This is a genomic window from Anabaena sp. PCC 7938 (assembly GCF_049315035.1).
GTDB classification, from domain to species: Bacteria; Cyanobacteriota; Cyanobacteriia; order Cyanobacteriales; family Nostocaceae; genus Anabaena; species Anabaena cylindrica.
Genome location: NZ_CP186034.1, coordinates 4,428,227 through 4,543,569, shown reverse-complemented (window position 1 = coordinate 4,543,569; position 115,343 = coordinate 4,428,227). Strand labels below are relative to the sequence as shown.

The window sequence follows — 115,343 nt, the reverse complement described above, 5'->3', positions numbered from 1 at the left end:
AACTTCTACAGTATTCTTGCTTGCAAACTTACCATTTCCCAAAAAAACATCAACCCCTAAATTTTGAAATCTTGTTGCTGAATCATGATGACTAATACCTGCTCTAATGCGGCGTAATCTAGCCATAACCGTAGAAAAATCTACCTCAATATGTTGGGAAATATTAATACCTAAATCCTTAGCTTTCCAAATTTCACCAACTACACGCGAAGACCTAATGAGACACTTAGATGGGATACAACCGACATTTAAACAATCTCCACCCATGAGATTCTTTTCAATTAATGCAACTTTCAAACCCAAATCTAAACCCGCAGCACCCGCAGCTACCACTAATCCTGCTGTACCGGCACCAATTACCACTAAATCATAACAATCAACAGGTTGGGGATTAACCCAATTTCCTGGATGAACATTGGCTACCAGCTTCTGATTATACTCATCCATTGGCAAAACAGTCACTCTCTCAAATTCTGTAATAGACATTATGTATTATCTCTGAATGGTGATGTATAAAGTATGTTTTTGATTTTAGTCTTGAGTTAATCTGTCATGCTGTCTTTACAATCAATATAGCTTTATGAATATTTTGTCAGTTTTATATTTAACAGTTCTTCAGAAATAATAACTATATAAATAAATCAATACGCTTAGTGTTAAGAAATTCGGTCTAACACCTGAATACGACCTTTAACCACACGGCGCAAAAGTCTGTTGAGTGCTTCTTCTTCTTCTTTATCCTTGGATTCGTCTAAAATAGCTGCCATTAGCCCATAGCGGTCAGCTAGAGTCAAAACCCCTGTGTCAGCAGAAGAAGCAATAATTTCCGAAACAGCACCAGGAAGGATTTGGATGTGAAACATGGGTTTGGACTGTGAACTCTATTAATTTAATATCTCCTTAAATGTGATTTATTCGGGTGATTGACATAATATATTTAGTGTGATAAATATCAAATTTTTTTGTGATTGAAATATCAAAAAACTAGTGATTTGCGTCACATATACTATACATCAAACTCACGTTAAACATACGTTATTCCGAACCCTTGTTGAGACGTTACACGGGTAGGTATTCTCTACTCTAAAATTTTTTTCACTTCTATGTAGAAACACCGATTCATTAATTCCAAAAATCTAGTTTACGTGATCAAAAAGCTTGATCTGTCATTGATTAAATGAGAAAAAACCAGTTTTGTCTTCACGATTTCGGATACTAAATCAGTCTTACATTTAATCGCCGCAGGCATCGCATAAACCCTGAACCGTGACTTCATAAGTTTCCCCGCGCAAACCAGGACGTAGACTATTTAGCCCAATAAAGTTGAATGTATTCCAAGCAATATCTTCAATTGCACCACATTTATGACAGCAAAAATGATGATGGGGTAGAACATTAGCATCGTAGCGAGAAACCCCCTCTTGTAATAGCACTTCCCTCACTAGTCCCACTTCTCTAAGTGCTTGGAGAGAACTATAGATTGTTGCTTGAGAAGAAACAGGAAAATCTTTATTCAGATCAGTCAGTATTTGCTCAACTGTTGGGTGATCTGTGCGACATAACAGATTTGCATAGACCGCAAACCGCTGAGGAGTCACCCTCAAACCCTTGGATTTTAAGGTTTGAACAATCGCGTTTGCTTGTTCCTGCATGATCGTTGCCGTATTTAAATAGTTTTTTGTTTTTATTATAGTCTACCAGATTAAGGAATTAGTATCATATTGATCTTTTTATCATATTTAGGTATTTATAACTATTGAGTATTTATTAAATAAGAATTATTCTGAGATATATCAGGAAAACATAAATTCACACATCACCAAGAGGTCAATATGGCTGTAATCGAAACCGTTCCTAACGTTGTCTTTAAAACCCGTGTCCGTGACGAATCTATTGGTGGACCCAACCCTTTCCGCTGGCAAGAACGCACCACTCAAGAGTTATTTGCTGGTAAGCGGGTTGTTGTGTTTTCATTGCCTGGTGCTTTTACCCCTACCTGTTCAACCTCACACCTACCCCGTTACGAAGAACTCTATAAAGATTTCCAAGCCTTGGGAGTTGATAGTGTCATCTGTGTATCTGTAAATGATGCCTTTGTTATGTTCCAATGGGGTAAGCAGCAGAACGCAGAAAACGTCTTCCTGCTCCCCGATGGTAATGGTGAATTTACCCGTAAGATGGGGATGTTGGTTGATAAAGCCAATTTAGGCTTTGGAATGCGCTCTTGGCGCTACTCAATGGTGGTGAATGACGGCAAAATCGAAAAGATGTTCGTTGAGCCAGGTTTCGATGACAACTGCCCTACAGACCCCTTTGAAGTATCAGATGCTGATACCATGCTGGCTTACCTGAAAAGTGCCTAGACTGGTATTGCTGTCTAACTTTGAGAAAACGTGATTTCATCAAAATAAGGGCATGATACCACCATGTTCTTAATAGCAATATAAAACTTAGGGGACACATGAGCTACGATTTTGACTTATTTGTAATTGGTGCGGGTTCTGGTGGTATTGCCACTGCCAGACGTGCAGCAGAATATGGTGCCAAGGTAGGAATTGCTGAGTTTGACCGACTAGGCGGGACCTGCGTTAATCGTGGCTGTGTCCCCAAAAAACTCATGGTTTATTCTTCTAATTTCCCTAGCTTGTTTGAGGATGCCCAAGGATACGGCTGGAGTTCTGTCCAGAGTACTCTCGATTGGGAAAAGATGATCACGGTGGTCAATAACGAGGTAACTCGCCTCAATGGCATTTATCAAAAAATGCTTGATAACTCCAAAGTTGAGCTTTTGCAGGGATATGGACAGTTTGTTGATGCTCACACTATTGTCGTTGGCGAACGTCAAGTGACCGCAGACAAAGTGCTGATTGCTGTTGGTGGTCATCCTATTAAGCCCAACATTTTAGGAATTGAACACGCCATTACTTCTGATGATATTTTTAACCTCAAAGAACAACCCAAAAGAATGGTGATTTTGGGGGGTGGTTACATTGGTACAGAATTTGCTTGCATCATGAATGGATTGGGAACCGAAGTCACTCAGGTGATACGCGGTGATTATCTTTTGCGTGGTTTTGATGACGATTTACGGAATGAAATTCATCAAGGAATGACTAATCACGGGATTAAGATTCTCAGCAATATCGACATGATTGCTATTGAAAAGGATGCTGAAGGAATCAAGGTGACAGTTCGCAAAGATGGCGATTCTGAGGAGACAGTTGTTGTTGATGTTGTTAGTTTAGCTGCACTTGGACGCAAACCAAATACGCAAAATTTAGGTTTAGAAAATACCAAAGTTAAGCTGCATGATGGTGCAGTTGTTGTTGATAAATACAGTCGCACAGATGAAGAAAATATCTATGCTGTGGGAGATTGTACTAACACCATTAACCTGACTCCTGTAGCGATCAATGAAGGTCGAGCATTTGCTGATACTATGTTCGGTGGCAAGTCTCGTACCATGAGTTATGAAAATGTACCAACAGCCATCTTTACAAATCCAGAAGCCGCTACGGTTGGTTTGACGGAAGCAGAAGCTAGGGAAAAGTATGGTGATGCGGTAAAAATTTATCGCAGTCGCTTCCGCCCCATGTACTACACCTTAGCTGGTAAAGATGAAAAAACGATGATGAAACTGGTGGTTGATGAGAAGACTGATAAGGTGCTGGGAGCGCACATGGTGGGAACAAATGCGGCAGAGATTATTCAAGGAATTGCGATCGCACTCAAGATGGGTGCAACTAAAGCCAACTTTGATGCCACAGTAGGCATACATCCTAGTTCCGCTGAAGAGTTCGTCACCATGCGCTAAAAATCAGTTATGGCAGGAGTTCGGAGTCAGGAGTCAGCACTTAGGAGTCAGGAGTCAGGAGTCAGGAGTTAGGACTCAGGAGTTAGGAGTTCGGAGTCAGCACATTAATTCTGATTCCTGGATTCTTCAAGTTCCCAACATTTGCAAATTATGCAAAGTGGCGTAAAGTCCTCCTTGTTCTATCAATTGTTCATGACTTCCCTGCTCAACTAGTTCCCCACGCTTCAAAACAAAAATCCGGTCTACATTGCGAATAGTTGACAAGCGGTGAGCAATAATAATCGCCGTCCGTTTGATTAAAAGCTGATTTAACGCCTGTTGAACCAAAGCTTCTGTTCCCACATCTAAACTAGCAGTAGCTTCATCTAATACCAAAATTTGGGGATTACGAATAGCAGCACGAGCAAATGCTAAAAGTTGTTTTTGTCCACTAGAAATATTTGTTCCCCGTTCTCGTAATTGAGTATCATAACCTTGAGGCAATTGATCAATAAACTCAGAAACATTAGTTTTTTTTGCTGCTTGCTCAATCTCCTCAAAGGTGTAGCTATCCCCTAAGGTAATATTACTTTTGACATCACCAGCAAACAAAAAAGCTTCTTGTAAAATTACTGCCATATAACGCCGCAGTTCTGCTTGTGGTATCTCACGGATATCCACACCATCAATCAGAATACGTCCTTGAGTAGGTTCGTAGAGACGACACAAAAGCCGAATAATAGAACTTTTACCTGCACCTGTCGGACCCACCAAAGCTATTTTTTCCCCTGGATGAATTGTAAAATCTAAATCTTTAATTACATAATCATCATCTTTATAAGCAAACCAGACGTGTTCAAAACAAATTTCTCCAAGTTCAGGTGGGGTAGTAAAATTTTGTGATTCTAAATCCCTAATGATCTCATCTATATAGCCAAATTGAGCGTCTAAAAGTGAGAATCTAGAATTAATATTATCTCTAATTTCTATTGGTTCATCTAAAATATCGTTTACCCTTTCAACGGCAGTAAACCCAGATTGAATAACAGTGAATTTTTCGGCAAAATTCCGCAGAGGATCAAATAACTGCTGGGCATACAAAATAAATGTAGCTAAAATACCAAAGGTAAGATTTTTTTCTAACAGTAACCAACCACCTATTCCCAATACTCCCGCAATAGCAATCAAGCTCACCCATTCCAATGTTCCTGACACAGCAGAATCATACCAAATGGTGGCATCCACTTCTTTAACATAGCGGTTGTTTGTAGCACGAAACAATTCCGCATTGAATTTTTCCCGGCGGAACAACTGCACTACATTAATACCAACAATGTTTTCTTGTAGCTGGGAGTTGAGTTTTGATAATTCTTCTCGTACTTTGTAATTAGCATCGCGATACTGCTGCTGAAAGTAAATAATTAACCAGGTGATTGGGCAAAGAATTAATAACAGCAAGCAAGCAAGTTGCCATTGGAGAGAAAGCATTAAGCCGACAATTACCACCATGGAAAACAAATCGGAGACAATGCCAATTGCCCCTGTAGCAAAAACATCTCCTAAACTTTCGACATCACTGGTGAGTCTAGTTATGAGTTTACCTACGGGTGTACGGTCAAAAAAACGCACCGCAAGAGATGTGACGTGACTAAATAAATCTTCACGAATTGTAGCTGTAATTTTTTGCCCTAGCTTCTGTACGAGATAGCCCTGAATACCTGTGAGTGATAGTCTCGTAACTATCGTAGCGAGGAAGCATCCTTGGAGGATACTTAACCCTTCCCATAACGAGCGATTTTTGAAAAATTCGTAGGTACTTGGTTCTTGCCGAATCAGGGATATTGCCTGTCCAATTAGTAGTGGTTGAATGGCGTTAGCTATGGAAATAGGGACGAGTAAAAACATTGATAGCGCTAATAACCGCCCGTTACGGCGGGCATAAGGTACTAGACGCAAAAACAACCGCCAGTCATTTCTACGGGGACGGTATTCTTTGTTAGATTTTTTCTGGGATTGATAGATGACCATATTATAAAGTTAATTGAGGTTTAGACTTTATTTATACAAATGTACTATTTATTTTTGCAGTTTAATGCATAAATCCTAAGGCATTTTTTGGTGGTATAGAACATTAATCTCCAAAATGCTAATCTGAAATCGCTTCTAAGTAATTAAACATTTTTTTATACACTTAATCCCGGCATCTTAAGCAAAAGAGTCAAATTTGATTTTGTAGTTTCCATTATCCACATCAATTGAGTCAATTCGTAAATTGGTCATTGAAATTTATCTATCTCCAGATAGAACACGAACTAGTATTTTATATATCTTTCTATAGAAGGCAATAATAATTAACAAGAATTCAGGGGATTTATTACTAATTATATATCCAGCATTAAGCAGGTAATAGCTCAAAAGAAAGATGCAAATTCTCTAGTTATTATGTCAACCTGAAATTGGTAAGAAATGTGATTACTTTGGCGAGGAGAATTTAAAATGGTAATGACTTTAGATGATACCAAACGGAATGCTATTGCAGTAAAATTGGCAGATATGAAATTGCTGCAACAGCTATGTATTGATAATGAAGAACTCTTTTTGAGAGAATGCTCGGATGGAGAAATAACCGATAGTATTCGCCGGATGCTTGATGATGACCGCAAAAATCAAGGTATTCTCGATACTGTTGTGGTTCAATATGGCATCCAAAAAGATGCGGACTCAACTGTGCAACAAATGGTGCAATCAATTCGCAAATTAATGGAAGGTAGTGAATTAAGTTTTTTTGAAAAAGTATTTCAGCATGAGTTGTTGAAGCATCAACAAGTGATGAATGGGCTTACAATTCATAAAGCTGCGCAGATAGTTGGTGCAGATGTCATGGCAGCAATCGGCCCTTTAAATACTATCAATTTTGAAAATCGCGCTCATCAAGAACAATTGAAAGGAGTTCTAGAAATATTGGGTGTGCGGGAACTAACTGGACAAGATGCTGATCAGGGGATTTGGTCGCGTGTGCAAGATGCGATCGCTGCTATTAGTGGTGCAGTGGGTAGTGCTGTTACCCAATCTTCTGATAAACAGGATATGAATATCCAAGATGTTCTGCGTATGGATCACAATAAAGTAAATATCTTGTTTACAGAATTAATACAAAGCGATGATCCTCGAAAAATACAAGAATATTTTGGACAAATTTATAAAGATCTCTGCGCCCATGCAGCAGCTGAAGAGGAAATTGTCTATCCCAGAGTACGTCCTTTTTACGGTGAAGCCAATACTCAAGAATTATATGACGAACAAGCTCGCTGGGGTCCAGTATTTGAGCAATTGAGAGCTATTAGCCCTTCTACACCTGAATTTAAAGACAGAATTAAAAAAATATGGGATGAAATTGGCGACCATATTCGACAAGAAGAAAGCACAATGTTTGCTTCTATTCGGAACAATATGAGTAGTCAAGAAAGCGAGGAATTAGCTACTCAGTTCAAAGCTGCAAAAGGTAGGATTCAAGAGCAAATGGGAGAAACTAAAACAGAGGCAAATGTTTAGATTCTGACTTAGTGATATGATGTCCGGCTGATTAACCATAAATGTAGAGATGTTCCATTGAGCGTCTTTACATTTATCGCCTTTTTTATTATTTTCGACTCAACAAACATCATATGCTAAGTAATATACAGCAGACTTCAGGAGTCAGGAGTCAGGAGTCAGGAGTAAAACTGGCTTCATGTATAGGTTTTAATTTATATTTTGTACCTCCTAACTACGCAAACTGCTGTAGCATTTTCTAGTATAATGAAGTACAAAAATATCTGCGTTCAATTATTACTGCTTGTACCTCATTTGAATGGGAACTGTTATATAGCAACCCCATTTAATTTACAAGGGTTTAGTAAACATAAACCCTGTTTGTTTATTAATTCAAGGATGAAAGTTGTAGTTATTTATCTTTCATTTAATTCATCCAAGACCTAACATTCTATTAACCTGTTCTGACTGTAATGGCTTGCGCTCTATATTCTGAAAACATTCAACTTTTTTTAGATATGTTGAGGCGGTTTTGAAATTACTTAGATTCAGTAAAACCATATCTTCATATACTGAGTCTTGGGGAATTTTAATATCTAAAACTAATTCTTCTAGTTTATTTTGATCAATCGCAAATTTTAGATATTTTACAAATACTTCCCGCTTTTTAGATCGTACAGTTAATAAGTACCAATTATTACTGGTGGGTTGTGGTGATGAAGATTCTATAGGTTCTATTGGTGGCATATTAGGGTAAGTTTTTGTTGATATGAAAAATTCTCAGCTATCTGGTAAATTGTTTTGATTAATATTAGATCCAAATAATAATACAACCTCTACAACATCACATATTTTTAAATAATTTGTCAACGTATAAAATTAATTAATATTTTGTTGTTGACGATAAATGTCTATATTTTTGGCCAAATTGTAATACCAAGCGTATTACAATCACGGCTGATTACTACTCAATTACTACCAAATATTTGTGAAGTGCCGGTTATATCCCTTATAGAAAAAGAAATTTATTTTAGTTGGTAATATCTGTAAGCGGCATAAGCCAACGTCACCACCCCGGTAATAATGGCAGATTCATCAACTTCAAATTGGGGATGATGTAAGGGATGATTAATGATTCTATCTTTGTAACCTACACCCAAGCGAAACATTGAACCGGGGGCGTGTTCTAAATAAACAGAAAAATCTTCAGCCCCAAGGGATGGTTCTGGTAAAACTTGGACTAGTTCACTACTCCAAGCTTCTTCTGCTGATGATTGCAATAATTGTGTTAGTGCATAATCGTTTTGTACACTGGGTACGCCCTGACGATAATTAACTTGGTATTTAGCGCCGTAGGAATTGCAAACATTAGCGACAATATTCTCAATCCATTGTGCTAATTGGGCGCGGGTTTCTGGGTGGAGCGATCGCACCGTACCTAATAACTGTACTTTATCAGCAATCACATTCGGCGCTCTACCACCATTAATCTGTCCAATACTCAACACAACAGGACGTAAAGGATTTTGAGTGCGGCTAATCGCTTGTTGCAATGTAGTAATAACTTGGGCAGCAATCCAAATAGCATCAATCGCTTCATGGGGACGCGCACCATGTCCAGATTCACCCATAATGATAATCTCTAAATCATCCGCTGCTGCTGTCAAAGCCCCATAACGGATACCAACAGAACCAGCAGGGATAGAAGGAAAAACATGAACCCCCAAAATAGCAGAGACATTCTCCATCACCCCATCTTTTACCATCCAGCTTGCACCTTGGGCAATTTCCTCCGCTGGCTGAAATAAAAACCTGATTTTACCACCCAACTCATCTGCTATTTGGGAAAGTACCATTGCTGTACCTAATCCCACCGTAGTATGAACATCATGACCACAAGCGTGCATCACTCCTTCTTTACGAGAAGAATATTCTAACCCGCTGCGTTCTTGGATTGGCAAAGCATCCATATCAGTGCGAATTGCCAAAATCCGATCATCTTGATTAGCACCTTGTAATTCGCCAATCACACCAGTTTTACCCACTCCCTCTTCTACGTGTAAGCCACTGGAAGACAGTACCCCAGCCACAAAAGCAGCAGTTTGATACTCTTGTCCACTGAGTTCTGGGTGTGAGTGAATATGGCGGCGAATCTCCACTAAGCGGGGTGCTAGGGTGGTGGCTAAGGCTTTAATTCGGGTCAGCATTTAATTAATTTTAGTTGATCAGTGTTGTTTCCATGATAGATAAGTGCCAATTGCCAAAATGCTCTCACTTGACAGGAAAAAAGGGCTTTGGCCTCCCATCTGGGGCAATTGTGAAGAAGATATAAAAATTTTGCAAATTATAATGCTAAGACTAGCCAAAGCCAAACAAATGATATAAAATTTATTTTAGTGACTATACCGAAAGATTTATAGACTACCAATTATGTGGTCCCCCTAGTTTGGAAAACAAAGCAGCTAGGGGGATCTTGTCTTATATCTCGTTCCTAGACTCCGGCTAGAAATGCTATCAAGAGTCTCTGACTCTACTGTCATCACCAGTCTTTCTAGAATTCATAAGAGAACTCCATAAAAAAGATGATCCAATCTTGTGGGATGGGCATCCTGCCAGTCCTTGTATTATTAGCAGGCTTTTCGGCCTGCACCACAAGAAATTTTGGGATATTTTTTTATTTGGAAGTCTCTAAATTATCCAGAGTGTCTAAACGACAATAAACCCGCAATATTATATTTTTATTTATTAAAACGTTTTAAAACTGGGTGAGAACAAACACTTATCACCGGAATCAGGAGTGAATTTAACGAACCGCAGAGACGCAGAGGGCGCAGAGGTAAAAAAATGTTAACATCTTATTTATGATCGCTATTTATATTATTTTGTTGCCTCAACCAATCACAAAAACTAGGATGATAAAAACTATAATTAACTTCTTCTCCGATTGATTTTAAATGTAAAAATTCTCGCCATTTGTCTAAAATAACCTTAATCTCATATTCATCTTCATCTAATCTTTCTGCTATATTTTGTATTGATATTGATTGCTCTTGAACTAAGATAGTTAACAACTGTAAAGCCATTTCTGGCTGGTTATTAGTTGCTGAATTCATCTTTTCTAAATGCTTTTGGTAATAGAGTTGTAAATCTTCAGAGTAAATTTCCTCGTTAATAGCTGCCCAAGTTTCCTTAACATACATAAAATTTGTTTCACTATTATCAATTGGTGTCAATAATTGATCATTAATATTCTGAGAAATTAAATAACTTTTAATATATTCTTGGACATCAGCGCAATTTTGCTCTAGGTAATTTGATAAATCTAAAGACTGAGATGGGGTTTCAATTAATAAACCAGATTTATCTGCTAAAAAAGGACGACGAGTGAGGATAAAATAAACCTTTTCTGGTAAATAGCGAGGTAAATAGAAAAGATTTGAGCCGCGTGGTTGATTATTAATATCAATTCTGTCACAACCATCAATAGTAATAATTAACCGTTCTTCTGAATTTAATCTACTACTGATTTGTTGCAATAATAATGATAAAAAACCACTATTCTCTGTGGTAGAATTGGTTAAATTATTAGTTGTATCTTTACTAACTTGATGTTGGGCAATTTCTATCAATTGATTGCAAGTCATTGTCAGAAATTCTTCAGCGCGATTTTTACCAGCAATTTCCACATTATAATAAACAATTCCCGGATTTTGACTGACATAATGGGCAAGAATGGCACTTTTACCAATACCCGGTTCACCGATGATAGTAAAATAGCCCCGGTCATATTGATTGAGAAATTTATTAATAGCAGAAAAGACAAATTCACGACCGACAAAGTTGTAATTTTTAGCAGTAATAATTTGCTGAAATTCTGGGGGATATCTGGGGATATTGATTGTATGTTGAGTGATATTATTCATTTTTTAACCACCTTCTAAAAGAAGAAAATGAACACGTCCTGATTGTTCTCCTGCTGCAATTGTCCACCCATTTGGAGAAACAGCACAACATATAATAGATGTGTCACCAGTAAAAGTAGAAATCACCTCTCCTGTTTCCAAATCCCATAATTTCAGAGTGTTATCATCAGAACTAGAAAGCGCATTTTTACCATTAGGTGTAATCGCTACAGACCTTACCCAATTTTCATGACCAACAAAAGTAAAAATTTCCTTTCCTGTTTCTAAATCCCATAATTTTAGAGTCTTATCATCAGAACCAGATAGGGCTTTTTTACCATCTGGTGTAATCGCTACTGTTTTTACTCTATGGGTATGACCAAAAAGGGTAAAAATTTCCTGATTTGTCTCTAAATTCCATAGTTTTAGGGTGTTATCCCAAGAACCAGAAATGGCTTTTTTACCGTCTGCTGTAATCGCTAAAGACCAGATTGCACCTCTATGACCCCAAAAAGTATAAATTTCTCTTCCTGTTTCTAAATCCCATAATTTTAGGGAGTTATCTTCTGAACCAGAGAGGATTTTTTTACCGTCTGGTGTAATAGCAACTGCCCAAATTGAACCATGATGACCTCTAAAAGTATAAACTTCCTTCCCTATTTCTAAATCCCACAATTTTAGGGTATTATCAGATGCACCAGAAATGGCTTTTTTGCTATCTGGGGTAATAGCTACTGCTTGTACCCAGGAATTATGACCGGTGTTTGCATACTCTTGTAAAGGAAGAGTTAAAATTTCTGTTCCTGTTTGTAAATCCCACAGTTTTAGAGTTTTATCATCAGAACCAGAAACTGCTTTTTTACCATCAGGTGTAATTGCTACTGTATTTACCCAATCATTATGACCTGTGTTTGCGTAGCGTTCCGAAGGAAGGGTAGAAATTTCTTGTTCTGTTTCTAAATCCCACAATTTCAAAGTTTTATCATCTAAACCAACAAGGGCTTTTTTACCATCAGGTGTAATCGCTACTGCATTTACCCATTCGTTAAAACCTGTGAGGATAGAGATTGATTTTCCTGTATCCAAATCCCAGAGTTTTACAGCTTTTTTACCATCTGGGGTAATATCTAATTTATTGACCGAATCATTATTATTTGTATAACATTTAGAAGGAAGGGTAGAAATTTCCTTTCCTGTTTCCAAATCCCACAATTTTAATGTTTTATCATAAGCACCAGAAACAGCTTTTTTTCCATCAGATGTAATTGCTACTGACCTAACCCAGTTATTATGACCAGTCAGAGTAAAAATTTCTTGACTAGTTTCTAAATCCCACATTTTCAATGTATTGTCATCTGAACCAGAAACAGCTTTTTTTCCATCAGGTGTAATTGCTACTGTTCTGACCCAACCGTTATGACCTCTGTTTGCGTAGCGTTCCGAAGGAAGAGTAAAAATTTCTAACCCAGTTTCTAAATCCCACATTTTCAACGTGTTGTCATCTGAACCAGAAACGGCTTTTTTACCATCTGGGGTAATTGCTACTGCATTTACCCAATTTTGATGACCTGTCAGAGTTAAAATTTCTGTTCCTGTTTCCAAATCCCATAGTTTTAAGGTGTGGTCATCAGCACCAGAAATAGCTTTTTTACCATCAGGTGTAATTGCTACTGCATTAACGCAACTGTAATGACCTGTTAGGGTAGAAATTTCTTTACCTGTTTCTAAATTCCATATTTTTAAAGTATTATCATCAGCACCGGAAATGGCTGTTTTTCCATTGGGGGTAATGGCTACTGCATTGACATAACTATGATGACCAATAAAGGTAAAAATATCCTTTCCTGTGTCTAAGTCCCACAGTTTTAGGGTATTGTCATCAGAACTAGAAACGGCTTTTTTCCCGTCTGGTGTAATTGCTACTGCTCTGACTGAGTTATTATGACCTGTGAAGGTACGCAGCAGTTTTCCGTCAGGAGTGGTCAAGCTGGCTGTAATGGGACGAAATCGTGGAATTTCACTGTTACTGTCCGCTGCATCTGCTAATATTTTCTGAATATCTGAATTTTGAAAACTCTGTAATCTTCCCCATAATTGGCTAACTAATTGATTTGGGTCTTGACTCAACACATGGGCTGATAATAGGAGGGCATTTTGAATTAATTTCAGAGTTTTAATTTTTGCCGTTTCTAGTTTCTCATCTGCTTCTAAATTATCTAATATTTCTGGATTAGCAATTAAATCATAATCTTTAATTAGGGCTTCTACTCCAAAGTTAGGAGATAGAATTTTCAGCCAAATAAAATCAAAATCGGTGAGGGTTTGATAATATTTTTCTGAGTTTCCCGCTTTTAACTGTTGTTCAGGAAATTGACTCATAAACAAATTTTTAAATTCTGCTGATTTTGCGGCTAATTTAGTGGCAAGATTCCCCATTTTATTCCACCTTTTTATTTAGATTCCCGACTTGTTAAAGAAGTGGGGTATCTGGTATATTATTTAATTATTCCCAAAAATCCACATTTAGCATTGCATCAATATCACAACTAAATGGCCATTCAGATTTTTGACAGATGTGTTATTAAACGTTAATTTACTTTATTTGATATAATAAAAAATTTACATTTTTTCTTTTCTAATCTCTTCAATATCTTGCCAAAATTCTGCTCTTGTTACATTTTTTAGAGACTCTTGGCGTTCTTTTGTATAATCACCAAAACCCCAACCCATTTCTTGTAAAAAGCGTATTGTGTCAATTTGTCCTAACTCTTTAACTAAGGCTTGATAACCTTTTGTACGTAATTCAATCAGTGTCATTTTCATCATCTCCAGTTAATAGAAAACTATTCATTAACCAAGTTACAGGATTTTCTAATTGAACTTGTAATATATTACGATATTTAATTGCTTTTTTAAGTAATCTATCATCCGTTGTTAATAATACATCTATTTTAGCATATTCAGCACAAGCAACATGAAAAGAATCATAAAGACTAAATCCTAGTTGTTCTAATTCTTGGGAACGTTGATCTATTTCTTCATTTAAAACGATTTGATAATCAACTAGCTTTAAGAGTTCTCTAATTTCTTTTAATTTATCAATATTAGTCATTTTTCTTAACTCTGCTTGAATAGCTTCGCTACTGACTAACTTATATTTTCCTGATTTAACCAGCTTGAAAATTTTAATAACTGCTTCTCCTTCTAAACGATTTCTATCATAACTCCAATCATCAAAAGGGCGATTTAAACAACAAACATCAAGATAAATAAAATAAGATTTGCTCATTGTATATCCCCTCCCTCCAAGCGCAGGAAATGAAGCCGTCCTGATTGTTCTCCTACGACAATTGTTAACCCATTGAGAGAAACTACACAACACGATAGAGGACTTTCACCAATAAAAGTAGAGATTTCTGTTCCTTTTTCCAAATCCCAAGCCTTCAGAGTTTCGTCATCAGAAGCAGAAATGGCTATTTTCTCATCTGGGGTAATGGCTACTGCTCGTACAAAGGAGTGATGACCAGTCAGGGTAGAGATTTCTGTTCCCTGCTCCAAATCCCACACTTTCAGGGTTTTGTCACCTGAACCAGAAACGGCTATTTTCCCATTTGGGGAGATCGCTATTGCTCTTACCCAAGATTTATGACCAGTCAGGGTAGAGATTTCCGTTCCTGTCTGCAAATCCCACACCTTCAGGGTCTTGTCATCAGAACCAGAAACGGCTGTTTTCCCATTTGGGGAGATCGCTACTGCTCGTACAAAGGAGTGATGACCAGTCAGGGTAGAGATTTCCGTTCCTGTCTGCAAATCCCACACCTTCAGGGTCTTGTCATCAGAACCAGAAACGGCTGTTTTCCTATCTGGAGAATTGGCGTACCCCACTGTAGGTATCGCTACAGCTTGTATCGAATGGTTATGACCAGTTAGAGTAGAGATTTCCGTTCCTGTCTGCAAATCCCACACCTTCAGGGTCTTGTCATCAGAACCAGAAACGGCTGTTTTCCCATTTGGGGATATTGCTACTGCTCTTACCCAATCGTTATGACTAGTAAGAGTAGAGATTTCCGTTCCTGTTTGCAAATCCCACAGTTTCAGGGTGTTATCATCTGAACCAGAAACTGCTGTTTTCCCATCTGGGGAGATTGCTACTGCTCTTACCGAATGGTTATGACCAGTTAGGGTAGAGATTTCCTCACCTGTCTGCAAATTCCACACTTTCATGGTGTGGTCACGTGAACTAGAAACCACTATTTTCTCATCTGGGGAGATTGCTACTGCTCGTACCGAAGAGCTATGACCAGTTAGGGTAGAAATTTCTGTTCTCTTCTCCAAATTCCACAGTTTCAGGGTGTTATCATCTGAACCAGAAACTGCTGTTTTCCCATCTGGGGAGATTGCTACTGCTCTTACCGAAAAGTTATGACCAGTCAGGGTAGAAATTTCTGTTCCCTTCTCCAAATTCCACAGTTTCATGGTTTTATCATCTGAACCAGAAACTGCTGTTTCGCCATCTGGAGCGATTACTATTGCATTTACCAAGTTGTCATGACCAGTTAGGGTATAGATTTCCTTACCCGTCTGCAAATTCCACAGTTTCAGGGTGTGGTCATCAGAACCAGAAACGGCTATTTTCCCATTTGGGGTAATAGCTACTGCTTGTACCGAATTGGTATGACCAGTCAGGGTAGAGATTTCCTCACCTGTCTGCAAATCCCACAGTTTCAGGGTGTGGTCATCAGAACCAGAAACGGCTATTTTCCCATTTGGGGTAATAGCTACTGCTCGTACCGAAAAGTTATGACCAGTCAGGGTAGAGATTTCCTCACCTGTCTGCAAATCCCACAGTTTCAGGGTGTGGTCATCAGAACCAGAAACGGCTATTTTCCCATTTGGGGTAATAGCTACTGCTCGTACCGAAAAGTTATGACCAGTCAGAGTAGAGATTTCTGTTCCCTTCTCCAAATTCCACAGTTTCATGGTTTTATCATCTGAACCAGAAATGATTGTTTTCCCATCTGGGGTAATAGCTACTGCATTTACCAAGTTGTCATGACCACTTAGGGTAGAAATTTCCTTTCCTGTCTCCAAATCCCACACCTTCAGGGTGTTGTCATCTGAACCAGAAACGGCTTTTTTGCCATCTGGGGTAATAGCTACTGCATTTACCGAGTATTTATGACCTGTGAGGGTACGCAGTAAATTTCCACCTGGAGTAGTTAAACTAGCTGTAATAGGACGAAATCGCGGAATTTTACTTTTACTTTGTGCTGCATCTGCTAATATTTGCTGAATTTCTCGCTGTTGAAAACTCTGCAATCTTCCCCATAATTGTCCTACTAATTGATTTGAGTCCTGATTCAAAACATGGGAGGATAACTCTAGAGTCTGTTGAATTATTTTTAGGGTTTTGATTTGTTCTAGTGTTAATTGTTTATCATCTGCTAAGTTTTCTAATTTTCCAGGATCTTCAACTAATAAATAATCTCTTGTTAGAGCTTCTATTCCAAAATTAGGATATTGAATCTTCAGACAAATAAAATCAAAATCTGTCAGAGTTTGATAATACTTTTCCGAGTTTCCTGCTTTTAACTGTTGTTCAGGAAACTGCCCCAAAAACATACTTTGAAATTCTGCTGATTTTGAAGCTAATTTAGTGGCAATGCTCCCCATTTATTCCATCTCCTTGAGCATATAATCAGCCATACTTTTATTAACTTCTCTAAACAGTTTTCGACCTGTTTTTAATTTGTCTTGACCTTTGAGAAATTCTAGAAAACTGCGATGATAAATACTATAGTATGTTTTTTCTTCCTCTATATTTACTTTCGGTGTGACATATTCAATCCAATCATCTAAGACATCTTTAACATCATATTCATCTTCATCCAGAATTTCTGCAATCAGGTTTAGAGATATGGGTTCACCTCTTTCTACCAAGATATAAAGTATTTTTACTTTCTTTTCATTGGCTTCTTTATCCATCCCCATTCTTGTCCAATGACTTGTATAATAGTCTTGTAGACCTTGGGGTAAACCCTTTAAAGTTAAATCATTATATTTACCTTCAGCTATTCCCGGTAATAAATAACGCAAATAGATAAAATTATTTTCACTCTTAACCGCTATTTCTTGAATAAAATTATCCTCAGAGATGTTGCGTTCATTAATCCAATTTCTGAGTTTTTGCTCATTATTCAATGATAAGTGCAGATACTCTTTTACGTCTTCTTGACTCAAAGCTGTATAATCACCTTTTGTTAAATCTAATTCATCTACAGGAGTATCAGGAGACAAATTTAAACGCTTTGTTTCTTGGTTATAAGGTCTTCTAGTTAGTAAAAAATAAATTCCATCAGGCAGATTTTGCGGTAAATCTAAAAGATTACTATTTCCTTCTTGTTCTACTTCATCTAGTGCATCTACAACAATAACTAATTTTTGTCCTTGGAGTTTTTCACTGGTTTTTTCTAGTAAAGTTCTCAAATCAGCGTTGTCTGCATTTTGCAAAGAATAACGCTTGATTAGTTGTTGACGAATACTGGCTAAAAACTTTTCTGGTTTGTTGCGTCCTTCTGCGAAAACATTGAAATAGCAGGGGAATTTAGTGGCTAAGACGTATTTAGCAGCGATCGCACTTTTTCCCATCCCTGCATCCCCAATTACGGTAAAATAACCTTTGGCTTGGGTGGTGAAGAATTTATTAATAGCTTTGAAAACAAAATCACGCCCGCAAAATAAGCGAGTTTTTTCAAAGATTAAGGCTTTAAATTCTTTGGGATAAACGTCTAAATTCCAATCTGGATAGGGTTGATATTTTGAAGATTTGGTTTGTTTAGCAACTGCAATAAAAGCTTCACCAAATTCTTCTAATTCCGCCGAAAAGTTGATTTTCGCATTGATTATATGCGTTTTTAGTTCGTTATTTTGATTAAGAAATTTTTTTGTGTTCTCTACAAACTGAAAGGGAGCATTATTACTATAAGCATCCCAAAAATAATCTTTAATTACTTTTTCTCTAAATAGGTTTAAAATTGCTTCTGGCTTAAATACTCCATATTTGACCAGAGTATAACCATAAACGGTATCAACATCATCAAGAATTTGGGTAGGATTGAGTTTTAATTCTTGTAAAACTTTGATGACAGCTTCATTTTTTTGAGCTTGTTTAATGATTAGTTGACTAGCTTGAGGGGCATATTTACTAATCACGGAAGTAATGGCGGCAAATTCTATCATGGTTGATTACCCAAAATTTATAATATTTACTACGTTATTAATGCGTAATTACAGTTATTTTCAGGTAAATGTAGCATATTTTTGGATTTTCCGCATAAACCCGGTAAAGATGTTTGTAATCTAACATCTTGCACCAGTTTTAATAACTGCCATGTGCGAGGTATATAGCTTGCGGGCAAGATGCCCGCACCACAAGAGTTTCATTATTCAAGCTTGTATTTAATTTAAATGAAATCCGCTTTATATTGCTTGCTTTTGTGTAGCGGGCAGGTTCTATTACGAATTATCGCCACCCTAACCAACGTAAACAAGGAACAATGAGGTAATAACTCAACCCTAAACAAAGACTAATTAAAATACCCACAAAACTAAAAAAGGCGATAGGTACAAATAACTCTAACCAGCCTGGTTGATTGGAGGAGAAATGGATAGCAGGGACTGGTAAACCTAGATGAATTAAGGCTGCTAAGATGTTTGCACTCCCAAAGGAAGCTATGAAGGCGTAAGCTAGATAATGGGTACGCAGACCTAAGCCCAAGGTGAGTATGGAAATTGAGACTAACATCCATGCAACTAAACCTTCAGCGCTGTTATGTGGGGTGATGAATTGCCATGCTATCCAGCCTAAACTATTACCAATTAAAGCCATGAGTGCTGCTATCAAAAATCGCCGTTTTTGACCAAAACTGCCAGATACGGTAATTCCCCAAGCGGTTCCTAAACCAGCAGCGGCAAATACTATCATTTCTTTGGCTGAAGCTGGTTGAGAATTTTGGATTAATGCTGGTAATTGGCGGGATATAAATTCCTCGACGAAAGCGCCTAATTTGCTTTGATAAGCCAAGATAAAACCAACGATAGTACCTAAACTAGCGCCAATACCGCCTAAAATCATCGCCCAAATTGTTGACAGACAAGCTAGTAAGAATTTGAAAATTGCCTGGACTGTGAATAGAGTTGTGCTACCTACAGCTTGGGTAAATTGGGTGACAGATTGAATAACAGTGGTTTTGAGTTGGATAAATAAATTTGGTTGTGATGCTGCGGGGACTATTTTCAGTAAGCGTTTTTGAATTATAGCTGCATGGGCGGGACGCGATCGCACATCCGTTTTTACCATTTCATCCAATAAGTCTGCTAACCGGGGATTAACATTGCAGCGATTACGCCAACGTAATTCCCCAGTGATGGGATCTTCTAAATTCTGCGGATGCTTACCAGTGAGTAATTCAATCATTGTCCGCCCCAAGGCGTAAAAATCCGCTGCTGGCCCTACATTCCCACCTATGACCTGTTCTGGTGGACTGTAACCAGAGGAAAATAGTCTTGTGGAGGGAGAATGCGATCGCAATATTGCCCCACTAAATTGTTTAGCACCACCAAAATCAATGAGTACCAATTGTTCTACTTGCAGAAGTGCGTTTGCTGAAGGATTCCGCAGCATTAAATTAGAAGGTTTAATATCCCTGTGAATAATTTGGCGTTTATGCAGTTCCTGTAAAATTTTTACAGCCTGGGCGAACCAGTTTAACACCAAATCTTCTGGACATCCTTGAGGATAATTTCTGCGAATTTCCTCCAAATTTTGCCCATCAATTTTTTCCATCACCAGGCAAGCCAACTGGTGTGGTTTAGGACTAGTTAAATTAATTTGAAAATACCCGTCAGCATCGACTTTGGGAACACCCGGATGTCGGAAACTACTTAAAACCTCCGCTTCCTGGATAAACAATTCCAAAGCCTTAGGAGAATCCTCTACTAAGACTTTCAGAACTTTTTCAGTCTCGGTTTTTTCATCCCAAACCGTATAAATTTGGGCAAACCCTCCCGAACCCAAAGGATTAATAGGGTCGTAGCGGTCTAACAACTGTAACGGTGCGCCACAGCTATTACAAAATTTGTTTCCCCAAGGTTGAGGATAGGGTCGTTGACAGTTAGGATTTATGCAGTGAACCGCACTCTGATTTATCTGGGACAAAACCACGAAAATACAAAGGCTGGATCGATTTTAGCGTCTATTCTGTCTTCTTTACTCAACTTCATTTGTTGCTTAGATAAATTTTTGCTGGCGTTGTTGAGATTGTCTTTACCCAAAATATAGAAGTGTAGTGGTTTTCATAAAGTGCAGACTACCTAAATTGACAATAAAATATCAGGAGTCCTATACAATACCTTGTCCAAATTGGAAAAAACCTTGATTTGTAGGTTGGGTTGAAGCATGAAACCCAACAAATGCGTTGGGTTGCGCTGTCGCTTAATCCAACCTACCGAAAATGGACAAGGTATTGCTATAGCAACCGGGTTTATACGGGCTAAACGCCTCCCTACCGCTACAAAACTCCAGACTCAGATAGCTATATTCTTGATTAAGGAACTTTCAGAAAATAAATTATCCAATCTTGTGGCATGGGCTTCTAGCCCATCCGGGTTTAAGGGCAGGCTTTTCGGCCTACCCCATAAGAATTAATTGAATATTTTTGTATTTGGAAGTCCCTAAGATGCCGTTTTCGCACAATTTGCGCCATTAGCAGCAGATGAATCTGGATAAATAGCTAAAGTGTGATATCCAGGAGCAGCATCTTGATAGAGTATTCTGAAAGTATAAAGCTTAGTTTCACCTTGACCTTCAGTAATCACGGTTAAAAGTGTATTTTCCATTTTGGATAATCCGGGGATTTTTATCCTTTCAATTCGCCGGAGTTGAATGACATTTGCTGCTGAATTTTTACAATCCCCTGAACTCAAATTACGTTCTTGTCCGAACTGCATACACATTGCGCCATCAAAATCCATAGTTACCTGTGACGGATCATTTAACCAAACTTTTTTAATGGTTTCGCCAGCAGGAAGAAAACTTAAATTTGTACCTTGTTGATAAGAAACGTCGATAGTCGGTATAACTCCCCCTAAACCTTGGGCTTGACAGGAAAACATGGAACGGAGAACAGCATTATTAGCTACAGCACGACCTGCCAAAAATAACATAGCCCCTGAGAAAATTAGCGCAGCCAGAGGTAAAAAATGAGGATTATACCATTTGGGATTTGGGATTGGAAATCCTTTTCTGGGTATACAGTATAGGTTTATAAATCTAGCTTTCACCATCATTTTTCACATTGGTGTAATTTAAAGTTTTTCGTAAATACAGCAGATTGCAGATCAATAAGATACAAAACCTAAACTCAAAGCCAGACACCAAGACAGTTTTACTCCTGACTCCGAACTCCTGCTATAGCTAAAACTGCATGGTGCTATTGATGTATATTTCTACTTCTTGGCCAGCTGGTATCAACCAAACATTCGTTTGTTGCATCATTTGCGAAACTGACTGTTGATTACGTTGTAAAATTTGTGGAACCACCGACTTTAAACCACCTTCAACAATCCCCGCCGCTAGATTACGTTGGGTGTTGTTATTGCTAACTATAGTGCTACCTGCATTTGTGGTAACTTGGGTATCAATCCGATTCAATAACTCTGCGGCTTTACTGACACCGCCCAAAACAAATAAACTGGCATCCATTCTGGCTATAGATGATCCATTATTAGGAAATTTATTTGCTACTAGTGGTCTGCCTTGGGGAGCGCGAACAATAATAGCATTGTTAGGTAAGCTTTTCTCTTGAAGTTGATCTTTATCTTGTAAGATCACTTTGACTACATCCAAACGCATTAATCCTCGTTCAGAGATAGACTGAACTTGAGCTAACAACTCAGTATTAGCAGGTAATGCGATCGCACCATCTATGGATTTTAGTGGTTCTTTCAACCGCACCACAAAGATTTCGGTATTTTCTTCTTGTTCATTATTCCTTTGATTATTCCTTGTCCTCGTAGTTTCCCCAAAAACGGCGGTTGCCAAAACAGCTTTAGCACTAGTTCCCACTTTGACCGATTTCGAGTTTTGTGGTTGTGCTTGGTTGACTAAAACATCTTCCTCAGATGGTGTTGGCTCAAAGTCAGGCTCCCTTGCCTCTTGAGCAACATTCGTATTATTAGCAGCCGCAGACTTAGCTGTATTCACACTAGATTGACCAGTCGTGTACACCTGACCATAACTACCTAACTTGGCTAACTGTGTCCATTCTTGGAGGGGATCAGGTGGAGATGGTTGTATATTTGGAGTTGGTGGTGCAACAGTCGGAACAACTGCAACTGATGGTACAACATCTGGCGGAGAATAGGATGGTCTTTCCACAATGCGCTCAACCGTAACGACGCGAGGAACAGAAGCAGTTTGTACAGGCGTTTGTGTTCTGTTATTCACTCTTGGAGTTGCCGACGATAAAAGTACTCTACTTCTCAGATTTTGTTGGGCTGCTGTTACAGCTTGTGCTTGTTCAGCAAGAGCCAATTTCGTTTTGAGAATCTCTATTTCCTGTTCTAAATTTTGCTCAATGGGTTCAATTTTTGGTGGTAACGAAGCTGCCGAAGAAACAAGATTATTTTTTGGTTTTTGATTGGCTGTACTCATAATCTGCGATAAAAACACACCAGCTACTAGCACTACAACCAAAGTAGCACCGCCGACCAAAGCTAACTTAGCAAAGGGATTAGATGATAAAGGTTGTGCAGTTGCAACTTCTTGAACTGGAGACTGAGACGGTTCTAAATTACCTGTATCTGCTTCTACTGTATCAATATTGAAAATTGGTGATTCTTCCTCAAAACCAACTAATTTGGCCATTTTAGATTCCCAATCTGTAGAATCTACTTCCAACTGATAGTTATCAGTATCGGGTTCAATGAGAGGTTGTGTAGGAATTGGTAATTGAATTGAATAGGAAGTCATAATTTATTAATTAGTTAGATTTTGTAAAGCATTTGTTATCTTTGAGATCACATATATCGTAAATTTCTAGTCTAGCTTCACCAAGGCGGTAAGCTGCTAAATGCCAAGGTAGTGGTTTAGTTGGCAGAAACGTTTTTGATTTATCAATGGCTCTAACCAAGATTTGTTTATTAAACGGAATTGATGTTCCCAAATTATTATAACCGCTAAAATTTAATTGATTGGCAAGTATTTCTACTGCCCATTTACCATTAGCTATTGGTGTGGGCTGAGAAATTTTTTCTATCACTAATACATATTCATTTTCTTGATTAGTATTGGCAAATTGATTGTTAGCATTTAAATTAGTAATTTCTGATTGAAATTTCGGTTTCAATTCAGGGGATAAAAGTTGTGAACTAATTTCCCATACTGTAAGTGGTGGCTGTTGTCTTGACCAAGTAAGCATCAGAGTCATGGTTTCACCAACAAAATGGCGAATTGTTTCCGAATGTCGGTCATAACTTGGTTTGGGATCTACAGTGATAGCACGACCATCAACAAGTTGTACTAAACTTTGAGGTGTTAATTGTCGCTTTAGATCCTGTAACATAGAACCGTTAAATAAAAGTAATAGCAGGGTAAATAAATGTAATCCAAATGTTCCAACTGCTAAAAGTGGTAAGATGCTACTTTTTTTAGTTTCTGATTTTACAAGTTGCATAATTTAGGTAATTGGGAATGGGAATTTACAATTTATCTAAGAAAGCTATCAGAGGTGCTTCTATTTCCACAGGGGTTTGATTGATCCTGATTGAGATTACTATAGTTATCTATTAAGCATAAATTTCTAATTTCATAAATTTCTAATTTTTGAGCGCGGTTGCTATAAATTGCTTTTTGAACATTAGTGCTAATCTCAGGTAAGGGATAGGGATAATAATCTACTGCACGGACTAATAAATCTTTATTAAAGGGCGTTATTGTTCTTCTCTCATCTGTGCGCTTTTTTTGAATCAAGTCCGCTACCATCCCCACTCGCCACTTACCAGGGGCAATTTTTTCTGGTGGATAAATCCGCTTGATCATTAACTCTGCTGATATAGCTTGACTAGGATTGTTAGAGAAAACTTCTGATGGGGTCATTTGTGCGATCGCACTTAAGAACCCTTTACGAAAATCTTCTGATATCGCAAAACTAGCTACCCAGCTACTAGTAGAAACTTTTTGATTTCCACCCTGTAAGGTTTTTACCGTAATTCCGGGATCTGGTTGAGGTTTAGCTGCTGCTTCAATAGTTGGTATTGGTAGCGTTCCTGACCAATTAAACATAGATGTCATGGTTTTACTGATAAATTGGCGAATTGCTTCGGGATCTCTAGCTAAATCATCGGTAGCAGATAGAGTTTTACCGTCTATCATTTGCACAAAATTAGGCGGTTTTCGCAGATTCAGTTGGCGAATATTCAACCCTTGAAAAACAAATAAAAATATCACTAATAAATGCAAACTAAAAGTAGCAATTGCAAAAGTATTTAAAATATTTCCTTTTGGCTTTTTCTGATTAAGTAAATTTGTCATTTTTGTATATTCATCCTATTTACAGCAGAATTCAGGAGTCAGGAGTCAGGAGTCAGAAGTAAAATTGGCTTTGTGTATAGGGTTCAACTTAGATTTTGTACCTCCTAACTACGCAAACTGCTGTGATATTATCCAGATTTATATCCTAGCTTTTAGCAAACCATCCGTCTTATTAATAGCACTAAAAACCGCAAATCCTCCCGCACCAGCTACAACCAAAGATAAAATCGGGGCTAAAATTCCCAGAAAAATAATGAACCACATTAAATCAGGATTCGCATTAGGATTTTCAGCGGGGCCATTGATAACTACAGCAGAAGTGACAGCAGCAATAATATTAAATGATATCTTGGCAATACCCGCAGATAAAAACCCAATTAGCCATGCAAAAATAGGTTTTCCTGCCACAGGTAACAAAGATGCGCCTATAGCAATAGGACCCAAAGCGGCAATTAATAACATAGTGGCTTCTAGCAAATTTTGAAAAGCATATTGCAAAGAAATTAAAAAGTTTTTGATACTAGTTTGTGTGGTATTTCCCAGTAAAGAATTAAAGCTAGTATCTGATAAATTACCTGTGCCAAATTTTAGTGAAATTACCTGATTTTCTAGTCTTTGAATCCAAACTTTATTACCATACAAATTTCTATATTCTTGCCAAAGTCCATCAACCTGATCACTAGCTTTAGCAAAACATTGATTTTGTTGTTCACCAGTCAGTGACTGACAAGGACGGATTAAAGAACCAGCAACTTCTTCAGCCAAACTCATATTTAAAGCTTGTTGATAAGTTTGATCAGTATCTGCTGAAGTCACCACTTGCTGATTAACAATATTGATAAAGTTTCTTACCCCCAAAGTCAAACTAGAAAGTATACTGCCATCCCCTGTATTACTTAATAGCATTACTACTACAAAAGGCCAAATCAAACCAGATATAGGACGAGAATATTCACTGTAAATAACATCTTTTAGCCATTGCATCATAAAAAATAATAGAGTTCCTACGGCAAAAAACACGCCTAAATTTGTCATTGCCCCATACAAATTATTACTGCTATTATTTTGTAATAAATCTAACCATTGATTATCCCAACTTTCCGCCATACTTCTGGCAGTTTCAGCACCACTATCGAAACTTTCATTGATGCCAATTTCTGGAAAGATTTGCAAAATATAAAACTGCATTTTGGGTTCACAATATTTTTGCTAAAAGTAAATAAATTACAGTATTAAGACTTACGGAAAAGCATTCCCAAACTTTTATTCCTTTGTGTTCTCTCCTTCTTACTCCTGACTCCTGACTCCTGACTCCTGACTCCTGACTCCTGAATTCTATTTTCATTTTCCTCCCTCCCAAACAAATCTATTTGAGCAGTTGTCCGCATCAGTCTTGCAGCCTCAGTTGCTGAATCTACTCGCCGCGCACGATTCATTTCCTCCATTTGTTGAGAAATACTCGCTAAATTCAAATTAGAGTATTGCAAAGATTGATTAGTTTGTATTGTTTGCGCTAAATTTTCTCCAATAATCCTTGATTGTTGACTTTGAACCTTCAGAGTTTGTAGTTGCAAATTAATTTGATTAGCACTAGTTTGGGCTGATAATTGTTCAGCTAAATTTTCAATAGTCGGAATTTTGGCAATAATATCACTGAGAAAATTTTGGTTACTTTCTTCCGCATTATTAGCCGTTTCCACAATATTAGTAATGACATTTTCCGTCTCTTCTAATTTAACTTTTAATCGTCGTTGTCCCTCCGTTCCCATTGCACCTTCCACCGCACCCCAAAGAATCAAACGATTCATCTCATTACTAACCGCATTAGCTCTAACAATCGGATTATTTTCAAACTTATCCGTCATTGGGTAAAACAATAAATTCTGACGTGCTTGTTTCCCAACTTCAATTGGATTAGGTAAATTCAATTGTCCTGTAGCAATATTCAAAGAATTTTGACTACTAACTTCTAAAAGACTTAAAGTTTCACTCAAATTATTTGTAAAATAATTTTGCATATCCACAGAATATAATTGAAACTCACTCCAAACCTTACCTAACTGTCCCCTAGCTGGTAAACCCAACATCAACAAAAACGCCAAACTAAAAAAAATAACCTTCCGCATACAATCCCCCTATTCATTTCCTTCTCTCTCTGTGCCTCTGCGCCTCTGCGTGAGATAATTCCTCAATTAACTACCTCGCAACGAAGCCACTAACTGCCGAGCAAAAACAGAAATTGCCTCATATTTATCCTGGTAATGTAACATAGCTTCTTGACGAGCAGTTTGTTCATTAGGGTTATTAGCAACTACAGCCAATTGTTCATAACCTGGATAATAACGGCAGAATGTATAAATACCATTATCATCTAATAACCATTGACTATAAATACCTTCTTTCCGAGGAAAAAAGCTTTCTGTCGCATTACGAGAAATAATATCACGGGGATATTTTAAAATACTGACAAAACTATCTACCGCAACCGGTTGAATTCTACCAATTAATCTCGTTGACAAATTTTGTAAAATCTTCGATGCGGCTTTAGATTTAGCAATAGTATCGGGATCTTGTGCTGATAAAATAACTCTGATCCCAGCTTTTGCACCATTTGCACAAATTCTACCTACTAAATCTGATATTTGATCAAATTCAAATAAAATCGGTGCTTCATCAATAAAAAAGATAGAAGCGGGACTGCTTAAAGCTCGTCGTAAAGCCGCTGAATAAGCACTTAAAGATAAAACTGCTGCATCTTCATTATCTGATAAATTTCGTAGTGCAAATACTAAAAGTTGGGCATCGGTGGGAAAGCTAGATGGTGCAGAAATAGATTTTCCTACACGACTAGAAAGCCAAAAACGTAACCGCAATTGAATTTGACTAAGTGCATCATCGACTCTGCCGCTAATAGCGTCTAATTGCAGATGTTCTGGCGAGCAAAAACAGAGAAAGTCTTTTAAGGTAGGGGTTTTTTGCCAAGCTGTAGTTCCAAAACCGTCAGCGATCGCTTGTTTATATCGCGCCTGGATACTGGCATCAGCAAAGAAAGCTGCTAAGGCTAGGTTGAGCAGGGAACGCACCGTTTGAGATAATAGTTGATTTTCGGTGGATGAGCCTAAAACCATAGTCATTAAGGCTGATTCCAAGAATCCAGTATAATCGAGCAAGCGATCGCGCTGTTCCTCTGGTGAGAGCGATCGTAAATCTGGCTGTTCAAACAAATTATTTGATTGTTTGGAAATATCAAAATATGCCCCATTCCCCTCCATAAACTCTGTATAGTCTGTAAACGTAGATGTCCCATCAGGCTTGGGAAAGTCCAATGCAACCACAGGAATCCCATGGGCTAAAGCCTGAGTTAAAATTCCTGACACCAAAACCGATTTACCTGCACGAGTCGTTGCAAACAAGGCTAAATTTTTATGTTGATTAAATAAATCTAAATGTATTGGTGTTCCTCCTTCTTCCGCAATTAACTCAAAACCATGTTTATCTCCAGCTTTAGTTAACACTAAAGGCATTAATCCTGGAACTTCACTGGTTAAATATAATTGTCTGCGGTTAAAAGGCTTAACTAACAAACCTTCCCAAACTATCGGTAAAGATTGTAACCAAATCTTCCAGGCATATTCTACTTCTCTAATTACCTGTGCAGGACGTTGAAAACAATTTTCAATATATCTCGTGGCTTGATCTAATTTTTCTATAGTCGGACGATGGACAAAAATAACTACACTTGTATATATAGGGACTGCACCTTCATATAATTGTTCTTGGGCTGCAACAGATTTCTTTAACTTTAATTGGGCATTTACATCAATAGTTTTACTTTTTTCTTGAGCCATCATAGCTGTCATATTCGACTGCTTAAGAACCCGTTGCAAAGTAGTTTTAACCAATGCGGGATTAGCAGCAGTTAACTGACAAAAAATTTCTGTATCTACCACCGTTTCTCTAGCCAACAATTCCCACAAATAACGCAACTGAGAAAATTTATTCGGCCAACCTCCGGGTTTTTCTAAAAACGTTAACGCACCAATATAACGATTTTTCACATTCACCCAACGACGATCAGCACAGGGTACACTCGATTCCATCAACAAGGTTGTACTATGAATATTCTCTATCAGCAATTTGCTACTAGCTAAATCTGAATTAACTTCCTCATGCAGTCCATTTTCATCTAAATAAAGTAATTGGGGAATTTCTATCGGTGGTGTATCATTAAATCGTCTCCAGGCTTCTTCCCAAAGTTCCTTAGCATTTAATGGTTTGACATCTAACCCCATTTTGTTAGACAAAAGCTGTTCCCATCGAGAAAAACCTTGTTGGTAAGCTTTGATAATCAGAGTTTCAATCCGCTGATTTTGAACTTCTGCTAGTTCCCCTTTAAATTTCAACCACCACAATTCAGTTTTATTTAATAATTTCTCAATCCAATCATCTGCTTGAGTAGCATTAGGTTCAATAGTATAAGTAACGTAAATTCGCATAAATTTGGGTTTGCGAATTCCCGAATTTGTAAGTTCTTGAATCCTCGCTCTTTCTGCTGTCAATAAATATTTAATATCCCTCGATGGTGTCCGCTTGACCAAATCTAATAATTCTGTTTGGCGTTGTTTATCCGAACCAAAAGACCCTATATGTAAGGTCATTTTTTCACCTTCGGGAATATCTTTTAAACCTGATTCAATATTATTAAAAATAGTCTCTATTTGTTCTGACCTTAAAGTAGTATGAATGCCACGACATTCAAAACCAAAAACAAAACAAAACCTATCTTTTTGATTTTCTTTATTCAGAATATAAGCACCAATATCTCTGCCATTTAAAGAAATGCGGAGCATTGTCGCCAAATGTAAAGCATCTTCAAATGGTGTTAATCTACTTTCTTGACCTGCGACGTTGATGTTTTGTTTTCCGATTTTTTGCTTCATGGTTAATTTCTAGCACGCTTTGATAACGAGCAAAGCCTCTTGTCCAAGTAGGAACTCCAATAAACTTGCTTAAAAAACGCCAACTCCTACCACCACTTAATATCCACCAAGTTGCTATTCCCCAACCTGTCATTAATGCTGTCCACAACCATCGCTGAAAATCATCTGCAAACAGTCCTCCAAAAACGCCATTAATCACAAAATATGAAACTAGAACAATAACTAACCAAGGAAAAATTTGATCAGCCGGAATTGGGCCTAATGATGGTTGTGAGCCTAAAATTTGGTTAACTGGACGAAATTCTTGATCTCGTTCTGGAGACATAAAAAACTGTAAGAATGGAAGAGGATTCAGAAATCAGGAGAATTGTCAAATAAAAATTATTTGGCATCACCAATTACAAAACCTGTCAAGACATCAGCAACAGTGACAGCAACCACCACTATCAAAGGAACTCTAGCGATACTTTGCCAATCTTCATCTTTGCGAACTGCATTAATGACACCAATTAAAGAAATAGCAATATAAAGTAAATAAATTGCTCTCAAAATATTGAATATTAAACTGACTGCTGTTTGAGGATTACTATTACTGTCTGTACCTTGTGTCAATGTGCTTTTAAAAAAGTTTTCAGCTTTACCAAAAAATTGAGCAGATGCCGGGGCAGAAAAAAAGTCTACCCAAAATAAACTAAGAATGATAGATACTGCCAAAATTTGCAATACTATCAGCCATCTTTTTGGTAAATTTATCTGCTGTCCAATTTGCTGAAAAATGATGGTGATAAAACTAGCAGCTAGTAAACAAAAAAGCAGGATGGGACTTTTTAAACTAATCACGCTTAAAAATACAGCGCAAGCAATTAAAAATGGTATAGATTCTACTAAGTGCTGTTGCCATATTTTCCAAATACTCGGCAATTTGTTAGATGCTGTCTTTGTACTCACCGGTAAACTTTTTTCGGTTCTTTTCGTACTATAATCTCTAGGCATTTACCAATTTCCCTATGTATCTATAATAAATATCCGTTCTTCAAAGTTTTATTCTATATTTAACCTTGTCATCTGTATTTCTCCAGAGATTTTGATGTAGATTATATTGTATATTTTTGTTTTGTTGCTGTGTATTAAGGTTTAGGTAATCAATTCTTAATATTTAGTTAAATTAAAGTTAAAGTTATTTTTTCTTGGCAGCATTACAAATTGTGTAAAATGCCTTCAGATATAGAGACGAAACCTTCTAAATTTCCTTAAAAAAGGGGAATTTAAGGACTTTTGTTCTGCTTGTTTAGCTTTGGAGGGTGTGGTTCGGCAAGTTCACCAACCGCGTCAAACTGCATAAATCCTGCAAATAAACAGATATTTGATGTCTAATATACTATAAAATAGATACTTGGTGTGACACTTGCGTAAGTCCTCAACTTTTTGTAAAAGCTAATAAAATTTATCATGATCTTTGTTAAGAAAGCAGATTTCAATTTCCTTTGCAGCCAAGGGTTTAGAAAATAAATACCCCTGACCAAATTCACATCCTAGTTGTTGTAACCATTGTAATTGCTGTAGTGTTTCAATTCCTTCTGCTACAACAGTTAAGCCAAGTTGATTACTCAAAGTGATGATAGTACTCACGACTTGATAATTACGATTTCCTTCCTGCATTTGAGTTACAAAAGAGCGATCAATTTTCAAGTTATCAGCGGGTAAGCGATGAAGATAATTGAGTGATGAATAACCAGTCCCAAAGTCATCAATACTAATCTGGTTTTTTCTTAACTTTAATTTAGTTAACAAATCAATTGTTTGATTGATATTTTCAATGAGCATACTCTCGGTAATTTCTAAACTGATGGATTCTCCATCTAATTGTGTTTCTTTTAAAATTCTATCAATGTTTTCAATCAAATTATCTTGGCGAATATCTTGAACAGAGAGATTAATACTTATTTTTAGTGGGAAGCGGTGAGGAAACTTGGTTTTCCAGGTTGCTAGTTGTTGACAAGCTGTGAAAAACATCCACTGATCTATCGGCACAATTAGTCCAGTTTCTTCGGCAATAGGAACAAATTCTTTCGGTAAAATGAATCCACGAGTTGGATGTTGCCAGCGCACTAATGCCTCAAATCCAATCAGCCGACTGCTAAATATATCAATAATAGGCTGGTAATATACGATAAATTCTTCTCTTTCGAGAGCCTTACGCATTTCGGTTTCTAGAGTTAGTCGATTTACTGCTTGGGTATGCATTTGGGCATCAAAAATTTTATATGAATTTCTGCCTTTTTCTTTGGCTTGATACATAGCAATATCTGCATCTCGCAGTAAATCGGCAGCGAGATCATAGTTTTTTGTGCCTAAGACAATACCGATGCTTGTACTGATTACAACTTCGGAATTATTAATTATCAATGGTATTTGAAAATCTTTAAGAATACGCATGGTAATTTGAATAGCGTGTTCTAAATTATATATATCCTCTAAGAAAACTACGAATTCGTCACCACCAAGTCTAGCCACTAAATCAATTTCACGCAGATGAGTTTTCAGTTTTTTAGCAATAGACTTAAGTAGTTGATCTCCAGCTAAATGCCCTAAACTGTCATTGATAACTTTGAAGCGATCTAAATCTAGAAATAAGACAGCATAATGATAGTTTTCTGCTCGTTTAGTGCGATGAATTGCTAATTCGAGTCGCTCTTCTAAAAGTGTGCGATTGGGTAGATTTGTTAATGGATCATGTAAAGCATTATGAATCAGTAATTCCTGTGCCTGTTTGCGATCGCTCACATCCAATAAAATACCATGCCAAATCGTATCTCCATTTTTCTTGAGTTCCGGACGGGCGCTGGCTTGTACCCACTTTAACTGGCCAGATGGTGTAACTAATCGGCACTCGTAAAAAAATTGATTTAACGTTTGAATGCTTTGTTTAGCAGCTACATAACATCCAGCACGATCATCAATATGAATTTGTGCAAAGCAAAGAGAGATATTTTCTAAAACTTGATCTGGCGTTAACTCCAAAAGAGATAAACAGCCCAAACTAACGTATTCAAAGGCAGTAGAACCATCGGAATGCTGTACGAAAGTGTATATCATTCCCGGTATATTAGAGGCTAATGTCTCTAACAGACTGTGAGCTTGTTTATGTTCTGCTCGTACCTGTGCATCCCGAAGTTCCCGACGCACTGCCTCTGGTAATCGGTTTAAGTTATCCTTCATCACATAATCATGAGCGCCTGCTTTCATCATTTCCACTGCTGATACTTCGCCGATTGTGCCGGAAACGAGAATGAAAGGAATATCTTTTTGACTCTGCTTGACTATTTGCAGAGCCGCAGGTGCATTGAATCCAGGTAAGCGGTAATCTGAAAGTATGACATCCCATGTACGGCTATTCAGGGCTGCGTGTAGCTCTTGGGCGACTTCGATACGCTCCCAAATTGGGTTAAAGCCACCGCGACGTAGTTCCCGGAGAACTAACATAGCATCAACTTCTGAATCTTCAATAATTAGGATATTTAAGTCTTCACTCATGCCTTACAGTCTCCTTGCTAAACTTTAATATGCTCACATTTTCCTGTCTTCTTAAATTCTTATTGAATTTGACAATGCTATAAATTAGGCACTTCCAAATAAAAAAATATTCAATTAATTATTGTGAGGTAGGCCTAGAAGCCCATCCCACAAGATTGGATAATTTATTTTCTGGTGTTCCCTTAGCCTGTTAATTAAGAGTGCAACTATTATAGATATAGAATCGAGTTTGCGAGTTAACCGGACTTTTTGCCTGATTTTACTAATTGAAGGTGGTTGAACCATGTTGAAAATTCCTAGTTATCAAATTCATACAAAAATTCATGAAAGTAACAATTCACAGGTTTATCGGGGAATTAGGGAATTAGATAATTTACCTGTAATCTTCAAAATATTGAAGAAAGACTATCCCACACCAGAGGAAATTACACGTTATAAACTCGAATATGAAATTATGCATGGGTTGACAATATCTGGTGTTATTAAAGCTTATGATTTACAACAATTACAAAGTACTTTTGTGATTATTGTAGAGGATTTTGGAGGTGAATCTTTAGAAAAGATTTTAGCCAAAAGAAAGTTTACATTAACTGATTTTCTCCATTTAGCAATTCAAATAACTAAAATTTTAGGTGAAATTCATACCGCGAATATCATTCATAAAGATATTAATCCAGCCAATATTGTTTTAAATTTAGAAACAAATCAAATTAAAATTATTGATTTTGGTATTGCCACTGCCCTGCCACGGGAAACATTAACTATCAAAAATCCTACTACATTGGAAGGAACTTTAGCTTACATATCTCCAGAACAAACGGGCAGGATGAACCGTTCTCTGGATTATAGAACTGATTTTTACTCTTTGGGTGCTACCTTTTACCAATTGTTGACTCATGGATTACCATTTGTAACTAGCGATGCGTTGGAGTTAATTCATTATCACCTGGCTTTAGAACCTGTGCCACCTCATTTAATCAATCCAGAAATACCAGTTGTAGTTTCAGAACTTGTTCTAAAACTGTTAGCGAAAACAGCAGAAGATCGCTATCAAAGTGCCTGGGGTATTAAGACTGATTTGGAACAGTGTCTGATCCAGCTACAACAAACAAAAAGAGTTGAGTCTTTTATTTTAGCGCAACATGATATTTCTGATAATTTTCATATTCCTGAAAAACTTTATGGTAGAGAAAGAGACGTGGAGATGTTGTTAGCTGCATTTGCTAGAGTCACAGGAATTCAGAAGTCAAGTCAAATTAATGCTATAGAAATGTTGTTGATTGCTGGCTACTCTGGTATTGGTAAATCAGCATTTGTACAGGAAATTTATAAAACTATTACACGCAGCAGAGGTTATTTTATTGCGGGTAAATTCGAGCAGTATCAACGCAATATCCCTTACTTTGCGATCGCACAAGCTTTTAACTCACTGATTAAGCAATTACTGACTGAGAGCGAATTACAGCTAATTAACTGGCGAGAAAAACTCTTGGCAGCTTTGGGATCTAACAGTCGTGTGATTACCCAGGTAATTCCAGCATTAGAACTAATTATTGGTAATCAACCAGATGTACCTACTTTGCTACCAGCAGAAGCCCAAAATCGCTTTCATCAAGTTTTCCAAAAATTTATCTGTGTCTTTACTCAATCACAATATCCCCTGGTGATTTTTTTGGATGATCTGCAATGGGCAGATACTGCCTCTTTGAAACTACTGCAAATGCTGACAACAGCAACAGTTGAGCAATCTTTGTTATTAATTGGGGCATATCGGGATCATGAAGTAAATGCTTCCCATCCTCTCATCCGCATGGTGGCAGAAATTCAGCAGGAAAATGGGGTGGTAAACCAACTGTTCCTTGATCCTTTGCAATTGCCCGCTATTAACCAGTTGATTGCTAATACATTACGCTGTCAACCAGAAGATGTTTTACCTTTAGCTGAACTGGTGCAAGCAAAAACCAACGGTAATCCCTTTTTTATAAATGAGTTTTTGAAATCCCTGTATGCTGAAAAGCTGCTGGAATTTGATCGTCAAAAGGGTAATTGGCAATGGTCAATTGAGCAAATTCAGGAACGGGGAATTACTGATAATGTTGTAGATTTACTGGTACTGAAGATTCAAAAACTCAGTTTGCAGACACAGCGATTGTTACAGTTATCAGCCTGTATTGGCAACCGGTTCGATTTAGAAACCTTGGCAGTGACAGCAGAACTATCTCTACAAAAAACTGCCCAGAAATTAGGAGATGCGATCGCACAAGGATTGATTTTGCCCCTCAGCAATGCTTACAAATCCGTTGAGTTAAAAGTGCCACTTCCCAGCAATAGCCCTGCCATTGAATATAAATTCGTTCATGATCGCATTCAGCAAGCAGCTTATTCTCTCATCCCGGAGAGCGATCGCCAAATGATCCATTGGCAAGTAGGACAGTGTTTGTGGCAAAAGACTTCCCCAGAACAGTTACAACACAAGATTTTTGATATCACCAACCAACTGAACCAGGGTCAAAAACTCATCAAAACTCAATCCGAACAAAAGAACTTGTCCCAGTTAAACTTAATAGCAGGAGAAAAAGCCAAGACATCTACAGCTTATGATGCTGCTTTTACATACTTGCAAACCGCCTTGGATCTGCTGACCACAGATAGCTGGCAAACTAACTATGACTTTACCCTAACTCTATATAGTGCAACGGCAGAAGCAGCCTATCTGAGCGGTAACTTCGAGCAAGTAGAACCACTATTTCAACAGGTAGTTGACCATGCAAAAACCTTACTAGCCAGCTTAAAAGTCTACGATGTCAAAATTCAGACTTATGTTGCCCAAAATCAACTGCTAGAGGCGATTCAGATTAGTTTACAGTTACTAAAACAATTAGGGGTTCACCTCCCCATGCAACCAACTTCTGAGCATATTCAGCCAGCCCTCTCCGCAACTGCCTCAAAATTGGCAAACAGACCCATTGAAAATTTGATTGACCTGCCCATAATGTCTGAGCCAGAGGTGCTGGCAGCAATGCAGCTTTTAACCAGTATATGTGCATCAGCTTTTTTAGCAGTCCCGCCTTTATTTCTGCTGATTGTTCTCAAGATGGTAGATTTGCTGGTTGAGTACGGAAACATGATGTTAGCGCCCTTTGCCTATGCTGCTTATGGAATTATTCTCTGTGGAGTTGTATTTGAAATTGAAGCAGGATATCAATTTGGACAACTGGCGTTAAGTCTGCTTCATCACCTAGATGCTAAACCCATTCAGGCCAGAACCCTATTCGCGGTCAGTAACCAAATTAATGTTTGGAAAACACACCTCCGAGAAAGTTTGCAGTCACACCAAAATTGTTATCAGGTTGGTATTGATCAGGGTGATTTAGAGTTTGCTGGCTATGCTGCTATGCATTTTTGTGCTTATTCATTTGCAGTCGGTCAACCCTTGGATGAGCTACAACTACAACTGAATCATTATCACCAGGCAGTTAAAAAAATTAAGCACTCAGCCGGTATTCATTTTGTAGAGATTTGCTGGCAAACTGTTTTGAACTTGATTCAGGAAGTTCCTAATCCTGGTATTTTATCGGGTCAAGCTTATGATGAAACAATTCGGCTACCCCAAATGCAACAAACCAATTTTCACGGAGGTTTGTTCTATTTCTACCTAAATAAATTATTTCTTTGTTACTTATTTGATAATACCAATCAGGCGATGTCTGCAACGGGCAGCGCCTACGCTAATGCTGTCATCGCACAAGAGTATTTACCTGCTATGACCGGAGCAGCTTTGGTTGCTATCTTTAAGTTCTACGATTCTCTCTCTCGATTGGCAGTGTATGCAAATGCAGATCCTCAGCAACGGTCTGAGTTGCTTCAGCAGGTAGCAGAAAATCAAGCCAAAATGCAACATTGGGCGCATCATGCCCCAATGAATTACCAGCACAAATGGTATCTTGTTGAGGCTGAAAGGTATCGAGTTTTAGGTCGATTTAAAAAAGCCATGAAAGCCTATGATCGCGCTATTAGTTTGGCTAAGAAAAACCAATACTTACAAGAAGAAGCTCTGGCCAACGAACTGGCAGCTAGGTTTTATCTGGAACAAGATTTGATTACCATCGCTACAATATATCTGCAAGATGCCAGGTATGGTTATTTAAGGTGGGGAGCAACGGCGAAAGTGAGAGATATGCAAAGGCGCTATCCCCAACTACTAGAACTGCAATCAGAACCAACCGAAACCCACAGATTTAATACTACAGAATCTTCTTCTACCAAATTAGCAGCACTTGACCTAGAAACGGTGTTGAAAGCTTCCCAAGCAATCTCTGCGACTGGCAGCGCCTACTCCACTGAAGTTCTTTTAGATCAACTTCTGGGAAAACTGATGACTATTCTGATTGAAAATGCGGGAGCGCAAACAGGTTATTTGATTTTACAAACCCAAGATGAATGGCGAATTGAAGCGATTAGTTCAATTGACAATGGGAAAGTTGAGCTAATACACCCAGACAACATCCCTTGTTTACCAACATCCTTGATTAATTATGTGGTTCGTACCCAGGAAAGCATCGTCCTTGGTCACGCTATTCAAGAAGGTAACTTTCAATCTGAACCCTGGATTATCTACCACCAATCCAAATCAATTCTATGTACACCTTTATTGAATCAAGGAAAATTTACAGGAATTGTTCTTTTAGAAAATAATCTCACCACTAATGCATTTACCCCAGAACGGATTGAAATCATCAATCTGCTTTCGACTCAGGCAGCTATTTCCATTGATAATGCCCGGTTATTACAGCAGCAGGAAAAATTGAATCAATCTGTCTGTCAACTCAATGCAGAATTAGAAGAAAGGGTGACTCAAAGAACTGCCCAATTACAGGCTGTTAATAAAGCTTTGGAATCGTTTTCTTATTCAATTTCCCATGACTTACGAGCGCCTTTAAGAGCAATTGATGGCTTTTCGAGAATGATCCAAGAAGACTACGGTGAACAACTGGATGCAGAAGGTAATCGTTACTTAAAAGTTGTCCGGGATAACGCCAAACGCATGGGTCAGTTGATTGATGATTTGTTGAATTTATCCCGTTTGGATCGGAAGGAAATGTCCAAACAGCCAGTGTTAGTCAATGAGTTGATTCAACAGGTGTTAAGTGATTTAGCGCCAGAATGGTCTGGTCGTGAGATTGAATTTGCGATCGCAGATTTACCCAACTGTCAAGCTGACCTTTCCCTCCTCACCCAAGTCTGGATTAACTTGTTATCCAATGCCATTAAGTACACCAGTTACAAATCCATTGCTCATATCGAAGTGGGTTATGAAGTGATGGATGGCGAAGGAGTGTACTTAATCAGAGATAATGGATCAGGGTTTGATATGCAGTATGCCGACAATCTTTTTGGAGTATTCCAACGTCTGCACCGTGAACAAGATTTTGAAGGTACAGGTATTGGACTAGCGATCGTCCAACGCATTATTCAACGTCACGGTGGCCACATTTGGGTCGAAGCAGCAGTCGATCAAGGTGCAACCTTTTATTTCACCCTTCCGAGTACTGAGTACTGAGTATGAATTTTCCTCTCTATTCCTCTGCTTTCCATTTTCCTATAAATCTGTTTTCAATTCTCTAATCTTGTTCCCTGCCATAATATAATGACTGACCGACTCATTGATCAGCCCACTGATACATCTTTCCAACAACCGATATCTATTGTGTTAATTGAAGATAATCCTGCTGATGCCGAACTAGCTATGCGGGCTTTACGTCGCAGCAGAATTGGAAGTCACACCCAATGGCTTCCAGATGGAGCAGAAGCCCTCGATTTTTTCTTTTGTCGCAGCAACTATGCTCACCGTATCATCACAAATCAACCCAAAGTTATTTTCCTAGATTTGAAACTACCAAAAGTGAGTGGATTGGAAGTTTTACGGCAACTTAAATCTGACCCTCGCACTCAAACGATTCCCGTTGTTGTCTTGACTTCTTCTGACGAAGATAGAGATGTAATAGAAAGTTACCAACTGGGAGCGAATAGCTATATCGTCAAACCTGTAGATTTTGAACAATTTAACCAAGCAGTCCAGCAGCTTGAATTTTATTGGGTTTTATTTAATCGAGTCCCCATTTCTTGAGATTTAATGATTCGTGTTTGATTATTCTTGATCCTCAAAATTAACATCTTGATAAATATCAATGGCTCTACGGTACTTGTTATACTAAATTGCCAGTCGATAAGAGGGAAATCTTAACAGGAAAAGGAGACAATATTTTGCAATAATATTAAAAATTCTGCATCATTTCCTATACAGATTAAAGTTTATAAGATTTTTTTGCCTAAATTTTACACTGCAATTTTCATTTTCATATCAAGTTGGTATCAACCCTTTTCATCACCAAATCTATTTGTTGTAAGAGTGATTCTAAAGTAGAGGAATTATCTAAAACTACATCAGCACGTGCTACTTTTTCAGCAATAGATAATTGACTACTAATTCTAGCTACTGCTTGTTCATTAGTTAAATTATTACGCTGAATTAATCTTTGCTGTTGCTGTTGTGGTGAACAAGATACAACCCAAATTTCACCAACTAAATTCTCTAAACCAGCTTCAAATAAAAGAGGAATAACTAAAATTAAAGTATTTGCAGATAATTCATTAATAGCTTGAGTAAAACAATTCCTCACATAAGGATGAATTAAATTTTCTACCCAATGGCGTTCTTCTGGCTGGTTAAAAATAATTTCTCCCAACTGAGAACGATTTAAATTACCATCTGGTAGCAAAATTTGTTTGCCGTAACGTTGGGAAATTTGTGTAATAATAGGTGAACCAACAGATACTGCATCTCTAGCATAAACATCTGCATCTAACATTGGTAAATTATAAGCAGTAACTAAATAATTAGCCACTGTACTTTTCCCCGTAGCTATACCACCAGTTAAACCGATTAAATGTTTTTTCATTAGTAATTGGTAATTAGAAAAACTATTACCCAGCCCCCAATCACCCTTTAGACCATTTTATAATTGCTTTTATTAAACCATCTACAGTATATTCCTCAGCTTCAATATCAACACGTCCGAATAAATCAGAGCAGATTTTAGAAGTTTGGGGGCCAATAGAAGCAATACAAATTTTGTCGAAATAATGTGTCACTCCATTTGTTAATTTACTAGTTGCTAATAGATAGAAAAACTGCACAGTCTTGGAGCTAGCAAAGGTAATTACATCTAGGGTATGATTTTGTAAAGCTAATTCTGCTGCTGGGGGAATATTCTGGGGACAACAAGATTCATAAGCGGGAACTTCTATAACTTCTGCACCTTTAGCGGTTAATTCTTTAACTAAAACTTCTCTACCCCCGGTTTCGACTCTAGGAAATAAAATCTTTTTACCTGCTAAGTTTTCAGGAAAGTTGGTTACTAAGGAGTCAGCGATAAAGTGAGGAGGAATAAAATTAGGACGAATACTGTGTTTTTTAAGACTTTGGGCTGTTTTTTCACCAACAACGGCAATTTTAATCTTTTTTAAATTACTTTTATCTTTACCTTGGGTGTGAAGTCTTTGAAAAAAGTAGTCTACAGCGTTGCTAGAAGTGAGAATTAACCAGTCAAAAGTTGATAAATTAATAATTGCCTGATCTAAAGCTTTCCAGCTGGAAGGAGGGCCAATTTCTAAAGCTGGCATTTCAATGACTGTAGCACCTGCTGCCGACAAGCGATCGCTAAATTGGCTTGACTGTCCAACTGAACGTGTGACTAGAATGGTTTTACCTGAAAGAGGAAGAGTGCTTGACATAGGAAAAATACGAGAGTTTTGGCTATTTTATGAAGATATTCTTGCTCAGGTTATATCATGTTCGTTTGTGAGCTTTGCTGGCCGTAAAAGATATACTTAATCATATTTGTTGCAGTTAGTAATGGGAAGAGCGATGATCAAATAGATATCGACTGAATTTAAATATGCTCCTTTTGGTCGTATCTGACGTTAGGGGTCATTTTCCTTCCTGCCTCCTAACTCCTGCCCTCGATAAGTAATTATACTACAAATATTGACGTAACCGGACAACTTCACCAATAACAATTACTGCTGGAGAGAGAGATAAACCCGCAGTTTGTTCCAAAATATTGCCTAATTCACCTATGCAGATTTCTTGACTAGGAGTTCCTGCCCACCGAATAATAGCAATTGGTGTGGAATGCGATAGGTTATGGCGTAGCAGTTGATAAACGATTTCTGCTAAATTTTTCCCCCCCATCAAAATTACCAAAGTTTCTAATCTTGATAGTGCTTCCCAGTCTAAAACGTCTGGTTCATGTGCTGTCAATACCGCAAAACAACGACTGAGAACATTATCTGTTAGAGGAATTCCTGCAAGTAAAGGTGCTGCTAAAGCTGAAGAAATTCCTGGTATCACTTCAAATTCACAACCAGCAGATTTTAAAGCTTCTATTTCAGAAATACAACGGCCAAAAATAAAAGGATCTCCTGATTTTAGCCGAATAACTTGTTTACCTTCTTGACAATGCTTAACTAGTAAATTGTTAATTTCAGTTTGGGGAGTGCTGGGTTTACCACCACGTTTACCAACATCTAATTTTAGACAATCATGTGGGACACAATCTAACAATTGAGCATCTACTAAAGCATCATAAACTAAGACTTGGGCAGATGCCAAAAGACGATAAGCTTTGACAGTTAAATATGCCAAATCTCCTGGTCCAGCACCCACAAGGTAAACTTTATTATTGGTCATTGGTTACAAAAAAGGGAACAGGGAATAGTGAACAGATAAGAAACTTTAGTTTTGAGTTTAAATCTCAGTCAAACAATACCTTGTCCATTTTCGGTAGGTTGGGTTAAGCGACAGCGCAACCCAACGCATTTGTTGGGTTTCATGCTTCAACCCAACCTACAAATCAAGGTTTTTTCCAATTTGGACAAGGTATTGTCAAAAAAACAGTGTTATTATTTCAATCTCATGTTTTTAAACATAAGTTTTTTCTGTTCCCTCTGAATTTTTCCCCTATTCCCTTTCACCTGTGATATCTTGGAGAATTTTCTCTATTGTTTCTACTTTTTGGGGTTGACGCTGTTTTTGGAATAAATCTTTGGCTTGTTTGAGGTTATTTATTGCTTCTGCTTCATTTTTTTGGAGTAGCAAAATATTGGCCAAGCGGAGGTAAGCATTGGGATTTTTAGGATTAAGAATAATTACTTCGCTGAATAATTCTTTGGCTTGATCAATTTCGCCTTTGTGGTTTAAAATATCGCCTAATAATAACCGCACCATATCATTAGTAGAGTTGATGGCAATTACTTGACGAAAAGCAGCTTCTGCACCTTCGTAATCTTTCGCTTGAAAAAGCTTGATGCCTTTTTGAAATAAGTTTGAAGTAATTAATGTTCTCAAGGCGAAATAAATGAGAGTCCCAATACTGACAATTACTAAAGATATAGCAAAAATATTACTAACTGGTGAATTTTCTAACATGATTTTAAGCCAAAATACACGCAAAAGGGAAAATTAGATATTCGATGAAAAACAGTTTCCAGATAAACTGATAAAAACTTGCGATCGCACTTTTATCTTGCAAGTCTACTTTTCTACTCTGCCACCACATGACAATTAAGGCTACTATATGGGTGATAAATATAAATATGGCATTAACTTCGGCTATACCTAATACAGCAACCATAATCATTCCTACATAGCAAACAGTTAATACCCAAAGGGCAAGATTGAATACTGCTTGTTGTCCCAGTTGCAGGGTAAATGTAGTAATGTTGTAAAGTTTATCGCCTTCCATATCAGGGATATCTTTAAAAATGGCGATCGCAAATGTAAATACCAATATAAACACAGTTAGCGCCCATACAGCACCTGGAATACTTTGGCTTTTTTGCAATAACCAATTAAAATGCAAAAATAGTCCTAAGTTAACAATTGTCCCCCTAACAGAAAAGATACACAATGCAGCCCAAAAGGGAAACTGTTTTAAACGAATTGGCGGTAAAGAATAAGCTGTACCAATTGCCAAACTAATCGCCACCATTCCCAATAAATAAGGGCCATTTAACCAAGCGGTAATCAGTGCTAAAATTCCGGTAACAATGACAATTAATTTACCTTGTTCTTTAGTAAATTCACCTGATGCTATGGGTAAATGAGGTTTATTAATTTTGTCAATATCAACATCTTCTAATTGGTTTAAACCAACTATATATATATTTCCAGATATACAAGCAATCCAAGTTCCTAAAATTTGACCCAGATGAGGATTGGAAAAGTTTGTGGAAGTGACACCAAGGGTAATTAAATATAACCCCAATACACTTAAACTTGTGCCGATAATTGTGTGTGGTCGGGAAAATTTCCAAAAGGCATAAAGCCAGTTTACCGAAGAAATCGGAGAATTCTGTTTATAAAACTGATTCATTTTCTACTCTCTAACTAGAAACTACAAAAGAACTATAAAGAAAAACCCAAAGGGCGGGAGACTTTGGCAAATTCAAAACAGATTCAAAGCAAATTCAAAGGGCGAGGTAAACCCCGCCCGTACGGGCTTTTAAATGTGTTTATAGCGGTATGCACCTGAATGAGGTACAGAATTTACAAAACAAGCCATATAGCAAAAGACTCCTGAATCCTGAATCCTGAATCCTGAATCCTGAACTCCTGAACGCCTGACTCCGAACTCGGAACTCCGAACTCGGAACTCGGAACTCCGAACTCCTGAACGCCTGACTCCGAACTCCGAACTCCTACTATCATTTATGACCGCATAATAATCCAAACCGAATTAACCCCCGTTCATAACCCCGACGCATTAGACCCAAAGAAAGCGCCCCTTGAATTGTACTCCAACCAGAAACCAGTAACCCAAACACTGCTTGAGGGGTGAATGCTGAATCAATTACCATATTCCAAAATGGAGCGACAGCGGTTGACCAATCGGCGGTGCGGATGTTGTTTAATGGTAGTTGACGTGCGATCGCTTCATACTCTGGCAACGAAAGCACGTAAGGTAAACAATAAACGCGATAAATATCATCTAAATGCTTCTGTTCGTCTGCATTTAGTGGTTTTCTATCAATTGGTCGATGACACCAAGTCACCATAATCAAAGTCCCACCAGGCTTTAACACCCGGTAGCACTCTTGCAAAAACTTAGTCTTATCTGGCATATGTTCGCCACTTTCCAGCGACCACACCAAATCAAAAGAATCATCAGCAAAAGGCATTTCTTGAGCATTGGCCACAAGGAACTGACTTCTCTGGCTCAAATTAGCCTCCCTCGCTCTAGCCGTCGCTCTAGCCGCTTGTACAGGACTCAGTGTAATCCCTGTTGACTTAGCATTAAACTTGTCAGCTAAGTATAAAGAACTGCCACCAATCCCACAACCAACATCCAGGATATTTTCCGCACCCTTAACCCCTGACCATTTCAGCAATTCTTCGATTAAATCAATTTGGGCTAAACGGCGGTCTTTCCTCTGGTTCCCGTCGGGACCATAGTAACCATGATGCATATGTTCTCCCCAGATTTGTTCCCACAAACCAGAGGAAGCATCGTAAAATTGTTGAATTTGCTGATAAAGTGTTGTACTCATGAGTCACCAGAGAAGACAAAGCCGAATTTCAAAAAACATATTGTTAGGCTACCATCTGTGTATTTAATTAGATAAGGCAATTTTGCTTAAGGCGACTTTGCTTCCAGAAGAAAATTGTAAATTACTTTATGACTGTTGCTCGCACAATCTGCTTGGGATTCATGGCTGTCATCCTGCTAGGAGCTATCCTGTTAATGATGCCTTTCTCAACTAGCAATGGTATGTGGAATGATCCAATTGTAGCACTTTTTACCTCAACTTCCGCAGTTTGTGTTACAGGGTTATCAGTAGTTGATCCTGGTACTTTTTTCTCCTTTTGGGGTCAATTGTTTATCACACTATTGGCTCAAATTGGTGGTTTAGGGTATATGACAACTACCACATTTTTGATTTTGTTAATTGGCAGGAGATTTGACCTGCGACAAAAAGTAGCAATTCAACAAGCTTTAGACCGTCCAGGGATTAGCGGTAGCACGCAGATTATCCGTTCAATCATTGCGACAACCATGATTTTTGAAATCACGGGAATATTATTATTATTGCCAGCTTTTGTTCCTGATTATGGTTGGAATCAAGGATTGTGGTTAGCAATATTTCATAGCGTCAATGCTTGGAATAATGCGGGTTTTAGTCTGTTTAAAGACAACTTAATAGGCTATCAAAGTTCTGGATTAGTAGTTTTTACAATCACCGGCTTAATTATTTTTGGAGGAATTGGTTATCAGGTAATTTTAGATATATATCTTTGGTTACGCGATAGAATTTTAAAAAAACCCAATGCCATCTTATTCTCTCTTGATTTTAAAGTAGCAACCAGCACAACTTTGATACTTTTAGTATTGGGAACAGTAGCCTTTTTTTGTATAGAAATTAGGAATCCTCAAACATTTGGTAATTTGAGTTTTACTAATCAATTATTATCGGCTTGGTTTCAATCAGTTACTCCTAGAACTGCTGGATTTAACACTATTGACATAGGGCAAATGACAGATTCTGGTTTATTTATTACTATTGCTTTGATGTTTATTGGTGCAAGTCCTGGAGGTACGGGAGGAGGTATAAAAACGACAACGCTGAGAGTTCTAACTAGTTGTACAAAATCTATCCTTCAAGGGAAAGAGGAAGTTTTATTGTATGATCGGAAGATAGCCATATCACTGATTTTAAAAGCTGTCGGCGTAGTTTTTGGTTCTCTAGCTACCGTGATTGGGGCAACAATTTTAATTAGCCTCACAGATCCTAACTTAGAGTTTATTAAAATCTTGTTTGAGGTGGTATCAGCGTTTGCTACAGTTGGTTTGTCTACAGGCATAACTGGTGGTATTTCCACAGCAGCAAAACTAATTTTAATTGTCACAATGTATATTGGTAGAGTTGGGGTTTTATTATTGATGTCAGCTTTATTAGGCGATCCTCGTCCTAGCAGAGTTCACTATCCAGAAGAGAATTTACTTGTTGGCTAATAGGTAATTGGTGATTAGGAAAACTTCTGCCTCTTATCTTTCCTGTTCCCTATTCCCTGTTCCCTATTCCCTAAAAACTGACAAAATCATGAATCTTTCATCATTAAAGTTTTTTCGCAGTCTACGCCAAGACAACAACCAATTTGCTGTAATTGGTTTAGGTCGCTTTGGTCGTTCTGTTTGTTCTACATTGCATAATTTAGGTTATCAAGTTTTGGCTACTGATGTTGATGAAAAGCTAGTTTCAGAAGCATTAACTGATGAAATTGTTAGTCATGCTGTGCAACTAGATTCAACTGAACCTGCGGCACTTAAAGAAGCTGGTATTTTTGAATTTGATACAGTAATTGTAGCAATCGGTAACTATATTCAAGAGAGTATTATCACCACTCTCAATGTCAAAGAAGCTGGTGTACCTCATGTAGTTGCTAAAGCTTCTAGTGAAGTTCACCGCAAGTTATTAAAACGAGTGGGAGCAGATCATGTTGTTTTTCCAGAGTTTGAAGCTGGTTGTGCTTTAGCTAGAACACTGACTAAACCATCAATTCTCGATAGATTTGACCTCGACCCAGATCACAGCATTGTTGAGTTGATTGTCCCTGATGAATTTCACGGTAAAACTGTTGCTGAAATTCAACTTCGTAATCGTTATGGTTTGAATTTGTTGGCAGTGAGTCAGGATGGTAAATTTAAGATTAATCCTGACCCTACTAGGCGTTTAGAACGCGGTACAGCAATGGTAGTTATTGGCTGTAACAAGGATATTAATCGCTTGCCAATTTGAAACAGGAAACAGGGTTATAAATACCTTGTTTCCCTGATTTCTTCTAAGGTGTTTTTGGCTGTTGTTCTACAGTGTTAGGCATATCATTAGAGTTGACGGGCATTATTTCTTCAGGTGCGGGTAAAATCACATCATTCTTAGGAGTGGGGGTTGGGGTTTGTGGTTTTTTGGGTGTTAAATGTTCGGTAATTTTTTGGGTAATCTCGTCAATTTTTGCGGTTTTTTCAGTATTTCCTTGTTCGCTATACTCTTGACGAGCGCGTTTAAATGCTTGATTCGCTGTCTTGAGATCGCCTTGATTATATAAAGTTACTCCTAAGTTATAATAAGCTAAGGCATTTTTGGGATTTTGGCGAATAGCTTTTTGGTAAATGGCAATAGCCTCTAATGGTTGATTTTGAATTACGAAGAGACTGCCTAAGTTGTTGTAAGCTAAGGTATTTTCAGGATTTAGTGTTAAGGTTTGACGATAGGCTGCGATCGCATTTTCTACTTGTCCTTCTTGCTGGAGTGCGATCGCTAAATTAAAATAAGCATTGGCATTGCTACCATCTAAATTAATTGCTTGTTGATAAGCCGCAATTGCTTCTTCTCGCTGTTCTTGTTCATACAAAACTATTCCCAAGTTATAGTGGGCTGCTGCCATCGTCGGACTGACTACCAACGCTTGCCGGTAAGCACTAATTGCCGCTTCTTTTTGTCCTTGTTTTTGCAGAGCTAATCCCAAATTGTAATAAGCTTCGCCAAAATTGGGATTAAGTTTAATCGCTTCCCCGATATTCTTGTACAGCTAACTCTAGGCGATTTTGTTTCATCAAGATATTACCTAAATAATGCCGTGCTGAACCAATATTAATATCTCGCTGTAAAGCTTGTCTAAAGGCAGATTCAGCACTTTTGAAGTCTTGGCGGTGATAGCGGGTAACTCCCAGTTGATACAAAATAGCTGCGTCCAAATCCTGGGAAACCACACTTTGCGCCAACAGCTTACTTTCTGGTAAATCAATAATTGTCGGTAAACCCAACACCAAAAATGCCGAAGAAGCAAACAAAAGTCCTAATCGCTGTGCGGAATTTTTGTAAAAATCGGCTGGAAATGAGCTGTGTAAGCACTGAGTAAGTAGATTTTTTTTAGCCATAACTTGTAACCTTATATTTGTAATTGAAATCCTGACACAATCAGAGTACCCATAACTACACCAAAAATTCACAATTTAATTCATACTCATCACTCCGTCTGGCAGAATAAGCATGGCATCACCAAAGGAATAGAAGCGATATTGAGATGCGATCGCTTGTTGATAAATTTTCAATAACCTTTTTCTCCCAATCAGGGCGCTTACCAACATCAACAAACTGGAACGAGGCAGGTGAAAATTAGTAATTAAACCCTCTACAACCCGCCATTGAAAGCCAGGATAGATAAACAAATTTACCTTGCCTACATAAGGCTGTAAATCGCCAAATTGAGCCGCACCTTCTAAAGCACGGACTACCGTAGTCCCCACCGCTATAATCCGCCCCCCAGCGGCTTGAGTAGCCCGGATTTGCTCAACTGTAGCAGCGCTGACTTCAATCCATTCTTCATGCATTTGGTGAGTAGTTACATCATCGACTTCCACAGGGCGAAAAGTCCCCACACCAACGTGCAGCGTGACAAAAGCTTGATTAATAGAGCGATCGCTCAATTTTTGTAAAAGTTCTGGTGTAAAGTGTAATCCTGCGGTTGGCGCTGCGATCGCACCTTGTTCTTGAGCATACACAGTTTGATACTGTTCATCCGCAGCCGTAGAAGCCGTAATGTAAGGAGGCAGAGGTATTTCCCCAAAATCCTCTAAAACTTGCACCAAAGAAATATGCTCAGGTAAATCAAATTGCAACAACCGTCCTCCAGTTGCAGCATCAGTCTCCAAAACCGTAGCCGTGAGTCCAGTATTAACTGATAATTTATTTCCATCAAAAACAATCTGAGTCCCGACTTTGAAGTGTTTTCCTGGCTTCACCAAAGCCAACCAACAGTTGTGCTGTCTTTCTTCCAATAGCAAAACTTCCACCTTTGCCCCCGTAGACTTGCGACCATACAAACGTGCTGGCATGACTTTAGTATTATTCATCACCAACAAATCTCCAGGTTGCAACAGTTCAGGCAAATCCCGGAAAATGTGATTGAGGGCTAACATTTCCCGGCCTGCATTGGGAGAATTAACCACCAGTAAACGCGAACTATCTCTGGGAACAGCCGGATTTTGAGCAATCAGTTCTGTAGGGAGTTCATAGTCATAGCCAGACAATGAACGGTCTAAATTAATATCTTGTATTTCTAAGTCAGACATTTCCTTAAAATAAAAGGTCGGTTAGAAACCGCATACATTGGTTGAAAATCGTTAATTTTCTATGTTTGTTCAATGCCATAAATAAGGGTTTAGCAATGCTAAACCCCTACTACCTGATTATTATTCATGTTTATTTTATGATAGTTCTTCCTCATCAGAATCATGATAACAAATCTAAAATCATTTGTCAATCCCTCTAATACTCTATTTTTATGCTTTTTTCAGAATCAGGATATCCAGGATTTAAGGATTTACAGGATGGTTTTTTGTGAGTGCGGAATGTGGGTTTTCAGAGGAAACTCTTAACAGGGAATGGGGAATAAGCTGTTAAGCACCTAAATTTGATAATCCTAAAATTGTTAAATCTTGTGGGGTGGGCATCTTGCCCGCCAGCCTTATACAAATTAAATGCACAACAGCTTAGGAAAAACTCATGTTTAAAAACATAAGATTGAGATAATGACACTGTTTTTTTCGTGTCACTCTCCTTCAAAAAAAGATGTTTTTTGACTGAGCTTTAAACTCTGAAACTTTAGTTTCTTCCCTATTCCTTATTCCCTTTTTTTGTAAGCGGTGTCAGACTACATAAACATATCAACAGATGTTCACTATTTAAATCATCCTAATAAACAATCCGGTAAATCCTCCAATCCTGGGCATCCTGATTCAGACATTTAACATATCAAACTACCATCTCCACAGGGTTGAATTTAGGATGAGTTGTAATATGATCGGGGGTAGCTCTATTGTGTAAATCTACTTAATAAATCTTCACGGGATAATTGTAGTAGTAAAGGAGTAAATTCTTCTCTACTCATGGCAATGAGAGGGTTGATAATTGTTGCTAACTGTGAATCAACTTCCCCAAACCGCACTTGCAGAATACTTTCAACCATAGCGCGTCGTTCTCTTTCTATACCTGTTTGGAGTCCTAGTTTTTCTCCTTCTTGTATTCCTTCTTGTCGTTCTTGTTTTTTAAGTTCTTCTAATTGTTGTTGATACATTTCTGATAATTTCATAATTAACTCCTGATCATCTTTATCAATATCTTGTGCTTGACGCTGGCGAGCGGATAACAGAGCAATTAGGTTATGTACTAATTGTATAATATCCGCAAGGAGTGGACTATTATTTGCTAGTGCTTCTAATTCTTCTACTGCTTGTCTTTGTACTTTTCCTCTTCCTAAAATCCTCAAAAACAACGTTTCGGGTGTACTGGGTAGTTGGTGAATAGCCACAACTACGGTTTTAAATAATTTCGGCAAAAAATATATGCCTTTTCCCCAGTTGGTTTCATCCAGAGTACCCTCACAACTCTCTAGGATTTCTACTGATGCTGTAGGTGTAAAAAATCCATAGTTGGGGTAATTCTGTTTCATCTATTCGCGTATCATTGCGTTTTGCTTGCCATTTAATATTTTTTGGATGATGACGATTTCTAGGTTGTGGTTTATGATTCCTGGGGAGCGATCGCAGTCAGGTGCAATTATTGTTTAGAGAACTCCACAAAAATGACAATTTCCCAAAATTGGGTAAATCTCCCCATATAAAAACGGGTGCTTTTACCCTACCGGGAACTGTACTTTATTCACGAAAATAAAGAAGTAGGACTTGGATTTGCTCCCAAACACCATCATGGAATATTTATACTATCTGGCAAATGCCAGCCTGACACTTAGAATAGTTCAACATCTGCACAACAGACCCCAAACCCCTGTTTCCTTTATTAGCGTAATTCATCAAATTGACGGTTGGGTAGTGAGAATCAAACTCAAAGAACCAGTGTCATCCCAGGAAGATGGAGATTTACGGGCTTTTTTCAACGAATTAGGAATTAGTTACGAACCACCAATGAGAGTACAAATGGCACTTTGGAGCTTGGAAGCAGGACAATATCCTGTGGACGTAATGCGCCGTTACCAAGTAGCAATTGTATCTCATGGTAGCTCGGAAAAAGAAGAAATTGAAGCATTCCGCCAACAATTTGTTCGAGGTTTGGGCTACTGCCCAGAAACACTAGCTTAAAAGTTACCAAACTTGATCTATTTTTAATTACAAATTGGCAGCATCAAAAGCTGCGGCAATATACTCTTGCAGCGTTAACTGATACCCAGCAATTGATAAACTAGCTGGGGATTCTGGGGTAACTATAGCCCCAACAAGCTTTTTTGATAACCGTTGACAATAAACAAGAGCTACATCAAAACGACAATAACAATCAGCCTTTTCAGGATACTGAGATAAAAACATTTGTGCTGTACTACAAAGTTTTGCTTGCTTTTGTTGAGTAATGGCATTTCTGCCTCCTGCATCCCAATTGCCTGCACTGCGGGTTTTCACTTCCACAAAGGCTAGTATTATCTCCTGTTGATTGCCGTTTTTGTAAGCTTGTGTTACTTTTTGATCGTGATACTGGGCAATAATATCAATTTCTCCCCAGCGACAAGAAAAGCGACGGTGCAGAATCTCCCAACCTGTAGATTGTAACCATTGGGCTACTAGGTCTTCTCCTAAGTCACCGATATCTAGATAATTAGATAATGGATGTTTAGACATTAATTAAAAATATCATGAATACTAAGTATCGGATTTTATCACTCATACTCAGTTTATCGCTTTGGGCAATCATTCCTATGGCTGCATTAATAGGTTTAGCACCAACGGCATTGGGACTAGAATACAACAAAGAAATTTTGATAGAAGCTGATTTTTCTGGACGTGATTTAACAGACTCCAGTTTTACCAAAGCTAATCTGCGTCAGAGTAATTTCAGTCATGCGAACTTGCGTGGTGTGAGCTTCTTTGCGGCCAATCTGGAATCAGCGAACTTGGAGGGGGCTGATTTAACTAATGCTACCTTGGATTCGGCTCGTCTGATTAGAGCCAATTTAACCAATACAATTTTAGAAGGAGCATTTGCAGCTAGTGCCAGATTTGATGGTGCTATTATTGACGGAGCGGATTTTACTGATGCACTGCTGCGCGGAGATGAGCAAAAAAAATTGTGCAAAGTGGCTAAAGGTAATAATCCTGTGACAGGTAGGGATACACGGGAAACTTTGTTTTGTCCCTAGAACCTTTGGATTTTGTCGCTAAATCAACCTGAGTTTGGTGTTAGGAGTTAGGAGTTAGGAGTTATGATTTTTAAGAGCGAGAGAATAAGGGTTTGAGACTCCTACTGGGGGCGAGTTTTCCACAAATTATCTTATGTCGAACTCAGGTAAATCAAGATTTCGATAAAATCGGTAACGCACCATTATCAAAGTTTGGTGCGTTATGCTGTATGGTTTGCACTTAGCTAAAAACTCTACAGATATTTTCACGAATCAAACCAGAGTTCTATATCTAATATACTTGTATGAAAATTTTAGGTGTTCATCATGTTGCTATTATTTGTGCTGATTATCAAAACTCAAAACGATTTTATGTTGAAATTTTAGGTTTTGAGATTATCCAAGAAACTCTCCGCAGTGAAAGGGATTCTTATAAGTTAGATTTAAAAATAGGAAGTATCCAAATTGAATTATTCTCTTTTCCTCATCCTCCCCAAAGAGTTAGTAATCCTGAAGCTTGCGGTTTAAGACATTTAGCTTTTGCCGTTGAGGATATTGAGGAAAGTATAAGTTATTTAAAATCTCACAATATCAAAGTTGAAAATATTAGAGTTGATGAAATTACAGGCAAAAAATTTACATTCTTTCAAGACCCAGATAATTTACCCTTAGAAATTTACGAGAATTAATAACAAATTATAGCAATTTTCAAGCTCATGAAATACACCCCACTCGCGCTATCGCGCACCCTCTCCTTGGTAAAGGGAGGGTTGGGGAGGGGTAATTTTGTATATCACGCTTAGTGGGAAACGCTATAATATGAAGCTGTATAGAATAAAATATCAAGAATAGTTGACCGCAAATAAAGATGAATGAGTTTCGTGATTCTGTGCAGCCGCATATAAAATTTGTATAAGGGATTTCCAAATAAAAATCGGTGTAGGAAACTGCACCGATTTTCAGGATTAATTCTATTTTCCGCACATTTCCCTCACGCTAATGCGGAAGCTTGAGGTTTGGCAAAAATCATCCTCCCAGCGGAGGTTTGTAAAGCACTGGTGACAACTACCCGTAATTCACCACCAACATAACTGCGGCCTTCTTCAACGACTACCATTGTTCCGTCGTCTAAATAGCCAACACCTTGAGTCGGTTCTTTACCTTCTTTGAGAATTTTCAAATCTAGATTATCTCCAGGTAAATAAGAAGGACGAACTGCATTTACTAAATCATTGACATTTAAAACTGGAACTTTCTGCACACTAGCAACTTTAGATAAATTGTAGTCATTAGTTAATAGTGTACCGTTGATTTCTTGGGCAAATTTTACCAATTTAGCATCAACTGTGGCAATATCTTCGTAGTCTGCTGGGTTGATGAGAATGCGTTCAGGGTAAGTTTCTTTAATGCGGTTGAGTATTTCTAGTCCCCGTCTTCCCCGCACCCGCTTTTGATCTTTGCTGGCATCAGCAACTTGTTGTAATTCTTGTAAAACAAATTGCGGTACAAGTATAACTCCTTCCAAAAATCCTGTTTCTAGTAGGGTTTCAATGCGACCATCAATAATGCAACTAGTATCTAAGACTTTGGTATTAGCTGGTTTCAGGGTTCCTTCTACCACTAAGGTTTCTACGGTGTTGGGATTAATTAACCGTAATAAACCCCGTCCGTGAGTATCTGCCAAATTCATGCCAGTGACGGAAAGTATGATGCTGCCGACAACTGCCACGAGAGGTTTAATAAATCCAAAATCTGCGGGAATGGGTAGTAAAAATAGCGGGGCTAACATTAAATTGGCGAGTAATAGCCCAATTACTAAGCCAATGGCACGGGTTAAGATGACTTCGAGGGGCATTTCGCGGACTTGCGCTTCTAAGCGACGATATGCCGATTTGGAAACTCAGCCCAATTGCACCACCTAGAATAGCAGCAAAGACAGCCACAACTAAGCGCAATGCGTCTAGGTTTGTGACTCCGTTGAGGGTTCCAGGGGGGAGTAGTTCAGTGCTGTAGTAACCTATTCCCGATGCAGCCAGAATAAATGAGATAATGATAATGAAATCAAGCATGATTGTGGTTTTTTCCTACAACTGTGATTTACCCAGTAGAGTCAGGTATTTTTTAGATCAACGGTGAGATTGATTGAGAAATATGGACTTAAGCTAGGGGTTTCGGCAGTTAATACAATATATGCAAACATTATAACTAAAGAGTTTTCGCTGCATAACTATTCTTATTTTTGTTGTAAAAAGATAACAAGTTGTAAACAAACTACTCATTTTCATGATTTGTATTTGTCCATGAAATTAATTTAATTTTTGATCATAATGAGCCTAAAAGATATTGCTGTTCAATTTCCCAGTGCGGCTTACGTGCATATTCCCTTTTGTCGGCGACGGTGTTTTTATTGTGATTTCCCGGTGTTTGTGGTGGGCGATAGCTCGCGGGGAGAAAATTCTGGTACTATTGCCCATTATGTTGAGGCAGTTTGTCACGAAATCAGCATTTCACCAGTCTTTAGTCAACCCTTAGAGACGATTTTTTTTGGTGGTGGTACGCCTTCGCTGTTATCGACAGAACAGTTGCAATGTATATTAACAGCATTAGAGAGGCGTTTTGGGATTGTAGCTGGGGTAGAAATTTCTATGGAAATGGACCCCGGTACATTTGATTTGACGCATATTGCGGGTTATTGCAGTGCGGGTGTGAACCGGGTAAGTTTGGGTGTACAAGCGTTTCAGGCAGAGTTGTTAAAAATTGCTGGGCGATCGCACTCCGTTGATGATATCTTTGCAGCTATAGAGTTAATTCACCAAGTCGAGATACCCGAATTTAGCTTAGACCTGATTTCCGGGTTGCCACATCAGTCTTTGGTTCAATGGCAAGATTCCCTTACTAAAGCAGTAGAAATTGCCCCCACCCATATCTCTATTTATGATTTAACCATTGAACCAGGTACAGCTTTTGGTCGTTATTACAAACCTGGTGACAATCCCCTCCCGACAGATGAAACCACTGTTCAAATGTACCAACAGGCGCAAAAAGTCTTAACTGGTGCAGGTTATGAACATTATGAAATTTCTAACTATGCCAAAAGAGGACATCAATGTCAACATAATCGGGTTTATTGGCAAAATCGTCCTTATTATGCTTTTGGCATGGGTGCAGCTAGTTATGTGCAAGGTAAACGCTTCACCCGTCCCCGAAAAACTAAAGAATACTATGAATGGTTGGAAAATGGCGCTGTGATTGATTGTGAAGTCACCCCACCAGAAGAAGAATTGTTAGAAACTTTAATGTTGGGGTTGCGTTTAGCAGAAGGTTTGAGTTTGGTGACGTTGGTGGAGAAGTTTGGAGAAGGAAAAGTAGAGGAAATTAAACAATGTTTGCAACCTTATTTTAAGCAGGGTTGGGTAGAAGTTGGGGGGGAAAGATTGCGTTTAATTGATCCTGATGGGTTTTTGTTTTCTAATGTCGTGTTGGCAGATTTGTTTGAGAAGTTGGGAGAATGAACCACGAAGGCACGTTCGCCTTAGCGTTGCGAAGCAAAGGACACGAAGAAAGAAGAAAAGAGGAGAGATTAGCGCCTAGAGGTAAAATTCTAGGCTTGTGACAACAGGCGTTGGTAGTGGTAAATATGTAGTGATAATAAAATTAGGCGCTACAACAAGAATTATAATGATGAATAAAATACCAGATAGCACCAATATGATTATCTAACTTTTTAGAGAAGGATAAAGTCTTTCTAACCAAACGAGAAATTCTTTGACGCATTGTATTATTAAAGCGTTCAATATGGTTAGTCTTGCCACTTTCTTTCCCTACTGCCTGATGACGTTTGCTAGGAATAACTTGTGCGTAAGCTGCCCAAAAATCTGTATAGCAAACAGCACATTGACGATAAACTGGTGGTAGAGAATTCCATAATCCCCTAGCGCCATCTTCACTGCGGTCGCCTATGTAAACTCCAACTATTTCTCTAGTTTTTTTATCCAAAGCTAACCAAATCCATTGCTTATTACCCTTATGACCTACAAATGACCAAGCCTCATCACACTCAATAGTCAATTTACCTCTTGGTTTGGCTGAAACATTTACCTGAGTCGGAATCTGGGCATATTTATTATTCACATATTTTTGCAACCAAGTCTCTGAAACACGAGCAGCACGAGCAATACCTGCGAGAGGTATTTTCTCAAGTAAAAGTCTATCAATCAGTTCTATAGTATCTTTGCTAATAACTTTATTAGTGGGATTTTCTATAAACTGTCTTTTGCAGTTTTGACACTGGTATTTTGGTTTTTGATTATGAATCTTCCCATTTTTGACAATGTGTTGAGAACCACAATTGGGGCAAGTAGGTCTGGAGATTGACATCAATACTGAAATAGTTGAATTTAAAAACACTGATACTATACTACATATAACACTTAACACGTTCTCGCTAAATCATATATTTAGAAACTTTATACTTTAGAGGAGTTTCAATTAGTTGGTTAAATGTAATTCAAATTGCAACGGCTACAAATGAATAATTTGAGTTAGAAAATATAAGATTTCACTACATATTTACCACTACCCAGGCGTTTATTTATATTGCTTGAGTTTTGGGGGGTTGCAATCTTCGCATTTATGTTTTTTCCATTTATCATGCAGCCATTGTGAGGCAGCATCAGCAGAGTTTTCCACTAACCAAGTGATTAGAGAACTAATGAAAGCACTGAGAATAATCATTGAGATGGTGTCCATAAAAATATCTCTTGATAACAACGCTTTCATCATGACAAATCAATGGCTACAACCTAGACCAGATAATGGTTAAAGGCTGTACAATTTATGTCAACTTCTGTACAACTTTTGACCAAGTTAATAGACTAGAGATAAAGGTGTAACTCTGATATGGCGGGACGTAAAGCGGCAACTCTCAAATTATCTCCACAAGGACTCAAGCAAGCTGAACAGGGGTTGCTAAATTTTGAGTCGAAAGTTGCTTTAGCCGCAGAATTACAAATCTCCCGCACAGTCGTTCAGAATTTTTTTGCAAGTAAGCCAGTTAGTCGAGAATACTTTCACAAGATTTGCAAAAAGTTAAAGCTGAATTGGCGAGAGGTTGCTGATTTACCTAAAGAAGCTGAAGCTGCACCCGAAGAGAAGAAGCAGGATATCGACGAAATTGATAAATTGGTGCAATGGGTACGACAGCAACGCCACGACAAAATTCAAGACCAGTGCGGTACTATGCGAATGCTGGATATTGCTCAACCAGTTGATTTAGCAGATATTTATACTGATGTTTACATCTTAGAATATATAACTAGCCAGCAATGGAGAGAAATTCCTGATTTGCTAAGAGGCTTTAAGCCAGAATTACATGATTTTGACAGACCAGGACAAGGTAAGCGTAAGGAAAGACTACCAGGTTTAGATGCTGTATCGCGTTATTCTAAGTTGATGGTGCTAGGAAAACCAGGCGCAGGAAAAACTACATTTCTGCAATGGTTAGCAATTAAATGTGATAATGGTGAGTTACTAAAAAACCAAATACCTATTTTCATTAGACTAAAAAACTTTGCTGAAGATACAAAAAAAGATAATAGTGAATTTCAGTTATTCAACTATATCAGCAAAGAATTTATTAGTTGTGGAATTGATGATAAATTTATTCTAGAAAGAATACTAATTCAGGGTAAAGCTTTAATTTTACTGGATGGATTAGATGAAGTTTCAGAAAAAGATGATGCTGTTGTTATTCAACAGACGCGCCGATTCATTGAAAAATATTTTAAAAATAAATTTATTCTTACCTGTCGTATTGCTGTACAAAAGTACAGATTTACAGCAGAAAAATTTACTGACATTGAAATAGCAGATTTTAACAATGAGCAAATCAATACTTTCGTTAGTAAGTGGTTTAACTCAGTTGCTAATAACAAACTAGAACCTGGTACGAATACAAGTAAAACTTTTATTGAGAAACTGAATTTACCAGAAAATTATAAAATTCGGAAACTAGCAGTTACACCAATTTTATTGCATCTAGCTTGTTTTGTTTTCCAAGACAAAGGTGAATTTCCATCAAAACCAGCAAAACTCTATGAACAAGGTATAGAAATTCTACTTAAAAAATGGGATGAGTCAAGAGGAGTTGAACGAGATGAAGTTGATTGCAATTTGTTTTTAGAGCGTAAGATAGAACTATTAACATACCTAGCGGTAAAAACTTTTGAGAAAGAACAGTATTTTTTTGAACAAAGTTTAGTCGAGCAATATATTGGTGAATATATAAGTAATTTACCAAATACCCAAACTGATCGTGCAAGAATACAACGTGATAGTAAAGCTATATTGCAGGCTATTGCATCCCAACATGGGTTATTAGTAGAAAGAGCAAGAGCAATTTTCTCATTTTCTCATTTAACGTTTCAAGAGTATTTCAGTGCTAAATATTTTGTTGATAACTTTTGTCCAGAGACTTTGGAAAAACTGACCATTCACATCAATGAACCACAACGCTGGCGTGAAGTATTTTTGCTTACTGCTGAAATGTCTCCTGATTCAGAAAAACTTCTGAAAATGATTAAAAAAGAAATTGACTATACACTAGGTAAGGATAAAGAAATTCAGGATTTTCTCGGTCGTGTTTATGAAAAATCAAAATCTGTCAGTACTACCTATCATCCTGCAAAAATTAGAGCTTTTTATTTTTCAATAAATCGTAATGATTTAATAGAAATTGATATAGATTCAAAAATGATAAGCAATAATATATTTAACATTGAAATAAATTTCCAAGATGCTCCTGATTGTATGATAGATTATGAGCTTTCTTCATTATTGTATAATGGTTATTGTCTATCTCCAAATCCACCTTATTTGAATGATGATGACTACTATCGTACAAATAACTCATTTATTCAAATATATGAAACAATAAAAATTTACAACCTAGAAGATGAATTTTTAAAAGAGTTAGAGCAAATTAAAAATTTACTACCAATTAAAAAAATGCTACCAATTTCTTTATGGGAAAGCAGAGATGTATTTATTGATTGGGGTAATAAAGAAGGTCTTAATTTAGCACATAAACTTAGAAATATCATAATCAAATATCGCAATATTAGACATGATTTATCTTTTCTATCTGATGAAAAATGGCAACTACTCCATCAGTATTATAATGCAAACAAATTGCTAATAGATTGCATAAATAGCAATTGTAAAGTATCGTCAGAAGTGCGAAAAGAAATTGAAGATACGTTATTATTACCCATCGCCGAAATTGAAAAGCGAGAGCAACTAAAATTAAATAAATAACAAGTAACAAAAATGTCCAAAGAATTAAACGAAATTCAACAACTTGCTAACAAACTCACACCTGATGAACAATTGAGTCTTATTGCTTACCTAACTCAAAGACTGCAACATTGTGAAATCAAACGTAAACCAAGCCGTGACTTGACGGAATTTGAGGGAATAGCACCCAATCTACTAGGTGGTATGGATGCTCAGGAATATGTCACTCGCATGAGACGTGGGGAGTTTCCTGATTTAGAAATTGCAGAAAAGCAATTGGGGAAAAAGGAGTGAATATTACAAACATTTTACAGGGTGTGAGGAGCTTGTTTCTGGATACCGCACCAGTTATTTACTTCGGTAAAAAAGAATGTAGAGACTTATCATGCTTAGTCTCTACAAAATTTCTGAATTAAGATTCCCTACCCGAAGCCCAAGTATCACGCCATTTAACAGTGCCTTCTTTGGCAATTACCCAACGACGATTGACGAGATTTTCCCGCAGAGGCGATCGCCCTTCCCGCCACATGGCATACTTGTAACTGATTAAATTACCCGCACTCTCATCAAAAGGAATCTCCGCAAACCAAGTATTAGCGTTGATATACTCTAGAGGATATGCCTTCGCAATATCCCAGTTACCCAACTCTGGACAGTCCCCAGTCACAACAATGGTTTCTCCTGGTTGGGTATTTACGCCATTGAGTTGTACCCGAACAATTGTTTCTCCTTTAATGCGTTCTCCAACACGGCTGAAAACAATTACTCCCCGTTCTTCCAGTTGCAAATTATAAATTTTGCCATCTTTAACTTCATACTTATTGCGAGTCACTACACAGGTATGTTCACCGTCGGGTAGTTCGGTTTCAACTTCTGGGAGAGTGACTTCTCCTCCCCGGTTGAGTGCGACAAAACACAGAGAATCACGATAACGGCGTATGTAGCAGTAAACGTCGGGTGTGAGGTGTTTTGTCCATTGGCTACCCATTGCGACAGCGGGATTTAGTCGTCGCAAACCAGATAGCAGTCTAATATGGCGATAAATTTCTGTATCGTTATCCCATTTATCCATCATTGGGCGATTGTAGGGATCGTTACCGCCATCTGTATCGTTGTGCAGATATTGTTCTGTGCCGTAATAGATGCAGGGAATACCGCGAGAAGTCATAATGAGAGCGATCGCCACTTTCAACATCGCTGGATCAGGATTCAGCGATTGAAACCGGGACATATCATGGTTATCAATAAAGGTAACTAACTCAGTCGCCCCGTTGTAAGCATGGTCTTGATCAAAAATATCTTGAATTGCTTGGAATCCATCTTCAGAACCTTGTCCTAGTGCTGCCCGAATCGCCGTACACAGGCCAAAATCCAAAATAGTCATTCCTGAAAGGTTAGCAAATTCTACCGAGCGATCGTCACTAGGATGGTTATAAATCCATTCCCCAAAAATGAACACATCTGGCTTGTGATTCATCATATCGCCGGTAAATTCTTGCCAAAACCAAATCGGCATATGCTTGACAGTATCTACCCGCAGTGCATCCACACCCCTATCTAGCCATTGTTTAATCGCTGACTTGATGTATTGACGATATTCACTATTATTTTCATTGAATGTAGCTAAACCCGCTAATTCACAGTTCTGCACCTGCCATTCATCTTCCCAATTCTGCACTTCCCCATAGTGGTGATACCAATTATTGATATCATTGTTGAAGTCAGCAATTTTGACTCCATCATCATACAATTCACCCTTACTACCATTAGTATCAGGGCTGCTATGGTTGCAGACAATATCCAACACCAACTTCATTTTGCGGTGATGCAGTTCGGCAATTAAGCGGTCAAATGTCGTATTTCTTTCTTCTTGGGTATTATTTAAGGAAGGATCTTCTCCTTCAGCAATGTAGCGCAGATTTATTCGCTTAAAGTCTTTAGTCCAATAGCCATGCATTGCCGCATTGCTAATAAATAAATCTTCTACCTGTTCAAATAGGGGAGTTAACCAAAGAGTAGTTACTCCCATTTTTTGCAAATAGTCTAATTTATCAATTACACCTTGTAAGTCGCCACCCCAATACTTACCCCAATCTTTTCCAGTGCGATCGTATAGTTCTGAGTTAGCACCTTCACTATTATCTGGATCACCGTCATGAAAGCGATCAACTACGAGAAAGTAAATCGTTTCCTGTCGGAATTCAATATCTCTGGTGTAAAGAAACTCTAGATCAATTTCTGTATCTGATGTCGTTGCTTGTATAATCGCTTCTACAGTTGTCTTTTCTGAACCGACTTTGTACTGTTCCGGTGAAAACTGAGAACCAGTAATTTGTACCATAAAAAATTAAACATCCCTGAAAATTAAATACGTAGTTCAGACTAAATATAAAACAGCTTCTCTGTAAACCTCCCTAGGAGGTATTCTTGGTTTAATTGCGCCTTTATCTCGTTCCCAGTCTCCGGCTGGGAATGCTATCATAGAGGCTCTGACTCTACTTTCAAAAGGAAGGCATAGCCTTCTAGAAGCCATTCCCATACTCTGTATGGGAACGAGAAAAAATTTATCCCTCAAAAACTTTAGAGTGTTGAGGGATAAGGATTGGTATTTTCAACCAGTATTTTTATCAGCGATAATTTCAGACGGTGCGTTATTTGATTAACGCACCCTAAAGGTTTTTAAGGAACAATCAAAACTGGACAAGGGGAAAGATTAATAACGCGACTGGTAACGCTATCAGTTGCACCCTCATCAGTTAAGCCTAAACCTCGACAGCCCATAATAATTAAATTGGCCTCAATTTCATCAGCCACATCACAGATAGTAAAGGCTGGTTTACCCTGTCTTTCCATGACTTCGGCTGTAATACCCTGCTGGGAAAATAAAGCTTGGGCATTTTCCAGAAGTTTAGCAACGGCCTCTGGAGACATCATGGGGTCGCTACTGGGCGCATCTGCGGCTGGTTCTTCCACCACAGAGAGCAGTATCAAGCGACTGCCATATTTCTGCACAACGTTGGTAACTACTTCGGCAGCTTCCCGTGCAGCGCGACTTTGATCAATTGGAAACAGAACTGTTTTAAACATAGATCACCTCAGCACCCCTCACTCCGGTAAAATCTTGATAGTTATATTCCAAAACAATAACAAAAAGGCAATCAGGAGAGTTTGGCTGTGTCGAAAAAAAGTTTAGCAAGTTTATCTGCGGCGGATGTTTCTGGAAAACGCGCTTTAGTACGGGTTGATTTTAACGTGCCTGTGGATGATCAAGGCAGCATTACCGATGATACTCGGATTCGGGCTGCGCTGCCAACTATCCAGGATTTGACCAAAAAGGGTGCTAAGGTCATTCTAGCAAGTCATTTCGGCCGTCCCAAGGGTGTAGATGACAAATTACGTTTAACACCTGTTGCTAAACGCCTTTCTGAGTTGTTGGGACAAGAAGTTGTCAAAACTGATGACTGCATTGGTGATGATGTGGCAGCTAAGGTTGCGGCGTTGCAAAATGGCCAAGTGCTGTTATTGGAAAATGTCCGCTTTTACAAAGAAGAAGAAAAGAACGAACCTGAATTTGCGAAGAAATTGGCAGCAAACGCTGATTTTTATGTAAATGACGCATTTGGTACTGCTCACCGCGCCCATGCTTCCACTGAAGGTGTAACTAAGTTCCTCAGTCCTTCTGTGGCTGGTTATTTGGTTGAGAAGGAATTGCAATATCTGCAAAGTGCAATTGAAGAACCTAAGCGCCCTTTGGCGGCTATTATCGGCGGTTCTAAGGTTTCTAGCAAAATTGGCGTAATTGAAACTCTGTTGGAAAAGTGCGATAAGTTGATCATCGGCGGTGGGATGATTTTCACCTTCTATAAAGCCCGTGGTTTGAGTGTTGGTAAGTCTTTGGTAGAAGAAGACAAGCTGGAATTGGCGAAGGCTTTGGAAGCTAAGGCGAAAGAACGCGGTGTGGCTTTGTTGCTGCCTACAGATATTGTATCAGCAGATAAGTTTGCTCCTGATGCTAATGCTACTACTGTCAGCATTGAAAATATTCCTGCTGATGGCATGGGTTTAGATATTGGTCCTGATTCTATCAAGGTTTTCCAAGCAGCTTTGGCTGATTGTAAGACTGTGATTTGGAACGGGCCTATGGGTGTGTTTGAGTTTGATAAGTTTGCTGCGGGTACGGAAGCGATCGCACATACTCTAGCAGAAATTGGCAAAACCGGCACAACAACCATTATCGGTGGTGGTGACTCTGTAGCAGCAGTTGAAAAGGTAGGTTTGGCTGATCAAATGAGCCACATTTCTACCGGTGGTGGTGCTAGTTTGGAGTTGCTAGAAGGTAAGATTTTACCTGGTATTGCAGCTTTGGATGAAGCGTAAGCTGTTAAAGTCCACTAACTAATGACAATTTGAGCAGGGGTGCGGTATGCCGTACCCTTGCCGTTGTCTATAGTTAATAGTTTTAGTAGCACCAATTAGAAAGTATTGAAAAATATCAATGGTTCAGTATTCTTAATGTTAAGAAAGAGATTAAAGGTTTGAGAGCTATGCTAGAAATAGCAAACTTCAAGGAAAGAGCAAATCATGGAAGAATTACTAGAACTCAGGGAATTAGTAGTTTCTGGCAACCTAGAAGCGGCTCTATCTTTAATTGATGAATTGGAAGAAATGAGCAAAGAAGATAAAATTAATAAAATTTATAGTTATTGTGTAGTGCTTTTAGTTCATTTAATTAAACAACAGGCAGAAAAAAGGACAACTCCTTCTTGGGATGTTTCTATTCGCAATGCTACTGACGCAATTGATCGGATCAACAAACGCCGAAAAGCTGGAGGATATTACATGAACAAAAAAGAAATAGAGGAAATTTTATTAGAAGCTTATAATCGAGCTTTAGATAATGCGGCCTTAGAAGCCTTTGGTGGAATTTACGATGGATTAACCTTAAGAAACATGGTAGATCAAGAATTAATTATCCAACAGGCTTTAAATTTAATTTAATATTAAATTACAGTGCGATCTCGTAGTCCCACACATCAAAAACTATAGATTTATAGTCCAATCTTCAAGTTTTAAATTAGGAACTTTGATAAAATCTTTGTAATTTTGAGTTACCACAATTGCATCATTAACTAAAGCTATTGCGGCAATTCTTAAATCTTGTGTACCTGTATTAATTTTTTGCTGGCGTAGTTTTTTAAAACATTCACAAGCTGCCTCATTAAATTCCAATAAATTCATCTGACAAAAATAACGTTGAGTTGTTAATAAATTTTGGTAAGCTCTTGATAACAATTCTGGTTTAGTAGCACATCTACTAATAGCTGCTAATCTACCTTTTAATTGTTCTTCAAGTGTCACAGTTGTAATAAATATATTGGTAATTCCAACAATTTTGGCACGTTGTGAAATATTAGGATTTCCATATTGAGAAAGAGTCACAATATTAGTATCAAGAATATATCTACTCACGCTGTTTGGTTCTCATCTAAAGAAGCTTCATAAGCAGCTATTTCTGTATCTAATTCACAGCGGTTTGCAGCCATATCTTCTACGAATTCATCAAAAAGTGGGTCATCTTTGAAAATACCATCAAACTGAACAAGAGGATTAAACTCTTCTGCTTGTTTTTGGTTCAAAATTGGCAAACAGCAGAAACGCAATGTTACCCACCATAAGTAAGACATAATAGGATTTTGAGCAAATTCATTATCATTAATTAAACCATGAGCCATCCGGTTTCTTAAATTTGAACCAGAACGCTCAATTAACAAACCTTGAATATCAAAGAGAGTATCTGCGTCAAAAATTGAATTTATTTGTGGGTAGTTTCTAGGAAACAGAGTAGTATTCAAATCACGTTCGTCTTCAATTCCTTTTTTAGTCTTCATTTCTGATGGTATTGCTCCCTGTTTGCGAAGTAAATAACGCACTGAATTTTCTATTTGAGGAATTAAAATGTGTGTAGATGTAAAAAAATCTCCTATTAATCCAGCATAAAGCCCTTTTGCAAATAAATATTCTCTTCCTGATGGTACAAAAGGGCTATGTGAAACAATAGGAAATAAATCTCTTATTTGTATGCTATGTTCCAAATTAATTTGATATCTAGCTGGTTCAATAAATGCTTGAGCATGACACCTATGACCATCAACTGCTATCCTATACATATCAAAAAGAATTGCCTCTTCTGCTTTATCTGGCTCAATAGGTTGACGTGCTACCGTCTTTCCCATCTCATTTTTATTCACTACTGGCGCAAACTGAGACAACCAAGCATTTTTTTCTGCAATCTTGCGAATGTCTGAAACTTTCTGAGGAATACCCAAAATAGCCAAAGATAATAATGCATCTTGAAAATTTTTACCTTTCACATACGTTCTAGCTAGTTCTATTTCATTACTAATGTTATGCTGAGAAGAAACAGTTATTAATTCATGTAAAGATTGTTCTTGATACTGAGAAAGAAGTTTATGAACTTCATCCATTTTACTATTTATTGCAGTTCTTTCCTCTTCTGTACCTTGGCTTTTTAATCTTTCAAATGCTTCAAAAGCTTTTTGTAAATCATGGGATGCTTTTGAGTAAGGAGTTGGATGTTTAGTTAAAGAATCTTGTGATTCCTTTATGTAAGTTTCAGCAACAAGTATTCGCGCTGCATATACCTCTGCTTTATCCTTTTCAATGCGATGCCATTCAGCTTTAATTTCCCAATAGTTTCGTGCTTTATCCCATTCTTTGCTAGATTCTGCAAAAATTGCACCTTTATCGGCTAAATCAGCATATTTATGAGTATCTAAAATTTGTTTTTTCCGCAGAAAATGTACTGTTTTTTCTTCTTGTAAAAGTTCATGGAGCTTTACAGATAGCCATAACGGATCTTTTCCTTGGTAACGATTTAAAACCTCATCTATATATTCAACAACAATTTCTGGCTTGTAATTAATTTTGAGTGCTAATGTAAGCGATCTTTCAATCCTATCGACACAGTGACTCCATTTTTGAGGATCTTCTAGTTGCTTGGCAGATTCTAAATAACATTCAACTGCTAACTGTCCCATTCGATAGTTATGCTTTTTATTTTTAATCCAGAGAATTTCTGCAATTTGAGATTGAAGTTCTGGATCTGAAACTTCATCTACAATTTGATTAATAAATTCTATTATTTCATCAGGAAATCTTGCTAAAAATATTGAAGATTCACTATCTAAATCTGATTGAATTGGAGCAACAGTTACACGCTGGAGAATCTCAAAAACTGCATATTGTCTATGATTGTCTGCCTCTTTTATTTCTTGTGTTTTTCTACGGAAGTTATCATAATAGATGTTGCACAGTTTTCTCTCGCTGTTATCAATTACTTCTTTCCATTCAGAGTTAATAAAATCTTCTTTACTCAGAGGAGGGTTTAGTGACGACATATTTTAATATTAGTAAATTATTCAGATACTTATATATTAGCTTAAATTGCTCTTAAACGTTATACTATAGGTAAAGATTTCTGCGGGTACAGAAGCGAACTTACAAGTCAGCGTTTGCGCGATCGCACATCCTCTAGAAGGAATTAGCAAAACTTCACCAAACCACCTAATCATTGTTCCTATACTTTTGGGAAAATAAGAAAGTCCATCGTGCATCCAATCTAATAAATTCATTATGCTTTCGCTCTAAGACTTAGTGGATTCAAATATGTCTCAAAATTCTTCTTTTAGGGCGTGCATTTTTGCCAGAATAGGGAAAACTTTTTGAACATTATTTAATCTTTCTTTTTGTTGTTTATTTAAAGAATTTTCATTTTTTATTAAGCTATTTTTGCTTTTATTTAATCCTGCTAATATAGCAATTCCCAAGCTCATGAAATACACCCCACCCGCGCTGTCGCGCACCTTCACCTTACCAAGGGGAGGGTTGGGGAGGGGTAATTTTGTATCTTAATCTTACTAGAGTGGGAAAGGCTATATACGGTCTCTATCTGATTTATTATCTAAAGATATGGCGGCTCTCTTTTCAGATTTACGCATAGCATCTAATTCATCATTTACTTGTTTAATTACATGAAATCTATCAGCAGTTATGTTTGTATTTGGCATTAATTCTTCTACTAAACTTTTATAAGGAGACCAAAGATCAATACCCACTTCAACTATTTGTTCAAGCACCTGAGATCCCCATTTGACAATAACTTCACGTATTTCTTCTATTCTTCTTGACTTCACCAACTCAATTGGTTTACGAGTATCTAAATCTACTAATACTGCTAAATAATTTCCTTGACCTTTCACCAAAGCAATTTCATCTAAGCATCGCCCCCATCCCAAAAACCCACACCCCAACTACCCAACAAGCGGTAAGATTAACATCCAACCCCAATTGCACCCCTTGATATGTATTGCGACTACCTGGTACAAATCCTCACCGCCCGCGTCTATGATGTAGCCCAGGAAACACCACTGGAATATGCTCCCAACCTCTCCAACCGCATCAATAACAAGCTGCTACTGAAAAGGGAAGATATGCAATCAGTCTTCTCCTTCAAGCTGCGGGGGGCATATAACAAAATGGTCAACCTACCCACAGATTTACTTAAACAAGGTGTCATTGCGGCTTCTGCTGGCAACCATGCCCAAGGTGTAGCCTTAGCTGCCAGTCGCTTGGGAACAACAGCAATCATCGTTATGCCTGTGATTACGCCCCAGGTAAAGATAGACGCAGTAAAAGCGCGGGGGGGAGAGGTGGTTTTATATGGCAATAACTATGATGATGCCTATGCCCACGCCCGGCAATTGGAAGCGGAAAAAGGGTTAACATTTATACACCCTTTTGATGATCCTGATGTCATCGCTGGACAGGGAACCATCGGCATGGAAATACTGCGACAATATCAACAACCTATCCATGCAATCTTTGTGGCTATTGGTGGGGGGGGTTTAATTTCCGGTATTGCGGCTTATGTCAAACGTTTGCGTCCAGAAATCAAAATTATCGGTGTCGAACCTGTAGACGCTGATGCTATGTCTCAATCTCTCAAAGCCGGTCATCGGGTGCGGTTGTCTCAGGTGGGGTTATTTGCTGATGGGGTAGCGGTGCGGGAAGTGGGGGAAGAAACCTTCCGGCTGTGTCAGCAATATGTAGATGAAATCATTTTGGTGGATACAGACGCTACCTGTGCGGCTATAAAAGATGTGTTTGAGGATACACGCTCTATTTTAGAACCTGCGGGGGCATTAGCGATCGCAGCTGCCAAAGCCTACGCAGAACGTGAACAAATTCAAAATCAAACCCTCATCGCCGTTGCTTGCGGTGCTAACATGAACTTTGACCGCCTCCGTTTTGTGGCAGAAAGAGCCGAATTTGGGGAACGTCGAGAAGCCATTTTTGCGGTGACAATACCTGAAAAACCGGGAAGTCTGCGTCAGTTTTGTGAATGTATTGGTAACAGAAATTTAACTGAATTTAACTATCGTATTGCTGACAATAAAGAAGCTCATATTTTTGTCGGTGTGCAAATTCAAAATCGCGCTGACGCTGCCAAAATAGTCGAAAAATTTGAAATTCATGGCTTAAAAACCATTGATTTAACAGATGACGAATTAACAAAATTGCATTTACGGCACATGGTAGGAGGACATTCTAGCCTTGCCCACAATGAATTATTATACCGTTTTGAATTTCTCGAACGTCCCGGTGCATTAATGAAATTTGTGGGTTCTATGTCCCCTAATTGGAATATCAGTTTATTTCACTATCGCAACAATGGTGCAGATTATGGACGCATTGTGGTAGGAATGCAAGTACCACCCCATGAAATGGCAGAATGGCAAATATTCCTTGATTCCTTGGGTTATCGCTATTGGGATGAAAGTCAAAATCCCGCATATAAGCTATTTTTGGGTTAGTCATTAAACATATCCGAAAAATAATGTAGAAACGTTCCAGAAAAGGCATTAAGACTAAAGCTGCGTGTCACACCAAAAATCTGTTTGTTTATAATATTTATGCAGTCTGACGCACCTTAACAATGTTCCATATGCGTGATCTGAAACTCCTGTAGAGAAGTTCCATGGAACGTCTCTACAATCTTTACAGAATTTGTCTCCCAGTGAGAACTTCCCGCACTTCTAACATGGCTGAATAAGTAGGGAGGATATGCAAGGTTTCATTTGCTGGTGTATGTTCCAAAGCTGTGGTTATGGCTTTTCGCAAATCTTCCTCTACAATCAAATTCAGGTTACTCTGGGCAGATTTTTGGCTATAACGCAACCTTAACGCCATATCATACACGCGATCGCCACTCACCACCAAAGTCCCACCCCGTTCTACCAGTTTTTCGGTATCTACATCCCAAATCCAGGATACATCAGTACCATCAGGAGTGCGGTCATTCAAAATCAATAAAGTAGTTTTATCCGTACTTTCAGTTACAACCCGAATAGTTTCATTTGTCCCCACAGGATTTTTTGATAACAAAATCCTCACCTTTTTACCGTCAATTACCAAATCTTCCGCACGACCAAAAGCAGCTTGAAAAGTGCTAATGGTTTCTCTAATTGTTATTTCATCAACTCCCAATTCTTGTGCTGCTGTTGCTGCGGCTAAAGTATTATATTTATTGTACAAACCTACCAGAATCTGTGACCATTCACCACTTTCTAAAGTTGGTTTACTCTTCGTAAAACCACAACTGGGACAAGTGAAATCTCCTAAATGAGATAGATAAACACCTTCATAATCTAGAGAATGCCCACATTTCGGACAAAAGATAGAATCAACAGCATGAGGAATTGCTTCTAAATAATGTTTTGGTTCATTCAAACCAAAGAACAACACCTTTTGATTTAACTGTTGACCTAAATATGATAAAGTTGGATCATCTGCATTGGGAATAACTACTGTTTCATCTGGTAAAGTAGAAATAACCTTTGTCCATTTTTTACTAATGGTGTCAACTTCCCCATATCTATCAAGTTGATCACGGAACAAATTTAAACAGAGAATAATTCGTGGTTGCAGAGGTTTTAATACCTTGGGAACAATATTTTCATCAACTTCCAAAATTGCATAGTCTACATTGAGAGAACCTAATAAGTTAGCGTTGTCTATCAAAGCCGTTGCTAAACCATTTTCTAGATTTGCACCAGTAGAATTATGGGCAATTTTGTAACCTTTGTGTTCTAAAATGGTACACAACAACAAAGCTGTTGTCGTTTTTCCATTAGTTCCTGCAATCAGAATTATCCCGTTTTTAACTTGCTGACTCAGTAATTGTAAAATTTGGGGTTCAATGCGTCGCGCAATAGACCCTGGTAAAACACTAGCAGCACCGAGACGCAGAGAGCGCACTAAAAATGTTACACTTTTAGCAATTGATACTGCTAAACCCAGTCGGACTCTATCTATAAGTTGTATTTTCTTTCCCACAGCAGTTTTTAACTAATAGTCTTTAATTACAAAATTAATCTTGCAAGTGTAGCGAATCTTGGCAAAAAAAGCCACACATTAACAATTCAAAATTTATGAATCATTGGGAATAGGGACTAGGACGTGGAGAAAACTATTACCAATTACCCATTACAGGTTATCTTAAAAAATGGTGCGTAGATGTAATTACAGTAGAATTCAGGAGTCAGGAGTCACAAGTCAGGAATAAAAGCATGAGTAGAGTTAGCCATGTTTTGATTTTAACCTTGTACCTCATTTACCTGTAATGTGCTGTATGTAATATCTAGCCTAGTCAGCTGAATTCAGCACAAACTTAGAAAAAATAATACCTTAAAGGTTCTTGTTGATGAATAGCATAAAGCGGCTTTTTTTACAAATTAAAATAATTGCTAACTGGAAACGGTTAGTGTTTAAATGCCTGTTGCTGATGATTTGCGTATTTATTACCAGTATGCAGCCAGCTTTGGCAGGTATGAAAGATGATCGATACGAAGGGAATATTTTCGTAGTTTTTGCTGGTAATGGTTCCCTAGTTCCTCCCAGACAAACTCTAGCTCAAACTTTAGCACAACATAAACCCGCAATTCTGGCGTTTTATGTGGATGATAGCAAAGATTGCAAACAGTATGCCGTCTATATTTCCCAAACTCAAGCATTTTACGGACGGGGTGCAGAGATTATCCCTATCAATGTTGATACTATCCCCAGCAAGGAAAACTATGAACCCACAGAACCAGGATACTACTATTCAGGAGTTGTACCCCAAGTTGTCCTTTTTGACCAGTCGGGTAAAGTGATCATGAATAAAAAAGGTCAAGTACCTTTTGAAGAGATAGACGACAAATTTCGAGAAGTGTTTGATTTGTTACCCCGTGACCAGTCTATTGAGTTCAAGCAACGTTCATTTAATGAATATAGCAGCGAGTTAAGCCAGTAAAAATTTCCGTACACGATACTTAATTGAGTCAGCAGGAGTAAAGCGCAGTGCTAAACCCGTACAGGAGTCAGGAGTTAGAATGCTTATGAAATCAGGAATAGGGACAAGTGATATTTTCTCACAATCATCAAAGTTGACTCAAAAGCCTTTATTCTCCTGACTCCTGTATTCTCTATCCTCAATACTTACACTTAATTTATCCAGAAGTCCGCTGGTGCGGACTTATTTGTTATATTCATAATTTCTCAAATTGAGTTCGAGATTTTTAGTTTTACCTGATACTGCATTTCTATTGCTGTGAAGAGATAATAGTTAAATCAAGCCTCACCAATTACTATCACGGATTTTCAGGATTTACGGATTTTCAGGATTTAATGATTTTTTACCACCAATTACCCATTACCAATTACCCATTACCCATTACTAATTAGGTTTGTTCCGATGTCAAAAGTTTATACTACCCAGGAACTCATCCAAATTTTAGCAAATGAACGCCAAGCTTGTCTGAAAGGAGAGCGTCTTAAGTTGGAGGTAACAGCCTCTGGCAATCCTGTTCTAGACCAGTTTATCACAACTGAAGGGCTGCAAAAGTTTACGGCCTATCAAGATTTTAAAGCTTCTATTCACGAATATCAACGAGAAAATCAAGTTTCTGGAATTGTTTGGAAAGATTTGACAATCAAGGGAAAAACCCTGAATTATCCAGAAGTTGACGCGCAGTTAATCGCATTAGATCATGATTTGGAAATATTGAGAAATGCAAAAAATTCTATTCTGGAATTTTGGGATGTAGTTACAGCACAAATGGAGTTATATTTGAGTGTGAGTAATGGCAAACTACACGAAAAAATTAACATATTAGATGTAAAAAGAATTGCTCAAAGAACAGAATGGGCAAGTTTGTTAAAATGGGAAAACACGAACTTTTTAGAATTAATTTTACAAATGGGTTGGGGTCAACCAGAAGAAGCGGCTTATAAACGCGGAAGACCACATTCAGGTAGTGAATTTATTCATGCAGTGAAACCTGGTAATTATCCCATTGGTTAAGTAAAGGGAACAGGGGAGGGAGAAATTTTTCCAATTACGAATTACGAATTACGAATTACGAATTACGAATTACGAATTATTTTACTGCTACCCATTGCGTAACTTGAGACATTCCTTTCCAACCTAAAAATTTACCAATTGCTTCTGCACGTTGAATAGAAATACGCGTGAAATTTCCCCCCACTTTTTCATACCATTGAAATAGAGTTTGTTCACCTTCTAACGTGACAACATTTGCAACCATTCTCCCTCCGGGACGTAACGCATTCCAACAAATATCAAAAAGTCCCGGTGCGGTGACACCACCACCAACAAAAATCGCATCTGGTGTGGGTAAGTTTTGAATTATTTCCGGTGCTTTCCCAGTGATGATTTGTAAATTGGGTGTACCTAAAGCTGCGGCATTATCAGCTATATAATTTATTCTAGTTTCGTTTTGCTCAAGAGCGATCGCACGACATCGAGAATTACTCCGCATCCATTCTATCGAAATTGAGCCACAACCCGCACCCACATCCCAAAGCAACTCACCCGGTAAAGGTGCTAAAGTTGATAAAGTAATTGCTCTAACTTCCCGTTTGGTTAATTGTCCATCATGATGAAAAGCGCTATCGGGTAAACCAGGAAATCTCGATAAAGGCATTACCCCAACATCTGTGATACAATCAACCGCAATCGTATTTAAATCCGCTATTTCTGTTTCTTGCCAAGATGCGGCGATACCTTCTAAAATGCGTTCATGAATACCGCCCATTCGTTCCAAAACGGTAATCTTGCTACCACCATAACCGCGATTTGTCAATAGTTCAGCAACAATTCCCGGTGTTTCCTTCCCTGCACTCAAAATCAATAATTTCGCACCTGGATAGATATAAGATGGCAACAGAGACGCAGGACGACCGCATAAACTCAAAGTTTCTACTTCCGTTAAAGACCATCCTAACCGAGAACAAGCGAGACTAAACGCCGAAGGTGCAGGAATAATTGTAATTTCAGAAATAGGAATATGCTTTGTTAGAATTGCACCCACACCGTAACACATGGGGTCGCCACTAGCTAACACGCAAATTGCTTGACCACGCCGTTGAATAATTTCTGTGATAGAAGTGCTAAAGGGAGATTTCCAGAGAATTTTTTTGCGGTTGTCGTTTGGGGGTAACATAGCCAAATGACGTTCCCCACCAACGATAATTGTAGCTTGGTTAAGGAGAGAAAGAGCGATCACGCTTAATCCCTCTAAACCATCTTCGCCAATTCCGACTATTGATAGCCACTTATTCATAAAATATCATTCGTAATTGTTAAATCGTTTGAATAACTCATTCTCTTCCTTGTTCTTGCTCCTAATTTCTGTTGATTCTACTCAATCGCCAAAAAGATATCAAATGGGTTCTATAGACCCTAAACGGTTAGAAACTATACTTTTTACTGAAGAAAAAACTGAGTTTTAACCCCTCCTTGTTTACAGAGAAAAGAGAGGTTCGGAGAGGGATTCCATGTGACTTGCTCGCACAAAGAAAATGGAAAGAAGCAGACGAGGAAACAAGACGGGTAATGTTAGCGGTTACGAAGCGTGAAAATGATGGTTGGTTAGAAGTTTACCACATTGATAATTTTCCCTGTGAAGACCTTTCTTTAATCATCCATTTTCAAACTGAAAATGTGAGAGTTTAAATAGAATTACTCAACAATTATTAACTTACATAATAAAATGAATATCTAAAAAATCCCCATATCTCAAAAATTTGAGGGGGCGACAAAGAAGCTAAAAGGTTAATTAGCCAGTTTGAGAACAGCAAACAGATCAATTTAAGCGAATTTTGACAAAAACCGGAATAAATACTAGCAAGTATGTATAAAATCTAATAGATAAACTCTTGCTGACGCGATTATGCCGCCAGACTACTCCGGTCAAAATCTCCAAGGGCGCTCTTTTAAAGGTCAAAACCTGACAGAAGCCAACTTTAGCAAAGCTGATATTAGAGGGGCAAATTTTACTGGTGCAATTCTTAAAGGTGCTGACTTTAGTGGTGCTACGTCTGGAATACAGAGACGCTGGGTAATTGGTTTGCTAATAGTTGCGTTCCTAGTTTCAGCATTATCAGGGTTTTTCTCAATCATTATTGGTACAGTGATAACATTTATTTTTGATACCAAAAACTCGGAAATTTTTATTGCTCAAACAGTTGTCTTAGTTATGGTGACAGCCTTTTGTATTGTCACTATTCGTAAGGGTTTAATAGCCGGAATCGGAATCTTCGCTGCAACCGTAGCCTATGTCATAGCCTTCGCCTTCGCTTTTGCCATAGCTGGAGTCTTCACCAGAGCCGTAGCTGTAGCCGGAGTCGGTGCTGTAGCTGTAGCCTTCACATTAACTGGAGTTTTTGCCGGAGCTTTTGCCGTAACCGTAGCCTTTGCCGTAGCGGAAGCCAGATCCGTAGCTGGAGTCGTAGCTTTTGCTGTAGTCGTAGCTGGGGTCGGAGCCGTAGCCTTAGCTAGAACCTACGCCGTAACCGTAGCTTTTGCCGCAGTCGTAACCCAAGCCGTAGCTGAAGCAGTAGGTGTAGCTGAAGTCGTAATGTTCGTGCTTTTTAGCGCTTACATTGGCTGGCGTAGTTTTGTTGGAGATGGGAAAGATACTTGGATTCGTTCATTTGCGATCGCATTTGCAGCTACAAATGGGACAAGTTTTCGTGGTGCTGATTTAACTGATGCTGATTTAACTGGTGCAACTCTGAAAAACACAGATTTCAGAACAGCAAATCTAACGCGCACTCGTTTTTATGAAGCAAAAAAACTTGATTTTGCTAGACCAGGTAATACTATACTAAACAACCGCGATGTTCTTAATTTGCTCGTTAGCTGCAATGGTAGAGGTAAATCTTATGCTGGTGCTAACCTCAGAGGCGCAAACCTGATAGGTGCAGATTTGAAAGAGGCTAATTTAAAAGATGCCGATATTATTGAAGCCACTTTTCAAGAAGCTAATTTAGAATGGGCAAATCTGGCTCTTACTCAAGCCGTCGGTACTAATTTCACCAACGCTAAAATGACAGGTGCTTGCGTGGAAGCTTGGAATATTGAAAGTACCACTAAATTAGATAATGTAGATTGTCGCTTTGTGTATCTTTTAGAAAATCCCAAACTGGGAACTGATGACCGTGAACGCCGTCCGAGCAGTGGAGAATTTCAACCAGGAGAATTTACCAAATTATTTGAAGAAGTTTTAAATACTGTTGATTTAATTTTCCGAAATGGTATTGACTGGAAAGCTTTTGTTAATGCTTTTAGCAGGGTTCAAAACCAAAATGAAGATACTGAATTATCTATCCAGAGTATTGAAAATAAAGGTGATGGGGTCGTTGTCGTTAAGGTGAATACACCGGAAGGTGCTGATAAAGAAAAGATTCACAGCGATTTTATCCAAAATTATCAATTTGCATTAGCAGCAGTAGAAGAAAAATATAAAGCACTTTTACAAGCAAAAGATAATGAAATAGTTATCTATCGTCAACAAAGTGCTGATATGAAAGAAATTACTAGTTTATTAGCTAATAAACCTATAAGTGTTCAAGTTGACAACAAAGTAGAGAATAAAAATATGACTAACAGTAATGATTCCAGTCGTAAAGTTGAAATTGGTAATATCGGTAGAGATTTTAATGCTAGTGGACAATCTTTAAATTTAGGTGAAATTAGCGGTACAGTAACAAACACAATCAACGAATTACCATCTGCACCCGAACCAGAGAAACCGGGAATTAAGGAAATTTTGACACAACTACAAACAGCAATTGAAGCTGATAGTGATTTGACACCAAAAGATAAAGAAAAGGCGCTCAAGCAAGTCAAATCTTTAGCAGAAGCCGCACAAAATCCTCAAGAAAAACAAGATTTAGCAGATACAGCAATTACAATGTTAAAAGGAGTTCTTAGTAACTTACCAACTGCGGCAAAATTGGTTGAGGAATGTAGTAAGCTTTTACCTTTAATTTCTGGTTTTTTGGGTTTAGGGTAGAAATGCAGCACGAAGATCTCATTTTCAGATTTTTAGAAATGCAGATATGATGGGAGGTAGAACCTCCTGGAAGTTATTCCTAGTCAGAGACTGGGAAGGAGGAACAGAATACTAGGAACTAAGTGACAGTAACCCCCTGCGGTGTATACACAAGCCCTAGATTTTGATAGCGTGTGTTGATTACTTAGAAGGTGTTTGAAATGTTTCAGGTGGTGACTTCAGACACTCAGTGATCACCCCAAGCCTCCTTAACAAGGGTGGAACTAGAGTCAAAGTCATGCTTTTTAAGAAGGATTTAGGAGGATCTAAAGTTTTTAATACATCAGCAACCACTTTTCAAATATTCTCTTAATGAGGCTTCTAGCAATAACCCTCTTAAAAAGTTACAGAAAAGGGATAAAGGTCTTACTAAAACTGATTGTATCACTTGCATACTTCCTAAACTAAGCACAAAAAAGGCTTGGTTAATAACCAAGCCTAGATATATACCAAGTGTTTACCATATGTAGATAATTTAAACTTACTTGAATTTCAATTCATCTATCTATAGGATGTATACAAATATTAGATAACCTGTTAATCATTTATCATACTAAATCTAAATAGAATGTTTTTTACTATAGGAATCCGGTTTGATTATTGAAAATATACGTAGGGTGTGTATAGCCCTGTGGGCGTGGCTACGCTAGAGCGACAGCGTAACGCACCCTAGAATACTTAATCCTGTAAGCGCAAGCGCAGGCTACGCCAACAAAAATCAAATAGTAATCCTATATAATTTATAGATTATCTACGTCTAAAATGATATCAAGATGGAGTAATGCTCAATATAAAAAATTTTAGTGGGCTAACATTTGCTGGATAGAAGTAGACATAAATGTTGTATTAAAAACATCGCCGATAAAATTAATTAGTGATTTTATAAATTAAAAAAAGGTTTAGCGGATAGCTAAACCTCTATAGAAAGCAGTTATTCGACACACCAAAAATAATTTAAATCCATTTCTTGTTCTAGTCATCTTCCTCTAGTATCTATCCAAATATTCATAAATCTGATAGAGGCTTATTTGTTTAAATTTTGAGATAAATCTACTATCAAAAGAAAGATTTAAAATCAAATTTAGTAGCTTATAAACCTTTGCCACTAAACTAGGAATCGCAAAAATAATTTCCTGATTTTTAAATCCAAATTTGATTAGTAACAAAATGTGGAGAATACTTTTTTGGTAATAAATGAACGAAACTCTTGTTAAACAGAGAACCCAATTTTTTTGTTACCTGGAGTCATGGAATAGGAATAAGTTGTTACTGTTACCCACATGATTTAATGTTTCCTATTATTAGACATCTCCGACAAAGATTGTAAACCCGAAAATCCCTATCCAGGTCAAGTTTTTACAAACGTTTCAGATAACATATATGTAGTTTTCGGAGATGTCTATTAGTTTAGTTGTTGAACAAATTCAAATCTGTCACAGCACCAACACTACTAGAAGAAACGAGTTTGGCATATTTCGCCAAAACGCCTTTAGTGTAAAGAGGTTGACGGGGTTTCCAATTGGCACGACGACTTTCCAATTCTGTGTCTGATATATTTACTTGCAATAGTCGAGTATTGGCATCTATGGTGATGCTATCACCTTCTTCTACAAGTCCGATATTTCCGCCTACTGCTGCTTCTGGGGCGACGTGTCCGACTACCATGCCGTAAGTACCACCAGAAAAGCGTCCGTCGGTAATTAATCCTACGGAATCACCTAAACCAGCACCGATAATTGCAGAAGTGGGAGCTAACATTTCCCGCATTCCGGGGCCGCCTTTGGGGCCTTCGTAACGGATGATAATCACGTCACCGGCTTTGATTTTATTAGCTAAAATCGCATCTAAGCAAGATTCTTCAGATTCAAATACCCTAGCTGGCCCGGTAATGACGGGCTTTTTCACTCCTGTAATTTTAGCAACTGCACCTTCTGTAGCTAAGTTACCTTTGAGAATGGCTAGATGTCCTTGGGCATACATGGGGTTATTCCAAGGACGAATTACATCTTGATCAGCGCGTGGTTCTGCGGGTATATCTGCTAAGACTTCGGCTACGGTTTGCCCGGAAATAGTTAGACAGTCACCATGTAGTAAGTTATGTTCGAGTAGCATTTTCATGACTTGGGGAATACCTCCAGCTTTGTGTAAGTCTGTGGCGACATATTTACCACTAGGTTTCAAATCACACAAAACGGGTACACGTCCGCGAATAGTTTCAAAGTCGTCCAAATTTAGTTCTACACCGGCTGCGCGTGCGATCGCTAAAAAATGTAAAACTGCATTGGTAGAACCACCAACGGCCATAATTACCGAAATGGCGTTTTCGATAGATTTGCGGGTGATAATTTGTCGGGGTAATATCTGCTTACGAATGGCTTCGACTAAGACAAAGGCAGATTTTTCAGTGCTATCTGCTTTTTCGGCATCTTCTGCGGCCATGGTGGAGGAATAAGGTAAACTCATCCCCATTGCTTCAAAGGCTGAAGACATGGTATTTGCTGTAAACATTCCTCCACAGGAACCTGCACCAGGACAAGCACGGCTTTCAATGGCTAAAAGTTCGGCTTCGTCAATTTTACCGGCGCTGTATTGACCAACGGCTTCAAAGGAACTAACAACGGTTAAATCTTTGCCGTTATAGTGTCCGGGTTTGATTGTGCCACCATAAACAAAGATAGCCGGGATGTTCATGCGTGCGATCGCTAACATTGCCCCTGGCATATTTTTATCACAACCACCAATAGCCAGGACACCATCCATACTTTGTCCTGTACAGGCAGTTTCAATGGAATCAGCGATTACTTCCCGCGATACAAGGGAATATTTCATCCCTTCAGTTCCCATGGAAATGCCATCACTAATGGTAATAGTACCGAAGACTTGGGGCATTGCACCGGCATCTTTAACGCTTATTTCTGCCCTTTGTGCCAGTTGATTAATCCCCATATTACAGGGAGTGATGGTGCTGTAACCATTAGCAATCCCAACAATGGCTTTGTTAAAATCTTCATCTTTGAAACCAACTGCTCGCAGCATAGCCCGATTTGGCGATCGCTGCACACCTTGAGTAACAACTTTACTTCTTAAATTTTCTGGCATTGTTTTTTCACTCATTGCTCTTACCTTAATTAAATCTCTGTACGAGTATGATATGTATACTTTTTTGAGATGTCCAATATATATTTATTAGAAATTGAAACTTATAAAGTATCATAAATATGGAACTACGACACCTGCGCTACTTTATCGCTGTAGCTGAGGAATTACATTTCAGTAAAGCCGCAGAAAAACTGCACATAGCTCAACCTCCTCTTAGTCAACAAATCCAGCAGTTAGAGGCAGAATTAGGAGTAAAACTTTTTGATCGCAAAACTAAGCGACAAGTACAGCTAACAGAAGCTGGAAAGGTGTTTTTACAAGAAGCTTATCAACTACTAGAGCAACTAAAAACCGCAGTAGCATTAACTCAAAGAACCGGAAGAGGTGAAACAGGTAAACTGCGAATAGGATTTACTAGTTTGGTAATTTACGACTTATTACCCTTGATCTTGCGAAAATTTCGCGAGCAATTTCTGGCAGTAGAAATAGAATTACTGGAATTAACTACAAGCCAACAAGAGCAAGCACTGAGAGATTCCTTGATTAATGTAGGTTTTGCTCATCCTCCTTTGGAAGATGACACATTATCTTATGAGTGTATTCACAAGGAGACTTTAGTTGTGGCCTTGTCGTCAACTCATTCACTGGCTCAAAAAGATTATATCTCAGTGCGATCGCTTCTCAATGAACCTTTAATTATGTTTCCTCGCTATTTAGCACCAGGACTTTACGATCGCATCATGAGCCTTTTTCACCAGGCAAATTTCAGCCCTAACATTACTCAGGAAGCAGTTCAAATGCAAACAATTATTGGTTTAGTATCGGCCGGAATGGGTGCGGCAATCACACCATCTTCTTTACAGAACCTCCAAAGATCTGGCGTAGTTTATCGTCCGATTTTAGAAAAAGCACCTTTAATAGAAACTGCTATCATCTGGCAGCAACACAGATTAACGCCTATTGTCGAGAATTTTTTAAAATGTACTCAAGATTTTATGGCTGGTAATGGGTAATGGGTAATGGGTGATAGAATCCCAGTTTTTATCCTGTTCGCGTAGCGTGGTGTAAGCCATATCTGACATTCTTTTATTTCCCTATACCCTTACACCCCTACACCCCTAAAAAGGCAAAAATTGTAGTAATACTGAACCTAGACTACCAACAAAATCCATAAAACTGGGTTTACTAGGTTTGACGTTTTCTGTATAAGGTGTTTTCACTTCTAGAATAAAAGCTTGTGCTGTTAATATTCCCTCAGCATTTTTTTGTTCTTCAAACAGTTTTGCTGCCATTTGAGCATCTTCTAAAGCGCTTTTTCGGTCTAAGCTTTGATAACTAGCTACACCACGGGATAAATATGCACCTGCGTAGTCTGGTTTCAGTGCGATCGCTTGACTAAAATAATCAATAGCTGGTTTAAGGTTGCCTTTCTCAGCTGCTGCTACACCCCATGCATAAAATTCTTCTGGTTTGGCAATTTCTAAAGGTATACCGACTGCCCCCTGAAAGTTAGTCGCATTCAGGTTAGCATCAGTCAGTTCTACATTTGTTAAATAGGTGTTTCTCAAGTCCGCACCCGTGAGATTTGCTCCACTGAGTTTAGCATCACTTAAATTCACACCAAATAAACTAGCACCAGTCAAGTTTGCACCTCGCAAATCAGCACCACTTAAGTTAGCGCGGCTGAGGTTTGCACCGGCGAGATTTGCACCGCTTAAATTAGCTCCCGATAGGTCAGCCATCACTAAGCCAGCATTGCGAAGATTACAGTTTTGACATTGTTTAGTGGCTAATAACTGTTTTATCTGTTCATAATTAGATGCTTGCGCGGTTATTGGCAAGCTTATAGTCAACAAAAATGCTGTTGTGGCAATAATTTGGCTTTTCATACTCAGTATCACAATATATCTTAAATTCAGGACTCAATCTTAACCGAACCTGGGTTTATACTGAACAGATGATATTAGTAATTTGAGCCAATTTACCATAGTATTTGTCTGTGTTACCGATTTATCTCTTGTTATTATATTTTTTTGCTGTTGAGTTGAAGTTACAACTTCCTGTTGAGGTACAGGAGTTCTTGCTATTTCTTTTTTGGAATTAGACCAACCCATCTCTGCGAATAGGCTAAAGCTAAATGTTAGAATAGATGCTAATAATAGTTTTTCCAGCATAAGTATAACTCCCCATCATCACCAAGCATTAACTAAAAAGATTTTTTATATTTTAGTGGGCTTACTTGACTATACAGTAACAGATGTTTTGGTTAAGTAACCGTGATTTAATACTAACGTTTACGTGATTAATATCACAACAGTGACTCTACCCAATTTCGATTTTATACATTTTTCCTGACAGTTCTTTTTGGGTAATTGTACTGTTATTTCAGAACTATGACTTTTATTCAGGCTTACACCACAAGGATTGATGGCTTGTATCACGCCTACACCTACTCTTACTCATCCTATTAAATAACACAGTATTTTTATTTGTATTTATCTATGTTAATAATTCTCTCAAATCTTGATTTTTATAACTTACACATAATGTTTAGCATTATTTTTTATCTTCCTCCAAGAGGTAGTTCATTCTAGTTAGATATATCATGTCCCTTAAAATGCTTATAGCGGTTTTCGGTTGAGTGAGATACAAGAACCCCACCCCCAACCCCCTCCTCCTTCGGATGATGCCTCCGGCTCCCGTAAGGGATACACCAGTCGCCTACGGTGGGAAACCCGCCTACAGCGCTGGTTCACCGCAAGTGATGAGGGGGCTATGATGTATTTCATTCAAATGCACACCGCCATATCATATTTATTTGATTTAGCAATTGGTACTTAATTTATTGAACAAACTGTGTTTATACCATTAAAATCACAGAAAATATTGTAACTATTGTTAATCGAAAATAAAAAATCTTCTTTGCCACACAGATTAAAAATTGATCTATGCCTAATGATATAAAGATAGTTTACTCCAAAAGAGTGATGTAGATAACATCAATAATTGTTCTAATAGAGTTAGTGTTTTCCATAAATTTGGAATAATTCTTCTATAATTTCTAGGGTAATAAAAGCATGACTATAAATGTAAATAAACGAGCTGTAGGCATATTTAATCAGCGTCGTGATGTTGAACAAGCTCTCCATGAACTGAGAGATTCAAACTTTCCCATGGAAAGAGTTTCTGTCATTGCCAGACATAAAGAAGAGGGCGATGAAATTGCAGGTAAGCAAGTAAATGAAAAAATTGGTGATCAGTCTGATGAAGGTGCCAAAGTTGGAGCAGTTTCTGGTGGAGTTTTGGGTGGTTTAACTGGGTTATTAGTTGGACTGGGAACTTTAGCAATCCCTGGAGTTGGGCCAATTATGTTGGCTGGAGCCACAGCAACAGCCATAGCGACAACTGTTGCCGGCGCTGGTATTGGTGCAGTAGCAGGTGGTTTAGTTGGTGCTTTGATTGGTTTAGGAATTCCTGAAGAAAGAGCTAGAGCCTATCACGCCAGAGTGGAGCGAGGAGGATTATTTAGTCATCATAGATGGTACAAATGCAGAAATTGCTAGAGTTCAAGAAATTTTCCACAAATGGGGAATTGAAGAGTTTGAAATTTATGATCACCCGAATGCTCAAGAGGTGACTACAGATATTAGACATCAGGATAGGGCTGTTGATAAATATGCCATCGGTTACTTTTCAATGCTGCACGATGCAGAAGCAACAATTAGCGATTTAAGAAATACTGGCTTTCCCTTGAGTCAAATTTCTCTAATTAACAGGGAAGATCCACAAAGAAATACTTTCGAGGGAATTCATGTGAGCGATCGCATTGAGCCTACTCGCCTAAATATTCCCTATGAACGGACTCAGTTCTACAACGATTGCATCCATCAAGGTAACTATATCATCATTGTCCGTGGCACTGATGCTGAAATCCAACGCGCAGCAACAATTATCAACCAGCATCACGTTAAACAATGGGAAATTTACGAAGCCAATGGCCATGAAAATGTAGCTCCGCACACCACACAAACGAACAAGAGAGCAGTTGGTGTATTTACCCATCGTCATGACGCAGAAACCGCACTGAATGAATTAAGAAATGCTGGTTTTCCCATGAGTTATGTTTCCCTGATAGCTAAAGACACAAATGGTAATGTCAATAGGAATTTGGAGACAGGTAATCAAGCCGGGGAAGGGTTAAAAGCTGGTGCAGTTACTGGTGGTGCAATAGGTGGTTTAGGCGGTTTATTAGTTGGTCTGGGAACTTTAGCAATTCCGGCAGTGGGGCCTGTAATGGTAGCTGGTGCAGCAGCTACGGCTTTGGCTACAACCCTGACCGGTGGTGCTGTGGGTGCAGCCGTTGGAGGTATAGCTGGGGGACTAGTTGGTTTAGGAATTCCTAAAGAACGGGCGGAAGTTTATAGCGATCGCTTCCAAAAAGGTCATTACCTAGTAATTGTCGATGGCACAGAAGCAGAAATACACCATGCAGAAACGATTCTTAAGCGTCTGGGAATTGAAGAATTTGCCATTTATGATGCCCCTGATGTCCATAATGTCAGAGAACGTCAAACCAGTTTTGAACCCATCAGACAGGCAGAAACTGTTCCTAGTAATTACACCGGGGAAAATTCTGTAATTATTGTTGACAACCGAGAAAGAACAGTTTAATTATCTTTCCATCAGTACAACAATTAGGAGCATTAACATCAGAATTTTACTCCTAATTCCTACCCCATACTCCCAAAAATTCACATTTATATCAAGAAATAAACACATGAAAAAGCTAACTTCTTTCTTAATTGGTTCGCTTTTAGTTCTTAGCGTTGCTTGCGATGACACTGCTAAGACAACTGTCACTGCACCCGAAACGGGAGAAGTTCCAGCAAGTCCTGCTACACAAACAACTCAAGAAGCACAAGAAGATGCTCAAAGTGAAGTCCGCAGAAGACAACTCAATGCTGATATCCGCGCTCGTGAAGAACGAAATTTGGCGACTGGTGATCTAACAGACAGAGCTGCCGCAGATCTAGCAAGTCAAGTCCGATCTAAATTAGAGGCCAATATACCAGGTGGTCAATTAACAGTTAAGGCTACAGAAGATGGACTAGTTACTGTATCAGGAACCGTTGGTAATCAGGAGCAGTTGGCTAAAATTGAACCTTTGGCAAAAGAAATTAATGGTGTCAAAAATGTAGTTGTGGAAACGATTGTTACACCACCACAAAACTAAAGCTGCTAACAATTAATATCCTGAAGTTAGTGGATGTAAATAAATTTTTAGCATCGGGAGTCAGTAATCAGGATACAAACTGAAATATTTTTGACTTGGTATTCTGTGTCCAGACTGTTATATTTATTTACGTCCAGTCATTTATCAACACTGTTCTGCCAAATGGCAAACGTTATGGAAACTCAACAACAGCCACCAGAGACAGTAAATTCAGGTTCACCTGACGGTGTATTAGCTCTTGAGGGTGTAGATACCGCCAAATTACCAAAACTCATGCCAGCTAAAGCTTATGAAAGCCAATGGCAGCGAGTGAGCAGACAAATTGTTGATTTCTTAGACCAACTGCCAAATTATCTAGGTAGTTTTTTTGACAAAAACAAACAGGCTTTATTAACATTTGGATTAATTTTGTCTGCAATTGTCACGGTCAAGGTAGCGATCGCAGTTTTAGATGCTATTCATGGCGTACCGTTATTAGCACCTATTTTTGAGATAATTGGCATAATTTATGCCATCTGGTTTACTTTCCGTTATCTCATCAAAGCTGAAACCCGTCAAGAATTAGTACACAAGGTTAATTCATTCAAACAACAACTTATAGGTTAATTAAAATCAATCTATTAGCTAATTTAATGTAGGGTAAACAATACCAACCCTACATTTTTTTTGAAATACTTACAGCAAAAGTAGGAGATGTAACACCCGCCTGTGTATGTCTCAAGATAGATAATTTTAGCTAGTATTTTTCATGAATTCACTTCTTAAGGCAGTATTTATTTTTATAAAAAAACACTAATCTAGTTCTCGAAGTTATTCTCAAAATAAATAAAGAGGATTAAATTTAATTTATGACTAATAAACCAGTTAAAAAAACAACAGATTCTGCTCATCGAGTTGATGCAGATACTTATGATCGGGGAATTATCCCAGCGGAAACAGCAGCGCGTATGGACAGGGAAGGAGAACATTATAAACATCTTCCCACAGAAGAAAACATCTCCAGTGCGCCTACTGACGACCAAACCAATGTTGAAAGCATACGCACCACAGATGGTTATACCGTTGATCAAGAAGGTTTGTTGAATAATTATCCCGTGGAACCAGAAATGTATTATGAAGTTCCAGGTGATGCACGGAAACATCTGGAGGAAGACATCGCAGAACGTCTTGAGGAATTACACGAAGTAAATGAAAATAAAACAGGTGAATTGACGGAAAAACATGATACAAGGGGTAAAGGCCCAGGAATGATTTAGATTACATAATTCCTGAATTACCCACAGCTTAATCCTTCATTTCTACAGTTAAGTTAGGTAATCCTTCTAGCTTTTCTGTGGGAATATCTTCTGCTACTGATGGTACAAAAACCCTCAAACCTTCTGGTATACAATTAATTTCTACAGGAGTTGTGCCGACTACTTCTCCATCTATAACTACCTTTTGTGGTGGTTCAGTTGTGATTTTAAATGTTTTAGCTCGCAGATAGCCAATATCGTCTCGTTCTACGGGTGTTCCTGCGGTAGCAGTTTGAAATAAATGGAATGTAGCTGCGATCGCACCTGTTTTATTTTCTGGGGCTACAATTGTTAAATCTAGTAATCCGTCATCAAAAATAATACCCGCTGGTCCATGAGCTAACACTGAAGTTGCCGGTGCAGCATTTGCTACTGTCACCGCCGAAGCAATAGTTTGAATGATCTTATCTTCAGTTTCAATTTCAACAGCGAATTTCTGTAAATTTCCTAATTCTTGAATTCCTGCCAAAATATACGCCATCATCCCCAGGCGATTTTTAGCATTCCTGTCTGCTTTTTCTACAGTTCCGGCTTCAAAACCAATACCTACCAATAATACCATCAGTCGCTCGTTGCAATAAGCTACATCTACTGCACGGGTTTTACCCTGCAAAATTGTCTGACAAGCATCTGCAATTGTATCGGGAATCGTTAAAGCTGCTGCAAAAGCGTTTGCTGTTCCCCGTGAAATAATCCCGAAGGGAATATTAGTATTAACTACTGCTGCGGCTGCTGCTGACAGAGTACCATCACCCCCAGACGCAATAATCGCTTCTACTCCCCTTTCTACTGCTGCGCGTGCAAGTTCGTCAGCATCCACTTCTTCAGTTGTGAAATAAATATCTAATTCAATTTCTGGTTCTAATATTGATCTAATCTGATCTAGTTCTAATTCTGGATCACCCTGACCCGCAACTGGGTTAAAGATAAGGCAAGCGGAACGACTCATATAGATTAAAAAATAGATTTAGGCAGTATACTATTTTGTAGCACATCTGCAACTTTTTAACTTCCCTCTAAAGACTACTTTAGTGCAGGAAATAACAAAGATTTTATCTAACCCACCATTTCTCTAATTTGCTCTCGAAATGCGATCGCTGCATCTAAAGGATCATCTGCCATTACATATTGCGCTAATATTGTCAAATCCAAGTTTGGCAATAATTCGCTTTTTGCACCTTGTTCATAATTTTCACCAAGCAGATGGTAAATTGCAAACTGATTATTTTGAAAAAACCAAACTTTCCTTACCCCCAATCTTTTATTAATTATTGAACTGTAGCAGCAATAACTACTTGATTCCGACCATTATTTTTCGCCTGATAAAGAGCTTGATCAAGGGCGATAAAAAATGAACTTAGTGAATTTGTATAAGTTTCTGCAAAAGTTGCCACCCCTAAACTAATAGTGTAATAAATCATTCCCTCAGCGGCTGGATTTTCTTCAACTATTATTCGCAATCTGTTAGCAATAAGAGATGCAGTTTCAATATTTGTGTTTGGTAAGAGGATGAGAAATTCCTCTCCACCCCAACGACTCACCAAATCTTGAGAACGGAGAGATTTTTTCAGGATGTTAACTAGGTGTTGTAAAACAACATCACCAAAAGTATGTCCATAATTATCATTAATTAATTTAAATTTATCAACATCAATCAAAATTAAACTAAAGGGTATTTCACTGCGTTTAAATCTTGTGACTTCATGCTGTAAATAATTTTCTATTGCTCTACGATTCAGCGCCTTGGTTAAAGAATCGGTTGTAGCTAATGTATGCAAATCCTGATACATTCTTTGATTAACCATCATAATAAAGCCGGAGTTACGAAGGTAATCAAATAAAAATATTGCCCAAAGTGTGATAATATTTATGCTATTTGATTGCATTAAAGAAGTTGTTTGGGTCAATGGTATCATGACTATACGTAGCATCAAACAGATAACATAAAATAAAAATATAATGGAAGTAAAAACGGAAGAACTAAATAGAGATTTATCTTGATTTGACATTAAATAGTAAATTGCTAATAAGTTAGAAATGATTGCTGGTAGGATAATGCTTGAATTTCTAAGTAAATAATCATCTTTGATATATATAAAATAAAATTGGGTAACACAAAAAGCAGAACTAAGAGCTATAAGAAACAGATAATTTATTTTTTTGCCAATAAATTTACCAATTCCTATGGTGTACATTATTTGAGCGCAGGTAATAAATAAATTACCAAAAAAACGTAGATTCAATAACAGTAATTTATCTGATAGTAATAAGCGCATAGGGAAAATGAGAAATCCCAGTGCGGATAAAATTGTGCCAATAGCATAAATACTAATTCCCCGATATTGGTTAGCTAAGAAAACTAAAAATATCAGTGTGATTGATTGCAAAATAGATGCCACACTGACCATGAGGGACATTGTGCTAATATCAATGGTCATTACGGTGGCTGCAAAATTCTGCATATAAATAAATAACCGAGATTAATATGTGTAAAATATTACTCAAACTTTTTACCTGCTTTTCGTCAGCGGTTGAGGTTGCAGAAATATAAACAAATGTAAAGACGTTAGTTCAATCCGGTAAGTCACTTGCTGCGGTAGTCTAGATCAATGTGAATTTACCGCCTGGTTTGACATATAGTTTTATGACTTCAGTTTCTAGTCCTCCCCGCACTATTCGTATTGGTTCACGTAAAAGCCAACTTGCTCTAGTTCAAACATACTGGGTACAAGAGCAACTTCAGAAAAGCTTTCCTGATATCACTTTTGAAGTCCATACGATGTCTACTCAAGGTGACAAAATCCTGGATGTAGCATTAGCCAAAATTGGTGATAAAGGTTTATTTACCAAAGAACTGGAATTGGGAATGATCAATCAGGAGATTGATTTTGCAGTTCATTCCCTAAAGGATCTGCCAACAAAGTTACCAGAAGGGTTAACATTAGCAGCAATTACCGAACGTGAAAATCCAGCAGATGCGCTGGTACTACATGAAAAATATAAAGGACAGACAATCGACACTTTACCTGAAGGTGCAGTAATTGGGACATCTTCCTTGCGACGGCTGGCACAGTTACGCAATAAATTTCCCCATTTTACGTTTAAAGATGTGCGGGGAAACTTAATTACACGCATGGAGAAACTGGATAAAGGTGATTATGATGCTTTGATTTTAGCGGTAGCTGGGTTAGAAAGATTGGGAATGAGCGATCGCATTCACCAAGTCTTACCTCCAGAAATTTCTCTCCATGCCGTCGGACAAGGCGCTCTGGGTATAGAATGCCGTGCAGATGACAGCGAAGTCATTTCCATCCTTAAAGCCATTGAAGACCCCCAAACACGCGATCGCTGTCTAGCAGAAAGAGCCTTTCTCCGTTCCTTAGAGGGTGGTTGTCAAGTACCCATTGGTGTAAATACAGAAATAGTTGATGGTAATTTAACACTAACAGGTATTGTTGCCAGCGTTGATGGTCAAAAACTGGTGCAAGACACTGTTACTGGCCTAGCCAATGATGCAGAAAAACTGGGTACAGAACTAGCCAATATTTTAAGGAAACAAGGCGCTACGGAAATTTTAGAAACTATCTTCACCGAGATCCAACGCGGATCATAAGGTGATAGGTGATAGGTTACAGATAAAGATATAGCAATTCCCAAGCTCATGACATACACCCCACCCGCGCTATCGCGCACCCTCCCCTTACCAAGGGGAGGGTTGGGGAGGGGTAATTTTGTATATCACGCTTAGTGGAAAGCGCTATAAAGATTTTACAAATCACCAATTACCAATTACCAATAAATACCATGCGGATTTTATTTGTTGCAGCTGAAGCTGCTCCCATTGCCAAAGTAGGCGGAATGGGCGATGTTGTGGGTGCATTACCAAAAGTCTTAAGACAAATGGGGCATGATGTGCGAATATTCTTGCCTTACTATGGCTTTCTTCCAGACAAAATGGAGATTCCCAAAGAACCTGTATGGACTGGAAATGCCATGTTCCAGGACTTTTCCGTTTATGAAAGCCTTCTACCTGGTACTGATGTCCCATTATATTTGTTTCAACATTCTTCTTTTAATACCCGCCGTATTTATGGCGGAGAAGATGAAGATTGGCGGTTCACCTTTTTCTCCAATGGTGCAGCGGAATTCTGCTGGAATTACTGGAAGCCAGAAATTGTTCACTGTCATGATTGGCATACAGGAATGTTACCAGTTTGGTTGAACCAATCTCCAGATATCACCACTGTATTTACCATTCATAACCTAGCTTATCAAGGGCCGTGGCGTTGGTATTTAGAGAAAATTACTTGGTGTCCCTGGTATATGCAAGGTCATAACACCATGGCCGCAGCAGTTCAGTTTGCCAATAAGGTAAACACAGTTTCTCCCACCTATGCAGATCAAATCAAGACTCCTGCTTACGGTGAACAAATCGAAGGTTTGCTATCTTTTATTAGTGGGAAACTATCAGGGATTATCAACGGCATAGATACAGAAGTTTATAATCCTGCCAATGATAAATACATCACCCAAACTTTCACCACCGATACCTTAGATAAACGCAAAGCCAATAAAATTTCTTTGCAAGAAGAAGTAGGCTTAGAAGTCAATTCTAATGCCTTTCTGATTGGCATGGTGACAAGGTTAGTGGAACAAAAAGGTCTGGATTTAGTTATGCAAATTCTAGACCGCTTCATGGCTTATACAGATGCTCAATTTGTTTTGCTGGGAACAGGCGATCGCTATTATGAAACCCAAATGTGGCAATTAGCATCCCGCTATCCCGGACGCATGGCAACTTACTTACTGTATAACGATGCCCTTTCTCGTCGCATTTACGCTGGTACTGATGCTTTTCTCATGCCTAGCCGATTTGAACCCTGTGGTATCAGTCAAATGATGGCTTTGCGTTACGGTTCTGTCCCCATTGTCCGCCGCACAGGTGGATTAGTTGACACCGTATCACATTACGATCCAGTCAATGAAGCCGGTACTGGCTATTGCTTCGACCGCTATGAACCGTTAGACCTATTCACCTGCATGATTCGCGCTTGGGAAGGTTTCCGTTTCAAACCCCAATGGCAAGAATTACAAAAACGCGGTATGAGTCAAAACTTCAGTTGGTATGAATCTGCCAAGCAGTACGATAAGCTGTACAAATCAATGTACGGTTTGCCAGAAGAAGAACCCACACCAGAAGAACCAAAGTTAATTTTAACTGAGTCTAATGGTAAGCCCTGATTAGTAATTTAGAGCGATTGACATTCCCCGGTCTAAAGACACGGGGATTCTACATTCGTACTCCTGACTCCTGACTCCTGACTCCTGACTCCTGACTTGTGATCATTTAATTTATATTCATGCTGATTTAAAAAATCTAATAATTTCACGGACATGATCAAGAAATTGCCCATCAGTGGAAAGTTGTGCGATCGCATTTCTGGCTTCTCTAGACAGACGTTCATGTTCAGATTGGTTTGTAGCGCGTACTTCCTCTAAACTAGCAACAATCCGCGCTAATTCTCGGCGTGTCTCTTCCGAAAACCGTTGATTATTTGCTACTAAAGAATAAGGCTGTTCTGGGTTAAGTTGCTCTTCTAAAGATTTGATTTTTTGCTCTATTTCATCAAAACGGTGACGCAATTCCACAATATCTTCCCGTGGATAGGTAAATGCTTGACGAATCATTCTCAACCGAGTATACAAATACTCGTAGGCGCTGATAGCTGGACGCAGTAAAGTTAATAATACAGCTGCACCAGAACTAATATATCCGACAGTACTAATACCTGTAACAGCCAGGATATACAGAGCAAAGGCTGAAACTAAGTGTAAACCAATTGCAATCAAGAGCGATCGCTTGGCTAAAACTTTTACATACTTAACTTGTTTCTCATCTACGGAAATGTTTTTTTCTATTGATTCTGCTGCTTGGGCTAAAACTTCTTTAGCCTGAAAATGGACATTCCATGGAACTGTCACAATTACCAATAACCACCAAAAACTCGCCCCACCAATTACCCAATCGAGAAAGCTACCAGCGGACACATGAAACCACTGCAAAACACCAAAAGCCAGTAATACTGTGACAATAATTCCCGCAATCGAACTTATAAAAAAGTTGAAATACATCTTCTTATGTCTCTAATAAAACTCTTGCTTCTATCTTGACTACAAGTTAACAGTTATACCGAGAACATTGTGATGGTTTTTCTACTAGCACATCATAATTAAAATAAATCAAATGTCAAAAAATATCATCTTTTTTCTGGCACAATCTTGACAAACAGACCTTATATGTGGGAATCAACAACTATAGTCATTAAAAGAAAACTCAGCGTTTTAAGTATTCTTTGTCTAAACTTTATGGAAACTTGACAATTAATAGTAGAGGATATAGGCTATATTTATCTTGGGCGTTTAATGAAAACCTTATCCATCAATAGAAAATTAAACCCCTAAAAGATAAGTAAAAACTTCAGCATCTTGGTAGATTCATTTTAGTAGGGTCGTTCGGGTGTCATCGGAAAAACCCCAGGTCTAGATAGACATGGATTTTCATAGTGTGCGATCGCAAAGCTGGCCGTCAGCGTAGCATAACTTAGGTATAGTTATCGCTAATAGCTACTGCTGACAGCAGATCGTAGTTTGGGTAATTGAATTAAAATCTAGGTTTTATTTTGCATAGAGTTTAACCCGGATTTCCCTCATACCCATTGCTATAAATATTAAGCTCTGACTGCTTTACCACGGTACAGAGAGCAATCTTAACGCAGATTAACAGCGGGATTAATTCCTATCCCTGACTACTTTCTATCCATAGCAACTCTGAGTAAAAACGTCTAATTAATTGTACGCTGCTCAACGCCCTGCTACCGCTCTAAGTGTAGCTATACAGGACTGACAGCACAAGAGGTTTAAAACCCCTACATTCAAGTAAGGAATTTCCTCATGCAGATTAATCGCAGAGTGAACTCCTTCCTATTAGACATCTCCAATTCATATCAACTCTGGCTACTCAACTACAGCACAGAGAAATTTTTTCACGCAGATTAACAGCAAAGACGAGCCGATTACAAAGCAGTAACGGCAATTTATCAAAACTTGAAAAAGCTAAAAATACTACAGAATTATGACTGAAAAAGTAGATATCTCCACACTTAATGGCACAAACGGCTTTACCTTCATCAATGGCAACACAAACGATGACAACTTAGGCTACTCAGTTAGCAGTGCGGGAGATATTAACGGTGACGGTGTTGATGACATAATTATCGGCGCTCCCCAAGCCGACCCCCAAGCAAAAGGGAACGCTGGAGCAAGCTACGTAGTATTTGGCAGCAAAAACGGCTTTGCTCCTACCATTGACATCTCCACCCTAAATGGGATCAACGGTTTTACTATCCTCGGTGCTACTGAAAGCGAAGCAGCAGGTCGTTCTATTAGTGCAGCAGGAGACGTGAATGGCGACGGCATCGACGATATAATTATCGGCGCTCCCTTTGCTGACACCAATAACAACAATAACATTGGCAGCAGCTATGTAGTATTTGGCAAAAACAGTTTCAGTTCCAATTCCACCATTGATCTCTCCAACCTTGGCAACAACGGCTTAGTCATCAACGGTCTGAATGCAGAAGACGAATTAGGCTACTCAGTCAGTAGTGCCGGCGATATCAACAATGACGGCATTGATGACCTGATTATCGGCGCTCCCAATGCCTATACCACTTCCAACGGCAAACCGGGACAGACTTACATAGTATTTGGTGCGAGTAACTTTGATTCCAGTTTCAACCTCAACAGTCTTAATGGCAGTAACGGTTTTGTCATTAACGGACAGAGCATAGAAGACTACTCAGGCTTATCCGTCAGCAGTGCGGGAGACATCAACAACGACGGCATTGATGATCTGATTATTGGCGCTCCCCAAGCTGCTCCAAATGGTACAAATTCCGGGCAAGCTTACATAGTATTTGGCAAAAATGGTAGCTTTGATTCTGCCATCAACCTGGCCGATATTGATGGTACTAACGGCTTTATCATCAATGGCCAAGAAGGTGACAAATTAGGCTTCTCTGTTAGCAGCGCTGGAGATATCAACAATGACGGCATTGATGACTTAATTATCGGCGCACATGATGCCGACCCCAATGGCATCATGAATGCTGGTCAAAGCTATGTAGTATTTGGCAAAAATGGAAACTTTGATCCCATCTTTGACCTCTCCACCCTCAATGGTAATAATGGCTTTGTCATCAACGGCATTAACGAATTTGACAACTCAGGCTGGTCTGTCAGTGGTGTGGGAGATATCAGCGGAGATGGTATTGACGATTTAATTGTTAGCGCCAACAATGCAGATCCCAATGGTGAAAGTTCTGGTCAAAGCTATGTAGTATTTGGCAAAAATGGTAGCTTTGCTTCTGCCATCAACCTGACCGATATTGATGGTACTAACGGCTTTATCATCGACGGCATTGCCGAATTTGACAACTTAGGTAATTCAGTTAGTGGTGCAGGAGATGTAAATGGTGACGGCATTGCTGACCTAATTCTCAGCGCCCCCTTTGCCTCTTCTCAATCTGGGGAAGGCTACATAATTTTTGGCATCAATAGCGCCCCTACAGATTTGCTATTAAGCAACAATAGTATTAATGAAAATGTTGCCTCTGAAACCGTAATTGGTACATTTACTACCACTGATCCCAACGTCAAAGTTCAAACTTTCTCCTACAGCCTAGTTGCTGGAAATGGGGATGCTGATAATGATGCTTTCGTTATTGATAACGGCAGTCTGAAAATTAAGTTATCCCCAGACTTTGAAAGCAAGGCAGTTTACAACATCCGGGTCAAAACAACAGACCAAGGTGGACTCTCCTACGAGAAGGAGTTAACTATCAATGTTAATGATCTTGACGACGAAGGGAATAATACAGCACCCACAGATTTAGCATTAACTGCAATCACTATTGATGAAAATGTTGCCTCTGAGACAGTAATTGGTACATTTATCACCACTGACTCAGATGCAGGTGATACTTTCACATACAGCTTAATTGATGATGATAACTATCCTGACAACGGTGCTTTCAGTATCGATGGTGGAAATCTGAAAATCAACCAATCTCCAGATTTTGAAACCAAGTCAAGTTATTTAATCAAAGTTAAAACTACAGATCAAGATGGACTTTCCTATGAGAAGGAATTAACTATCAATGTTAATGACATCAATGAAACAGGCACAAATGTAGCACCTACAGATTTGGCATTAACTGCAATCACTATTGATGAAAATGTTGCCTCTGAAACAGTAATTGGCACATTTATCACCACTGACTCAGATGCAGGTGATACTTTCACATACAGCCTAGTTGATGATGATAACTATCCTGATAATAGTGCTTTCAGCATTGATGGTGAGAATCTGAAAATTACCCAATCTCCAGATTTTGAAACCAAGTCAAGTTATTTAATCAAAGTTAAAACTACAGACCAAGATGGACTTTCCTATGAGAAGGAATTGATTATCAATGTTAATGACATCAATGAAACAGGCACAAATGTAGCACCTACAGATTTGGCATTAACTGCAATCACTATTGATGAAAATGTTGCCTCTGAAACAGTAATTGGCACATTTATCACTACTGACTCAGATGCAGGTGATACTTTCACATACAGCTTAGTTGATGATGATAACTATCCTGATAATAGTGTTTTCAGTATTGATGGCGAAAATCTGAAAATCAACCAATCTCCAGATTTTGAAACCAAGTCAAGTTATCTAATCAAAGTTAAAACTACAGACCAAGATGGACTTTTCTATGAAAAGGAATTAACTATCAATGTTAATGACATCAATGAAGGACCTACAAGTGGCGGTTCCTCTACCACTAAATTAGTCAAAATTAGCGATGATGTCTTTCAAATCCAAACCAACAATAGCAAAGCCACACTTGAAGTTACCCTCACCGGACTTAGTTCTAGCCTTGTCAATGAATTAGGTGCATTTACTGTTGATGATGCAGCTGGAACAATTAATGGTATCGCCCCTGGAGAAGTTGGATATGCTGAGGCAGCATTGGCGAACAGTAAGGTAATTTTCTCGGCTATTTCCAAAATTCCTCAGCAGTTTGATGCAAATAATATCAATAAGTTATTAGGATTTGATCCCAATGATAACTTAAGATTTTATGTGGTTAAAAATGGTTCGACTGATTCTGTAAAAGCTGGAATCACATCTATTTCCAACTTAATTTTTCCTAGTTCTTCAACTCTCCAAAGTACAGACTTAGGTAATAATAATTTCTCTCTCGCTTGGGAGGATGGTTCTGGTAATCCTCAAGGATTCGAGGACTTGGTTGTCAAGATTCAGGCTACAGATAATCCTTTACCTCTGGGTACAGGTTTGCAAGACCGTTCACAAGGAGAAAACATTGATTTACGAGATGTTTCTGGTTTGGTGACTGCTGAGTTTACAGTCTATCGAGAAGCAGCCTTTGATAACTATGTTGGTTTCTATAAAGTGACTGATGAAAATGGTGGAATTGATATTGACGGTGATGGTACTGCTGATATCTTACCTGGGCAATCTGGCTATACTCAAGCAGTGGTTAATCAACACTTAAGTAATCTTGGTTTGAGTGTTACTAATGGACAAACAGCAAATTTTAGTGGCACTTTAGAAGGAGGTGCTATCTATGTGCCGTTTCTAATTGTGAATAGTAGACCTGATGCTGTTCTTGATAACAATGTAAGTAATGATCCAGCCGTTTACTTTACTTTCTTAGGTGCTAATTCAGATCAGACAGATCATGTCCGTCTTTTAGGTGATAACACCTTTGGCTTTGAAGATTTAGTAAATGGTGGTGATGGAGATTTTAACGATATCGTTGTCAAATTTGAGCTACAAGCGATCGCATAAAAATCTTTGAGGATGTTTGCAAAGTCTACGGTTGTATCGAGATTTCCACCTTAGGGAACACCAGTAAAATAAATTATCCAATCTTGTGGGATGGGCATCCTGCCCGTCCTTGATAATTTGCGGGCATCTTGCCCGCACCACAAGAACTTTTTGTACATTTTTTTATTTGGAAGTCCAATTAAAAAGGGAATAAGCTTCTCAAAGCGCTCCTGACCATCAGGGCGGGGTTTTCCCGCCCTACAGGCTTTGCATTGACGACTGCTACAGGTGTTTTGATTTCTTCAAATATTGATACTATTGGGAATGCGAGAAGGCAAAAGATAGGAATATTCAACACCGCTTTCCGTTAAACGCTGCTGATTTCGGGCTTTGATTTTGGCTTCAATCTCTAATAAGTCGGTTTGAAATTGAGCGAGTATTTGTTTGTCGATTTTATCTGCAAACTGAATTAAATTAGAACTTCCCAACTTACCCCAAAAAATTCCACTTAATGCAGAAGTTAACCGCATCTGCTCTAAATCTTTATCTGTTGAGGGCAAAAATTCCTCTAAACTGGTTGGTGTATCTGGTCGGTTATAGTTTGCAAAGGGTGCATTGGGAACGTAGCCAAAGTAATCGAATTGGCTAAAGTTTACGGCTGCGTGTTGAGGTCCACAGGTAAAGATGGTGATAGTGGCTATGTCGATTAGTTGTTGCAAACTACCAATTTTTGTAAACCCAGGTACACGGGGATAGGAAGGTAATTCTTGGGGTTCTATTCCTGATTCTGTGACTAATTCTTTGGGGAACCATGCAGGTGCTTGGGGAAAGTCTGATTTGGGACGGGTGTTTAAAGGTGCGCTTAATTCATCAGCCCAAGCTTGTAAATAGGGGTCTTGTTGTACTGCTTTATCGTCTGGATAGTAACGCTGTAAATAACGAGTGGTATATTTAGCGATCGCTTCCCATAATAACAAAGCATCGTCTCGGTAAGGAAAATCTGGTAATAACTTCGGTTCAATTCCCCGCACTTCGATGTCATTCAACAGGGAATAATACCAAAAAGACTTCTCTCGATAAGCCTGATTCATCAATTTAGAAGATGCTTCTAAGGTGGGAGCCATTAAATTCTCAATTGCTGATCCTGCTGCTAAGAGTACGTTATTACCCCGATTATTGATGGCAATTAAAAACTGAAAATGGGGAGATAATAATTGATAAACTGGGTGATTACTTGCTAACTGTCTGGGGGTGGCAATGGCTAATGCTTCCATTGCTAAATGAGTATAACTCAAATGAGCAATCAATTCATGATGGGTAGCATCCGCAGTTTGAAAATATAATTTTGCTTTCATCCAATCATCTGCTGCTTCTCCAGTAATTCCTGGAGTTATAACTCTACCTTTTTGCACTTCAATTAATATAGGTTCTAAACCTTTATCTGTACGGTAAAATAAAGCTGTCGGACTACCCACATATTTACCAGGTTGTAAATCCGTAACTTTTAAATTTCTCAGTAGTGGATAATCAGCGATAAATAGACGGTTTTCACTGGCAGACTTAATTAAATCTATTGTCCCATTATTCGCTAATTTATAAGGTTGAGTAGCCAAAGCTTGGAGAAAATTTTGGTCATTTGTTTGCACTCGTCTTAGCACTGTGGGGTTTGCACCAGCTACTCTTTGACGAACAAATTCGCGATCGCTCAACCCCCCATCTCGCTCATGAATCATACTCATGATAGGAGGCTTAACACCATACTTTGCTAAAGCTTGAAAAAATAACTTTCTTTGTTCTGCATTTCTTTTGAGTGGAGGTAGATTTTTATCTACTGCTTCGACTGCTTTATTGGCAGCTAAAAGCCTTTCTACTAACTTCTTTCTTTCCCGAATATAACTATTATTAAATTGTTCATTGGGTGGTAAATCGAAATTAAACCATCCTGATTGAAAAACTTTACAGTCCACCAACAAAGTTGAGATATTTACCCAACTTTCATCTAAATCTGCAATTTTATTTTCTAGCTGGGTCAACAATAAAGTCCAAGGTTGTGAAAGTTTTCCTTGTTCTAAAAGATTTTGATATAATTTAGTTAAAATGTAGCGTATAGCGCCATCTTCCCCAACATAGGGAAATAAGCGTGCATATCCCTTTTGTTCTAACCCATTGGGGTGATAGCGATAGTAACCTTTTTGTTCAGTTAAAGATGTGTATTTTGTCATAATCTACTCCTAAAGGAATCATTGGTTACTAAAATTAAGTTTAAGGGATCACCAAAAAATAGATTCCCCAATTTTGTGCGATGGCCATCCTGCCCGTCCTTGATAATTTGCAAGCAAGATGCCCGCACCACAAGAAACTTTAAGAAACTTTTGGGTATTTTTTTAATTGGAATTCCCTAAATCAATAAAACTATGTTACGTGATTTTACTAATCGAGAAGAATTAATAGCTTACCTCCGCGAACAATTCCCCACAGCTACAGAACGAGATGATCACATTAGTATTACTGTAGGAGGAAGAAAAGCAGCCGAACAAGTATTACATAAAGTCAATCCAGATGCTTACGGAAAAACACGTAATTTTCTAACAGGTGATGTTACTAAACTATCTCCTTACATTCGTTATGGCGTTTTGAGTTTGCGAGAAATTCGAGATTATATCCTTGATCATGTCCAGAATTTAGATGAAGCGACTAAATTAATTACCGAGTTAGGTTGGCGTGACTATTGGCAAAGGTTATATGTAAAGCTGGGGAATGGTATTTGGCAGGATCAAGAAGAATACAAAACTGGATACAAACTAGCAAACTATGCAGCAGAGTTACCCTCAGACATTACGGAAGGTACAACAGGACTAGTTTGTATTGATAGCTTTAGCCGAGAATTGCGAGAAACTGGTTATCTGCACAACCATATTAGAATGTGGTTAGCAGCTTATGTGATTCATTGGCGACATATTCAATGGCAAGCAGGTGCAAAATGGTTTTTGCAACACTTGCTTGATGGCGACCCAGCAAGTAATAATATGTCATGGCAGTGGGTAGCGAGTACCTTTAGCCACAAACCTTATTTTTTCAACCGCGAAAATTTAGAACGTTATACGAAAAGCGTTTATTGTCGTCAATGTCCACTTTATGGAAGTTGTGATTTTGAAGGTAGTTATGAAGAATTAGAACCGCGACTTTTTCCTGATGGAGAGTTTAATAAAAAGCCGAATAGTCAAAGTTGGCAAAAAGGAAAAAAGCGAGGTTGAAGTGCTGTGTTAATTAATTAGGGAACACCAGAAAATAAATGATCCTGTTTTGTCATGCTGAGTGTAGCAAAGCGAAACGTTCGCGTTAGCGTGCCGGAGGCTCTAGCATCTCGGAGGATTCTTCACTACACTTCGTTCCGTTCAGAATGACATTGGGCATTTCTTTTTGTGGAGTTCTCTTAGGGAACACCAGAAAAGAAATTTTTGTACATTTTTTTATTTGGAAGTCCCTTAGGTGGGCATTTGCCCACCCAAAAGAATTACACCAAAGCATTCAGTTTTTTTGCAGTTTCAAAGAAGAAAGCGACGTTTTCTTCTGGTGTGGCTGGTAGTACACCATGACCAAGATTGAGGATGTGTCCCCAGTTCCCGGCTTTGCGAACGGTGTCCAGAATGCGATCGCGGATGAACTCTTTTGAACCAAATAACACACCAGGATCAAGGTTTCCTTGAACTTTGACGTGTTTACCTAATCTAGCCCGTGCATCTGCCATATCCACAGCCCAATCAACAGTAACGATATCCGCCCCGGATTGTGCCATGCGTTCGAGAATACCTGCGCTACCACTAACTAACAAAATTAAGGGTGTATCAGGGTGAGTTGCTTTGACTTTCTCGAACACCATTTTTTGATAAGGTAGGGCAAAGGTGTCATAATCTTGGGGGCTGAGTTGTCCTGCCCAAGAATCGAACATTTGCACAACTTGAGCGCCGCAGTCAATTTGGTAGCGGACATAGATTGCGATCGCATCAGCTAATTTTTCCAAAAACTGATGTAGCATCGTTGGGTCGCTAAATGCCATGTTTTTAATGATGGAATAGGTTTTAGAACCTTTGCCTTCCACCACATAAGCGGCTAATGTCCAAGGTGCGCCCACAAAGCCTAACACCGTTGATTGATTGCCTACTTCCTGCCGTAATGCCTGCAAAATCGTTTTGATAAATGGCAGGGATATTTCTGGTTCTAGAGGACGCAGTTGATCAACTTGTTGTTGAGTGCGAATGGGCGAGTGAATAATTGGGCCTTTACCTTCCGCAATATCCATTTCAATCCCCATTCCTGGGAGGGGAGTGACAATATCGGAAAATAAAATAACTCCATCGGGTTGGAAAGCTCTCCAAGGTTGGAGGGAAACTTCAATCGCTACTTCTGGAATTTCTGAGCGATCGCGGAATGAAGGATATTTTTCTCGCAAATCCCGATATGCTTTCATATAGCGCCCCGCTTGTCGCATCATCCATACGGGGGGACGATCTACTACTTCACCACGTGCAGCCCGGAGGAGGAGAGGAGCCGTTGAGGAAACACCCATTTAACACTTCATCCTAAGTCACTTTTTTATGTCACTGTTTAGCTTATCATTCTCAGAATCCCCTTGATCAGCATGGGTCAAAAGCAGCGCCCACAGCTTTACCTAACTTAATATACTCAGCCAGAAGTTGAATAAACTGACTATGGAAATGCGATCGCTCCCAGGGAGGTAAAAATGCTGGGTTAATGAAGTGTAAGTTTACAAGAGAAGCGATCGTACTGCGCCACGTTTTTATTGAAATTTGCAAAAGATTTAATTCGTCAATTTTAAGGGAAAAATGATTATTGGTATTATTGGTATGTGCGATCGCTTCCCTCATCGCAGGCATCAGTATCTAAAGCCATTTCACCACTCATTTTTATGCACCTGCCGACATTCAGCAATTGATTGTTTTATTTCTGCTGCTTCTACATCACTTAAAATTCCTGCAAATTTGGCTAGAGGATGATCTTTCCGTCTAAGATCGAGCTATTGAGTCTAACACGAGCCAATGAAGCTTTTACTATTTTAAGGCAGACTGAAACAGTGCGGGGTTTCCTTACATCCACCCAAACTACAATAGTTGTAAATTTAGAAAAGGATAATTGTTAATTATGACTCAAGCAGTAGAAAGGCAAAAATCTATTTTAGAAAAAGTACAAAATCTAACGCCTCAACAACAGGAGGAGGTTTTAAATTTTATTTAATTTTTACAATTTAAATCACAAAAATATGATATATCCACAAAAGATAAATCTCAGCAAAAATCACCATAGGAATTAGGCTGACCTCCTGGTTTTTTTGAACAAACTTATGGTAGTTGTCAAGATGATCCTATTGTTATTGATGATGAGGATAATTTTCCCCAAAGAGAAGAAGCGGCATGATTTATTTGCTAGATACTAATGTTTGCGCTCGTTATCTTAATGGTAAGTCTTTGGCAATTCGGCAGCGGTTAGGATCAACAAATATTGCGGATATTGCGGTTTGTTCTGTGGTTAAAGGTGAGTTATTTTATGGGGCGATGAAAAGCAATAACCTTGAAAAAACCCTGGATAGACAGCAAGAGTTTCTCAAGTTATTTGTTTCATTTGCTATATCCCCCTTATTTTTCAAGATTCCTCATTCTCACTTTGTCATCTTCCACAACGCTAAAATGTCCATACCAATCATCACGCAATGCGATCACTTTCACGACTTTTTCCGCTACTATTGAGCCAGATGGTGCTTTTATTCTAAATAAAATAATGCCAGTTGTAGCAGGTAACTGTGAACGAAAAGCCAGTTCTCCAAAATATTTATCAAAGGTTAAGAGAATACGGTTTTCTGCTTGGGCGCGACTTAATACTTGAGGTTCAGAAATACCTGGTGAGTCTATTCTAATCCAAGCTACATCATGTCCGTTTTCTCTCAAAGCTTCAACTGCATCCAGGGGGAAATTTTCATTAGCTAAAAAACGCATGATTTATGCAGGAATAGCATAGACTTTTTCAGATTTTAAGGAAGCACTAGCATAGGCAAGACAGGCTTGGATATCTTCAATAGTAATACCTGGATAATTACGCAAAATTTCTTCATTACTCCAGCCTTGGGCAAGAAGATCAATAATAAATTCTACCGCTAGTCGTGTTTCTTTGATAATAGGTTTACCGACTAAGATGTTTGGATCAATGATAATTCGAGATTGCCAATCCATAATTATTAATTGTATGAATATATGAAATAGGAAAGTACACAAACTAATTTTACCACTAATTGGTATCTACCTGCCGACATTCAGCAATTTATTGTTTTATTTCTGTTGCTTCTGCGTCGCTTAAAATTCCTGCAAATTTAGCTAAGGGATGATCTTTGCGTGTAGCTTTCACAGCAGGATGTACTAATTCATTAGGTACTTGATTTCGTTCAATATAATCATTAATTTCTGCTTGATGATCTAGATAAAAACTCAAGGCATCAAATACTTGTGCTAGTGTTAAATGCGGTAAATGATTTAGGATTTCTTCTGGCATAATTCCCAATCGCCATAAACCAACAATAGCGCGGATAGATGTACGAGTGCCTGTTATAATTGGCTCTCCACCTAAAATTTCAGGATTGCGTGTAACATAGCGTGAGGAAGTTTCAGCAAACATAAGAAAAAGTTGCTCAGATAGTCTGATGTTTTCTCTAGTTTATCTCATGCGTTAGCGAAGCTTACCGAAGGTATCGCTTTCCTCTTCGCAGGCATCGCTCCCATGCAAATAAAAACGGTGGGTTAATAAAATGTAACTCTACAAGAGGGGCGATCGCACTAAATGCTTATGCCATATTACTTTTCCGTAAAGTGATAAATTTACCACACTTTGCTTTAACCCGAATTATAATATATCTAAATAATCACCTTTTTCTGAAAAAGATACTATATAGCAAGATGCCTGTTATCAAAGTACCAAATTACTTCTCATTTCGAGATTATGGAATTATTAATTTTGATCGTGTCCTTTCAGTTTTTGATTGGTCATTTGAAGATGTAGATGTAACCATAGATATATCTAACAGTACAAGCCTTAACTATCAGGCTTTATCCCTTTTTGTTCTCTACATTTGGCAATTAAAAACACAAAATTGCCATGTCAATATCAAACATAGCAGCAGTAGTGAAAAGATGTGGCGATTAATGGGAGCAAGGGGATGGAGTCAAGTCCTTTTCCGTCATGAGCAAAACTTTGTTGGAGATGTATATAAACCTTTAATAGCTATTCGTAACACTCAAGATTTCAAAGTAGCTCTTGAAAAATCAGAAGCATATACAAAAAATTTTAATATAGAGTATGAGAAAACCCTACGCTATGTCTTATCTGAACTTATGTATAATACTATTGAACATGGAATCTCTAGCAGAATATTGTCAAATGGTACTTCTATGACTCTCCCATCAATTATTCAGTTTAATTGGTATCAAGGCAAGGATGAGTTAAGTTTTATTGCGGCTGATCTTGGAATTGGAATTAAACGACATTTGGAACAGGCATATCCTGGTTTTGCGACTGATAGTGAAGCTATTCGTCGTGCAATTGAACCTCAAGTTTCAGGAACTTTTGGTCGAGTATCTGCATATAGCAGTAAGGATAATGCTGGTATTGGACTATATATCTCATCCAATATTATGAGAAAACTTAAAGCTAATCTATATATAGTTTCAGGACATGGATTGCTTCATGTTTCTCCAAGAGACACAACATCTAAAGAATTACGGTATAAATGGCCTGGAACTTTTGTTCATGGAGAGGTCAAGCTTGGTGCGGAAAATAAATTTGAGCTACACAGTATGATGCAAGAACTGAGGGAAAAAGCAAGACAGGAAGTAGATATTAAATCTAAAGCTGAACAAGAAGGGAATTTTTATATTCATATTAGAAACTACTTTGGTGTTTATGCAGAAGACAAGGAAGCAGCAAAAAGATTTCGAGATTCTCGAATCATAGAGAGGGTTCAAAATGGAGATCAAATAACCCTTGACTTTTCCGATGTTCAAGCAGCACCACATAGTTTTTTAAGTGCTTTACTCGCAACTCCTATCACTAGGCTTGGAATGCTTGCTTACAAAAAAATCAAGGTTATAAATGCATTACCTGAAATACGAGAAACTATAGATTTTATTCTTGACGAAAATACAGAAGAGCGAAGTAGCTAAATTAGATTCATAGTTATCAACATTAAAAAATTTAGGTCTTGGGTGATAATAATTCGACCTTCGACTCTTGCAAGTCCCAAAATATCTACATCAGCCGCAGTGTTAGGGAGCAAATCTGTACTCTGCAAAATGTCATAGCCCTTCAATTTTAAAGCTGCAACTGTTAGAGGGGAAATATGCACATCAGCAAGAAAGCGAAGGTTATTCATGCCGAAGGAATACTCACAATTTTATCTGAAACTGTCCAAGCAGCGTAGTTAAGCGCCTGTCGGATATCTTCATCCTCTAATTCTGGATAAGCTGCTAAAACTTCCTGAACCGAAAGGTTACTGGCCAGCAATTTCAAGACAAAGCCCACAGTAATCCGCATTCCCCGAATTGTTGGTTGTCCAAGGCAAACATTAGGATTAACAGTAATGCGATCTAATTGAGCCAGCACTGTGGGACTCCTGAACTATAAAAATTCTTTGTCTATTCTCACATACAGCAAACAAATTGATAAAAAAGTCAATTTGTTCTAACCAGCTAAAGCAGGAATATTCAGGGGTACAAGAGCTTTATGCAGTACACTAGGTTTTGCACTTAAATACACCTCGCGGCAATTACTCTCGTTATATCCAACCACAACCGCGCCTATAGTTGTACCAATTTCTGGATACATTTCTGGACTCATCCCCCCTTCATCTAAAAAGTCAGGGATTTTGATCAACCCCTTAACCAGAGACTCATCAATATTGACAAAAACGCCAAAAGGTGTATGAAATTCTACTTTTCCCAGAACAAACTGACCTAGCTTATACTTAGATTTAATATTTTCCCAACTTGTAATATCCATAATATTCACCGTGATTTCAGGACTCGTGGAAATTGGTTAAGGATGGGAAACAAACGTTGAGGAACAACCACCTCTATTCGCTCATAACCATCTTTTTCATCATAACGATATTCAAGAGATTTGAAATACTGTTCGTAGCTTGCCTGATCAATATATACCTCAAGAATCCCCTCTTGATAGCTCTCATTGAACTCCTCAGCAATGCTTCTGTCATTAGATCCTGCAAAGTAGCAACTTCCATCAAGGTAGGGAGGATTATAGGGAAAATCAGCGACTTGAAAACCTTCCTGTAATAATTTTTGACCTTTACCTTTTTGTGGTGCTTTGTAAATTGTAACGCTTAGAGTAGATGCTAATTGACCAGACTGCATGAGTAGAATAAGCTCAAAACTATTTGTATTTTTTAATTGTTCCCAGTTTTCATCCTGTTCATCCTTAAATCCTGGACATCCTGATTCTGACAATTCCCCCATTCTCACACACAGCAAGCAAATTGAGAAAAAAGTCAATTAATCCTAAATTTAGTTACAGTTAGATCACAAATAAATCGTGAGGGGTGATACTATGCGTGTTTTGCTAGTTTATCCAATATTTCCCAAAACCTTTTGGTCTTATGAGAAAATTCTAGCGTTAGTGGATCGCAAGGTACTGTTACCACCTTTGGGTTTAGTCACAGTAGCGGCGATTTTACCCCAAGAGTGGGAATTTAAACTTGTAGATCGGAACATTCGCGCTGCAACCGAAGAAGAATGGGCATGGGCAGATATTGTCATTTTTTCTGCCATGATTGTCCAAAAACAAGATTTACTGGATCAAATTCGAGAAGCAAAACAGCGTGGTAAGCTTGTGGCGCTAGGTGGCCCCTATCCTACCTCTACACCCCATGAAGTCGAAGCAGCAGGAGCAGATTTCCTGATTCTCGATGAAGGGGAACTGACTTTACCCATGTTTGTGGAAGCGGTGCAGAAAGGTGAAAAATCTGGCGTTTTCCGCGCTACAGAGAAACCTGATGTCACTGGTACACCTATTCCCCGCTTTGATTTATTAGAATTTAATGCCTATGATATGATGTCTGTGCAGTTTTCGCGGGGTTGTCCCTTCCAGTGCGAATTTTGCGACATCATTGTATTATATGGACGCAAACCCCGTACCAAGACACCTGCACAACTTTTAGCAGAATTAGATTATCTCTATGAGTTGGGTTGGCGACGTGGTGTGTTTATGGTAGATGATAACTTTATTGGCAACAAACGCAATGTCAAATTGTTGCTAAAAGAGTTAAAAGTCTGGATGGCAGAACATCAATATCCTTTCAATTTTGATACAGAAGCTTCTATCGACTTGGCACAAGACCAAGAAATGATGGAGTTGATGGTTGATTGTGGATTTAAAGCTGTATTTTTGGGTATTGAAACCCCTGATGAAGATAGCTTACAACTCACGAAGAAATTCCAAAATACTCGCAGTTCTTTAACTGAGTCTGTAGAAACAATCATTAGAACTGGACTGCGGCCAATGGCTGGGTTTATTATTGGTTTTGATGGTGAAAAAGCTGGTGCAGGCGATCGCATCGTCAGATTCGCAGAACTAGCCGCTATCCCTTCCACCACCTTTGCCATGTTACAGGCACTACCCAACACCGCGCTGTGGCATCGTCTCACAAAAGAAGGCAGACTGAGGGAAAATAAAGACGGGAACATCAACCAAACCACGTTGATGAACTTCATTCCCACCCGTCCCCTGGAAGAACTTGCGAGGGAATATGTCGAAGCTTTCTGTGCTTTATATGATCCTGTCGCATATTTAGATCGCACCTATCGTTGTTTCCTGATGTTGGGTTCTCCCAAATGGACAGCACCAGCTAAAACCCCAGAATGGGTAGTTATCAGAGCATTGCTAATTGTGATTTGGCGACAAGGTTTTAAAAGAGAAACCCGCTGGAAATTCTGGCATCACTTCTTTAGCATTCTCAAGCATAACCCCAAAGTTATCGAACAGTACGTTTCTACCTGCGCTCACATTGAGCATTATTATGGAATATCGGCAAATTGTGCGTGATGAAATAGAAAGCCAATTAGCCGCATATTTAGCCCAAGGTGCAGAAAAACCTTATGTACCAGTGAAGGCAAAAGCAGAAGCAGTAGTTAGCTAAGAGAACTCCACAAAAAGAAATGCCCAATGTCATTCTGAACGGAACGAAGTGTAGTGAAGAATCCTCCGAGATGCTTCGTTTCGCTTTGCTACACTCAGCATGACAAAACAGGATCATTTATTTTGTGGCTTACTCTAATTGAAACCCCCCTGCCTAGTTGATACTTTGACAGGGGATTTTTTATGGAAACTTATTGAGAAATAGTATCAATTAAATATGGCGGTTTGCGTAGTTAGGAGGTACAAAATCTAAATTGAAACCTATACATGAAGCCAGTTTTACCCCTGACTCCTGAATTCTGCTGTAATTATATAAACTTACAGCCATATAAATACTTAAAATTTTTTTAATCTTTGTTATCAATGTTCAATTTCGTGTATAAGTGGAGTCTGGAGCTAGTAATGTGGTTGAAACTGTGTCCCAAGTTATTACCAAAGATTTTGAAATCGAATGTTCTCCTAAGCAACTAACTTGGAGTGAAATTGCTCATCGAATTGGAGAGCTAGGACTACCAGGAACACCAATCAGGTTGATATTAACGGCAGTTCGAGAAAATAAGTTAGTATTTGAAAGCAGTTTTTTGGAAACAGATAGAAAACCTGTCTGGCCTTCCTTATTAAATATTCGTCCTCGTCAAATATCTTCAGCTAAACCTTTTGTCGCTGTCAGCATTATCCCCACAGGAGTCCGGGCAGAAATAGGAGGTTTTGCTGGTGATGCTACCCCAAGTGTGAATCTTTTAGCCAAAGCTTGTGATTATTTAGTTGTTAATCCCAATTCGGTTACAGCTTCTGACCTCTATTACGCTAGTGACAATGTTCTTTACCTAGAAGGAAATTTAATTTGCCATCTTTTGTTGGGACATACCACTCTAATTCCAGAAACTCGCACCAAAATTGGTGTGATTATTGAGAAAACCCAAGAGAAATTTTTGAACAATATTCTTAATGCTCTCAATGCTTTGAGAACTGTTGGAGGAATCAATATTGATCCTGTAGTAGTAACAGGTGGACAAGTAAGCACCAAATGTACTTATTCCCCCTATGGTCATGCCTCTGGAGAATTTGAGGGCATTGACGAGTTGATGAAAGCCTTAGATATTGTTGCTCAGACAGACACCAATGCTGTTGCTTTTTCCACCACTCTCTTAGTTGAGGATGAAGTTCGACAGCAGTATTACAACAAAGAATCTATACCAAATCCTTGGGGAGGAGCAGAGGCAATTCTTACCCACATGACGACGAATTTTTATCCTTTTACTGCTGCCCATTCACCACTACTTTTAGATGAAGCTCATACCATGTTTGGGACTCTTGGAGACCCACGAGATGGTGCAGAGTTAATTTCTAGTTCATTTCTCTGTTCGACTTTGAAAGGATTAACCCGCTCCCCACGTCTAGCAAAATTTGATACTTCATTGCCATCAGGATGTCAGGGAATTTCTGTAGAAAATGTCTCAGCAGTGGTGATGCCAGAGAGTTCGGTAGGCAATATTCCCTTCTTTGCCTCTCTTGAGCAAAATATTCCAGTTATTCTGGTTCGGGATAATTACACTCAGTATGAAGTAACTCCTTCTATTCTGGGAATTGACCATGAACAGAGAAAAATTTACTACGTGAATAGTTACATGGAAGCTTCTGGGTTACTCCTGGCTTTACGGCATGGAATTGCCCCTGAGGCCACAACACGTCCTATGCCCCCAATAGAGCCAATTTTTCTTTAATATCGAATTTGTTCAGTTACTGCTCACAGTTGTCAGCAAAACTCAAAACGAAGGAAAAAGAGCATTCCATTTTGGTAAATTTATTCCTGTGGAGAATAGCAAAATTAGACTGGCTTAACTAAACAGGATTTTTATAATTTTGGGATGCTCTTAAACTGAGTAAATTAAAGGTCAAACAGCAGGCTTATGGAACCTAAAGCAAGCGATATGGATGGCAAATTGTCTACTTATCAGATGATTACATCTCATTACCCAGATATAAAAGTTAGACTCCACACTCCTGCACATCAAGGGGTTAGAGGAGTATCTGAATATTTTGACGATCGCATCTACGCTTATGATTTGCCTTTCTTTAACCGTGACAAGTTTGACAATGTAGAAAACTATATTTCTGGATTATATAAAACTAAGCGTACCTTTTTCCTGACTGGAGGAGCCACCCAAGGGATTTTAATTGCTTGTGCAATTCTAGCAAGAAGACACCAAAAAATTGCCATTGGTCTCAATAGTCATCTGTCAATCATTAATGGATTTATTCTTTCTGGAATAGAACCATTCTTTATTCCATCACGTTCGTTAATGCCAACAGATGCAGAAGTTATTCAAGCATTAGAAACAAGGGCAGGAGAAGTTACTGCACTTTTTTTAACACATCCCAGCTATGATGGCATCACGACTGACTTGGGGAAAATTGCAAAATACTGTCGTAGTCAAAATATTGAGTTCATCATCGACGAAGCACATGGTACTCATTTTCCTTTTTTAGAGGAGGAGAAGTTATCAGCGCTGTCTCAAGAATCTGATTTGGTTGTGCATAGCCTTCACAAGTTTGTGGGTAGTTTGGTGCAAACAGCCTTACTTCATTTACCTGAAACTTCAACAATCACGGAAGCAGAAGTACTTACAGCCCTGTCGCTGTTGGAAACAACATCTCGGAGTAACTTGTTGCTATTGAGTATAGAAGAAGCTATTCGGCTCGCTTTTGGAGATGAAAGAAAATCTATTTTCCAAAAAGCTGCCCGCAATTGTGATAACTTACGATGTCTGCTGGATAGTTGGGGAAATGCCTTAACCTATGATTCCCAGGTTAGTGATCCTCTCAAAATATTTCTTTATAGCGATCGCACTACGGGTGAAGAAATTGGTAAACTTTTGTTTGAACGTAGCGTTGACTATGAATACTTAAATCAAAAAGGGGTATTACTAATTTTCTCATTTCAAAATACTGATGATGATTTTGTCTATGTAGCCCAAGTCCTTGCAGACGTTTACAAAACTCTTGCTGCTAAAGAAGAAAGACAGTTTTTTGATGATCGTCTTTTGGTTCGCACTCCGGTTATGGGTTGTTTACCAAGAGAGGCTTTTTTGGCACAGCAACGAAAGACACTTTATCTAGAAGAAGCAAAGGGAATGGTTAGCTGCAACAGCATCAAAATAATTCCTCCATGCGTTCCTGTCTTAATACCCGGTGAGAAAATATCTGACTGGCATCTGAAGATGCTAAAACCAGATACTTTAGTTGAGGTAATGATTTAGATAAGTTAATCAAGGAGGATAGGCTGTGTTATGCATTAAAACAGAAGTTAAAAAATCTAATATTCCCAATGCAGGAAAAGGATTATTTAGCTTAGATTTTGCTCCCAAAGGAAGTGTGATTTTCCTTCCCATAACTGGTTCTACTATCGACAGAGTTATTCTGGAAGAACCGTATCGAGAAGAGTTGAAAAAAAGTGATAACTTCCCTCTAAATGCTGGAATGAGATGGGGTGGTCATTACTTTTTATGCTGTAGTCAAAACCCAGACAAAGCAGATTATATTAATCATGCCAATAATCCTAACCTTTTGTCATGTCTTGGTTTCTTTTTTGCTCTGCATGATATCCATTGTGGAGATGAATTAACCTTAGATTACAAGTACTTGGAATTAGCAGAAGAAGCATCACTACAAATTAATGAGCAAGAGAAAATTATTGGTTTATCTGCTAAAGAAGCCTTATTACAGTCAGCTAAAGAATTAATCAATCTTTTAAATGAAGTTGAAGATATTCATTGTTTTGATTTACCTGGCAAACCAGATTAAAATAATTCGTAATTTGTAATTCGTAATGGGGATTTAACCCCAACACAAAACTTGCCGATTATAGAACCGGGGGACTTAAACCCACGGAACTAGTTAAATCTTGAAGCTGAAATCTGGTATATTTTGATTATTTGCAACTCTAATTATCAAATATAATTACAATATTTCAGAGGTATTTAAGGTGATGAAACTTTAATTGTAAACTCAAAGAAATTAATGGAACTAAATTATAATGTCCAATAATAATATGACAGAAAAATTTTTGAATTTTACGGCTTACCCCCAAACAGAGAAAACTTGCAAAGATGAACTTAGTCAGTCCACTCTTGACATTGATTCATTTCAGCAGCATCGTCAGCATTGTTCCTTGTCTAGCTGTCATGGTATGTGTTGTTATAATGGAGTTAATGTCAATCAAGAAACTGCTGAAGTTATTCAAAGAGTTGTTGAAGAAGAAGCAGATTTTTTTAAAGCTATCGGTCTTGATTTACCAGCAGAAGTAATTATTGATGATAAAGAGTATGAAAAATTTACAGTTGAGAATAAGGAATGGGAAGGTATATGTTCGATTAAGAAAACAGCAGTAAAAGAAAAACCTTTTTCAAATCTTGTTAAAGATTATCCCCAGCATTTCAAAAATACAGTCTGTGTTTTTACTGTTGATGATGGACGCTGTGGATTGCAATTGTTAGCAGAAGCAAAAGGGTTACATCGCTGGTATTATAAACCCTTCACTTGTTGGATTTTTCCAATTCTGATTGCACCAGGAGAGAATCAACCCGAAATACTTTTACCCAGTTCTGAAACTGAACCGTGGCATTTGCCGGATTTTGATGGTTACTTCACAAAAGCGTTTTGTGGCAAACCTGCTGATTGCGGACAGCTAGGCTATATTCTGTTACAAGAAGAACTAAAGTTTTTGGGAGAGATTGTTGGACGCAACTTTGCTCAAGAAATCCAAGATTCAGTTACTATCTCTGCTAAAAACGATTAGAGAAATACACAAAAAAGATGATCTAATCTTGTGGGATAGGCATCTTGCCCGTCCTTGTATTATTAGCGGGCTTTTCGGCCCGCACCACAAGAAATATTAAGATATTTTTTTAATTGGAAGTCTCTTAAGAAACTGATTGCAATACAGGAGTTTGATCATCATCTGCGGATTTACACCCTTCCTCATTTTCTTTAGATTGGATAATCTCAGAAGTTAAAAGGTAAAAACGATAGATTAAAAACACTGTGGCTAGTGTAGTTCCTATTGTTAATCCTGACCATAAGCCGATACCTCCCCAATTGAGATAGAAGCACAGTAGGTAGCCGCTTGTTATGCCAACACACCACTGAAATAGTATGTTAATTAATAAAGGGAAGCGGATATCTTGAATTCCCTGCAACAATCCCATAGCAATGAGATTAAGTCCATAAGCTATTAAAAAAAGTGCGGCAATTCTCAGTAGGGGGATTGCAGATTTAATTGCTATTGTGTTATCTGGATGACTTGCATCTAAATATATGCCGGCAATTTGCTCTGGAAATAGCCATAAAGCAATGGTGATCATGCTCATTGCGGCAATACCGATAGTAATAGCTGCAAATCCTGACCTTTTTGCACCAATAAAGTCATTTTGACCAAGCATCTGTCCAACTCGCGTCATGGCAGCGTAAGAAGTCGCTATTGGGACAATTAGAGAGACTTCTATAGTTTGCACGACAATTTCATTTGCGGCCAGTAGTGTTGTTCCCATATAGCCACTGAACAAGGCAATCAGGGTAAATAACAACATGGAGGCTGCGAATTGCAAACCAATAGGCCAGCCGTTTTCCCAAAGTTTAGCAAACAGTTCTCTATCAAACTTTAGGGAGGCAAACAGTTTGTATTCTCTAAACCAAGGATGGAAACCAAGTATGGCTGCTGCTGCTAGGCAATTTACCCACAAGACAAATGTACTGGCCCAACCAATTCCCGCTAATCCTAGAGATGGCAAACCTAGCTTACCAAAAAGTAGAAGGTAGTTGATGGTAATATTTAGGGGAATGCTAGTCAGAGCGATCGCACTAATTAGTTGGGGGCGATTGAGGGCAGTGGCTACTTCCTTGAAGATGAAGAACCCCAACACTGCTGGAAAACCCCAAACAATGGCTCTTAAATAATGACTGGCTAGGGCTACTGTATTTTCTTGTTGACCCGATAGCATTAAAATATAGTCCAGATGCCACGTTAGCAACATCATTGGTAAAGAGAGGGCAAGTACCAGCCAAAGTCCTTGAGCTAAAAGTTGGCGAATGCGCTTTGTGTTGCCGGCACCAAAGGCTTCGGCTGCTAGGGGACTGGCTCCTTCTAAAACCCCCATACACATGAAAGTTATGGTATAAAAGGTAATTACACCTAAAGCACCAGCGGCCAGGGATTGAATGCCCAAAAACCCCATCATGACGGTATTTACAAAACCAACAGCCGTCTCTGCAAGCTGAATGCCTCCCAAAGGAACTG

Annotated in this window: 93 protein-coding genes and 5 pseudogenes (2 of these 98 running past the window's edge); 37 read left to right on the top strand and 61 right to left on the bottom strand. The window is 38.4% G+C overall.

The window, feature by feature from the left end:
* The 3 genes from ACOWPH_RS20635 to ACOWPH_RS20625 form a co-directional block, all read right to left on the bottom strand.
* Positions 1-486: the start of a mercuric reductase gene (locus tag ACOWPH_RS20635; RefSeq protein ID WP_015217260.1), read on the bottom strand. It extends 1,062 nt beyond the left edge of the window; 486 of the gene's 1,548 nt are visible here — the first part of the coding sequence; its start codon is at positions 484-486; the stop codon falls past the left edge of the window.
* Positions 487-656: 170 nt separating this feature from the next.
* A complete protein-coding gene (locus ACOWPH_RS20630; protein ID WP_015217259.1) occupies positions 657-863 on the bottom strand; it encodes a hypothetical protein in 207 nt (68 codons plus the stop codon).
* A gap of 369 nt (positions 864-1,232) precedes the next feature.
* Positions 1,233-1,652 (bottom strand): Fur family transcriptional regulator, encoded by a 420-nt coding sequence (locus tag ACOWPH_RS20625; protein ID WP_015217258.1) that lies wholly within the window; start codon positions 1,650-1,652, stop codon positions 1,233-1,235.
* 180 nt (positions 1,653-1,832) lie between these two features.
* On the opposite strand from ACOWPH_RS20625, the gene ACOWPH_RS20620 reads away from it, so the two are divergent.
* Both ACOWPH_RS20620 and gor read left to right on the top strand, forming a co-directional pair.
* Entirely contained in the window at positions 1,833-2,363 is a 531-nt protein-coding gene (locus tag ACOWPH_RS20620) for a peroxiredoxin (protein ID WP_015217257.1), read from the top strand.
* 98 nt (positions 2,364-2,461) lie between these two features.
* Positions 2,462-3,814: a glutathione-disulfide reductase gene (gene gor / locus ACOWPH_RS20615; protein WP_015217256.1), complete on the top strand. Its 1,353-nt coding sequence runs from the start codon at positions 2,462-2,464 to the stop codon at positions 3,812-3,814.
* A 126-nt stretch (positions 3,815-3,940) separates the two neighbouring features.
* Here gor and ACOWPH_RS20610 read toward each other — a convergent pair whose 3' ends face one another.
* A complete protein-coding gene (locus ACOWPH_RS20610; protein WP_015217255.1) occupies positions 3,941-5,821 on the bottom strand; it encodes an ABC transporter ATP-binding protein in 1,881 nt (626 codons plus the stop codon).
* Between the two features lie 468 nt (positions 5,822-6,289).
* On the opposite strand from ACOWPH_RS20610, the gene ACOWPH_RS20605 reads away from it, so the two are divergent.
* Entirely contained in the window at positions 6,290-7,345 is a 1,056-nt protein-coding gene (locus ACOWPH_RS20605) for a hemerythrin domain-containing protein (protein WP_015217254.1), read from the top strand.
* Positions 7,346-7,756: 411 nt separating this feature from the next.
* Here ACOWPH_RS20605 and ACOWPH_RS20600 read toward each other — a convergent pair whose 3' ends face one another.
* The 19 genes from ACOWPH_RS20600 to ACOWPH_RS20510 form a co-directional block, all read right to left on the bottom strand.
* A complete protein-coding gene (locus ACOWPH_RS20600; RefSeq protein WP_015217253.1) occupies positions 7,757-8,071 on the bottom strand; it encodes a chromosome segregation ATPase in 315 nt (104 codons plus the stop codon).
* A gap of 278 nt (positions 8,072-8,349) precedes the next feature.
* Positions 8,350-9,531 (bottom strand): M20 family metallopeptidase, encoded by a 1,182-nt coding sequence (locus tag ACOWPH_RS20595; protein ID WP_015217252.1) that lies wholly within the window; start codon positions 9,529-9,531, stop codon positions 8,350-8,352.
* A 648-nt stretch (positions 9,532-10,179) separates the two neighbouring features.
* Entirely contained in the window at positions 10,180-11,247 is a 1,068-nt protein-coding gene (locus tag ACOWPH_RS20590; protein ID WP_015217251.1) for an AAA family ATPase, read from the bottom strand.
* A gap of 3 nt (positions 11,248-11,250) precedes the next feature.
* On the bottom strand, positions 11,251-13,662 hold the full coding sequence (locus ACOWPH_RS20585) for a beta-propeller domain-containing protein (RefSeq protein ID WP_015217250.1): 2,412 nt from the start codon (positions 13,660-13,662) through the stop codon (positions 11,251-11,253).
* Between the two features lie 183 nt (positions 13,663-13,845).
* The gene (locus ACOWPH_RS20580; RefSeq protein ID WP_015217249.1) at positions 13,846-14,043 is read right to left on the bottom strand and encodes a hypothetical protein; all 198 of its coding nucleotides are present in this window, start codon (positions 14,041-14,043) and stop codon (positions 13,846-13,848) included.
* The gene (locus ACOWPH_RS20575; RefSeq protein ID WP_015217248.1) at positions 14,030-14,515 is read right to left on the bottom strand and encodes a type II toxin-antitoxin system VapC family toxin; all 486 of its coding nucleotides are present in this window, start codon (positions 14,513-14,515) and stop codon (positions 14,030-14,032) included. Before ACOWPH_RS20575 ends, ACOWPH_RS20580 begins: the two co-directional genes overlap by 14 nt.
* The gene (locus tag ACOWPH_RS20570; RefSeq protein ID WP_015217247.1) at positions 14,512-16,899 is read right to left on the bottom strand and encodes a WD40 repeat domain-containing protein; all 2,388 of its coding nucleotides are present in this window, start codon (positions 16,897-16,899) and stop codon (positions 14,512-14,514) included. Before ACOWPH_RS20570 ends, ACOWPH_RS20575 begins: the two co-directional genes overlap by 4 nt.
* Positions 16,900-18,465, bottom strand: a complete 1,566-nt coding sequence (locus tag ACOWPH_RS20565; RefSeq protein WP_015217246.1) for an AAA family ATPase — start codon at positions 18,463-18,465, stop codon at positions 16,900-16,902.
* 283 nt (positions 18,466-18,748) lie between these two features.
* On the bottom strand, positions 18,749-20,449 hold the full coding sequence (locus ACOWPH_RS20560) for a serine/threonine-protein kinase (RefSeq protein WP_015217245.1): 1,701 nt from the start codon (positions 20,447-20,449) through the stop codon (positions 18,749-18,751).
* A 509-nt stretch (positions 20,450-20,958) separates the two neighbouring features.
* A complete protein-coding gene (locus ACOWPH_RS20555) occupies positions 20,959-21,450 on the bottom strand; it encodes a hypothetical protein (RefSeq protein ID WP_242043076.1) in 492 nt (163 codons plus the stop codon).
* A 250-nt stretch (positions 21,451-21,700) separates the two neighbouring features.
* Entirely contained in the window at positions 21,701-23,257 is a 1,557-nt protein-coding gene (locus ACOWPH_RS20550) for a TrbI/VirB10 family protein (RefSeq protein WP_015217243.1), read from the bottom strand.
* 10 nt (positions 23,258-23,267) lie between these two features.
* Positions 23,268-23,960: a hypothetical protein gene (locus tag ACOWPH_RS20545; protein ID WP_015217242.1), complete on the bottom strand. Its 693-nt coding sequence runs from the start codon at positions 23,958-23,960 to the stop codon at positions 23,268-23,270.
* A gap of 32 nt (positions 23,961-23,992) precedes the next feature.
* Complete coding sequence (locus tag ACOWPH_RS20540; protein WP_015217241.1) at positions 23,993-24,817, bottom strand: hypothetical protein; 825 nt, start codon at positions 24,815-24,817, stop codon at positions 23,993-23,995.
* A gap of 138 nt (positions 24,818-24,955) precedes the next feature.
* Entirely contained in the window at positions 24,956-26,005 is a 1,050-nt protein-coding gene (locus ACOWPH_RS20535; RefSeq protein WP_015217240.1) for a hypothetical protein, read from the bottom strand.
* A gap of 44 nt (positions 26,006-26,049) precedes the next feature.
* On the bottom strand, positions 26,050-26,943 hold the full coding sequence (locus tag ACOWPH_RS20530) for a hypothetical protein (protein WP_242043075.1): 894 nt from the start codon (positions 26,941-26,943) through the stop codon (positions 26,050-26,052).
* A 66-nt stretch (positions 26,944-27,009) separates the two neighbouring features.
* Entirely contained in the window at positions 27,010-29,757 is a 2,748-nt protein-coding gene (locus ACOWPH_RS20525) for a hypothetical protein (RefSeq protein WP_015217238.1), read from the bottom strand.
* On the bottom strand, positions 29,705-30,082 hold the full coding sequence (locus ACOWPH_RS20520) for a hypothetical protein (RefSeq protein ID WP_015217237.1): 378 nt from the start codon (positions 30,080-30,082) through the stop codon (positions 29,705-29,707). The genes ACOWPH_RS20525 and ACOWPH_RS20520 overlap by 53 nt, the downstream gene beginning before the upstream one ends.
* 56 nt (positions 30,083-30,138) lie before the next feature.
* The gene (locus ACOWPH_RS20515; protein WP_015217236.1) at positions 30,139-30,750 is read right to left on the bottom strand and encodes a hypothetical protein; all 612 of its coding nucleotides are present in this window, start codon (positions 30,748-30,750) and stop codon (positions 30,139-30,141) included.
* 441 nt (positions 30,751-31,191) lie between these two features.
* Positions 31,192-33,291 (bottom strand): putative bifunctional diguanylate cyclase/phosphodiesterase, encoded by a 2,100-nt coding sequence (locus tag ACOWPH_RS20510; protein WP_015217235.1) that lies wholly within the window; start codon positions 33,289-33,291, stop codon positions 31,192-31,194.
* 283 nt (positions 33,292-33,574) lie between these two features.
* On the opposite strand from ACOWPH_RS20510, the gene ACOWPH_RS20505 reads away from it, so the two are divergent.
* Positions 33,575-38,851: an AAA family ATPase gene (locus ACOWPH_RS20505; RefSeq protein ID WP_015217234.1), complete on the top strand. Its 5,277-nt coding sequence runs from the start codon at positions 33,575-33,577 to the stop codon at positions 38,849-38,851.
* A gap of 87 nt (positions 38,852-38,938) precedes the next feature.
* Positions 38,939-39,418, top strand: coding sequence for a response regulator (locus tag ACOWPH_RS20500; RefSeq protein ID WP_015217233.1), 480 nt, complete (start codon positions 38,939-38,941; stop codon positions 39,416-39,418).
* A 229-nt stretch (positions 39,419-39,647) separates the two neighbouring features.
* Here the strand turns inward: ACOWPH_RS20500 and coaE are convergent, their stop codons facing one another.
* The 6 genes and pseudogenes from coaE to ACOWPH_RS20470 all read right to left on the bottom strand — a co-directional run bounded on the left by coaE (position 39,648) and on the right by ACOWPH_RS20470 (position 44,901).
* Positions 39,648-40,250 carry a dephospho-CoA kinase gene (coaE, locus tag ACOWPH_RS20495; protein ID WP_015217232.1) on the bottom strand — a complete coding sequence of 201 codons (603 nt, stop codon included), beginning with the start codon at positions 40,248-40,250 and terminating at the stop codon, positions 39,648-39,650.
* 40 nt (positions 40,251-40,290) lie between these two features.
* Complete coding sequence (locus ACOWPH_RS20490; protein ID WP_015217231.1) at positions 40,291-41,085, bottom strand: uroporphyrinogen-III synthase; 795 nt, start codon at positions 41,083-41,085, stop codon at positions 40,291-40,293.
* 247 nt (positions 41,086-41,332) lie between these two features.
* Positions 41,333-42,043: pseudogene (gene cobA / locus ACOWPH_RS20485) on the bottom strand (uroporphyrinogen-III C-methyltransferase); the annotation flags it as partial.
* Positions 42,044-42,313: 270 nt separating this feature from the next.
* Positions 42,314-42,781 carry a tetratricopeptide repeat protein gene (locus ACOWPH_RS20480; RefSeq protein WP_015217229.1) on the bottom strand — a complete coding sequence of 156 codons (468 nt, stop codon included), beginning with the start codon at positions 42,779-42,781 and terminating at the stop codon, positions 42,314-42,316.
* A gap of 4 nt (positions 42,782-42,785) precedes the next feature.
* Complete coding sequence (locus ACOWPH_RS20475) at positions 42,786-43,727, bottom strand: homogentisate phytyltransferase (RefSeq protein WP_015217228.1); 942 nt, start codon at positions 43,725-43,727, stop codon at positions 42,786-42,788.
* Between the two features lie 331 nt (positions 43,728-44,058).
* Complete coding sequence (locus tag ACOWPH_RS20470) at positions 44,059-44,901, bottom strand: methyltransferase domain-containing protein (RefSeq protein ID WP_015217227.1); 843 nt, start codon at positions 44,899-44,901, stop codon at positions 44,059-44,061.
* A 128-nt stretch (positions 44,902-45,029) separates the two neighbouring features.
* On the opposite strand from ACOWPH_RS20470, the gene ACOWPH_RS20465 reads away from it, so the two are divergent.
* Complete coding sequence (locus ACOWPH_RS20465) at positions 45,030-46,364, top strand: TrkH family potassium uptake protein (RefSeq protein ID WP_015217226.1); 1,335 nt, start codon at positions 45,030-45,032, stop codon at positions 46,362-46,364.
* A gap of 88 nt (positions 46,365-46,452) precedes the next feature.
* Positions 46,453-47,148: a potassium channel family protein gene (locus tag ACOWPH_RS20460; RefSeq protein ID WP_015217225.1), complete on the top strand. Its 696-nt coding sequence runs from the start codon at positions 46,453-46,455 to the stop codon at positions 47,146-47,148.
* 43 nt (positions 47,149-47,191) lie between these two features.
* On the opposite strand, the pseudogene ACOWPH_RS20455 reads toward ACOWPH_RS20460, so the two are convergent.
* The 3 genes and pseudogenes from ACOWPH_RS20455 to ACOWPH_RS20445 form a co-directional block, all read right to left on the bottom strand.
* Positions 47,192-48,287, bottom strand: a pseudogene (locus ACOWPH_RS20455) (tetratricopeptide repeat protein).
* Between the two features lie 75 nt (positions 48,288-48,362).
* On the bottom strand, positions 48,363-49,481 hold the full coding sequence (gene queA, locus ACOWPH_RS20450) for a tRNA preQ1(34) S-adenosylmethionine ribosyltransferase-isomerase QueA (protein WP_015217223.1): 1,119 nt from the start codon (positions 49,479-49,481) through the stop codon (positions 48,363-48,365).
* A 743-nt stretch (positions 49,482-50,224) separates the two neighbouring features.
* Positions 50,225-50,860, bottom strand: coding sequence for a hypothetical protein (locus ACOWPH_RS20445; RefSeq protein ID WP_015217222.1), 636 nt, complete (start codon positions 50,858-50,860; stop codon positions 50,225-50,227).
* A 256-nt stretch (positions 50,861-51,116) separates the two neighbouring features.
* On the opposite strand from ACOWPH_RS20445, the gene ACOWPH_RS20440 reads away from it, so the two are divergent.
* On the top strand, positions 51,117-51,506 hold the full coding sequence (locus ACOWPH_RS20440) for a hypothetical protein (protein WP_015217221.1): 390 nt from the start codon (positions 51,117-51,119) through the stop codon (positions 51,504-51,506).
* 27 nt (positions 51,507-51,533) lie between these two features.
* Here ACOWPH_RS20440 and ACOWPH_RS20435 read toward each other — a convergent pair whose 3' ends face one another.
* Entirely contained in the window at positions 51,534-52,037 is a 504-nt protein-coding gene (locus ACOWPH_RS20435; RefSeq protein WP_015217220.1) for a YraN family protein, read from the bottom strand.
* Positions 52,038-52,051: 14 nt separating this feature from the next.
* Between ACOWPH_RS20435 and ACOWPH_RS20430 the strand changes: the two genes are divergently transcribed.
* Both ACOWPH_RS20430 and ACOWPH_RS20425 read left to right on the top strand, forming a co-directional pair.
* On the top strand, positions 52,052-52,555 hold the full coding sequence (locus ACOWPH_RS20430; protein WP_015217219.1) for a pentapeptide repeat-containing protein: 504 nt from the start codon (positions 52,052-52,054) through the stop codon (positions 52,553-52,555).
* 284 nt (positions 52,556-52,839) lie between these two features.
* A complete protein-coding gene (locus ACOWPH_RS20425) occupies positions 52,840-53,223 on the top strand; it encodes a VOC family protein (RefSeq protein WP_015217218.1) in 384 nt (127 codons plus the stop codon).
* Between the two features lie 302 nt (positions 53,224-53,525).
* On the opposite strand, the pseudogene ACOWPH_RS20420 reads toward ACOWPH_RS20425, so the two are convergent.
* A pseudogene (locus ACOWPH_RS20420) lies at positions 53,526-54,603 on the bottom strand (PIN/TRAM domain-containing protein).
* A gap of 258 nt (positions 54,604-54,861) precedes the next feature.
* On the opposite strand from ACOWPH_RS20420, the gene hemW reads away from it, so the two are divergent.
* Positions 54,862-56,046 (top strand): radical SAM family heme chaperone HemW, encoded by a 1,185-nt coding sequence (gene hemW / locus ACOWPH_RS20415; RefSeq protein WP_015217216.1) that lies wholly within the window; start codon positions 54,862-54,864, stop codon positions 56,044-56,046.
* 142 nt (positions 56,047-56,188) lie between these two features.
* Here the strand turns inward: hemW and ACOWPH_RS20410 are convergent, their stop codons facing one another.
* Together ACOWPH_RS20410 and ACOWPH_RS20405 are read right to left on the bottom strand one after the other, a co-directional pair.
* Entirely contained in the window at positions 56,189-56,911 is a 723-nt protein-coding gene (locus ACOWPH_RS20410; protein ID WP_015213505.1) for an IS1 family transposase, read from the bottom strand.
* Between the two features lie 210 nt (positions 56,912-57,121).
* The gene (locus ACOWPH_RS20405; RefSeq protein WP_242043113.1) at positions 57,122-57,283 is read right to left on the bottom strand and encodes a synaptotagmin; all 162 of its coding nucleotides are present in this window, start codon (positions 57,281-57,283) and stop codon (positions 57,122-57,124) included.
* 150 nt (positions 57,284-57,433) lie between these two features.
* On the opposite strand from ACOWPH_RS20405, the gene ACOWPH_RS20400 reads away from it, so the two are divergent.
* On the top strand, positions 57,434-59,848 hold the full coding sequence (locus ACOWPH_RS20400) for an NACHT domain-containing protein (protein ID WP_015217213.1): 2,415 nt from the start codon (positions 57,434-57,436) through the stop codon (positions 59,846-59,848).
* Between the two features lie 12 nt (positions 59,849-59,860).
* Positions 59,861-60,121: a hypothetical protein gene (locus tag ACOWPH_RS20395; protein WP_015217212.1), complete on the top strand. Its 261-nt coding sequence runs from the start codon at positions 59,861-59,863 to the stop codon at positions 60,119-60,121.
* Between the two features lie 118 nt (positions 60,122-60,239).
* Here the strand turns inward: ACOWPH_RS20395 and ACOWPH_RS20390 are convergent, their stop codons facing one another.
* Positions 60,240-62,168: an alpha-amylase family glycosyl hydrolase gene (locus ACOWPH_RS20390; RefSeq protein WP_015217211.1), complete on the bottom strand. Its 1,929-nt coding sequence runs from the start codon at positions 62,166-62,168 to the stop codon at positions 60,240-60,242.
* Between the two features lie 338 nt (positions 62,169-62,506).
* Positions 62,507-62,914, bottom strand: coding sequence for a universal stress protein (locus ACOWPH_RS20385; protein WP_015217209.1), 408 nt, complete (start codon positions 62,912-62,914; stop codon positions 62,507-62,509).
* Positions 62,915-63,001: 87 nt separating this feature from the next.
* Between ACOWPH_RS20385 and ACOWPH_RS20380 the strand changes: the two genes are divergently transcribed.
* Positions 63,002-64,204, top strand: coding sequence for a phosphoglycerate kinase (locus tag ACOWPH_RS20380; protein WP_015217208.1), 1,203 nt, complete (start codon positions 63,002-63,004; stop codon positions 64,202-64,204).
* 204 nt (positions 64,205-64,408) lie between these two features.
* On the top strand, positions 64,409-64,825 hold the full coding sequence (locus ACOWPH_RS20375; RefSeq protein WP_015217207.1) for a DUF29 family protein: 417 nt from the start codon (positions 64,409-64,411) through the stop codon (positions 64,823-64,825).
* 42 nt (positions 64,826-64,867) lie between these two features.
* Here the strand turns inward: ACOWPH_RS20375 and ACOWPH_RS20370 are convergent, their stop codons facing one another.
* The 3 genes and pseudogenes from ACOWPH_RS20370 to ACOWPH_RS20360 all read right to left on the bottom strand — a co-directional run.
* Positions 64,868-65,266 (bottom strand): type II toxin-antitoxin system VapC family toxin, encoded by a 399-nt coding sequence (locus ACOWPH_RS20370; protein ID WP_250855300.1) that lies wholly within the window; start codon positions 65,264-65,266, stop codon positions 64,868-64,870.
* A gap of 26 nt (positions 65,267-65,292) precedes the next feature.
* A complete protein-coding gene (locus ACOWPH_RS20365) occupies positions 65,293-67,245 on the bottom strand; it encodes a DUF4209 domain-containing protein (RefSeq protein ID WP_015217205.1) in 1,953 nt (650 codons plus the stop codon).
* A gap of 147 nt (positions 67,246-67,392) precedes the next feature.
* Positions 67,393-68,124, bottom strand: a pseudogene (locus ACOWPH_RS20360) (ISL3 family transposase); the annotation flags it as partial.
* An 84-nt stretch (positions 68,125-68,208) separates the two neighbouring features.
* Here ACOWPH_RS20360 and ilvA point away from each other — a divergent pair.
* Positions 68,209-69,720 carry a threonine ammonia-lyase, biosynthetic gene (ilvA, locus tag ACOWPH_RS20355; RefSeq protein ID WP_015217204.1) on the top strand — a complete coding sequence of 504 codons (1,512 nt, stop codon included), beginning with the start codon at positions 68,209-68,211 and terminating at the stop codon, positions 69,718-69,720.
* A 184-nt stretch (positions 69,721-69,904) separates the two neighbouring features.
* Here ilvA and ACOWPH_RS20350 read toward each other — a convergent pair whose 3' ends face one another.
* Positions 69,905-71,242 (bottom strand): Mur ligase family protein, encoded by a 1,338-nt coding sequence (locus ACOWPH_RS20350; RefSeq protein ID WP_015217203.1) that lies wholly within the window; start codon positions 71,240-71,242, stop codon positions 69,905-69,907.
* Positions 71,243-71,609: 367 nt separating this feature from the next.
* Here ACOWPH_RS20350 and ACOWPH_RS20345 point away from each other — a divergent pair, with 367 nt between their 5' ends.
* Together ACOWPH_RS20345 and ACOWPH_RS20340 are read left to right on the top strand one after the other, a co-directional pair.
* Positions 71,610-72,200 (top strand): thylakoid membrane photosystem I accumulation factor, encoded by a 591-nt coding sequence (locus ACOWPH_RS20345; protein WP_015217202.1) that lies wholly within the window; start codon positions 71,610-71,612, stop codon positions 72,198-72,200.
* 441 nt (positions 72,201-72,641) lie between these two features.
* Positions 72,642-73,250, top strand: coding sequence for a hypothetical protein (locus ACOWPH_RS20340; protein ID WP_015217201.1), 609 nt, complete (start codon positions 72,642-72,644; stop codon positions 73,248-73,250).
* 76 nt (positions 73,251-73,326) lie between these two features.
* On the opposite strand, the gene ACOWPH_RS20335 is transcribed toward ACOWPH_RS20340, so the two are convergent.
* On the bottom strand, positions 73,327-74,532 hold the full coding sequence (locus ACOWPH_RS20335) for a bifunctional cobalt-precorrin-7 (C(5))-methyltransferase/cobalt-precorrin-6B (C(15))-methyltransferase (RefSeq protein ID WP_015217200.1): 1,206 nt from the start codon (positions 74,530-74,532) through the stop codon (positions 73,327-73,329).
* Positions 74,533-74,753: 221 nt separating this feature from the next.
* On the opposite strand from ACOWPH_RS20335, the gene ACOWPH_RS20330 reads away from it, so the two are divergent.
* On the top strand, positions 74,754-74,924 hold the full coding sequence (locus ACOWPH_RS20330; protein ID WP_342342678.1) for a GUN4 domain-containing protein: 171 nt from the start codon (positions 74,754-74,756) through the stop codon (positions 74,922-74,924).
* Between the two features lie 217 nt (positions 74,925-75,141).
* Complete coding sequence (locus tag ACOWPH_RS20325; RefSeq protein ID WP_015217199.1) at positions 75,142-77,268, top strand: pentapeptide repeat-containing protein; 2,127 nt, start codon at positions 75,142-75,144, stop codon at positions 77,266-77,268.
* 1,446 nt (positions 77,269-78,714) lie between these two features.
* On the opposite strand, the gene ilvD is transcribed toward ACOWPH_RS20325, so the two are convergent.
* The gene (gene ilvD, locus ACOWPH_RS20320) at positions 78,715-80,406 is read right to left on the bottom strand and encodes a dihydroxy-acid dehydratase (protein ID WP_042466213.1); all 1,692 of its coding nucleotides are present in this window, start codon (positions 80,404-80,406) and stop codon (positions 78,715-78,717) included.
* A 119-nt stretch (positions 80,407-80,525) separates the two neighbouring features.
* Between ilvD and ACOWPH_RS20315 the strand changes: the two genes are divergently transcribed.
* Positions 80,526-81,419, top strand: a complete 894-nt coding sequence (locus ACOWPH_RS20315) for a LysR family transcriptional regulator (RefSeq protein ID WP_015217197.1) — start codon at positions 80,526-80,528, stop codon at positions 81,417-81,419.
* Between the two features lie 105 nt (positions 81,420-81,524).
* Here ACOWPH_RS20315 and ACOWPH_RS20310 read toward each other — a convergent pair whose 3' ends face one another.
* Together ACOWPH_RS20310 and ACOWPH_RS20305 are read right to left on the bottom strand one after the other, a co-directional pair.
* Entirely contained in the window at positions 81,525-82,295 is a 771-nt protein-coding gene (locus tag ACOWPH_RS20310) for a pentapeptide repeat-containing protein (protein WP_015217196.1), read from the bottom strand.
* 39 nt (positions 82,296-82,334) lie between these two features.
* Positions 82,335-82,580: a hypothetical protein gene (locus ACOWPH_RS20305; RefSeq protein WP_422665617.1), complete on the bottom strand. Its 246-nt coding sequence runs from the start codon at positions 82,578-82,580 to the stop codon at positions 82,335-82,337.
* Positions 82,581-83,043: 463 nt separating this feature from the next.
* On the opposite strand from ACOWPH_RS20305, the gene ACOWPH_RS20300 reads away from it, so the two are divergent.
* From ACOWPH_RS20300 to ACOWPH_RS20275, 6 genes are all read left to right on the top strand, one after another.
* Complete coding sequence (locus ACOWPH_RS20300; protein WP_171815816.1) at positions 83,044-83,247, top strand: hypothetical protein; 204 nt, start codon at positions 83,044-83,046, stop codon at positions 83,245-83,247.
* Positions 83,248-83,483: 236 nt separating this feature from the next.
* On the top strand, positions 83,484-83,969 hold the full coding sequence (locus ACOWPH_RS20295; protein WP_422665616.1) for a general stress protein: 486 nt from the start codon (positions 83,484-83,486) through the stop codon (positions 83,967-83,969).
* 70 nt (positions 83,970-84,039) lie between these two features.
* Positions 84,040-85,077, top strand: coding sequence for a hypothetical protein (locus ACOWPH_RS20290; RefSeq protein WP_422665615.1), 1,038 nt, complete (start codon positions 84,040-84,042; stop codon positions 85,075-85,077).
* 106 nt (positions 85,078-85,183) lie between these two features.
* Entirely contained in the window at positions 85,184-85,639 is a 456-nt protein-coding gene (locus tag ACOWPH_RS20285; protein WP_015217193.1) for a BON domain-containing protein, read from the top strand.
* Between the two features lie 162 nt (positions 85,640-85,801).
* Positions 85,802-86,245, top strand: a complete 444-nt coding sequence (locus ACOWPH_RS20280) for a CAAD domain-containing protein (RefSeq protein WP_015217192.1) — start codon at positions 85,802-85,804, stop codon at positions 86,243-86,245.
* 242 nt (positions 86,246-86,487) lie between these two features.
* Positions 86,488-86,895 (top strand): hypothetical protein, encoded by a 408-nt coding sequence (locus ACOWPH_RS20275; RefSeq protein ID WP_015217191.1) that lies wholly within the window; start codon positions 86,488-86,490, stop codon positions 86,893-86,895.
* A gap of 28 nt (positions 86,896-86,923) precedes the next feature.
* On the opposite strand, the gene ACOWPH_RS20270 is transcribed toward ACOWPH_RS20275, so the two are convergent.
* The 3 genes from ACOWPH_RS20270 to ACOWPH_RS20260 all read right to left on the bottom strand — a co-directional run bounded on the left by ACOWPH_RS20270 (position 86,924) and on the right by ACOWPH_RS20260 (position 89,396).
* Positions 86,924-87,883: a YegS/Rv2252/BmrU family lipid kinase gene (locus ACOWPH_RS20270; protein WP_015217190.1), complete on the bottom strand. Its 960-nt coding sequence runs from the start codon at positions 87,881-87,883 to the stop codon at positions 86,924-86,926.
* Positions 87,884-87,990: 107 nt separating this feature from the next.
* Positions 87,991-88,191, bottom strand: a complete 201-nt coding sequence (locus ACOWPH_RS20265) for a hypothetical protein (protein ID WP_042465466.1) — start codon at positions 88,189-88,191, stop codon at positions 87,991-87,993.
* Positions 88,192-88,202: 11 nt separating this feature from the next.
* The gene (locus tag ACOWPH_RS20260) at positions 88,203-89,396 is read right to left on the bottom strand and encodes a GGDEF domain-containing protein (protein ID WP_242043114.1); all 1,194 of its coding nucleotides are present in this window, start codon (positions 89,394-89,396) and stop codon (positions 88,203-88,205) included.
* 182 nt (positions 89,397-89,578) lie between these two features.
* Between ACOWPH_RS20260 and hemC the strand changes: the two genes are divergently transcribed.
* Together hemC and glgA are read left to right on the top strand one after the other, a co-directional pair.
* Entirely contained in the window at positions 89,579-90,547 is a 969-nt protein-coding gene (hemC, locus tag ACOWPH_RS20255; protein ID WP_015217188.1) for a hydroxymethylbilane synthase, read from the top strand.
* 191 nt (positions 90,548-90,738) lie between these two features.
* Positions 90,739-92,175 (top strand): glycogen synthase GlgA, encoded by a 1,437-nt coding sequence (gene glgA, locus ACOWPH_RS20250; protein ID WP_015217187.1) that lies wholly within the window; start codon positions 90,739-90,741, stop codon positions 92,173-92,175.
* A gap of 117 nt (positions 92,176-92,292) precedes the next feature.
* Here glgA and ACOWPH_RS20245 read toward each other — a convergent pair whose 3' ends face one another.
* On the bottom strand, positions 92,293-93,066 hold the full coding sequence (locus ACOWPH_RS20245; protein ID WP_015217186.1) for a hypothetical protein: 774 nt from the start codon (positions 93,064-93,066) through the stop codon (positions 92,293-92,295).
* Between the two features lie 1,000 nt (positions 93,067-94,066).
* On the opposite strand from ACOWPH_RS20245, the gene ACOWPH_RS20240 reads away from it, so the two are divergent.
* Positions 94,067-97,861: a beta strand repeat-containing protein gene (locus tag ACOWPH_RS20240; RefSeq protein ID WP_015217185.1), complete on the top strand. Its 3,795-nt coding sequence runs from the start codon at positions 94,067-94,069 to the stop codon at positions 97,859-97,861.
* A gap of 281 nt (positions 97,862-98,142) precedes the next feature.
* On the opposite strand, the gene ACOWPH_RS20235 is transcribed toward ACOWPH_RS20240, so the two are convergent.
* Positions 98,143-100,062: a lipoxygenase family protein gene (locus ACOWPH_RS20235; protein WP_015217184.1), complete on the bottom strand. Its 1,920-nt coding sequence runs from the start codon at positions 100,060-100,062 to the stop codon at positions 98,143-98,145.
* Positions 100,063-100,254: 192 nt separating this feature from the next.
* Between ACOWPH_RS20235 and ACOWPH_RS20230 the strand changes: the two genes are divergently transcribed.
* Positions 100,255-101,094, top strand: coding sequence for an FAD-binding domain-containing protein (locus ACOWPH_RS20230; protein ID WP_015217183.1), 840 nt, complete (start codon positions 100,255-100,257; stop codon positions 101,092-101,094).
* A gap of 260 nt (positions 101,095-101,354) precedes the next feature.
* Here ACOWPH_RS20230 and hemE read toward each other — a convergent pair whose 3' ends face one another.
* From hemE to ACOWPH_RS20205, 5 genes are all read right to left on the bottom strand, one after another.
* The gene (hemE, locus tag ACOWPH_RS20225) at positions 101,355-102,407 is read right to left on the bottom strand and encodes a uroporphyrinogen decarboxylase (protein WP_015217182.1); all 1,053 of its coding nucleotides are present in this window, start codon (positions 102,405-102,407) and stop codon (positions 101,355-101,357) included.
* 67 nt (positions 102,408-102,474) lie between these two features.
* Positions 102,475-102,735 (bottom strand): hypothetical protein, encoded by a 261-nt coding sequence (locus tag ACOWPH_RS20220; protein ID WP_015217181.1) that lies wholly within the window; start codon positions 102,733-102,735, stop codon positions 102,475-102,477.
* Between the two features lie 756 nt (positions 102,736-103,491).
* Entirely contained in the window at positions 103,492-103,848 is a 357-nt protein-coding gene (locus ACOWPH_RS20215) for a DUF5615 family PIN-like protein (RefSeq protein WP_015217179.1), read from the bottom strand.
* Positions 103,849-103,851: 3 nt separating this feature from the next.
* The gene (locus ACOWPH_RS20210; protein WP_015217178.1) at positions 103,852-104,082 is read right to left on the bottom strand and encodes a DUF433 domain-containing protein; all 231 of its coding nucleotides are present in this window, start codon (positions 104,080-104,082) and stop codon (positions 103,852-103,854) included.
* A gap of 88 nt (positions 104,083-104,170) precedes the next feature.
* A complete protein-coding gene (locus tag ACOWPH_RS20205; RefSeq protein ID WP_015217177.1) occupies positions 104,171-104,521 on the bottom strand; it encodes a DUF433 domain-containing protein in 351 nt (116 codons plus the stop codon).
* A gap of 278 nt (positions 104,522-104,799) precedes the next feature.
* On the opposite strand from ACOWPH_RS20205, the gene ACOWPH_RS20200 reads away from it, so the two are divergent.
* A complete protein-coding gene (locus ACOWPH_RS20200; RefSeq protein WP_015217176.1) occupies positions 104,800-106,062 on the top strand; it encodes an STAS-like domain-containing protein in 1,263 nt (420 codons plus the stop codon).
* On the opposite strand, the gene ACOWPH_RS20195 is transcribed toward ACOWPH_RS20200, so the two are convergent.
* The 4 genes from ACOWPH_RS20195 to ACOWPH_RS20180 all read right to left on the bottom strand — a co-directional run bounded on the left by ACOWPH_RS20195 (position 106,059) and on the right by ACOWPH_RS20180 (position 107,370).
* Positions 106,059-106,271 (bottom strand): DUF5615 family PIN-like protein, encoded by a 213-nt coding sequence (locus ACOWPH_RS20195; protein ID WP_015217175.1) that lies wholly within the window; start codon positions 106,269-106,271, stop codon positions 106,059-106,061. The genes ACOWPH_RS20200 and ACOWPH_RS20195 overlap by 4 nt on opposite strands.
* Complete coding sequence (locus tag ACOWPH_RS20190) at positions 106,268-106,501, bottom strand: DUF433 domain-containing protein (protein ID WP_015217174.1); 234 nt, start codon at positions 106,499-106,501, stop codon at positions 106,268-106,270. The genes ACOWPH_RS20195 and ACOWPH_RS20190 overlap by 4 nt, the downstream gene beginning before the upstream one ends.
* A gap of 78 nt (positions 106,502-106,579) precedes the next feature.
* Positions 106,580-106,897, bottom strand: coding sequence for a S1 RNA-binding domain protein (locus ACOWPH_RS20185; protein WP_015217173.1), 318 nt, complete (start codon positions 106,895-106,897; stop codon positions 106,580-106,582).
* Between the two features lie 5 nt (positions 106,898-106,902).
* Positions 106,903-107,370, bottom strand: a complete 468-nt coding sequence (locus tag ACOWPH_RS20180; RefSeq protein ID WP_015217172.1) for a hypothetical protein — start codon at positions 107,368-107,370, stop codon at positions 106,903-106,905.
* Between the two features lie 91 nt (positions 107,371-107,461).
* On the opposite strand from ACOWPH_RS20180, the pseudogene ACOWPH_RS20175 reads away from it, so the two are divergent.
* The 5 genes and pseudogenes from ACOWPH_RS20175 to ACOWPH_RS20155 all read left to right on the top strand — a co-directional run bounded on the left by ACOWPH_RS20175 (position 107,462) and on the right by ACOWPH_RS20155 (position 113,846).
* Positions 107,462-109,049 (top strand): annotated as a pseudogene (locus tag ACOWPH_RS20175) (B12-binding domain-containing radical SAM protein).
* 403 nt (positions 109,050-109,452) lie between these two features.
* A complete protein-coding gene (locus ACOWPH_RS20170; RefSeq protein WP_244887716.1) occupies positions 109,453-110,772 on the top strand; it encodes a DUF3326 domain-containing protein in 1,320 nt (439 codons plus the stop codon).
* A 186-nt stretch (positions 110,773-110,958) separates the two neighbouring features.
* Positions 110,959-112,308 carry an aminotransferase class I/II-fold pyridoxal phosphate-dependent enzyme gene (locus tag ACOWPH_RS20165; RefSeq protein WP_015217169.1) on the top strand — a complete coding sequence of 450 codons (1,350 nt, stop codon included), beginning with the start codon at positions 110,959-110,961 and terminating at the stop codon, positions 112,306-112,308.
* Between the two features lie 25 nt (positions 112,309-112,333).
* Positions 112,334-112,852 (top strand): SET domain-containing protein-lysine N-methyltransferase, encoded by a 519-nt coding sequence (locus ACOWPH_RS20160; RefSeq protein WP_015217168.1) that lies wholly within the window; start codon positions 112,334-112,336, stop codon positions 112,850-112,852.
* Positions 112,853-113,084: 232 nt separating this feature from the next.
* Positions 113,085-113,846, top strand: a complete 762-nt coding sequence (locus tag ACOWPH_RS20155) for a hypothetical protein (RefSeq protein WP_015217167.1) — start codon at positions 113,085-113,087, stop codon at positions 113,844-113,846.
* A gap of 124 nt (positions 113,847-113,970) precedes the next feature.
* On the opposite strand, the gene ACOWPH_RS20150 is transcribed toward ACOWPH_RS20155, so the two are convergent.
* Positions 113,971-115,343: the 3' portion of an MATE family efflux transporter gene (locus tag ACOWPH_RS20150; RefSeq protein ID WP_015217166.1), read on the bottom strand. 85 nt of this gene lie beyond the right edge of the window; 1,373 of the gene's 1,458 nt are visible here — the last part of the coding sequence; the start codon falls outside the window, past its right edge; it ends in the stop codon at positions 113,971-113,973.

What these genes read in the sequence shown, in the direction of transcription:
- ACOWPH_RS20245 (WP_015217186.1), bottom strand. Translation starts at nt 93,066, where the DNA reads ATGTATTTCAACTTTTTTATAAGTTCGATTGCGGGAATTATTGTCACA.
- ACOWPH_RS20260 (WP_242043114.1), bottom strand. Translation starts at nt 89,396, where the DNA reads ATGCAGAATTTTGCAGCCACCGTAATGACCATTGATATTAGCACAATG.
- ACOWPH_RS20305 (WP_422665617.1), bottom strand. Translation starts at nt 82,580, where the DNA reads ATGCTGGAAAAACTATTATTAGCATCTATTCTAACATTTAGCTTTAGC.
- ACOWPH_RS20475 (WP_015217228.1), bottom strand. Translation starts at nt 43,727, where the DNA reads ATGAATCAGTTTTATAAACAGAATTCTCCGATTTCTTCGGTAAACTGG.
- glgA (WP_015217187.1), top strand. Translation starts at nt 90,739, where the DNA reads ATGCGGATTTTATTTGTTGCAGCTGAAGCTGCTCCCATTGCCAAAGTA.
- ACOWPH_RS20440 (WP_015217221.1), top strand. Translation starts at nt 51,117, where the DNA reads ATGGAATATTTATACTATCTGGCAAATGCCAGCCTGACACTTAGAATA.
- ACOWPH_RS20520 (WP_015217237.1), bottom strand. Translation starts at nt 30,082, where the DNA reads ATGTCTCCAGAACGAGATCAAGAATTTCGTCCAGTTAACCAAATTTTA.
- ACOWPH_RS20545 (WP_015217242.1), bottom strand. Translation starts at nt 23,960, where the DNA reads ATGCAACTTGTAAAATCAGAAACTAAAAAAAGTAGCATCTTACCACTT.
- ACOWPH_RS20525 (WP_015217238.1), bottom strand. Translation starts at nt 29,757, where the DNA reads ATGAAGCAAAAAATCGGAAAACAAAACATCAACGTCGCAGGTCAAGAA.
- ACOWPH_RS20575 (WP_015217248.1), bottom strand. Translation starts at nt 14,515, where the DNA reads ATGAGCAAATCTTATTTTATTTATCTTGATGTTTGTTGTTTAAATCGC.
- ACOWPH_RS20155 (WP_015217167.1), top strand. Translation starts at nt 113,085, where the DNA reads ATGTCCAATAATAATATGACAGAAAAATTTTTGAATTTTACGGCTTAC.
- queA (WP_015217223.1), bottom strand. Translation starts at nt 49,481, where the DNA reads ATGTCTGACTTAGAAATACAAGATATTAATTTAGACCGTTCATTGTCT.
- ACOWPH_RS20410 (WP_015213505.1), bottom strand. Translation starts at nt 56,911, where the DNA reads ATGTCAATCTCCAGACCTACTTGCCCCAATTGTGGTTCTCAACACATT.
- hemW (WP_015217216.1), top strand. Translation starts at nt 54,862, where the DNA reads ATGAGCCTAAAAGATATTGCTGTTCAATTTCCCAGTGCGGCTTACGTG.
- ACOWPH_RS20340 (WP_015217201.1), top strand. Translation starts at nt 72,642, where the DNA reads ATGTCAAAAGTTTATACTACCCAGGAACTCATCCAAATTTTAGCAAAT.
- ACOWPH_RS20550 (WP_015217243.1), bottom strand. Translation starts at nt 23,257, where the DNA reads ATGACTTCCTATTCAATTCAATTACCAATTCCTACACAACCTCTCATT.
- ACOWPH_RS20405 (WP_242043113.1), bottom strand. Translation starts at nt 57,283, where the DNA reads ATGGACACCATCTCAATGATTATTCTCAGTGCTTTCATTAGTTCTCTA.
- hemC (WP_015217188.1), top strand. Translation starts at nt 89,579, where the DNA reads ATGACTTCAGTTTCTAGTCCTCCCCGCACTATTCGTATTGGTTCACGT.
- ACOWPH_RS20325 (WP_015217199.1), top strand. Translation starts at nt 75,142, where the DNA reads ATGCCGCCAGACTACTCCGGTCAAAATCTCCAAGGGCGCTCTTTTAAA.
- ACOWPH_RS20215 (WP_015217179.1), bottom strand. Translation starts at nt 103,848, where the DNA reads ATGCGTTTTTTAGCTAATGAAAATTTCCCCCTGGATGCAGTTGAAGCT.
- ACOWPH_RS20630 (WP_015217259.1), bottom strand. Translation starts at nt 863, where the DNA reads ATGTTTCACATCCAAATCCTTCCTGGTGCTGTTTCGGAAATTATTGCT.
- ACOWPH_RS20240 (WP_015217185.1), top strand. Translation starts at nt 94,067, where the DNA reads ATGACTGAAAAAGTAGATATCTCCACACTTAATGGCACAAACGGCTTT.
- ACOWPH_RS20565 (WP_015217246.1), bottom strand. Translation starts at nt 18,465, where the DNA reads ATGATAGAATTTGCCGCCATTACTTCCGTGATTAGTAAATATGCCCCT.
- ACOWPH_RS20625 (WP_015217258.1), bottom strand. Translation starts at nt 1,652, where the DNA reads ATGCAGGAACAAGCAAACGCGATTGTTCAAACCTTAAAATCCAAGGGT.
- ilvA (WP_015217204.1), top strand. Translation starts at nt 68,209, where the DNA reads ATGTATTGCGACTACCTGGTACAAATCCTCACCGCCCGCGTCTATGAT.
- hemE (WP_015217182.1), bottom strand. Translation starts at nt 102,407, where the DNA reads ATGGGTGTTTCCTCAACGGCTCCTCTCCTCCTCCGGGCTGCACGTGGT.
- ACOWPH_RS20395 (WP_015217212.1), top strand. Translation starts at nt 59,861, where the DNA reads ATGTCCAAAGAATTAAACGAAATTCAACAACTTGCTAACAAACTCACA.
- ACOWPH_RS20505 (WP_015217234.1), top strand. Translation starts at nt 33,575, where the DNA reads ATGTTGAAAATTCCTAGTTATCAAATTCATACAAAAATTCATGAAAGT.
- ACOWPH_RS20500 (WP_015217233.1), top strand. Translation starts at nt 38,939, where the DNA reads ATGACTGACCGACTCATTGATCAGCCCACTGATACATCTTTCCAACAA.
- ACOWPH_RS20165 (WP_015217169.1), top strand. Translation starts at nt 110,959, where the DNA reads ATGGAACCTAAAGCAAGCGATATGGATGGCAAATTGTCTACTTATCAG.
- ACOWPH_RS20570 (WP_015217247.1), bottom strand. Translation starts at nt 16,899, where the DNA reads ATGGGGAGCATTGCCACTAAATTAGCTTCAAAATCAGCAGAATTTCAA.
- ACOWPH_RS20195 (WP_015217175.1), bottom strand. Translation starts at nt 106,271, where the DNA reads ATGAATAACCTTCGCTTTCTTGCTGATGTGCATATTTCCCCTCTAACA.
- ACOWPH_RS20200 (WP_015217176.1), top strand. Translation starts at nt 104,800, where the DNA reads ATGCCTGTTATCAAAGTACCAAATTACTTCTCATTTCGAGATTATGGA.
- ACOWPH_RS20465 (WP_015217226.1), top strand. Translation starts at nt 45,030, where the DNA reads ATGACTGTTGCTCGCACAATCTGCTTGGGATTCATGGCTGTCATCCTG.
- ACOWPH_RS20430 (WP_015217219.1), top strand. Translation starts at nt 52,052, where the DNA reads ATGAATACTAAGTATCGGATTTTATCACTCATACTCAGTTTATCGCTT.
- ACOWPH_RS20270 (WP_015217190.1), bottom strand. Translation starts at nt 87,883, where the DNA reads ATGAGTCGTTCCGCTTGCCTTATCTTTAACCCAGTTGCGGGTCAGGGT.
- gor (WP_015217256.1), top strand. Translation starts at nt 2,462, where the DNA reads ATGAGCTACGATTTTGACTTATTTGTAATTGGTGCGGGTTCTGGTGGT.
- ilvD (WP_042466213.1), bottom strand. Translation starts at nt 80,406, where the DNA reads ATGCCAGAAAATTTAAGAAGTAAAGTTGTTACTCAAGGTGTGCAGCGA.
- ACOWPH_RS20435 (WP_015217220.1), bottom strand. Translation starts at nt 52,037, where the DNA reads ATGTCTAAACATCCATTATCTAATTATCTAGATATCGGTGACTTAGGA.
- ACOWPH_RS20390 (WP_015217211.1), bottom strand. Translation starts at nt 62,168, where the DNA reads ATGGTACAAATTACTGGTTCTCAGTTTTCACCGGAACAGTACAAAGTC.
- ACOWPH_RS20220 (WP_015217181.1), bottom strand. Translation starts at nt 102,735, where the DNA reads ATGCCTGCGATGAGGGAAGCGATCGCACATACCAATAATACCAATAAT.
- ACOWPH_RS20235 (WP_015217184.1), bottom strand. Translation starts at nt 100,062, where the DNA reads ATGACAAAATACACATCTTTAACTGAACAAAAAGGTTACTATCGCTAT.
- ACOWPH_RS20285 (WP_015217193.1), top strand. Translation starts at nt 85,184, where the DNA reads ATGAAAAAGCTAACTTCTTTCTTAATTGGTTCGCTTTTAGTTCTTAGC.
- ACOWPH_RS20375 (WP_015217207.1), top strand. Translation starts at nt 64,409, where the DNA reads ATGGAAGAATTACTAGAACTCAGGGAATTAGTAGTTTCTGGCAACCTA.
- ACOWPH_RS20490 (WP_015217231.1), bottom strand. Translation starts at nt 41,085, where the DNA reads ATGTCAAGCACTCTTCCTCTTTCAGGTAAAACCATTCTAGTCACACGT.
- ACOWPH_RS20230 (WP_015217183.1), top strand. Translation starts at nt 100,255, where the DNA reads ATGTTACGTGATTTTACTAATCGAGAAGAATTAATAGCTTACCTCCGC.
- ACOWPH_RS20510 (WP_015217235.1), bottom strand. Translation starts at nt 33,291, where the DNA reads ATGAGTGAAGACTTAAATATCCTAATTATTGAAGATTCAGAAGTTGAT.
- ACOWPH_RS20585 (WP_015217250.1), bottom strand. Translation starts at nt 13,662, where the DNA reads ATGGGGAATCTTGCCACTAAATTAGCCGCAAAATCAGCAGAATTTAAA.
- ACOWPH_RS20345 (WP_015217202.1), top strand. Translation starts at nt 71,610, where the DNA reads ATGAATAGCATAAAGCGGCTTTTTTTACAAATTAAAATAATTGCTAAC.
- ACOWPH_RS20295 (WP_422665616.1), top strand. Translation starts at nt 83,484, where the DNA reads ATGACTATAAATGTAAATAAACGAGCTGTAGGCATATTTAATCAGCGT.
- ACOWPH_RS20590 (WP_015217251.1), bottom strand. Translation starts at nt 11,247, where the DNA reads ATGAATAATATCACTCAACATACAATCAATATCCCCAGATATCCCCCA.
- ACOWPH_RS20185 (WP_015217173.1), bottom strand. Translation starts at nt 106,897, where the DNA reads ATGGATATTACAAGTTGGGAAAATATTAAATCTAAGTATAAGCTAGGT.
- ACOWPH_RS20480 (WP_015217229.1), bottom strand. Translation starts at nt 42,781, where the DNA reads ATGTTAGAAAATTCACCAGTTAGTAATATTTTTGCTATATCTTTAGTA.
- coaE (WP_015217232.1), bottom strand. Translation starts at nt 40,250, where the DNA reads ATGAAAAAACATTTAATCGGTTTAACTGGTGGTATAGCTACGGGGAAA.
- ACOWPH_RS20385 (WP_015217209.1), bottom strand. Translation starts at nt 62,914, where the DNA reads ATGTTTAAAACAGTTCTGTTTCCAATTGATCAAAGTCGCGCTGCACGG.
- ACOWPH_RS20470 (WP_015217227.1), bottom strand. Translation starts at nt 44,901, where the DNA reads ATGAGTACAACACTTTATCAGCAAATTCAACAATTTTACGATGCTTCC.
- ACOWPH_RS20365 (WP_015217205.1), bottom strand. Translation starts at nt 67,245, where the DNA reads ATGTCGTCACTAAACCCTCCTCTGAGTAAAGAAGATTTTATTAACTCT.
- ACOWPH_RS20180 (WP_015217172.1), bottom strand. Translation starts at nt 107,370, where the DNA reads ATGGGGGAATTGTCAGAATCAGGATGTCCAGGATTTAAGGATGAACAG.
- ACOWPH_RS20605 (WP_015217254.1), top strand. Translation starts at nt 6,290, where the DNA reads ATGGTAATGACTTTAGATGATACCAAACGGAATGCTATTGCAGTAAAA.
- ACOWPH_RS20460 (WP_015217225.1), top strand. Translation starts at nt 46,453, where the DNA reads ATGAATCTTTCATCATTAAAGTTTTTTCGCAGTCTACGCCAAGACAAC.
- ACOWPH_RS20540 (WP_015217241.1), bottom strand. Translation starts at nt 24,817, where the DNA reads ATGACAAATTTACTTAATCAGAAAAAGCCAAAAGGAAATATTTTAAAT.
- ACOWPH_RS20515 (WP_015217236.1), bottom strand. Translation starts at nt 30,750, where the DNA reads ATGCCTAGAGATTATAGTACGAAAAGAACCGAAAAAAGTTTACCGGTG.
- ACOWPH_RS20535 (WP_015217240.1), bottom strand. Translation starts at nt 26,005, where the DNA reads ATGCAGTTTTATATTTTGCAAATCTTTCCAGAAATTGGCATCAATGAA.
- ACOWPH_RS20275 (WP_015217191.1), top strand. Translation starts at nt 86,488, where the DNA reads ATGACTAATAAACCAGTTAAAAAAACAACAGATTCTGCTCATCGAGTT.
- ACOWPH_RS20400 (WP_015217213.1), top strand. Translation starts at nt 57,434, where the DNA reads ATGGCGGGACGTAAAGCGGCAACTCTCAAATTATCTCCACAAGGACTC.
- ACOWPH_RS20610 (WP_015217255.1), bottom strand. Translation starts at nt 5,821, where the DNA reads ATGGTCATCTATCAATCCCAGAAAAAATCTAACAAAGAATACCGTCCC.
- ACOWPH_RS20205 (WP_015217177.1), bottom strand. Translation starts at nt 104,521, where the DNA reads ATGTTTGCTGAAACTTCCTCACGCTATGTTACACGCAATCCTGAAATT.
- ACOWPH_RS20555 (WP_242043076.1), bottom strand. Translation starts at nt 21,450, where the DNA reads ATGTTATTTTTGGCAGGTCGTGCTGTAGCTAATAATGCTGTTCTCCGT.
- ACOWPH_RS20310 (WP_015217196.1), bottom strand. Translation starts at nt 82,295, where the DNA reads ATGAAAAGCCAAATTATTGCCACAACAGCATTTTTGTTGACTATAAGC.
- ACOWPH_RS20315 (WP_015217197.1), top strand. Translation starts at nt 80,526, where the DNA reads ATGGAACTACGACACCTGCGCTACTTTATCGCTGTAGCTGAGGAATTA.
- ACOWPH_RS20580 (WP_015217249.1), bottom strand. Translation starts at nt 14,043, where the DNA reads ATGACACTGATTGAATTACGTACAAAAGGTTATCAAGCCTTAGTTAAA.
- ACOWPH_RS20595 (WP_015217252.1), bottom strand. Translation starts at nt 9,531, where the DNA reads ATGCTGACCCGAATTAAAGCCTTAGCCACCACCCTAGCACCCCGCTTA.
- ACOWPH_RS20530 (WP_242043075.1), bottom strand. Translation starts at nt 26,943, where the DNA reads ATGCGGAAGGTTATTTTTTTTAGTTTGGCGTTTTTGTTGATGTTGGGT.
- ACOWPH_RS20600 (WP_015217253.1), bottom strand. Translation starts at nt 8,071, where the DNA reads ATGCCACCAATAGAACCTATAGAATCTTCATCACCACAACCCACCAGT.
- ACOWPH_RS20620 (WP_015217257.1), top strand. Translation starts at nt 1,833, where the DNA reads ATGGCTGTAATCGAAACCGTTCCTAACGTTGTCTTTAAAACCCGTGTC.
- ACOWPH_RS20280 (WP_015217192.1), top strand. Translation starts at nt 85,802, where the DNA reads ATGGCAAACGTTATGGAAACTCAACAACAGCCACCAGAGACAGTAAAT.
- ACOWPH_RS20210 (WP_015217178.1), bottom strand. Translation starts at nt 104,082, where the DNA reads ATGGATTGGCAATCTCGAATTATCATTGATCCAAACATCTTAGTCGGT.
- ACOWPH_RS20445 (WP_015217222.1), bottom strand. Translation starts at nt 50,860, where the DNA reads ATGAAACAGAATTACCCCAACTATGGATTTTTTACACCTACAGCATCA.
- ACOWPH_RS20335 (WP_015217200.1), bottom strand. Translation starts at nt 74,532, where the DNA reads ATGAATAAGTGGCTATCAATAGTCGGAATTGGCGAAGATGGTTTAGAG.
- ACOWPH_RS20425 (WP_015217218.1), top strand. Translation starts at nt 52,840, where the DNA reads ATGAAAATTTTAGGTGTTCATCATGTTGCTATTATTTGTGCTGATTAT.